This window comes from Flavobacterium lacisediminis (genome assembly GCF_025909975.1).
Lineage (GTDB): Bacteria > Bacteroidota > Bacteroidia > Flavobacteriales > Flavobacteriaceae > Flavobacterium > Flavobacterium lacisediminis.
In genome coordinates this window covers 1-115,343 of the sequence record NZ_JAPCIO010000001.1, presented here as the reverse complement: position 1 = coordinate 115,343, position 115,343 = coordinate 1, and the positions used below count along the sequence as shown (strand labels likewise).

Below are 115,343 nucleotides of genomic sequence, written 5' to 3'. Positions count from 1 at the left end.
TGAGGTTGATTCAGACAAAGCAACATTAGAATTGCCAGCTGAAGCAAGTGGAATCATTACATTAAAAGCAGAAGAAGGTGATGCTGTAGCAGTAGGTGCTGTAGTTTGTTTAATCGATACAGGTGCAGCAAAACCAGAAAGTGGTGCGGCTCCAGCTAAAGAAGAAGCAAAAACGGTTGAAGCTCCAAAAGCTGAGGCTCCAAAAGCAGCTCCAGTAGCAGAAAAAACATATGCAACTCAAGCGCCATCTCCAGCAGCTAGAAAAATATTAGACGAGAAAAACATCGAGCCTTCTGACATCGTTGGAACAGGTAAAGGTGGAAGAATTACTAAAGATGACGCTGTAAATGCAGTACCATCAATGGGAACACCAACAGGTGGAAACCGTGGTTCGGAAAGAACAAAACTTTCTATGTTACGTAGAAAAGTAGCTGAACGTTTAGTATCAGCTAAAAACGAAACAGCAATGTTAACTACTTTTAATGAAGTAGATATGACGGCTATTTACGCTTTACGTGATCAATACAAAGAAGAGTTTAAAGCTAAACATGGTTTAGGATTAGGCTTTATGTCGTTCTTTACAAAAGCAGTAACTCGTGCTTTACAATTGTATCCAGATGTAAACTCTATGATTGACGGTCAAGAGAAAATTTCTTATGACTTCTGTGATATTTCAGTAGCGGTTTCTGGTCCAAAAGGATTAATGGTTCCAGTTATGAGAAATGCAGAAACATTATCGTTCAGAGGTGTTGAAGCAGAAATCAAAAGATTAGCTATCAGAGCGCGTGATGGACAAATTACAGTTGATGAAATGACAGGTGGAACTTTCACAATTTCTAATGGTGGTGTTTTCGGAAGTATGTTATCTACGCCAATCATCAATCCTCCACAATCTGGTATTTTAGGAATGCACAATGTGGTAGAAAGAGCTATCGTTAAAAACGGTCAAATCGTAATTGCTCCAGTTATGTACGTTGCTTTATCATACGACCACAGAATCATCGACGGACGTGAGTCGGTTGGATTCTTAGTAGCTGTTAAAGAAGCATTAGAAAACCCTGCAGAATTATTAATGGGTGGAAATGTGAAAAAAGCATTAGAATTATAGAAATATAAACCCCAATAATAAAATCCCAAATTCCTAAAGAGTTTGGGATTTTTCTTTTCTTTGTATTTCAAAATTTAGCTATGAAAAAATCTAAGAAGCAAGCGGCCGTTGGTTTCATCTTTATTACCGTTTTGTTAGATGTTATTGGTTGGGGAATTATTATTCCTGTAATTCCAAATCTAATTAAAGAGCTTATCAATGGAGATATTAGTGAAGCAGCAAAATATGGAGGTTGGCTAACTTTTGCATATGCAATTACTCAATTTATTTTTGCTCCAGTCATTGGAAATTTAAGTGATAAATATGGCAGAAGACCAGTTTTGTTAATTTCTTTATTCGGTTTTTCGTTAGATTTTATATTATTGGCTTATGCACCAACTATTATTTGGTTGTTCATTGGTAGAATTCTATCTGGGATTACAGGAGCAAGTTTTACCACTGCATCTGCTTATATAGCCGATGTTAGTACAAATGAAAATCGAGCTAAAAACTTTGGTTTAATGGGTGCAGCTTTTGGATTAGGATTTATTATTGGCCCGGTTATAGGTGGATTGTTAGGGCAATTTGGAACAAGAGTTCCTTTTATTGCTGCAGCTATTTTTTGCATGCTTAATTTTTTATACGGTTATTTTATTTTGCCAGAATCTTTAGATAAAGATAAAAGAAGACCATTTGAATTGAAAAGAGCTAACCCAATAGGAGCTCTTTTACATTTGAAAAAATACCCTAATTTAATTGGATTAGTATTAGCGATTTTCATTCTCTATGTAGGTTCGCATGCCGTGCAAAGCAACTGGAATTATTTTACCATGTACCAATTTAATTGGGATGAAAAAATGGTTGGTATTTCTCTTGGAATCATCGGATTGTTAGTTGGAATCGTTCAAGGTGGTTTAATTCGTTGGATAAACCCAAAAATCGGAAATGTAAAAAGTATTTATTTCGGTTTAGCGTTATATACTATCGGAATGTTTTTGTTTGCATTTGCAACCGAAAGTTGGATGATGTTTCTATTCTTAATTCCTTATTGTTTAGGAGGAATTGCCGGTCCAGCATTGCAAGCAGTGGTTTCTGAACAAGTACCTCCATCAGAACAAGGTGAAATTCAAGGAACGTTAACGAGTTTAATGAGTGCTTCTTCAATCGTAGGTCCACCTATGATGGCATCTGTTTTTTATTATTTTACTCACAATGAAGCGCCTTTTTTATTCCCAGGAGCACCCTTTATTTTGGGAGGAATTTTAATGTTGATTAGTACGATTTTAGCATACCGAACACTGAAAAAAAACCATTCGAGCTAGTTATTTCAAATACAAAAAATGATTGCTATAATCAATAATTGCTTTTCCTTTTAGTAAAATATCGGCACCAATAATACCATCAACCGGTTTGGTTTTGTAATGACGAAGCGCATCATTTACATGACTCATATCAAAAACAATTAGGTGAAATTTATTATTTTTCCATCTTCCCAATTGAATTTCATTATTCCTTGCTAATTGCGTTTCAATTCCGGTAGCTCCAGCTCCAGCCGCTTTGGTTTCTGAAAATTGGGCATCTAATTTGAACTGTTCAACACTTTCAAATCCTACACAACTATTACTCGCTCCAGTGTCTAAAATAAAGTTGCCTTTTACGCCATTTATCTTTCCTTTGATTAATAAATGTTGGGTTTTTAGCACCGTAAACTTTATCTTTTTATATTTTTTTCCTTTTAAAAAGTCTTGTAAATCTTCCATACTTCAAAAGTAAATCAAATTTCTGAATCAAACTTTGTAACTTTGCGACTTTGTAACCCAATCAACAAATGATACTTACCGATACCCATTCGCATTTATATTCAGAAGAATTTGATTTAGACCGCAATGAAATGATGCAACGTGCTATAAATGCAGGCGTTTCTCGTTTTTTTGTTCCTTCAATAGATTCTAATTATACAACTAAAATGTACGAATTAGAAAAGCAATATCCCGAAAACGTGTTTTTAATGATGGGTTTGCATCCAACATATGTGAAGGAGGATTACTTAGAAGAATTGGCGCATGTAGAAAGAGAGTTGGCTTCTAGAAAATTTTATGCAATTGGAGAAATTGGTATTGACTTATTTTGGGACAAAACTTTTTTGAAAGAACAACAACATGCTTTCAAACACCAAATTCAATTGGCAAAAAAGTACAAATTGGGAATCAATATTCATTGTCGTGATGCATTTGATGAAGTTTTCGAGGTTTTAGAAAGTGAAAAATCAGATGATTTATTTGGGATTTTTCATTGTTTTACTGGTGATTTGGGTCAAGCCCAAAGAGCGATTTCGTTAGGAATGAAATTAGGAATTGGAGGAGTAGCTACTTTTAAAAATGGAAAAATCGACCAATTTTTAAATGAAATCGATTTAAAAAATATTGTTTTAGAAACCGATTCGCCTTATTTAGCGCCAGTTCCATATCGTGGAAAACGAAACGAAAGCAGTTATACTTTATTGGTTGCACAAAAGTTAGCTGAAATTTATCAGCTATCAGTGGAAGAAATTGCAAAAATTACTACAGAAAACTCTAAACAAATTTTCGGAATTTAATGTAAATTTAAAGTTGCAATTGATAAAAATTTTGTTCTTTTGTGAATTGTTTTAAAATAATTATGACAAAATTCGATTCTATTCGCCCTTATTATGATTCTGAAGTAAACGAAGCCTTGAAGTCTTTGTTGCATCATCCTATGATGAAGGCTATGATGGATTTTACTTTTCCAGAATTAGAAGATGAAGTTTGGAAAGAGCAATTAAGTAGAACCCATTCTATTCGCGATTTCCAGGTTAATTTTGTTTACCAATCCATTCAAAGAGTTTTGGAGAGAAGTTCGGAAGGACTTACCACTTCGGGTTTTGAGAAATTAGAACCTAATACTTCGTATTTATTTATTTCCAACCATCGCGATATTATTTTAGATACTTCTTTGTTGAATGTTTCATTAATAGATCATGGATTGGTGATGACGGCCTCGGCTATTGGAGATAATTTAGTTCAAAAAGATTTCCTTTTAAAATTATCAAAACTTAATAGAAACTTTTTAGTTCAACGCGGATTATCGCCAAGAGAATTATTACAAAGTTCTAAGTTGATGGCGGAATATATGTATCATTTATTGTCTAAAGAAAATCGTTCTGTTTGGATTGCTCAACGAGAAGGAAGAACCAAAGACGGTAATGATGCAACTCATCAAGGGGTTTTGAAAATGGTGGCTATGGCTAATGATGAAGTAAGAGTAATGGACTATTTTAAGAAGTTAAAAATTGTTCCTGTTTCTATTTCGTACGAATACGACCCAACAGATGCTTTGAAAATGCCACAATTAATTGCGCTTTCAAAAGACGAAGTATATATAAAAGAGAAAAACGAAGATTTCATTACATTATTAAGTGGAATCATCGGGCAAAAGAAACGTATTCATATTCATGTGGGTGATGTTTTAGAAAATGAATACGAAAAAATTATTGCTGAAAATGACAATAATAACAAGCAAATTCAAGCACTGGCTCAAGTAATTGATGATTCTATTTTACAATCGTATAAATTATGGCCAACAAATTTTATCGCTTACGATATTTTATACAAAACAACTCGATTTGAACATTTGTACAACGAAAAAGAGCGTCAATTGTTCGAAAGAAGATTAGAAATGCGAATTGACACCGACAATGAAACCATGAGAGAAGGTTTCTTGGCAATGTATGCTAATCCGGTTGTGAATAAATTGAAATATACTGATGACATCTCATAAACCAAAAATACTTTTAATTTACACCGGTGGTACCATCGGAATGGTAAAAGATTTTGAAACAGGAGCTTTGAAAGCTTTTGATTTTAATGAGTTGTTAAGCCGAATTCCAGAATTACATTTATTAGACTGTCAAATTGAAACTTTTTCATTTGAGGTACCTATCGATTCATCGAATATGAATATTTCCAATTGGCAAAAAATGGCCAAAATCATTGAGGATAACTATTCAAAATTTGATGGGTTTGTGGTTTTGCATGGTTCTGATACGATGTCTTATAGTGCATCTGCTCTAAGTTTTATGTTGGAAAATTTAGCGAAACCTGTGATTTTTACAGGTTCGCAATTACCAATTGGAGATTTAAGAACCGATGCAAAAGAGAATTTGATTACAGCAATTCAAGTAGCTTCGCTTCAAGAAAATAAAAAGCCAGCTATTCAAGAAGTGTGTTTGTATTTCGAATATAAATTATATCGAGGAAATCGAACTACTAAAATCAGTGCCGAACATTTTAATGCTTTTACGTCGCCAAATTTCCCTGAACTAGCAGAATCAGGAGTGCATTTAAAAGTAAATAAGGATATAGTTTTAAAGCAAAAAGCAAATAAAAAGCTAAAAGTACATACTGATTTTGATGATAATGTAGCGATTTTAAAGATTTTCCCTGGCATTAATCAAAATGTTTTAAATGCTTTTTTTGCCATTCCTAATTTAAAAGGGATAGTTTTAGAAACGTATGGCTCTGGAAATGCCCCAACTGAAGAATGGTTTGTTCGCATATTAGAGCAGGCAATTCATAATAATATTCATATTATAAACGTTACACAATGTAGTGGAGGTAGCGTATCAATGGGGAATTATGAAACAAGTACACAGTTAAAAAATATAGGGGTAATTTCTGGAAAAGATATTACTACAGAGGCTGCTATTACTAAATTAATGTATCTCTTAGGTCAAAATGTGTCTCATAATGTATTCAAGACCATATTTGAAACGGAAATTCGTGGAGAAATGTTTTAAAAATAACATATAAAATTTTTATACATGAGATTTTTTACGTTATTTAGCACCCTTAAAATTGAGTGTCGTTTCAATAGAGAGGTGGCCGAGTGGTCGAAGGCGCACGCCTGGAAAGTGTGTATACTCCACAAGGGTATCGAGGGTTCGAATCCCTTCCTCTCTGCAGAATGATATTAATTTTAAAATTTTATAAATATTTTTATATCTTTAAACCCAATTAACTAATTAAATTTAAGAACAAAAGCGATGAAAAGATTATTTTCTATTTTAGCAATCACGGGGCTTATGACTTTTGGAAATGTTCAAGCTCAAGATTCAACTCAAGCAGCAGCTCCTGCTACAGAACAAGTAGCTGATACAACTGCAACAGAAGCAACAACTGATGAAGCAACAGCTACAACTGATGAGGCTGCAGCAACTGAAGAAGTTACTTTTACTCAATCAATGAAAAAACGTTTCATTGAAGGAGATCCAATTTGGATGTCTCCTGTATTATTGTGTTTAATTCTTGGTTTGGCTATTGCTATTGAAAGAATTATTTACTTAAATCTTTCTACTATCAATACTAAAAAATTCGTTTCTGAAGTAGAAAATGCATTAAACTCAGGTGGTATTGAAGCTGCTAAAGAAGTTGCTAAAAATACAGCTGGTCCAGTTGCATCTATTTTCTATCAAGGTTTAGAGCGTTCATCTCACGGATTAGAGTCTGCTGAAAAATCTATCGTAGCTTACGGTGGTGTTCAAATGGGGCAATTAGAGAAAAACGTTTCTTGGGTTTCTTTATTTATTGCACTTGCACCGATGTTAGGGTTCTTAGGAACGGTAATTGGTATGATTGTTGCATTTGACCAAATTGAGTCTGCAGGATCTATGGAGCCATCATTAGTAGCTGGAGGTATTAAAGTAGCGTTATTAACAACGGTATTTGGACTTATCGTAGCGATGATTCTTCAAGTATTCTACAACTATATTACAGCTAAAATTGACTCTATCGTTAATGATATGGAAGATGCATCTATCAGCTTAGTTGATATGTTGTCAGATTATTTCAAAGAGAAATTAAACAAATAATACATTAACATATTATTGTTATGAACGTATACAAAATTTCAAAAATTGTAGTAATTATAATTGGTATTATTGCTTCTATTTTATTCATATCTGCTTTAGGTATGGAGATTTCAATGGAGAATAATTCTTATATTGTAGATTACTTTATATATGTGTCCTATTTAGCAATGGCGATTGCTTTCTTTTCTGTTATTTACTTTGTATTTAAAAACTTAATTACACATAAAGAACAATTAAGAAGAGCTCTTATTTCTTTAGGATTATTCGCTGCAATTGTTTTAGTAGCATTTATTCTAGCTGATAGTACTGAAGTTAAATTAAAAGATGGTGGAGTTATTTCTTCATTTTCATCAAAATTAATCAGTACAAGTTTGAATACATTTTATATTCTTGCTATTATTTCAGTTGGTGTATTAGGTTGGACTGGATTTTCAAAAATTAAAAGATAATAGATCATGGGTAAAAAAAGAGGTGCACCGCCAGAAGTGAATGCTGGTTCTATGGCAGATATTGCATTCTTACTTTTAATTTTCTTCTTAGTTACTACTACAATCGGAGTAGATCAAGGAATTAATAGACTCTTACCTCGTTATGAAGAGAACCCACCTGTTCCACCTATTAATGATAGAAATATTTTAACAGTTTTAGTTAATAAAGATAATCAGTTACTTGTTGAAGAGAAATTGGTTGATATTAAAGACTTAAGACAAACTGCTATTGACTTTCTTGAAAATAATGGAAAAGGAATATGTGCTTATTGTAATGGAAAAAAAGATCCAAATTCATCAGATAGTCCTGGTGATGCGGTAATTTCATTAAATAATGATGGGCAAACTACTTATGAAACTTATATTGCAGTGCAAAACGAATTAGTTGCTGCATATAACTTTTTAAGAGATAGAGAATGTAAGAAGCGTTACGGTATGACTTTTACAGAAATGGAGTACATTTTTAATGATCCCGCTTCTAAAGCTACCGAAGGTTTAGTTGAAGATTTAGAGCCGAAAGTAAAAAAGATTCAGGATTTATTTCCTATGAGACTTTCTGAAGCAGAGCCAAAAAAATAATTATATAATATTAAGAAAGTATGTCTAAATTTAAAAAGAAAACAACAGGCGAAACTCCTGCAATTTCAACAGCATCTTTACCAGATATTGTATTTATGCTTTTGTTCTTCTTCATGACGGCTACTACCATGAAAGATACTGATTTAAAAATTGAAAATACATTACCTAAAGCGAATCAAACTGCAAAATTGCACAAGAAAGAGTATGTAATGTATATTTACGCTGGAAAACCAAGTGAAAGATATAGATCAACTCTTGGTGGTTCTGATCGTATTCAATTAGCTGATAAAATGGCTTCGCCTTCAGAAATCAGAAATTTCATTATTACGGAAAGAGCTCAACGTAACTCAGAAGATGAAAAGTATTTAACTGCATCCTTAAAAATTGACAGACAAGTTAAGATGGGATTAGTTGCCGCTATCAAATTAGAATTACGTAAAATAGATCAATTAAAAGTAAATTATACAACAGCACAAGGAAATCCTGTTGAATAGTATTTTTATTTTATAAAATAAAAAAGGTACGCTACTGCGTACCTTTTTTTTATTAATTTTATAAAAAAATTTAATGCGACTATTTGTATCCCTTTTTTTTATGTTTTTTGTTGCAATTGGTTTTTCGCAATCAGAAAATAAAGCAGTTGTAGATTCTCTATTTAGAGAAGATCAGTTTTACGTTTCTATTTCATATAATTTTTTACAAAAAACACCTGATAACTTTAATCAATATTCTTTTTCAACAGGATTGTCAGCTGGATTTTTAAGAGATTTTCCAATTTCTGAAAATAGACATTGGGCTATTGCTCCAGGTATTGGGTATTCATTTAATGATTTAAAACAAACAATAGATTTATCTTCAATTACTAATAATCCCGATTTTGAATTGGTAAAGAGTAGAATTTTATTGCATTATATTGATGTGCCAATAGAAATTCGCTGGCGAAATGCTTCTCCTGAAAGTCATAAGTTTTGGAGAATCTATGGTGGTTTTATGGCCAGTTATTTGATTAATGGAAAGTTTAAATATGATGGCGACATTGGTTCTGGAACAGAAAACATAAACGATCTATTAAATAAATTTCAATACGCAACTTATTTGACTTTTGGTTTTAACACCTGGAATGCTTATATTCATTATGGTTTAAATCCCTTTTTTGATAAAGATAAAACAGCTACTGAAAATAATGTAACGACGCTGAAAATTGGTTTGATGTTTTATGTTTTGTAGTTAAAATGATTATAATCGAATTAATTTTTGGCTTTTTAATTGAAGTTCTCTTTGAAATACCAGGAGCTTTTTTTAGATGGTTATATTTTGGTCGTAAGGAATCATTCTCAAGTTTCATAAAAAGAAATAGTATCTATAATTACATAATTAGTTTTTTATTTATCATAACAAGTGGTTTTACAATAGCTTACTTAAACAATAGTAAATCTGTTGAAAATTGTATTTTAGATATGAAATTTCAAAGAGAGAATGAAAACCCTGGACCTGACTTGATTAGCTTTAAAATTTCAAGCAATGATATTGTTTTTGAAAATAATAAAGAAAAGTATGGACTTGTAGAAGTCATTATTGATGATAAGAAATCTTTTAAAACTATGATGTTTGAGATTTCTAAAATTGGAGAAAAACAATATGAATTAAATGTAAGTTCTCCTTATTTTACGTATAAAACTCATTATTCTGAAGAACAAGTATATTCGTTCTTTAATAACAAAGGTTTTACAATTTTTATAACTTTAGATGGTAAGAAGTTTGTTTTCGTGAAGTGTTAAATTTATTAATTTCTTATAACCAATACTGATACAAAAACACCTGTGGTCCAGCTCCAATAATAATTCCCGCAATAAGTTCTGTATAGGTGTGTGCTTTCATGTATAAGCGAGAAGAAGCAACCAAACCAATACAAACAATACAAAAAGCAATAAGGTTTACAAAAGGTAGTTGGTAATACATGCTCAAACCGAAAACAAAGCACGTTAATGCACTAATTCCTATCATGTGTAAACTTGCCTTGAATTTTAAAATAACGCTCGCTAATACAATTACACTGCTTAAAAATCCGCCAAGGAAAAAGAAATACAATTCTGCAACCGAATCTTGTGAAACACTGAATTTTATTAATACAAACAATAAAATAGCTTGAACGGCTATAGGCATTTTTCTTTCACTAATGCTGGCTTCTGTAAACGAGCTAACTACACCTAACGATCGAAATAAAAAATACATCGATAATGGCAATAACAAAGTCAATATTGTTACTTGTACTAAAGTGACAATTATTTGAGAGTTATAAAAAAATGAATTTGCAATTAAAAAGAAAAATAAAGTACCATATAAGGAAACAAATATGGGATGAAAGATATAAGAAAAAACAGGTAATATTTTTTTTAAATCCATAATGCTCTGTTAGATTTTCTTTCTCAAACGTGCTACAGGAATGTCTAATTGTTCTCGATATTTAGCAATAGTTCTTCTAGCAATTGGATAACCTCTTTCTTTTAAAATTTCAGCTAATTGATCATCTGGTAAAGGTTTCTTTTTGTCTTCTTCCGAAATTACTTGTTGTAATATATTTTTAATTTCGATAGTTGAAACCTCTTCACCTTGGTCATTAGTCATCGATTCACTAAAGAATTCTTTGATTAGTTTCGTTCCGTATGGTGTGTCAACATATTTGCTATTCGCTACACGTGAAACAGTTGAAATATCTAAACCAACCATATCAGCAATATCCTTTAGAATCATCGGACGAAGTTTTGTTTCTTCTCCTTCTAAAAAGTATTCTTGCTGATAAAACATAATCGCATTCATCGTAACATACAAGGTTTCCTGGCGTTGTTTAATCGCATCAATAAACCATTTTGCCGAATCTAATTTTTGCTTGATAAACTGAACCGCGTCTTTTTGAGAACTCGATTTTTCAGAAGTGTCTTTATAACTTTGCAACATTTCTTGATAATCTTTAGAAACATGCAATTCTGGAGCATTTCTTCCATTTAATAAAAGCTCTAATTCACCATCAACAATTCGAATCGTAAAATCGGGAACAATGTGTTCAACCATTTTCTGATTGCCGTCAAAACTTCCTCCTGGTTTCGGATTTAGTTTTTCAATTTCATCTATCGCTTTTCTTAATTGTTGTTGCGAAACGTCAAATTTTTGCAATAATTTATCGTAATGTTTTTTACTAAAAGCATCAAATTGCTGTTCAATAACTTGAATGGCTAAATTGATAGAATCCGACGGTGTTTTGTGTTTTAATTGCAACAACAAACATTCTTGCAAATCGCGCGCACCTACACCAGCAGGTTCTAAATCCTGAACCAAATGCAAAATACGTTCTACAGTAGCCTCATCAGTATAAATACCTTGAGTAAAAGCCATGTCATCAACAATATCTTGTGTAGTTCTTCGGATATAACCCATATCGTCAATACTTCCGACTAAAAATTCGGCAATATCGCGTTCGTCATCACTTAAAATAAATGTATTTAACTGATTGATTAAATCTTGATGAAAACTAACAGGTGCAGCAAACGGAAGTGATTTGTCATCATCGTCATCGCTGTAATTATTAGTTTGATATTTGTAATCTGGTGTTTCGTCGTTACTTAAATACTCATCGATGTTAATGTCTTGCGTGTCGATATGGTCGTTGTCATAATCGTCGTAATCATCATCGTTTGTGTTTACTTCGTAATCATCTGCTTCGTAATTATCTTCCTTGCTGCTTTCTTCCAAAGCAGGATTCTCAACCAATTCTTCCTGAAGACGTTGCTCAAAAGCTTGCGTAGGCAATTGAATTAACTTCATCAACTGAATTTGTTGAGGCGATAATTTTTGAGATAATTTGAATTGTAAACTGTGTTTTAACATTAATGTTTATTTGTTTAACTGATTAATCGTTTAACTGTTGAATTGTTTATCAAATTTACGATTTAACGCTTCAACAGTTAAACAATTTAACAAGATTCTAAAATTCTGCGTTTTGTGGTGTTCTTGGGAAAGGAATTACGTCTCTAATGTTACCCATTCCGGTTACAAATAGCACTAATCTTTCAAAACCTAATCCGAAACCTGAGTGAACTGCCGAACCGAATCTTCTCGTGTCTAAATACCACCAAAGTTCTTCTTCGTCGATTCCTAAAGCTTTCATTTTTTCTACTAATACATCGTAACGCTCTTCTCTTTGCGAACCTCCAACAATTTCTCCAATTCCTGGGAATAAGATATCCATTGCTCTAACAGTTTCTTTTCCTGGCTCAGTATTGTCGTTCAAACGCATGTAAAACGCTTTAATTTTTGCTGGATAATCAAATAAAATTACTGGACATTTAAAGTGTTTTTCAACTAAGAAACGTTCGTGCTCACTTTGTAAATCAGCACCCCATTCGTTAATGATATATTGGAATTTTTTCTTTTTATTTGGAGTTGAATCTTTTAAAATGTCAATAGCTTCCGTGTAAGAAACACGTTTGAAGTTGTTATCTAAAACAAAACTTAATTTTTCTAAAAGCGTCATTTCGCTTCTATCCGCTTGTGGTTTTGACTTTTCTTCTTCTATTAATCTGCTTTCTAAGAATTTCAAATCATCACCACATTTATCAACTGTATATTTGATAACGTATTTGATGAAATCTTCTGCCAAATCCATGTTGTCTGCCAAATCATTGAAAGCAACTTCTGGTTCAATCATCCAAAACTCAGCTAAGTGACGCGAAGTGTTTGAATTCTCCGCGCGGAATGTTGGTCCAAAAGTATAAATTTGACCTAATGCCATAGCAAAAGTTTCACCTTCTAACTGCCCAGAAACGGTTAAATTGGTTTGTTTTCCAAAGAAATCTTCTTTGTAATTGATACTTCCGTCTTCGTTTCTTGGAGCAGAACCATCAATTGGTAAAGATGTTACTTGGAACATTTCACCAGCACCTTCAGCATCAGAACCTGTGATGATAGGTGTGTTCACATAGAAAAATCCTTTTTCTTGGAAATATTGGTGAACTGCAAACGCTAATGTTGAACGCACACGCATGATTGCTCCAAACGCATTGGTTCTAACACGTAAATGAGCATTTTCACGTAAGAATTCTAATGAGTGTTTTTTAGGTTGCATTGGGAATTTTTCCGCATCACTATCTCCTAAGATCTCTAATTTTGTTACTTGAATTTCTACTTTTTGTCCAGCACCACGGCTTTCTGCCAATGTTCCTGTAACGCAAATAGCTGCTCCAGTTGTAATTCTTTTTAAAGTTTCATCAGGTGTGTTTTCAAAATCCACCACACACTGAATATTATGGATGGTTGAACCATCGTTCAACGCAATAAATTGATTGTTTCTAAATGTTCTAACCCAACCTTTTGCTGTTACTTCATGTAATGTTTTCGTGCTGTTTAAAAGGTCTATAACTTTTGAGTGTTTCATTTCGATTTATGATTTATAATGCAAATATACTATTTCTCGTTTGAATTTTCTTCTTCAATATCTTCTGCTAAAATATCTAATGTTGGTTCTTGGAATTCTTGTTGGTTGGCAATGGTTTTGTCTAAAGAAAGTAGCAAGGCTGGCAACAAAATTAAGTTGGAAATCATAGCAAATAAAAGAGTTGTAGCTACTAATCCTCCTAGAGCAACTGTACCGCCAAAATCTGAAAGCGTAAATACAGAGAATCCAAAAAACAATACAACAGAAGTGTAAAACATACTGATTCCAGCTTCTTTTAAAGTAGCATATACCGAACGTTTTATTTTCCAATCGTTGGCTTTTAATTCTTGTCGATATTTAGCCAAAAAGTGAATGGTATCGTCAACCGAAATTCCGAAGGCAATACTAAATACTAAAATGGTAGAAGGTTTAATAGGGATTCCCAAAAATCCCATCAATCCTGCAGTCATTACTAATGGTAAAATGTTTGGTAATAATGATACAATTATCATTTTAAAAGAGCGGAACATATAGGCCATTAATAAAGAAATCAAGACAATGGCAAAAATTAACGATTGTACTAAATTATCAATTAAGTAATGTGTTCCTTTTTCAAAAACATAAGCTTTTCCAGTTAATGAAACGTCATAACGTTCCTTTGGAAAAATATGATTGATTTTATCTTGTAATCGCTCTTCGATTTTTTTCATTTTATCGGTTCCGATATCTCGCATAAAAGTCGTAATGCGTGCATATTGACCTGTACTATCCACATAACTTTTAAGCATGTTTTCATTTCCTTTTTTAGTCGAATTTTTAATATAGGATAAAATGAATGCTTCTTCTTGTTTTGTTGGTAATTCGTAATATTCAGGATTTCCGTTGTAATATGCTTGTTTTGAATATTTGACTAAATTAACGATAGAAACGGGTTTTGATAATTCAGGAATTTCAATAATGGTTTCCTGAAGTTCTTCAATTCTTTTTAAAGTTACCGATTTTAAAGCGCCTTTTGGTTTTTTTGTATCAATTACAATTTCAAGAGGCATAACACCATCAAATTCTTTTTCGTAGAATAAAATATCTTTGAAGAAAGGTGCTTTTTTAGGCATGTCTTCTATAATACTTCCTGATATTTTAATTTGGTAAATACCAATAATCCCTACAATTAAAATGATGATAGAAGCTGAAAACACAGCTATTCGATGATGTCTTATGGTATTTTCAATCCATTGCATGAATTTTGCCATATAGTTTTTCCCCAAATGTGCCAAGTGTTTTTCCTTTGGCATTGGCATATAACTGTAGACAATAGGTATGATTATTAAGCATAAAATAAACAAGAAAACAATGTTTAATGACGCAACAATGCCAAACTCACTTAACAATTTACTATCGGTAAAAATAAAAGTACCAAAACCAGCTGCCGTAGTTAAATTCGTCATCAAAGTAGCATTTCCAACTTTTGAAATTACACGTTGTAATGACTTGGCTTTATTACCATGATTCTTAATTTCTTGTTGGTACTTATTAATCAGGAAAATACAATTAGGAATTCCAATTACAATAATAAGTGGTGGAATAATGGCTGTTAAAACTGTGATTTCATAATTTAAAAGGCCTAGTGTTCCAAAAGACCACATAACGCCAATAATTACCACAAACATTGAAATCATAGTGGCTCTGAAACTCCTGAAAAAGAAGAAGAATAATAAAGATGTTACACCTAAAGCAGCTCCAACAAATAAACCAATTTCGTCAATAATGCTATTTGCATTTAAAGTTCTAATGTAAGGCATTCCAGAAACGCGAAGATCTAATCCTGTTTCTTTTTCAAAGGCCGAAATTTTATTACTGTTTAAATGTTTTTCGATAAAGTCTTTACGGGCTTTTGTGTTTACAATTTTTTTATCCATGTAAACCGCAAAACGCACGGCACCACTTTCTTTATTAAAAAGCATGCCTTCGTAAAAAGGTAAATCATTAAAGAATTCTTTTTCCTTTTCTTTTAAATAGGAATCTGAAATGCTATCATTGTTTATAAAAGGTACTAATTTAAATTTTTGAGCTAAAGTGTCTTTTTCTAACACTTTTAAATCCTCAATTGAAAGAGTAAGTTCAACAGCCTTATCCTTTTTTATATCAGCTATAAATTTTTCCCAAGCTTTTATGTTTTTCTCATTGAAAAAATCTTTGTCATTAAATCCTAAGACAATTAAATTTCCTTCTTCACCAAATTTGTCTAAAAAAGAATTGTATTGAATATTTACTTCATGATCATCTGGTAATAAGTTGGCTTCTGTGAAGGTAAAACGCATGTTTTTCCACTGAAACCCCATAAAAATTGTAAAAAGTAGAATGAGAACTAATAATAATATTCTGTTTCTTAAAATCCTACTGGCAATATAATCCCAAAAACTGGTGCTTAACCACTTTAACATCTCTCAAAAATTAGGGTGCAAAGGTAAGTATAATTGCTTAAAATATTGGTGTTGAGCGTAATTTTTAAGTTAAAATTAAAAACCTAAATCTAAATAGTAAGAAACCTTTATAGCAATGTTGTCATCAAAATTAGGTAATTGGTTAGGCCCATATCTGTAAAATGCTACTAGACCAAACCCTTTAAAGATTTTATTACATTCAATTCCACTTTCAAAAAAACCATCTTCAAGTGTTTTATATCCAATTCCTATGTGTTGATTATTCTTGTTATTGGAACCCACAGCCATTCTAGTAACAACAGTAAATTCTGGGTTTATTTTGTATCCTAAACGTATTTTATTGAAAGTGTGTTTTAATTGTAATGAAGCATATTTATTAGAGAAAAACTCATTAAAATACATGGTTTCAAAACTGTTTTTCCCTGCAAATGTAATACGTTGTAAAATTGCATCTCTATTTAAGTTATTAGGTACAATACTGTATAAATGTGTAATTGGAACATCGCCAAAGGCAATACCAGTTTGCAATAAAATTGAACTTTTTTGACCTGATAAATAAGGTAATTCGTAATAGGTTTTGAAATCCAATTTTGAGAAAACAAAATCATTCTCAAGTATATTTGGTAAAGATTGGGTGTATTGAATTGAAAATTTAGGATGTCTTTTTTCATATTCAATTTTGCCAACAGGAGTTTGCATATAATTACTAAACGGATTCCATTGAAAAGCTAACTGAACAGCAGTAATGGTATAATCGGTATATGATTTTCCATCATTTATAAATGTGTAATCAAAAAGAGGCTGAATTTGGTTGTGAGAAATTCCAAAATAGCTTGAAGTTTTAGGTAAAAATTTACTCTCAATAAAAGCCGAACTCATTTTGTTATTATAGAATGTTGAAATGTTTATTGGTCGAGGATCATAGATTTTGAATCTTCTCGAATCAGTTAAAAAGTTAGTTTGAGCAATTTCGCTAATATCATCAGTATATGAAGCACTAACCCAAGTTTCAGAATTGTTGTGAACTAAGTATGAAGGTGTTATTCCGAATTTAAATTCTTCATCCATTAATCCATAAGCGCCATAAAAAGCAACTTTATATTTTTCCGAAAGTTTTGAATTGGTTACAGCTCCAATGCCTAATCTGAAACCTTCGAAATTGTTGTATTTAGCTATGCTGCGTAAATCAATATCAAAGATGGAAACTGGAAAATAACCATTTATAATTTTTCGACCCAAGAATAATTTATGTTCGATTTTTTCTGAAAGTGATAAACTATCGATTGAAGTATAAGTTCGGAGTTTTCTCTTATCAATAGTGTCTTTTTTGAAAACATTCCAGTAATCGCTTTCTTGTTCTAAACTTGATTTTGGAACTTCAATTTTAACTCTTGGTTTTGAAATAGAAATAGGTTTATTAATTTCAATATCAAATGGGGTAGATTCAATTGAAACATAGGCTTGATCAGTAGCATTTTTACTTTCAGTTAAATCTAAATCAGAACTAAATTTTATAGTACCCCCTAAGATTTTAATATCTTCATAATTATTACCTTTTGAAACTTTGAATTTTCTGTTTTTTGGAAACCAAATATCAATGTCTTTTCTATAATCAAATGTGTAGGTTGCATTAATGTTTACAACACCATAAATACGAAAGTAAGCTTTACAAATAGCAAAATTAATAGTGTCAATATATAACAAACCTCTCAAGCGATTTGTGTTGAGTTTTTTGGGTTCAAAGTAGATTCTGTAGGCGTTTCTTCCATCAATTTTTACAGTATCTATTAGTTTATAGTTGTATAATTTTCGTCCAAAATTTGAAATCGGATTTTGAACTGGAATTTCTAAGATTTCAAATGGATTCTCATAAACAGAATAGGAAATTAGTTTAAGTCCAAGATATTCATAAACGGGTTGTTTAAATCCAGCCATCCTAGTGGCTAAAACCGTTTCTTTGTATTGAGAATGATTACGTTGAATTAAATTAACTTTCTCTGTTTGATATAAATGTTGTTTCTCTGAGAATTTTTTAAACTTGTAATTTGTTGAATCTAATTTCATTAAAGGTTTTCTTAAAAACCTCTTTTTGTAAATAGTATCAATTTTTGAAGAAATACTATCTGGGTTTGCTGTTACTTGAAGGTATTCGTAGTTTTTATATTGAAAACTCGATAATCCTTTTTCAGGATCATTTGATTTACGATTTTCAATTACTTTTTTAATGATATTGTTAACGCCGTTTTCTGTGTAGATTTCGGCTTTTTTTTCGTTTAAATCGTTTACCAACTTAATCGTAATATTGGCAACCTTTGGTTCTGGATAGGTGATTTTTTCATAATAACCTTTAAAATTGACTTTTATTGGCACTTTAAAATCATTCACATTTACAGAGAATTTTCCTTCCCAGTCGGCATTGAATTTGGTGTTGTTATACGTAATAGTAGCAAAAGCAATAGGTACTTTTGTGTCAAAGTCAATAATTTGTCCTTTAATTTTGGTTTGTGCTACAAAACTAGTAGTAATGAAAAAGCACAAAAAAAGCCAAAAATATTTCATGTAGAGGAAGATTTTTTACAAATATATTCAAAATAAAAAATCCCGAGTGTTAATCGGGATTTAAAATTTAAGAAGATTATTTTTTCCAATGAGTTTTTCCATCAACTTCTTTAATTGAAATGATCTCTTCTGAATAAAATAAATCTTTTTCAAGTTCCTTAGCATTTAATTCAATTGTGACTTTCTTTGATTTTTCTTGCAATTCTGAAAGTTTGAAATGCTTAATTTTATTATATTCTTTAGAATTTAGATACACTTTTTTAATGCCATCTTCTGTTTCAAGTTGCAGATATGGATTTTTTAATAAATCGTGTTTGATCACATTTTTATAATAATCAATAAATTCTTTATTTTTCTCGTCCGTATCCATCGAGTTAATTATTTTCTCAATATTTAAGGCTTGATTATCTGTAAGGCCAGAAGGTGATGTCAAATCGATTAATTTGAAATATAAATCACCTTTAAGATTTTCAGATTCTTTACAGCTAAAAAGTAAAATTGCAATTAAGAATAATAGAGAGTTTCTCATAAAGTATGAATTTATCTTACCAAAATAATTAAAATAAAAACTCCCGAGTGTTAATCGGGAGTTAAATTTATACTTTCATGATTTCAGCTTCTTTAACTGCTAAAAGTTCATCTATTTTCTTGATGAAAGAATCGGTCAGTTTCTGAACATCTTCTTCGGCTTTTTTGCAAATATCTTCAGCAGTTCCGTCTTTTTCTTCTTTTTTGATATCAGAATTAGCATCTTTTCTGTGGTTTCTAATCCCAATTTTTGCATCTTCCGCTTCTGCTTTTGCTTGTTTTACCAAGTCGCGTCTTCTTTCTTCAGTTAATGCTGGAATATTGATAATAATGTTATCACCATTGTTCATTGGGTTTAACCCTAAATTAGCAATCATAATTGCTTTTTCAATAGGATGTAACATGTTTTTTTCCCAAGGTGTTACCGTTAGGGTACGAGCATCAGGAGCATTAATGTTAGCAACTTGCGACAATGGTGTTTGAGAACCATAATAATCTACAAAAACACCACCTAACATTTGAGGTGAAGCTTTTCCAGCTCTAATGTTTAAAAATTCTTTTTCTAAATGCGCAACAGAACCTACCATAGCTTCTTTTGCACTGTCTAAAATAAAGTTAATTTCTTCTGTCATCTCTCTAAATTTTTACTTTGTACTTCTAGTTTTGTACTTCGTATTTATATTGTTACCGTTGTTCCGATAGTTTCTCCTTCGCACACTTTTAATAAGTTACCATCTTTATTCATATCGAATACAATAATAGGCAATTTATTTTCTTGACTCAATGTAAAAGCAGTTGTATCCATTACATTTAATCCTTTTGCTAATACATCTTCAAACGAAATAAAGTCAAATTTTACCGCATCAGCATTTTTTTCTGGATCAGAAGTGTAAACACCATCTACACGAGTTCCTTTTAAAATTACGTCAGCACCCACTTCAATTCCTCTTAAAACTGCAGCAGTGTCAGTTGTAAAATAAGGATTTCCTGTTCCTGCACCAAAAATTACAATTCTTCCTTTTTCTAAATGACGCGTTGCTCTTCTTTTAATGTATGGTTCAGCAATAGCTTCAATTTTTAAAGCTGTTTGTAAACGCGTTTGCATTCCAGCTTCTTCTAAAGCGCCTTGTAAAGCCATTCCATTGATAACTGTAGCTAACATTCCCATATAATCCCCTTGTACTCTATCCATGCCGTTACTCGCACCAGCTACACCTCTAAAAATGTTTCCACCACCAATAACGATAGCGATTTCTACACCTTTATCGTGAATTTGTTTTATCTCTTCAGCGTACTCAGCCAAGCGTTGTGGGTCAATTCCATATTGTCTATCACCCATTAAAGCTTCACCGCTTAATTTTAGAAGAATTCTTTTGTACTTCATTGTGTTGTATTATTTGTGGTGCAAATATAGTTAAATAGCTTTTTTCTAAAAAAAATGTTTTAACATTTATGTTGCTAAATTTTCAAATGCTTTTTTTGCTTCGTTGTAACCCGTTTCAAAAATTAAATCCATCTTGGCTTTATTGGTTTCAAACGTACTAAAGTTAGTCAATTCTTTAGGTTCGATGATTAAATCGCAATGATTAAATTTTTGAAGATTGGAATTCGCCGTCAATAGTTCTAATGCTCTATAAGTAACCGATTTTATGGAATTCAAGTTTTTCGCTTCAATATTTTGAACTGGACTAACATATACGCCAATAATTGAATCACATTTTCCTTGTAACAAATCGGCTGGAAAATGATTTAAAATACCGCCATCACTGTATAATTTATCTTTAATAACGTAAGGCGAAATCATGCCAGGGACAGCCGTTGAAGCCAAAATCGCATCAACAATTCTGGTTTCGGGACTAAAAATTTTTAGTTTCCCTTTTACCATATCCGTTGCCGTGATGTAAGTCGGAATTTTTAAATCTCCAATTGTAGTAGTTTCTCCAAAAATCTCTTCAAAATATTTTTTGAATGATTCCGAATCCACAATTCCAGGTTTTTTAAACGTAAAATGTTTCCAATGAAAAAAGTAAATTGATTTGAAAAAATCTAAAATTTCTTCTGGTTTTTTACCAAAAGCATACATGGTTCCTACAATGGCTCCTGCGCTTGAGCCCGCAATACAAGAAGGTTCAATCCCTTGTTCGGTTAAGAATTTTAAAACTCCAGCATGAGCAATTCCTTTTGAACCACCACCAGAAAGCGCTAATCCGATTGATTTTGAAGTTAAATCCATATGTAACAATTCTTACATTTAATTTCCAAAATTAGACTTAAATTTGCCAAATAAAGTTAAGAAGATGATAAATACTATAAAACAAGCATTAGAAAATAGTTTTTCTTTTGCCGATTACAGAAAAAAAGTAACAAGTTTAATTGCTGAAGGGAAATCTACAGGTCACACGCAATCAGAAGATTTATTAAAATATTCCGAACTAAACGAAACCAGAATGAATCGTTTAGAAAAAACTATAGAAGTTACACCTGAAACGAAAGCTAAACTGCAAAACTTAGATAAAAAGTACATTTGGTTAGTGCTAAGCGAAGGTTGGTGCGGTGATGCTGCGCAAATTGTTCCTGTGATTCATAAAATGGCGGATGTTACAGATAAGGTAGAGTTAAAAATTGTTTTGCGCGATGATAACGATGCTTTAATGCAACATTTTTTAACGAATGGCGGAAAAGCAATTCCTAAATTAATCGTTTTAGATGCTGAAACTTTAGAAGTAGTTTTAGATTGGGGCCCAAGACCTCATGGTGCAAAACAATTGATTTTAGATTACAAAGCGGCTCATGGTGTAGTAGATGAAACGGCTAAAATTGAATTGCAAAAATGGTATTTACACGATAAAGGCATTTCGATTCAAAATGAAATTGTGGAAATGCACGAAAATATCCTAGCGTAAAGTTCCAATAATTTTTAATTTATCAGAAGTGGAAATTCCACCAGGGTTACAACCAAGTTGGCCTTCTGGGATTTCCATTTTTAGTTTTTGGTAATAATCTGCCCAAACTTCGAAATATTCATTTGATTTTGGCGATTTGAAAGTCATAGGATACAAATCAAACAATGGTTTTTTGTACGAATGCAAAAACGCATCATAAATTAATTCCGAACAATAATATTTTCCGTTGTTGTACAAGTATTCATCGTCATAAGGAACGCCAACTTGTTGCAATGAGAAAGCAATGGCTTCTGGAATGTATTTGCGGTATTTGTTTTTTAGTCTTCCTACAAACATTGCTTCTGTGGTGTAGGTTTTAAAGGTTTCGTATGGAGTTACTTTCACTGCTTTTCCAGCAGCTTCAATTACGAATATCGAATCGTTTTTGATGTACACCATTCCTAAATGACTAAAATCTTTTCCTTGATAACCTTCGGTAACTTCGTTAATGGCTTCGCAAAGTGGTCCGCAATTCATGGATTGGAATAAAATATCGCCTGTTTTTAGTTTTACATTTTGCGAAAAACTAAATTGGAATAAAAGTAATAATAGAAGGAATGTTTTATTTTTCATCTTCATGCAATTGTGCAAAATCGTCAGGTGTAATTGCATTTTCAACTGAATAATCTCCGATTTTTGTTCTACGAAGTACAGTTAAATGCCCTCCTGATTGTAACGCTAATCCAAAATCATACGCTAACGAACGAATGTAAGTTCCTTTACTGCATTTTACTCTAAAATCTACTTCAGGTAACTGAATTTTCGTGATTTCAAATTCGTGAATAGTAGTTTTTCTTGATTGAATTTCGACTTCTTCACCTGCACGAGCGTGTTCGTACAAACGTTTTCCATCTTTTTTAATGGCTGAAAAAACAGGTGGTTTTTGGTCGATTTCACCAATAAATTGTTTTGTTGTTTCCAAAATCAATTCTTCGGTAATATGTTCTGTTGGAAAAGTGGCGTCAATTTCGGTTTCTAAATCGTATGATGGAGTAGTAGCGCCTAAAACGATGGTTCCAGTATATTCTTTGGCTTGTGCCTGAATTTCGGTAATGCTTTTGGTGAATTTCCCAGTACAAATAATTAATAAGCCAGTCGCTAACGGATCTAAAGTTCCGGCGTGACCAATTTTAAATTTCTTAGGTAAATCGTATTTGCGTTTTAAAATGTATTTCAATTTGTTGACCGCTTGAAAAGAAGACCATTTCAAGGGTTTGTCTATTAAAAGGACTTTTCCTGCTAAAATTTCTTCGGCATTCATTAGATGATAGTTAATTTTTGTACGAAGAAATGAATGAGTAAAATCGCAATTCCGGCAACAATTCGGTAATAACCAAAAATTTTAAATCCGTGTTTGGTTAAAAATCCGATGAATGATTTGATAGCGATTAAGGCTACAAAAAATCCGACTACATTTCCAATGATTAATAAATTAATTTGGTCGTCAGAAAGCACAAAACCATCTTTATAATAATCGTATGATTTTTTCAATGTTGCTCCTAACATGGTTGGAATCGCTAAGAAAAATGAAAATTCGGCTGCTGTTGTTCGCGATAATTTTTGCGTCATTCCGCCAACGATGCTGGCACCACTTCTAGAAACACCAGGAATCATAGCTAAACACTGGAACAATCCAATTTTAAAAGCGGTTAAATACGAAATTTCGGTGCCTTCCGAATTGCCAAACCATTCGTCAACTTTCAATAATAAAAAGCCACCTATTATTAACGAAACTGCTACTGTGATAGGGTTTTCTAATAAACCATCGATAAAATCACCCAATAACAATCCGAAAATTACGGCTGGAATAAAGGCAACGAATAATTTGAAGTAAAAATCAAGCGATTGAAAAAATCGTTTGAAATACAGAACAATTACAGAAAGTATCGTTCCTAACTGAATTACAATCGTGAAAAGTTTGGTAAAATCGTCTTGTGCAATGCCAAAAAAAGACGAAGCAATAATCATGTGTCCTGTTGATGACACAGGTAAAAATTCGGTTATTCCTTCAATAATGGCAAGAATAATGGCTTGTAAAACATCCATAAAGTATTACTTCTTCGGATTTTTTAAAATCGAATAAATCGTAATTCCGAATCCAATTAAAACTACGGTTGGAGCTAAACGAATTCTTCTGAAACTGAATAATTCTTCACCATTGAAAACGTTAGGATCTTCGCTTCCGCCACCGCTCATTAAAATGAATCCAAGTCCAATTACGGCTAATCCAACCAAAAGAATTTTATAATTTACTTTATCAAAAAGAAATTCAGGTTTATTGTTATTTTCCATACTATAAATTTTTTAAATCAGTGCATACTAAACACTAATTACTAATAAAGATCATCTGTTTTTAAATTCAAGAAACGTTGTGTAGCAAAAAATGTACTAATTGAAGTAATGATAATTCCAACAACTAACACTCCGAAAATTACTATTGCAATAGAAACGTAATCTTTTGCAATGCCTAAACTTGGGAATAAGCTGTCAACATAAAATACTAAAAATAGTAAAGCAATAATTGCTAATCCAGAACCAATTAATCCTAATTTAATGCTTCTCCAAATGAATGGTTTTCTGATGAACGATTTTGTAGCTCCTACCATTTGCATCGTTTTAATTGTAAAGCGATGTGAATAAACAGAAAGGCGTAGCGAACTATTGATTAACAACATTGCCACAACAGTTAAGATGGCACTGATGATTAAAATCCAAAAACTGATTTTAGTTACGTTTTTGTTTACCATATCTACTAATTCTTTATCGTAAATAATTTCAGTAACCATTTCGTTTTTACGAATATTACGTTCAATTTTTTGGATGCTATCTGCAATTACATAATCTCCTTTTAAATGGATGTCAAATGAATTTTGTAAAGGATTGAAACCTAAGAATTCCATAAAATCTTCACCTACAATATCTACGTTATTTTTAGCAGCGCTGTCTTTGTGTACAAACGCATAGTCTTTAATGAATTTTGCGTTTTTCAATTCGGTGTCAAATGCGCTAATCATAGTGTCATTAGCATCGTTATTAAAGAAAACGGTCATAGGAATGTTTTCTTTAAAATCATTTGTTATCTTTTTTGAATTGATTACAAAAAGTCCTAAAGCTCCTAAAAGGAATAACACTAAAAAGATACTTAAAACTACCGAAAAGTAAGACGAGATTAAACGTCGCTTGTTGTAATTTTCAAAAGATGATGCCATAAACGATTATTGTATAAAAAAATATTATTTTACAAAACTAACAACTTATGAATGAATATTAAATAATTTTGCAACTAATTTTGATTTTATTAACAATGAACAAATATATACTCATTTTATTTTTTAGTTTTTCACTTTTTAATTATGCACAAGACAGTCTATCAAAAGTAAACACTTCAAGTTCTAAACTTAAAGTAAAGCATTTTATTATTCCAACTGCATTAATGACTACTGGTTTAATTTTAAGAGATGTAGATTTAAAAAAAGATGTTTATGAATTTCACACCAATGCTCTTGGAAATCGTTTTCGATTTAAAGGAGATGATTATTTACAATGTGTTCCAACTACATTAGCCGTTTTAGGAAAAAATATGGGTTTTCAATCAGAAAATTCTTGGGAACAATTGTGCACCAATCAAATTGTATCACTAACAATATCTGGATTAATTTCAAGAACGATAAAAGAACAAGTTAATGATAAAAGACCAGAACTTTATGGTGTAAGATCGTTTCCGTCTGGTCATACAACTACTGTTTTTAACGCAGCAACGCTTATGTTTCTAGAATATAAAGATGATAATTTATTGTTTGCGAGTTCAGGTTATCTTTTTGCGACAGCTACCGCTTTTTTTAGAGTAACCAACGAAAAACATTGGGTTGCTGATGTGTCTTTTGGAGCAGGTTTAGGAATGGCAACTGCTTATGTAGTGCATTATTGGAGTCCAAATCTATATAAATATGTAGAAAAATACATTTATAAACCAAAAAATAATAATATTACCATTTTACCCTATCCTGTAATTCAAAATAACAATTACGGAATGGGTTTAGTTTTGAATCTAAAATAACTATTTTTGCAAAAGTTTTTAAACAATAGAAAATCTGTTTTTTAAATCATCAAAAAACAGATAACCAAAACAAACATGAAATACCACCACGAAAAAATCGAAGCCAAATGGCAACAATATTGGGCAGAAAATCAAACTTTTGCTGCATCTAACCATTCTGAAAAACCAAAATACTATGTATTAGACATGTTTCCTTATCCTTCTGGTGCGGGTTTACACGTTGGGCATCCACTAGGTTACATCGCTTCTGATATTGTCGCAAGATATAAAAGACATCAAGGGTTTAATGTGTTGCATCCGCAAGGGTATGATTCATTTGGTTTACCAGCCGAACAATATGCGATTCAAACTGGGCAACATCCAGCAGATACGACTCGCATGAATATTGAAGGTGGTGTGGATAAATCAGGAAACACCATTCAAGGCTACAGAAATCAGTTAGACAGAATTGGTTTTTCTTTCGATTGGAGTCGTGAAGTGCGTACTTCAAATCCGGATTATTATAAACATACACAGTGGATTTTCATTCAATTATTCGAATCTTGGTACAATAAAAATTCGGATAAAGCAGAAAGCATTTGCACGTTAATCCAAGAATTTGATAAAAACGGAAATGCGAATGTTAATGCTGTTTGTGATGATAATATCTCCCCATTTTCATCAGAAGATTGGAAATCATTCTCCTCAGAAGAACAACAAAAAATATTATTACACTATAGATTAACCTATTTAGCTGAAACTGAAGTAAACTGGTGCGCGGCTTTAGGAACCGTTTTAGCGAATGACGAAATTGTAAACGGCGTTTCAGAGCGTGGTGGACATCCAGTAGTTCGTAAGAAAATGACACAATGGAGTATGCGAATTTCTGCTTATGCGGAACGTTTATTGCAAGGTTTAAATGAAATCGATTGGAGTGAATCGATCAAAGAATCACAAAGAAACTGGATTGGAAAATCAGTTGGAGCGATGGTTTCGTTTAACGTGAATAATCACGATGCTAAGATTGATGTTTTTACAACTAGACCTGATACCATTTTCGGAGTTACGTTTATGACTTTAGCTCCAGAGCACGAATTGGTTACACAAATCACTACTCCAGAACAAAAAGCTGCGGTTGAAGCGTATGTAGAAGCTACAGCAAAACGTTCGGAACGTGAAAGAATGGCAGATGTAAAAACCATTTCAGGCGTTTTCACAGGTGCGTATGCCGAACATCCTTTTACGAAAGAACCAATTCCAGTTTGGATTGGCGATTATGTGTTAGCAGGTTACGGAACGGGCGCAGTTATGGCTGTTCCATGTGGTGATGAGCGTGATTATGCTTTCGCGAATTTCTTCAAAGGAACCAACGGAATGCCAGCAATTAAGAACATTTTCAATCAAGATATTTCAGAAGCAGCTTACGGAGAAAAAGGTGGTTTTGAATTGGTAAATTCTGATTTCTTAAACGGATTAGATTACAAATCAGGAACAAAGAAAATTATTGAAGAACTTGAAAAAATTGGCGCAGGAAATGCCAAAGTAAATTACCGTTTACGTGATGCCGTTTTCTCTCGTCAAAGATATTGGGGTGAACCTTTTCCAGTATATTATGTGAATGGTTTACCACAAATGATTGACAAAAAACACTTGCCAATTGTTTTACCAGAAGTAGAAAAATATTTACCAACCGAAGACGGTCAGCCACCTTTAGGAAACGCAACCGTTTGGGCTTGGGATACTGAAAGCAACGCAGTGGTTAGCAATGATTTAATTGATAACACAAAGGTTTTTCCATTAGAATTGAACACCATGCCAGGTTGGGCAGGTTCTTCATGGTATTGGATGCGTTACATGGATGCGCACAACACAGAAGAGTTTGCTAACGAAGAAGCTATTAAATATTGGGAAAGCGTAGATTTATACATTGGTGGAAGCGAGCACGCAACCGGACATTTATTATATTCTCGTTTTTGGAATAAATTCTTAAAAGACAGAGGTTACGCTCCAACAGAAGAACCATTCAAAAAACTGATCAATCAGGGAATGATTTTGGGAATGAGTGCGATTGTTTATAGAGTTTCTGGAACAAATAAGTATGTTTCTAAAAATCTAAAATCAGAATATGAAACTGAAGAAATTAGAATAGATGTAAATCTTGTAAATGCTTCAGATGAAATTGATTTAGACAAATTAAGAAATTGGATTCCTGAATTCAAAGAAGCTGAATTTATTACAGAAAGTGGCAAATATTTTGTAGGTCGCGAAATTGAAAAAATGTCGAAACGTTGGTATAACGTAGTGAATCCAGATGATATTTGTGAAGAATATGGTGCAGATACGTTACGTTTATACGAAATGTTCTTAGGTCCTTTAGAGCAATCTAAACCTTGGAACACTGCAGGAATTACTGGAGTTGCTGGTTTCTTAAAAAAATTATGGAGATTATACTTTGATGATAACGGTTCTGTAATTGTAAATGATGAACCAACGGCAGAAATGTACAAATCGTTACATAAAACCATCAAAAAAGTTACAGAAGACATCGAGAATTTCTCATTCAACACGTCGGTTTCTCAATTCATGATTTGCGTGAACGAATTGCAACAATTAAAATGTAATCACAGAGCTATTTTAGAACCATTAGCTATTTTAGTTTCACCTTATGCACCACATATTGCAGAAGAATTATGGAGCGCTTTAGGTTACGAAGGTTCAATTGCAACCGTTGCTTTTCCAAAATTTGAAGCCAAATATTTAGTTGAATCTGAAAAAGAATATCCAGTTTCATTCAATGGAAAAATGCGTTTCACTATTAAGTTGCCTTTAGATTTAACTGCAGCTCAAATCGAAGAAATCGTAATGGCTGATGAAAGAACGCAAGCGCAATTACAAGGTAGAACACCAAACAAAGTTATTATCGTTCCAGGTAAGATTATTAATTTGGTTGGATAATATAAATTTCAAACAATAAGACTTAAAATCCCAAACCTAAAAGTTTGGGATTTTTTTGTAACATTTTTCATTTTTTGCGTATAATAGATAAACTAAAACTATAAAAATGGAAAAGAGAAACATTGGGAAACTAATTGCTGGAGTTGTGGTCATTGGGTTTGTGTTTATTGCCGCTTTAATGTTTGGATTGCCAAGATATAATGTGTGGCAACAAGAAATGGCAGGAAAAGCAGAAATGGCAAAAGCGGAACAAAATCGTAGAATTTTAGTAGAAGAAGCTAAAGCCAAATTAGAAGCCGAAAAATTAAACGCCCAAGCCGAAATTGAACGTGCAAAAGGAATGGCAGAAGCCATGAAATTAGAAAATGGAACGTTAAGCGAAACCTACAACCAATATTTATTCATTAGAACCTTAGAGAAATTAGCCGATAAAGGCGATTTACCACAAATCATCTACGTGCCAACTAACGGAATGGTTCCAGTGATGGATGTTTCGAAAAAATCGCCAGTAAAACAAATGCAAGAGTAATTGTTTTTAGAATTATTTAACTAATGCCAAATTGTCATTTTGTATCTTTGGCTTGTAATTTGTTATTGATTTTAGTAAATTTAGAAATTAAAATATAAAAGATATGTGGACATATTATATAATGCTTGGAGCGATTGCTCTAGTAAGTTGGTTAGTAAGTAATAAATTGAAGAGCAAGTTTGCGTATTATTCAAAAGTCACTTTGCGTAACGGAATGAGTGGTGCCGAAATTGCTGAAAAAATGCTGCAAGACCACGGAATTACAGATGTAAAAGTAATTTCAACACCGGGTCAATTAACAGACCATTACAACCCAGCAAACAAAACAGTTAACTTGTCAGAAGCAGTTTACAATCAAAGAAATGCAGCGGCAGCAGCAGTTGCAGCTCACGAGGTTGGTCACGCGGTGCAACATGCGCATGCGTATCAATGGTTAACGATGCGTTCTAAAATGGTGCCTGTAGTGAACATTTCTTCAAGTATGTCACAATGGTTAATTATGGGAGGTATAATTTTAGGAATTGCTTCAAAATCAAGTATTGGTTTTTACGTAGCAGTTGCGGGTTTAATTTTAATGGCAATTGCAACTACTTTTAGTTTTGTAACACTTCCAGTAGAATACGATGCTAGTAAAAGAGCTTTGGCTTGGTTAAAAAATAAAAACATGGTGAGCCAACAAGAATATGCTGGTGCCGAAGATTCATTAAAATGGGCAGCAAGAACATATGTGGTAGCTGCTTTAGGAGCTTTAGCTTCCCTATTATATTGGGCTTTCCAAATTTTAGGTTCGAGAGACTAATTTTTTACAAACAATATTTTAAAACCCAAATTCAATTAGAATTTGGGTTTTTTGTTTAGGTGTATTTTAATGCAAATAAGATTAAGATTATTGAAATCCAAAATAGAATATGTGTATAAATAGATTTCGAATTGATTTTGTTTTTATAAAAATATAAGTAACAGTCGTAAACAAAAAGTAGTATTGATATTGGTAGTAAAAGTATAAAGAGGAAAAAACTCAATCCCGGTGCGTGAGCTCCGCTTGGGAAAAAGTATTCTACTAAAAAACAAAATACGATATACAGAATGTAGAATAAAATTAATTTAAATTCTCTTTTCATTTTACAACTGAATTTGTCTCTCAATTTGTTGTTCCAAAGAAATATAGGTTTCCGTTCGTGAAACACCATCAATAGGTTGGATTTTTTTGTTAAGTAATTGCATCAAATGTTCGTTATCTCTACAAATTAGTTTGATTAAAATACTCCAATTTCCCGTTGTATAATGACATTCTAAAACTTCTGGAATCTTCTTTAATTCTTTTACTACTTCTGGATTACTTGAAGCTTTTTCTAGATATATTCCAATGAAAGCCATCGTACTATAACCTAAAACTTTCGTATCCACAATAAATTTTGAACCCGAAATCACTCCAGCTTGTTCTAATTTTCTTAATCGTTGATGAATCGCAGCACCCGAAATTCCGATTTTATTAGCAATTTGTAAAATAGGTTTACGAGCATCTTCCATTAAATCGCGAAGAATTTCTTTGTCAATTCCGTCGATTTCAATTTGTAAGTGATTTATCTTCATTTTCAATTGATTTGAAAGTAAAAATACAAAATCAATTTCAATTGAAATAAAAAAATCCGAAACCAATTACGATTTCGGATTTTCAAATCTTGAATTAAGGTTTAATTTTTCACATTCAATGGATTATAACCTAAATAAGGCACTTCCATTTCTTTGAAAATTACGCCATAATCTTCTAATTCTTTTAATATAGGATTGTACACTTCTTTTGTAATTGGTAATTGTACACCTGGAGTAGTAATTTCTTTGTTTAGGATTTTCAATGTAGCAATAGCAACTGGAAGTCCCACTGTTTTTGCCATTGAAGTATAGGTTTGATCATCACCAATGCATACCATGGTGGCATCAATTTGTTTTTTCTCACCGTTTAATTCGTAACCAAATTTATGATACATGACAATCATGTCTTTATCATTTGGTTCTAAAGCCCATTTTTCGGTTAATATCTTTTCTAAAATTTGAGCTGGAGTTGCTTTAACTAATCCTACTTTTTTGTTTGGATTGAATAAATCGATTTCCACTAATTTGTCCCAAATGATGTCATCTTGATCAATTTTTTGTGCATGACGCAATTTGATTTCAACAGTATCAGTTGGATGATATGGTAAGAATGAATTCGTAAATTCACGATATGTCATATCTTCTGAGTTGTCAATAGTGTATGAATCATCAGTCATTCCTAATTGAACTAAAATATCCCAAGCTCTTGAATAACCAACTCTTCTAATTGTTCCACGATAACAAGTTAAAGCGTCATCTAAACCGTAAACACTTCTGTATTTTAAAGAATCTCTGTTAGCATAAGCTTCAAATCTTCCGTAACCTTCTACTTCTAAAAATTCAGTTCTTCTGAATAATTTTGAATACGGAATATATTTATAAGTTCCTTCCTGAATGAATTTTGCAGCCCCACCTTGTCCCGCTAATACCACATTTCTTGGATTCCAAGTGAATTTGTAATTCCATAAATTGGTGTCGCTTTCAGGAGCAACTAATCCACCACAGAAAGATTCAAATAAAATGATGTTTCCGCCTTTTTCACGAATTTCATCCAATACTTTCATGGCGCTCATGTGGTCGATTCCTGGGTCAAGCCCAATTTCGTTCATAAAAACCAAGCCGTTTTCTTTAGCTGCAGCATCTAATTCTTGCATCGCTGGGCTAATATAAGAAGCTGTAACCATGTGTTTTTTGTAGGTAATACAATCTTTAGCTACTTCTAAATGCAAATGTGCAGGTAACATTGATACTACTACATCCGCTTTTTGAATTTCTTCTTTTCGTTGTGCCTCATTAAAAATGTCAAAAGCAATGGCTCTTGCATTTTTGTGATTGTTGGTTTTTTGTTTTGCCAATTCTTCGGATAAATCACCAATGGTAACTTGAAGATTTTGTGCTTCGGAATGGTCTAATAAATATTTTATAAGAGATGAAGCAGAACGACCTGCTCCAATGACTAAAATATGTCTCATTTTTTGAAATTCTAAAAATATCACACGAAGATAGTAAAATGTTATATTTATAAAAATAAATTCTTCATTTATGTCATAATTTAACATAAAAACTTTTGCTATCTTTGGTCTCAAATTAAAAAAATGGATAAGAAAATTCTATTGGTTGCGGCACTTTTGGGAGTTACAGCCATAATTTTAGGAGCTTTTGGTGCTCACGGATTAAAAAAAGTGCTTTCAGTAGAGCAATTGGCAACATTTGAAGTGGGAGTGCGATATCAAATGTATCACGCTTTGTTTTTGCTTTTTATTGGAACTTTTGCTTTTTTAGGCGAAAAGGAGCGCTTAGTAATTTTTTATTTAACAATAGTGGGTGTCCTGTTTTTCTCGGGTTCAATTTATCTTTTAGCTACAAATAGTATCACAAATTTAAAGACTAAATTTCTGGGACCTATAACGCCTATTGGTGGGTTGTTCTTAGTTTCGGCTTGGGGATACTTATTTTATGCTGTTTTGTCTAAAAAACAATAAATTAAAAACGCTATCTCAAATTTAATTTATAATTTTGCACTTTATTTTAAACACAACCTAACCAAATTTTATGGATACGAATGCTCAAACTACGAAATCGATTTCGTTAGAAAAGTACGGAATCGTTAATGTATCAGAAATCATATACAATCCTTCATACGACTATTTATACAATGAAGAATTAAACCCAGCTTTAGAAGGGTTTGAAAGAGGTCAGTTGTCAGAACTTGGCGCGGTAAACGTAATGACTGGTGAATTCACAGGTCGTTCTCCTAAAGATAAATATATTGTTAAAGACAGTGTTACAGAAAATACCATTTGGTGGAATTCTGACAAAGCAGCTAACGATAACAAGCCAATTTCTCAAGACACTTGGAATGCTTTAAAAGAAACTACAGTTAAGCAATTATCAAATAAAAAATTATATGTTGTAGACGCTTTTTGTGGTGCAAACGAAAACACAAGATTGAAAGTTCGTTTCATTATGGAAGTAGCATGGCAAGCACATTTTGTAAAAAATATGTTCATCCGTCCAACAGAAGCAGAATTAGAAAACTTTGGTGAGCCAGATTTCATTGTTATGAATGGTTCAAAAACAAGTTTCAAAGATTACGCAGCTCATGGATTAAATTCTGAAGTATATGTAGCATTCAACTTAACTGAGAAAATCCAATTAATTGGAGGTACTTGGTACGGTGGAGAAATGAAAAAAGGATTGTTCGCTATGATGAACTATTACTTGCCATTACAAGGAATTGCTTCTATGCACTGTTCAGCTAACAAAGGGAAAGATGGCGATGTGGCTGTTTTCTTCGGATTATCAGGAACAGGAAAAACTACTTTATCAACTGATCCAAAACGTGAATTAATTGGAGATGACGAACACGGATGGGATAATGATGGTGTTTTTAATTTCGAAGGTGGATGTTATGCAAAAACTATCGATTTAAGTAAAGAAAACGAACCAGATATCTTCGGAGCTATCAAAAAAGATGCGTTATTAGAAAACGTAACTGTTGATGCTAACGGAAAAATTGATTTTAAAGATGGTTCAGTTACACAAAATACACGTGTTTCTTATCCAATTAACCATATTGAAAATATTGTAAGACCAGTTTCTAAAGCAGGTCATGCTACTAAAGTTATTTTCTTAACGGCAGATGCATTCGGAGTAATGCCTCCAGTTTCTAAATTAACTCCAGAGCAAACAAAATATTACTTCTTATCAGGATTTACAGCTAAATTAGCAGGAACAGAAAGAGGAGTAACACAACCAGAACCAACATTTTCAGCTTGTTTTGGAAAAGCATTTTTAACTTTACACCCAACCAAATACGGTGAAGAATTAGTTAAGAAAATGGAGCAACACAATGCTACCGCTTACATGGTAAACACAGGTTGGAACGGAACAGGAAAACGTATTTCAATCAAAGATACAAGAGCGATTATCGATGCTATTTTAGATGGTTCTATTGAGAATGCAGAAACTAAAACAGTTCCAGTATTTAATTTTGTAGTACCTACTGCTTTGCCAAATGTAGATACAAATATTTTAGACCCAAGAAATACCTATGCTGATGCTGCTGAATGGCAAACAAAAGCAGAGGATTTAGCATCAAGATTCATCAAAAACTTCGTTCAATATACAGACAACGAAGAAGGAAAATCATTAGTAGCAGCTGGTCCTCAATTGTAATCTAAGAAATTTACATATAAAAAAGTCCCGAAGATTCGGGACTTTTTTATTGGCTCATATTCAAGAAAAAACCCAAACTCTTTCGAATTTGGGTTTTCTATATATTGAAAAAATAATTATTTTCCTTTGTTTGCTTCGGTAATATATTTTTCTAAAGCACCTGTCATTGATGGGGTTCCAGGGCTTGGTGCCATTATATCAACTCGTAAACCATGTTCTAAAGCTTCTTTTTGAGTAGTACTTCCAAAAACAGCAATACGTGTATTGTTTTGTTGGAAATCAGGGAAGTTTTTGAATAATGATTTAATTCCTGTTGGACTAAAGAAAGCCAAAACGTCGTAATACACGTCTTTTAAATCTGTTAAGTCACTCATTACAGTTCTGTAAAAAGTTCCTTTTGTCCAATCTACTTTTAAGCCGTCTAATGTAGGAGGTACATCGGCGTTCAATTGGTCAGAAGACGGTAATAAAAACTTCTCGTCTTTATATTTTTTAATTAGCGGAGACAAATCTACAAAGTCTTTTTGACCCACATATATCTTTCTTTTTCTATAAACTACATAACGTTGTAAGTAAAAAGCAACCGCTTCAGACTGACAGAAATATTTTAAATCTTCTGGCACTTTGTAACGCATTTCTTCAGCTACTCTGAAAAAATGATCTACAGAGTTTCTACTTGTTAATATGATGGCAGTATAGTTGTTTAAATCGATTTTTTGAGCGCGAACTTCTTTAGCAGGAACACCTTCTACGTGAATGAATGGTCTGAAATCAATTTTAACTTTCAGTTTATTTTGAAGCTCAAAATAAGGAGAATTTTCTACTTTAGGCTCTGGTTGTGAAACTAATATTGTTTTCACTTTCAAATTTGACATATTTCTCTCTAATTTTTTGTAAACCAATTATAAATAAAATAGTAAGGTGCTATTTCAAGGGTGCAAAGATATAAAATAAAATAAAATATTTTACGTAATAGTAAATTTTGATATAATTTCAATGCAACCAAGTAAGTAGTTATGTTTATAGTGATTAGGATAATCAATAAAGTCCAAAAGAACCAATCGGCATTTAATGAATTGTAAAATAAAATGATATTAATTGGTAATAAAATGAATCCAAAATAAGCTCTGTAATTCACTTTCAGTAAGTTAAATTGTTCGTTAAATTCTTCAATTTTAAAAGCAGTTGCAATAATTTTCTCAATTAAAAATTTAGAAAGGATAAAAACAGTTAAAAAGGTAAAAACTTGGATGTAAACAATTAAGTCGGTTTTTTCAGCTCTATCAAATTGATTTAATACTAATAAAGTAAAGAATGAAAACGAAATCAGTTGTAGTACAAACATTGAAATGGTAAAACCACTCATTAAGTTACTACTGTCGCGGTAAATTTTGGTGTATTTATCTGAATAAGCCAATCGAACAAACTCATTGAAACGAACCGAAGAGATGGTTTTGTTAATCGCAATTATGGCCACGCAAATAACAAACAAGATGGTTGCCCAGTCTTTGCTTTCAATAATTCGGTCATGTAATTGAATTGCTAACATATTGGAGCAAAATTACAAAAAATACTGTCATATTCATTATTATAAAATTATTAAGAATTGTCTACTAGAAATAGCTTATTTTTGCACTTAAAATACATGATTTTTTATGGCTCAGGGTGTTGTTATAATTCCAACTTTTAACGAAATTGAAAATATCGAAGCAATCATAAAGGCGGTTTTTGCTTTGCAAACGCCATTTGATGTTTTAATAGTAGATGACAATTCTCCTGATGGTACAGCTGCAAAAGTGAAAGAAATGCAACAAGAATTCCCTTCACAATTGCATTTGAAAGTGCGAACGAAAAAATCGGGTTTGGGTACGGCTTATGTGGCAGGTTTCAAATGGGCACTTTCTCATGGATATGATTATATTTTTGAAATGGATGCCGATTTTTCGCACAATCCTAATGATTTAGAAAAGTTGTTAGCTGCTTGCGAAAATGGTGCAGATGTAGCTATTGGTTCAAGATATTCAAACGGGGTAAATGTAGTGAATTGGCCTTTAAGTCGAGTTTTACTGTCTTATTTTGCTTCCGTTTATGTTAGAATGATTACTGGTATGAAAATTGCTGATGCCACAGCAGGATTCAAATGTTACAGAAGAATAGTTTTAGAAAAAATTAACCTTGACAGAATAAAATTTGTTGGTTATGCGTTTCAAATAGAAATGAAATATCGTGCTTTTGTCAATAATTTTAAAATTGTAGAAGTTCCGATAATTTTTACAGACCGAACTAAAGGGCAATCAAAAATGAGTGGAGGAATTATTCGAGAAGCTGTAGTAGGAGTGATAATGTTGAGATTACGTAAAATATTTAATAGATTATAATGAGTTGTTTTTTAATTAGAAATGCCAAGATTGTAAACGAAGGAGTTGTTTTTGAAGGTGATATATTGATTGAAAATGAATTCATAAAAGAAATCGCCAAGCAAATTAGTCCAAAATCGTCAGACTGCGTTATTATTGATGCAGAAGGAAGTTATGTAATGCCAGGAGCTATCGATGACCAAGTGCATTTTAGAGAGCCAGGACTTACTCACAAAGGAACTATTGAGACGGAAAGTAAAGCAGCGGTTGCTGGTGGAATTACTTCGTTTATTGAACAACCGAATACGGTTCCAAATGCAGTCACCCAAGAACTTTTAGAAGATAAATATCAAATTGCCGCTAAAACATCGTATGCGAATTATTCGTTTATGATGGGAGGAACCAATGATAATTTGGAAGAAGTTTTAAAAACTAATCCAAGAAATGTAGCTGGAATTAAATTGTTTTTAGGTTCTTCTACTGGAAATATGTTGGTAGATAATCCAGAAGTTTTAGAAAAGATTTTTTCATCAACGAAGATGTTAATTGCGGTTCATTGTGAAGATGAAGCTACTATTAAAGCCAATACTCAAAAATACAAAGAAGAATACGGTGATGATATCCCAATGAAATACCATCACTTAATTCGAAGTGCCGAGGCGTGTTATTTGTCGTCTTCAAAAGCAATTGAATTAGCTAAGAAAACAGGTGCGCGTTTACACGTATTTCATTTGTCAACAGCAAAAGAAATGGACTTGTTTACTAATAAGATTCCATTAGAACAAAAGCAAATTACTGCAGAAGTATGTATCCATCATTTATGGTTTACTGATGCTGATTATGACGCAAAAGGTTCTTTAATTAAATGGAATCCTGCAGTAAAAACACAAGCAGATAAAGATGCTTTGTGGAAAGCGTTACTAGATGACAGAATTGATGTTATTGCAACAGATCATGCTCCTCATACTTTAGAAGAGAAGTGTAATCCTTATTTGACGTGTCCTTCTGGTGGGCCGCTGGTTCAACATGCTGTTGTGGCAATGTTTGAAGCACATCACCAAGGGAAAATTTCAGTAGAAAAGATTGTAGAAAAGATGTGTCACAATCCAGCCAAAATTTTCAAAATCGAGAAAAGAGGATTTATTAAGGAAGGATATTATGCAGATATTGCAATTGTAAATGCTTATTTACCTTGGAATGTTAAAAAAGAAAATATTATCGCCAAATGTGGTTGGTCTCCTTTTGAAGGCTATAACTTTAAATCACGTGTAACACATACTTTTGTTAACGGGAAATTAGTTTATCATAATGGTAAAGTAAAAGAAGCAAAAGCAGGACAACGATTATTATTTGAAAGAGAAGTGTAATGAAACAAATACTATTTTTATTACTAAGTTTATTTGTGTTTTCTTGTTCTAAGAATCCAGCTCCAAAACCTGATAATCTATTAGATGAAGAAGTAATGGCAGATATTATTTTTGATATTTCAATTCTTCAGGCTACAGATGGTTCTATGCCTTATAAGTTAACAGATCATAACATTGAAATGGATCAATATATTTTTGAAAAATATAAAATAGATAGTGTTACTTATCGTCAAAACCAAAGATATTATGCAGCCAATGCTCGAAAATATAAAAAGATATATAAAAAAGTAATTGAGCGATTAGAGCAAGAAAAGATTAAAGTTGAACAAGATGCTAATAAAGTAAACACTAACGATGGAACTAAACAAACTTACGTTCCTGTAGAATAGTTTTTAAATAGCTTTCTTTCTTCTGAAAAGTAAAATTAAGTTCCTTTTCAATTTTTAAAGTATCAAAAGTAGTTGTAGAATGTGATGAAGTTGCAGTACTTCTAGCTAATTTTCTTTTACGGTTTAGTAATTTTGAAATCAACCAATCCATTCGCCAAGCGATAGAAGTCATCCATTTTGTTGCTTCAATTGAAGGTTTTTTTACTTTTAATTCTTCTGCAATATAATTTAGTAAGGATTTTGTTGAAATGTTTTCACTCACTAAAGTATAACGTTCTCCGTTACTATTACTTTTCATTAATTGTATCATAATTTTTACGACATCTTCAACTGATACAATTCCAATATTACCTTTGGTATAAAACGACAATCCTTTTTTTACAGATTGAATAATTACATCACTGCCTTTTTTTGGGAAACCATAACCAAAAATTACTCCCGGATTCACAATTACAACTTCCAAACCTTCTTGATGGCCACGTAGAACTTCCATTTCGGCGCCATATTTCGTAATGGCATAATCGCTGTGTAATTCTTCAGGGTTCCATTCGGTTTCTTCTGTTATTGTAGTTTCGTGTTCTTTTGGATTTCCCAAGGCAGCAATCGAACTTACATGGCAAAGTTTTTTTACATCAAAATCAATGCAACAATTCACTACGTTTGCAGTTCCTTCAATATTGATTTTTCGAAGTTCGTCTTCGTCACAAGGATCAAACGAAATCAAAGCAGCACAATGATACACATGAGTGACATTTTCAAAAGCAATTTCCAAAGATGGAATATCAGTAATATCGCCTTTTACCCAATTGATTTTATCAAAAAGCGAGGTTTGATTATGAAAAGCAAAAACATTCTTTACTTTTTCAATTTGTTTTTCAGAACGAAATAACGCTTTAACTTCCTCATTTTCTTGAAGAAGTTGTACTAACAAATGCGAACCTACTAAACCTGTTGCTCCTGTGACTAAAATCATGATGTAAAAATAGCAAATCTTTTAAAAACGGACTAACTTTTAAACCTTCAAACTTTTAAACTTTTAAACTAAAAACTATCTTTGCTCAAATTATTTAAGAACATGAAAAATTTTATTGAAGAAGTGACTTGGAGAGGAATGCTCCACGACGTAATGCCAGGCACAGAAGAACATTTGATGGAGCAGATGCGTGTGGCGTATGTGGGTATTGATCCAACCGCCGATTCATTGCATATAGGACATTTAGTTGGTGTAATGTTATTGAGACATTTCCAATTGAGTGGTCATAAACCGTTAGCGCTTGTAGGCGGAGCAACTGGAATGATTGGTGATCCATCAGGAAAATCTAACGAAAGAAATTTGTTAGATGAAGCTACTTTGCGTCACAATCAAGAAGCGATTAAAGCACAATTGGCTCGCTTTTTAGATTTTACTTCTGCGGAAGCTAATGCTGCGGAGTTAGTAAACAACTACGATTGGATGAAAGAATTTTCATTCTTAGATTTCATTCGCGATGTGGGAAAACACATTACCGTGAATTATATGATGGCGAAAGATTCGGTTAAAAAACGTTTAACTGGAGAAACTTCAGAAGGAATGTCGTTTACTGAATTTACATACCAATTAGTTCAAGGTTACGACTTTTTACATTTATACCGTGCTAAAAAATGTACGCTACAAATGGGTGGAAGTGACCAATGGGGAAATATCACCACCGGAACAGAATTAGTTCGTAGAATTGAATCTGGGAAAGCGTATGCGTTAACTTGTCCGTTGATTACAAAAGCAGATGGAACAAAATTTGGAAAATCAGAAGGTGGAAATATTTGGTTAGATGCAGAAAGAACTTCTCCTTACAAATTTTACCAATACTGGTTAAATACTTCGGATGTTGATGCTGAAAAATACATTAAGATTTTTACTTTCTTAGATAAAGAAACAATTGAAAAATTAATTGTAGAACACAACGAAGCACCTCATTTAAGAGCATTGCAAAAACGTTTAGCAGAAGAAATTACTGTGATGGTACATTCTGCAGCAGATTTAGAAAATGCAATTGCTGCTTCAAATGCTTTCTTTAGTCCGTCTATGGATGAATTAAAAAAATTAGATGAGAAAACGTTTTTAGAAGTATTTGATGGCGTTCCTCAAGCTGAAATTTCGATGGAAGATTTGAGTGCTGGTTTGGATATGATTGCAGCATTAGCAGCAAAAACAAACTTCTTAGCTTCTAATAGTGATGCTCGTAGAGAATTAAAACAAAACTCGATTTCTTTAAATAAAGAAAAAGTAGGAGAAGATAAAATCATCACTAAAGAAGATTTAATCAACAATCAATTCTTGTTATTACAAAAAGGAAAGAAAAATTATTACGTGATTAAGGTTAAATAACCATCAGGTTGCAACCACGAATATCAGAATTATCAAAACGTCCCAACACTTCGAAAGAATGGTTGGGATATTTTTTTCCCAAATCTTGTGTAGCAATAAACGAACACGAATTGATATTAGCCAAATCAATCACGTTAATTCCGCCAGTTTTTCCTTCAGAAACATAAGTTAACGCATCTTCCGTATCGCGAATAAGAACTTGCATCCATTGTGGACATTCGAAAACACCATCGCCAAGAGAATACGCTTGTGAAAGTAATTCGGTCATGCCATATTCAGAATGAATTTTAGAAACCCCAAATCCGTTGCATAAAAGCGAATGTAATTCTTCGCGAATCATTTCTTTTCTTTTGCCTTTCATGCCACCGGTTTCCATGATAATGGTGTTTTTTAATTGGAATTTTTGTTTCTCAATTAAATCCAATAAAGCATACGTAACACCTATTAAAATCACATTCTGACCTGAATTATCCAATTCAATCAATTTAGAAATCAATTCGTCGTAGTTGTTCAAATAAAATCCAGAATCTTCATGATTACTACTTTTAATTAAATCTTCTACCATGTAAATCAACGAAGAACCTTCACGCTCTAAATAGGATGGGAGCAAGGCTAGAACACAATAATCTTCAATATTTCCGTAGAATTCTGAAAATCCCAAGCGGTAACTCATTTCGTACCAACTCACATCTGTAACTAAGTGTTTACTCGTTTGCATTCCTGTTGTGCCGCTACTTGTAAATGTTTGCTGAATAGGTTCTGATGAACTTAAAACAGTATGGCTTTTAAAAAACTGAATGGGTAAAAATGGAATTTCTGTTAATGATTTCACATTGGTTTTGTCTTTCTTCAAGAAGTTGCAAAATTGTTGATACACCAAATTGTTATCGTACTGATGACGAAAAACTTTTAAAGTAATTTTTTCAAATTCTTTTTTAGAGCCAATTTGGAAAATGTCTTCTTGTGAAATCATGGTGCAAAAATAGGAAACAAATTTGTCATAACTAAAAAAGCACCAACTTTCGTTGATGCTTTTCAATATGAAGTAAAAACTAATTATTGAATAACTAATTTTCTTGTAGCAGTTTTACCTTCTTCAGTAATTTTTACAATGTAAACTCCAGCGTTTAAACCAGAAACATTTACAGTGTTATTGATTACTTTTGATTTTACAACTTCTTTTCCAACGATGTCAAAAATTTGAACTGACATCTCAGTATTTGCTGTTGAAGTTAAATATAATGTATTTCCTTTTAATGGGTTTGGATACATTTTTAAACCTTCGATTGCATCAAAACCTCTTGTTGATAAATTAGTATCAGCTATTGAACGTGCAGTAACTTGAGCAGTTCCCGCAAAATCAGTTACTAAAACTGCAAGGTTTCTAGATCCAACCGGTACTGTTTGTCCAATATAATCAGATTCTACGAATGAAGTTCTAAAAGTAATTGTGTTTGTTCCATCAGATAAGTTGTAATTTGTTGCAGGTGGATTAATAAAAGTATTTGTTCCATTTCCTTCTAAAAAAGTAACCGTATTTAATCTTACTAACTCACTTTCATATGCTTCAATATTTCCAGTAATTGCCGCTATTGTAACTACTTCTGGTGTAATAACATTTCCTGATGATGAAGCTGAAATATTTTCTAATGGCAATAATTGTAAAGTTCCACTAAATAATGAAGTTTGCCCTTTTAATCCTGTCATACCATTGCCAATTACAAATGGGTTTGTAATAACATTAGTATTGTCGTCAATTAGTATCGCAGCTGAACTATCTTGAATGTATTTTTGATTTCTTGTTGTTCTAGCATATGTTACTACAGCCTCTCCTGTGATATGGTAATATTTACCAATACCATTAGTAATTACGTCATTTCTAACGGCTGCAATATTTGGTACAACTGTATAAGAAGCTATTTCAAATGTAACAGTTGCATTTTTTGCAGGAGATATCGGGTTGTTAGAATTGTTAACCAATTCAACAAAAACTGAATATGATCCTGGTGTTAAGCTAGTAAGAGCGATAGGTGTAGTGTCATATTTCATAACTCCAGTACCACTATTTACAGAATATCTGATGTGTCCATCTCCCGTACCGTTTGCAACATTGAAATTAGCAACAGATAATGCGATATTTACACTATTTATTGTAGGATTGTATAATGCTCCATTTGAAGGAGAAGTTATAATAAGACTTGGATCTGGGCTTGAAGCTGTCCAAGAAAAATCATCAACAAATATTCTTTCATTTACAGTATTTGATTTAATTCTGATTTGAATATTAGTATTAGGACTATTGATACTACCATTAACTGTTTTCCATCCTGAATCAGAAGTTACAGATGCATTTATTGTAGATGAATTTGTCCAAGTTGATCCATTATTTGTTGAATATTCAACAGTGTGGTCGGTTGCTGGAGCTCCATCCCATCTTCTTACTTGAAAAGAAAATGTACCAACACCACCTGATGCAATATTCATAATAATATTGGTAGTTGCATTATTTCTTAGTCTAACTGAGTAAGTTCCTAAAGCGCCAGCAACTCCATCTTGTAAAGTTGTGCCGTTTCTAAGAATGTCTGTTCCAGTCATTGTAAAGTTGCCATCAGTATAAGTGTGGTTTCCATATGCGTCTGGAGTTGCAGACCAATTTGCTGCAGTGTCAAAATTTATTGAACCTTGTGAATAGGTTAATAATGAAAATGCTAATAAAAATAAAGTGTAAAGTTTTTTCATTTTATGATTTTTAAGGGGTGCAAATTTATAAAGTATTTTTCAAATAATATGATGATTTATAGTTTTTTATGAAATTAGTTTAATAAAAAAAGCACCAACATTAGTTGGTGCTTTTTAATATGTTATAAATTAATTACTGAATAACTAATTTTCTTGTTGCAGTTTTACCTTCTTCTGTAACTTTAACTACATAAATACCTTCTTCTAAATTAGAAACGTTTACTGTATTGTTAATTACATCTGATTTTACAACTTCTTTACCTAATAAATCAAAAATTTGAACTGACATGTTCGCGTTTGCAGAAGAAGTTAAGAATAATGTATTTCCTTTTAATGGATTTGGATACATTGTTAAACCTTCAATTGCATTGAATGAATTTGATGATAGAGTGAAGTTTGGTGTTGAACTAATTGTTAGTTCATCAATAATCATTGCTGGAGTATTAGTTGCTGATTCTTGTCTTAAAATAAAACCTGCAAAATTTGTTATTGCAGTTGCTGGTGTTACATTAATTGTAGAACTTGCAGTTCCTCCAATTGTTGGGTTCTCGAATAAAGATAAAGTGTTTGAAGCAAAATTGTGTCTTAAGACTAAATATTGTGTTGTTCCAACATTGTATAGATTAGTTGACCAAACAACATCACCTACAAGCCCAGTAGGACTTAGACCATATTGGTACTGAGTTCCATCATTTTTAATCCATACTCTAGCTACAGTAAATGAATTTGATGCATCTGATAAAATCGCAAAATACGATGTACCTGTAACTCCAGTGATGTCTGTAACACTAGATAAAAAAGAAGCGTAAACTGCATCGGTATTAACTGTAGTGAAAGGAGCTTTAGTGTCACTTCCTGTTCCAGTAAACGCAACTGCTCCTCCTGTAGAAGTAATTCCAGTATAATTCAAACTACTAGCAACTGCTAATATTTCATCAGAACCTACAGAAGTATTTGTCCAAAATTGTGATGTGCTTAATGCTGTTCCAGCAGAATAGTTGAATGGTTCGTTAAATGGTAATGTATTAGTTACTTTACATTCTGGGCTTGCTCCAGTTACATTTAAATTACATGTTCCGCCGGTTATAGTAATTGAATAAGCGGTTCCTTCAGTAAAAGTAATAACAATGTTTCCTGCTGCTACAGAAGTTGGATTATCGCCAGATACTGTACCTAAAGTTGATATAGTGTAAGTTGCATTTGCTCCTCCAGTGTATGGAATAGTAACAGTGTAGTTGTCTAATAATGAAGTAGAAGCTGTACAGGCAGTTACGGCTGTCCCAAGAGTAAGTGTACAAGAGGCAGAAACATTATTCAATTTAACATCATCAATTCTAAATTGAGTTGTTGTAGAGGATTGTGTAAAACGTATTCTTAGATTACTTGTACTTGGAATTCCTGAAGTTATTGTTATTAATGTCCAATTTGCTGTTCCAGTTCCCGTTGCTCTTGAGTATGTAAGAGGGGTAAACGTGGTTCCATTTGTACTAACCTCAACAATTAATTCATTATTTCCAGCTGTAGTGTTTTTGTGATGTCCAAAACTAAGTTGTAATTCTGCAGTGTTATATGTTGATGTGTTTATTCCTTCAATTAAAAAAGAGTTAGTTGTGTTACTTGCAAAATAAACATTACCTCCGGCTGAAGCCCCAGAATATCCTGTAGATGCGGTAGACGCTCTAACATCTGCTGTTCCAGAATATAAAATAGGCGATGTGTTTTGAAATGTATTAGCGGCAATTGTTGTGGTTCCACCAGGTGTTCCCATGTTTTCAGAGTAGAAAACTTGTCCAAAAGACAAATTGCTTACTACGATTAATAATAAAGTGTAAAGTTTTTTCATGTTATATGAATTAAAAATTGAGTACAAAGATAAAAACAAATTAATTTTCTTATTAAAAAAAGATGTTAAGTTTTAATTAATTTACTGAAAACTAATTAAAAAGCCGAATGATATTCGGTACAAATGTTTTTTTGTAAAAATTAATTCTTTTGTATATTTTAATTAATAATTAGCTTTCTAGTAGCAGTAGCATCACCTTCTTTAATTTTGATGATGTATACGCCAGCAGCTAAATTACTTACATTTACTTCTTTTGAAGTAATAACCGTCTCTAGTACTTTTTTTCCAAGTACATTAAAAATTTCTACCTTTTTGTCTAATGACGATTTGGTAGTAATGTAAATTTTTCCAGAGTTTACGGGATTTGGGTAAATGGCTAAGCCCTCAATTGTAGGTTCTTGAGTTTTTGTTGCAATAGAAGTTTTGTTCTCTTGCGCCTGAAGGCTAAAAGAAAACAAAACTAGTAGAATAAAAATATAGTAGTATTTTTTTTTCATGTACAACATAATATTGAGTGTAAAGATAACCATTTTTTAATTACAAATACAATGCCAATTAAAAAATCCCTCTTTAAGAGGGATTTTTATATATTTTAAGTTTTATTTAGAAACCAGCCGTCCAACCAGTTGCCCAGCTTGGAGTTTCACCGCTATTTCCTGCACCAGTATTTGTACCTACAGTTAAATATGTTGTGTTTGTACCAGCATATTCTGATTGTGTAGTAATTGATGTTCCAAAGAAGATTGGATTAAAAGTTACAAAACCATTATCAATATTTGTGTTAGAACTAGGATCTTCTGCAGCAGATTTAATTTTTAAACCTTTTGTAAAACCATCAATATAGATATTTTGGCAATTCCATTTTCCAGTACCTTCTTTTAAGAATATTCCGTGCTCAGAACCAGCTAAACTTCCTTTAACGATTGTAAAGTTTTTTAAAGTAACATTTGTAGTTGGAGTTGCAGCTCCGTTATCTCCATTGTTTGATCCTTCAACTCCAGCTTTAGCTACATCTTTGATGAATACATAATCAATTGTTCCAGAGAAACCATCTGCAAAGTCAACTGCATCATCTTCACTATGTAAAGCAATTAAATATCTTGGGTTAACAGATCCTCCAAAAAATTCAATTCCATCATCACCACTTTTGTATGCTTGTATATATTCGAATACTGTTCCACTACCAACACCAAATAATGATACTCCATTAAATTCTTTAGTTGCATTAAAAGCAGCACCTGTATATTCTACTCTTAAATAGCGAATAACTCCTGAGCTATCAGTATTTTCAGTACCACCATATGTTAAATCTCCTACTTCAGAAGTAGCTGTTTGCCCTGTAGAACCACCTTTATTTGTGTTTGCTCTACCACAAATTACTAATCCACCCCAATCACCAGTTGCTTTAACAGCATTTCCACTTGTCATCACTACTGGGTTAGTAGATGTTCCATTAACATAAAGTAATCCGTCTTGTGCAATTGCAATATAAGATGCAGTTCCACCAGTTGCTTCAATTCTTGTTCCTGCAGGAATAGTTAAAGTTGCACCACCTCTTACTATGAATGAACCTGTTAAGTTGTATACTTGAGTAGGGTCTAAAGTAGCTGATTGTCCTGCTAATAATTCTCCTTTAAAATCTGCTGGATTAATAGTTACAGCATTATTGTTGTTATCTGATTCTTCTTCTCTTGAACAAGAAGTGAAAGTTAAAACAGCTATTGATAAAGCTGATAATAGTAAATTTTTCATTTTTGTGTTATTTAATTTGTTGAAGCAAATGTAGACTCAATTTGTGATTTTGTGTTTAACTAAATGTTATCTGTTTATTAAAAAAAAGAAGGCAGATTTTCAAATAAATCTGCCTAATATTTATTTATTGTAAATTAAATGTTTAGAAAGAATATTTCATTGAAATACTAAAGTTTCTACCTTTCTTGTATGAGTCAACTACAACATTTTGAATGTCTTGCGTTCTTTCAATAGTTGGGTCAGTTAAGTTTTTTGCACTAAATCCAAATCCAATATTTTTATTTAATTTGTATTTTAAAACAAAGTCTACAGTAATTACTTCGCTATCTACTAAATCACCTTTTCCAGTAACACCAAGAGCATATATTCTATCTGAAAAATAACCTCCTGCTAAAGTTGCAGTTAGCGATCTATCATTTTTAAAATCTTTATTAAAACTGATGTCAGAGTTTACTAATAAATCAGAAGCTCCAGTAAGTCTTGAATCTTTATTAGTAAAGGCTACACTAATTCCAGGATTTTCTTCGATTACTTTTTGAGTATCTAAATCTTGATTCGTAAATAAGTACGATACATTAAGTCCAAATCCTAAGTTGGTTTTTTCACCAGTTGTGTTGTTTTCTCGTGAAATAATGTTTTTTCTCCATTCACCTTCAATTCCTAATCCAACTGCTTTTTCTCCCGTATTAACAAAAGAAATGTCATTTGTAGCAGAAGCAACTGTAACTTGATTAATTGGGTTTTGAATATATTTTCCAAATCCTGTAAATGAAATAACTTCACCATTTTTAGGGAACATTTCCCATTTCAAATCAAAGTTATAATCTGTTGAGTTGTATAAGTTTTCATTTCCAAAGAAACTTTGTCCTACTTCTTCAAACAAGAAAGGTGCTCTTTCTTTAAACTGAGGTAAAGTATAAGTTTTACTAGCTGCAAATTTTATATTTTGTTTTTCGCTTATTTCATATTTTGCAGTTAATGAAGGTAAATATTCCATAGTGTCAGATAATTTTTTACCTGATTTTAATGAAGTGCTATAAAAGATATCTTGAATGATATACTCTGATCGGAAACCAGCAATTACAAATAATTTTGGTGTAAACTGGTATTCAATAGCTCCAAAACCTGCAGAAATAATTTGTTGACCATTAAAGTTTTGAGGGTCTAATGCATTTGGAGCGCTTAAACCACCTCTAAATGTTTGAATATCGAAATAACCTAAGTTAAAACTGTTTTGGTTAAAATAGCCATCAATATTATTCAAATCAATAACTTGTTGTGAATTAATTTTGAAGTTGAACTGAGTTGCATCAAAATTAATTTCTTTATATCTAGCACTATATCCAGCTATAAATTTTCCTTTATACTTATCATCAGATGTCTTTCCAAATTTGTATGACAAAGTAAAATTTCCAGCTAATTCATCATCTGTCATTTCTTGAAAATATCTATGATTGTCCGATTTGTTTAAGTTTGAAACAATTAGTGGAGATGTTGTTGGGTTATCATTATCTAATGGTACGAATGTGTTTTGCATACGATCAGGAATTACATTGGTCATCATATTGTATGAAATCCCCCAATCAAAGTTAATACGATTACTTAAAGTATGATTACCTAATAATTGATTGATAAGTAATGAAGTTCTTTCAAAAGTAGAACGAGATAAATATCCTCCACCATCAGGAGCAGCATCAAAAATATCAATTACACCTGTAAACTCTTCGTGTTTTTGAGATGTAGAATTAATATACATCGTATTCAATTTGATGTTATGATTACTATTTATTTTATAGTTGATATTAGCCATTGCATTTGAACTCGTTTGATATTCATATGCTTTTCTAAATAAATCTTTATAAGCTACACCTTGACTTGCTTCAACACCACCTCTTCTTACACCTTCTTTGTAGTTATAGTTGTTGTCGAAAGAAGTGTTTAAAAAGAAACTTAATTTCCCATTTGAACCTACTGAATAAGAATCTCCTCCTCTTAAGTAAAATGAACTTCCTATTGGAGTTGCTGCTTGCTTATCCCAGCTAGTAGTAAAATTGTATCCAGCTAAAGGATTATTTGGAATAGATTGATTGCTGAAACCGTGAAAACTAGGTCCGTCTTGTAAATAGAAATTATTTTGAGAAATTGCATTTGAATTTGCATTCATGCCACTTCCTACTTCAATCATTCCGCTTCCTTTGTAAGTTTTAGAAACAATATCTACATTTGCTCCTGCAAAATCTCCGTAGTTTTTATAGTTGAATGTTTTGTCAATTCCAATGTATTCTACAATATCAGTAGAGAAAACATCTAAAGACATATTCTTTGTTGAAGGGTTATTAGAAGGCAAAGGTAATCCATTCATTGTTGTTGAATTATATCGATCTCCAAGACCTCTAACAAAAATATCACTTGAACCTTCTTGTTTTGAAATACCAGATGTTTTTGCAACTGCTGCAGCAACATCACCGATTCCTTTTTTAGAAATTTCTTCCGCTCCAATACTTTGTTTGATTTCTACTGCTTTTTGTTGTTCTTGCAATAAAGCACTTTCTTTTTCTTTAGAAACTACTTGAATAATTTCAATATCTGCTAATTGAACTCCACTAGCTTCCAAAGTGTGATTGATAACTTTTTTCTCATTAGCTTTTAAGGTAAATGGAATTTCTTTAGTTTCGTATCCTAAATATCCTATTACTAAAGTATAGTTTCCTGGTTTCAGAGAAATCGAATATTTTCCGTTCTCGTCTGTAGAAGCCCCTTGTTTTGTTCCTTTAATTACAATGTTGGCAAATGGTAAAGGTTCGTTGTTAAATTCTTTATCTAAAATAGTTCCAGTAACAGTTCCATTTTGAGCAAACATTGCTACTGTAAAGAATAATGACAATAGTAAAAAACGTAGTTTCATTTTGTGTTGTTAAATTTTGGTGCAAAGGAACTGCTGAAGTGTTATAGTAAAGTTACTTGCCTGTTATGAATTAGTTGCGAATGCGTTACCTAATTGTTAATAGATTAAATAATTGTAAACTCCTTTAAACATTTTATTTTATCTTTACCTTTACAAACCAGAACATAACAAATTTTGTAATGAAGAAAAAAGACATTAAGATCTTATTGGTTGATGATGAGCAAGATATCCTAGAAATTGTTGGATACAATCTTTCTCAAGAAGGATATCAAATTGTAACCGCTTCTAATGGTAAAGAAGCTATTGCCAAAGCAAAGAAAGAACATCCTCAATTAATTATTATGGATGTAATGATGCCTGAAATGGACGGCATGGAAGCATGTGAAAACATCAGAAAAATTCCAGAACTTCAAGATACTATCATTACTTTTTTGACTGCTCGTTCCGAAGATTATTCGCAAGTAGCTGGTTTTGATGCAGGTGCAGACGATTACATTGCAAAACCAATCAAACCAAAAGTTTTGGTAAGTAAAGTTCAAGCGTTACTTAGAAGGTTAAAAGGAGTAGAAGGTGTTTCATCTACTACAACTTTAACGGTAGGAAATATCGAAATCAACAGAGAAGAATACAAAATCATTAAAGATGGCGAAGAAATTATTTTGCCTCGAAAAGAATTTGAATTGTTCTATTTATTAGCCACAAAACCAGGAAAAGTATTTACTCGCGAAGAAATTTTAGACAAAGTTTGGGGTAACGAAGTAGTAGTGGGTGGAAGAACTATCGATGTTCACATTAGAAAATTAAGAGAAAAAATTGGAGATAGCTTCTTTAAAACTATTAAAGGAGTGGGTTATAAAATCGAATTTTAATGCAATTAAAATTTAAAAAATCTTATAAGTTCGCTTTAAAGTCATCGTTATACGTAACCTTGTTCTTTTTAGCGACTATTTTTTTATATCATTATTTTGTTCAGCAATTAAATTTACTGATTGTTTTCGCTTTTTCTCTTGTTTTTTATGCAGCGACATTCTTTTTAATTCAATTTAGAGTGGAGCATTTTATCTACAAAAGAGTAAAGAAAATTTATGATGATGTTTCGCTTTTGGAAACAACTTCTTATGTAAATCAGCCCGTAACAACTGATATGGCAACTCTTACGAAAGAAGTAAAAAAGTTCGCCCGAGATAAAAAATTAGAAATCGAAACCTTAAAAATTAGAGAAGAATACCGAAAAGAATTTTTAGGAAACGTTTCACACGAATTAAAAACACCACTTTTCACAATTCAAGGCTATTTACTTACGCTTCTTGATGGAGCAATGGAGGATAAAAACATTCGTAAAAAGTATTTGGAACGTGCGGAAAAAGGAGTGGAACGCCTAATTTACATAGTGAAAGATTTGGATATGATTACCAAATTAGAAGTTGGCGAAATCAATCTAGATGTAACCCGTTTTGATATTGTAGAGGTTGTTCAAAACGTATTTGATTTGTTTGAGATGAAAGCTGCTAATAAGAATATTACCTTGACTTTCGATAATAAATATGTCAAACCAATATGGGTGATGGCCGATCAAGAGAAAATACAACAAGTAGTTACTAATTTAGTAGTAAATTCAATCAAATACGGTAAAAAAGGTGGAACGACTGAAGTAGGAATCGAAGATTTAACCAAAAATAAAGTCATCGTAAGAATTACTGATAACGGTGAAGGTATCGAAAAGCAAAACATTTCACGTTTATTTGAGCGTTTTTACCGAGTAGATAAAAGTGGTGCAAGAAGCGAAGGTGGTTCTGGTTTAGGATTAGCAATCGTGAAACACATTATTGAAGGACACGATGAAAAAATCTATGTTGAAAGTCAAATAGGTGTTGGTTCAGAATTTTCATTTACTTTGGAAAAGACGAAATAATTCGTTCCAATTCGGGTCAACCGAAAAATCTTTAAAACCTTTGTAAAAGTGAATTTTTTCCAACTTGGAAGCTTTGAATTTCTCTTGCTTGCAACTTGGAGCCACAATTTCCGATTTAAACTTTTTAGCTAAATATTCTTGTTCGTATTGCCCTGGAGTCGGAATAAAAAACGCTTTTTTCTCCAATTTCGCCAAATCCATAACCGTAGTATAACCCGAACGACAAACTACAAATTCACTTTCGTTAAAAGCAGTATTTAATTGTTCCGAATTCATAAAATTGTAATAGGTAATCGAATTTACTTTCTCGATTTGCTGTTGCGATTCCACAATTCCTTTTACGAAAAGAATTTCCTTCGAACTGTTTTCTAATTCTTTGATAAGTTTCTTTTCTAATAAAGTACGTTGCGGTTCTGGTCCTGATAATAAAACCATGATATCGTACTTAATTGGTAATGATTTTTTTTCAATTCGACTTAGCGGACCGATGTAAGAAATTTTATTTAACTTCTTTTCAGGATGCCCTAATTTACCAGATAAATTTTCAACACCAGCCACATCAGGAACCCAACAAGCATCAAATTTAGAAATATAACGCGAATGTAATTTGGTTGTCAACCAAGAAGTTTTTCCAGAAAGCACATTCAATTGGTGTGTAATAAAAACCGAAGACACTTTTGAAGAATAAACACCTAATCGATTATCGCTAATAACGCCATCAATTTCATAGTTCTCGATAATCCTATTGATTTTTGATTTCTCTTTTTTGATGGCCAACATCATTTTTGGCATTTGAAGTGCTAGTTTCCACTTGAAGTTTTTACCTTTTTCCGCATATTGAATATTATAAGCGGGTAATTCAATACTTAAAAGTTTCGGAAACTCTTTTTTTAATAAAGCTAAAGCTACTCCGTCAGAAGCAATAATGGGTTCAAAACCATTTTCTTCCAATGCTTTTATAATAGGAATACATCGTGTGGCATGTCCTAAACCCCAGTTTAATGGTGCTATGAGTATTTTTTTCTTCATTACTTTTTCAAAACCGCAATAAATTGTTCGGCTAATTTATTTTCATCTTCAAAATTATACTCATTTTCCTCCGAACTAAAATTTCTATCGTGTTGGTATAATTTCCACTTTTTGTTGTTGTATTCTAATGCAGTTAAATTTTCTACCCAATCGCCCGAGTTCAAATAGAAAACTTCTCCTTTTTCATTCTCCATGAACTCAATTTTGGGTTCGTGAATATGCCCGCAAATTACATAATCATAGTCGTTTTCTATTGCCAATTCCACACAAACATTTTCAAAGTTAGTGATAAATTTAACAGCAGATTTTACATTGTTTTTAATTTTCTTCGAAAGCGAATACGGTTCTTTGTTAAATCTAGCTAAAACCCAATTGATAAAACGGTTAATTAAAATTAGCATATCGTAACCCCAGCCGCCTAGTTTTGCTAACCATTTGGCTTGAGTAATCGAAGCGTCAAAAACATCACCATGAAAAATCCAAGCTCTTTTATGATCTAATTCTAACACAAGTTTGTCAATTAAACTGATATTTCCCATGTGTAAATCGGTAAATTTTCTAAGAAATTCATCATGATTTCCGGTAATGTAATACACTTTTGTACCTTTAGTACTCATCGAAATAATTTTCTTAATTACTTCTAAGTGTTTCGATGGGAAGTAAGATTTTCTAAATTGCCAAATATCAATAATATCGCCATTTAGAATTAAAATTTTAGGTTTTATCGAAGATAAATAATCCAATAATTCTTTCGCATGGCAACCATACGTTCCAAGATGAACATCGGAAATAACAGCCACTTCAACTTTACGTTTTTTCATATGTGTGGATTATATTTTTTAGCGGTCACATATGGAATCGCTATTTTTTCATCGGTGTTGCTTGCGCAACTTTTTATTAATTGCGATTTCAAAATAAAAGTTTTATGCAAAAAACGAAAACGTATCTAATGTTAAGGTTATTGAAACATTATTAAAAGTTTATTTGTGTTGCTAATTATTTGCTTAATTTTGCCCAAAATAAATTAGAAGTGGGAAGTAAAAATAAATTAAAGCGATTTAAAGAAAACGAAACGTTTACCAATGTGTTTCAACCAACAAGAGAAGAAGTGGTGGGAGACCAATTTCTGTTAAAAGGGAAATGGAATAGCGATTTCTTTAAAAATGATAATCCAATTGTGTTAGAATTAGGTTGTGGAAAAGGTGAATACTCTGTTGGTTTAGCGGAAAGATTTCCAGAAAAAAACTTCATTGGAATTGATATTAAAGGGGCAAGATTTTGGCGTGGAGCAAAAACTGCGGTAGAATCTGGCATGAATAACGTTGCTTTTGTGAGAACGCAAATCGAACTAATCAATCATATTTTTGCTGAAAATGAAGTTTCTGAAATTTGGATTACTTTCCCAGATCCACAAATCAAATACAAAAGAACAAAGCACAGAATGACGAATGCTGAGTTTTTAGAGCGCTATAAAAAAATCCTAAAACCAAGCGGATTAATGCATTTAAAAACCGATTCAGAATTCATGCACGGTTATACATTAGGCTTGTTACATGGTTTAGGTCATGAAGTAATTTATGCGAACCACAATATTTATAAAAACGAAGGAGCGCCAGCAGAAGTAACTGGAATTCAAACGTTTTACGAAAGTCAATATTTAGAAGTGAACAAACCTATTACTTATATTAAGTTCCGAATTAAGTAATCTTTGTTACTTTCATTTTAATATTCTTCCTTACTTTTGATAAAAATCAATTTATGACGTTTGTTTTGGCAATTTTTTTAGGTTTGATAATTTCTATTGGCGGCATCATTATTCCTGGTATGTTGAATATGACAATTGCTAAAATAAGTATAAAAGAAAGTCAAAAACAAGCCCTTAATTTTGCTTTAGGAGCGGTTATAGTGGTTTTTATCCAAAGTTATTTAGGAACGTATTTTGCTAAGTTTTTAGATGCTAATCCCGTTTTTAGCGAAGGATTGAAAAAAATTGGAACTTTTATTTTCATCGGCTTAACCATTGCTTTCACTATAATGGGATTTAATGCCAAAAAGAAAAAAGATATCGAAGTTACTATCGATAAAAAGAGAAACCGTTTTTTTTACGGAATGGCAATGTCATCATTTAATATGTTTGCAATTCCTTGGTATGCGTTAACTAGTTTAATGATGGCTTCAAAAGAATTGTTTCAATATGATATGATTTCTATTGTATTGTTTTCATTATCAGCTGCTATTGGAACTTATTTTGTGTTTTACTTATATGCCAAATTTTTCAAGTTAATAGAACATAAACTTACTTTTATTGTTCAAAACATCAATTTTTTAATTGCCGCATTAACAGGAATTGTAGCGGCTTCCTCCTTATATAAGATGTTTTTTTAATATTTGAAAAAGTCAACTTCAAATAACGACAACTTTTTTGAACGTGTTTACGAAATCGTTCGACAAATTCCCGAAGGGAAAGTAACTTCTTATGGCGCTATCGCAAAAGTACTTGGGGCTGCGCGTTCTGCACGAATGGTGGGTTGGGCAATGAATGCCTCTCACAACATAGAAGATGTTCCTGCGCATCGTGTTGTAAATAGAATTGGAATGCTTTCTGGGAAACATCATTTTGATGGAACAAACCTTATGCAACAACTTTTAGAGAATGAAGGCATAAAAGTGGTAGATAATCAAATTGTCGATTTTGAAAGCCATTTTTGGAATCCTAATCTAAGATCATAACTTATTGAAATTGTTCTTTTATAAAGTTATTTTTTTTAATTGCACACAAATATTCCTCCATGTTTACCTTTTTAATAGGTTAAACCTTTCTTAAAGTAATACTAACTTTTTGTAACAAATGTGACAAATGTCATATAATACCTTTTTTTTTCGGCTGAAATTTGTACTATAAAATTAGAACAATTAGTAATCCAATAAAATTAGGTATTATGAGCAAATTAAAAACACAGTTTGGAACTTTACTAACACTGCTCTTGGTGTTTAGTAATTTTAACACTTTAATTGCGCAAGATTCCAAAGTGGTTTTAGCAGAAAGTAAATTAAAAGTTTTAGGAACATCTAATCTTCATGATTGGGAAATTGATGCTAAAGCGATGAGTGGAAAATCTGTAATGACTATAGATGCGGGAAACTTAAAAGCTATAAAAAGTTTGGATTTTGCAGTTGAAGTTGAGCAACTAAAAAGTGGTAAAAGTGGAATGGATAATAATACATTCAAAGCTTTAAATAGTAAAACTTACAAAACCATTAACTACAAGTTAGTAAGTGTTACAAAAATTACAGAGACTTCAGATGGTAATTTCACTGTAGAAACACAAGGTGATTTGACGGTTTCTGGAGTTACTAAAAGAATCAATCAAACTTTTTCGGTTAAAGTCATTGGAAAGAAAGCTGTTTTTTCTGGAAAAACAAAAATTGACATGACAGTATACGGGGTTAAACCTCCAACAGCTTTAATGGGAACAATTAAAACAGGTAAAGATGTAACTGTTGATTTCAAAGTTACTTACAATTAAAACAAACAAGAACTTATAACTAAAACAAATAATAAAAATTTCAAGTCATGAGAACATTTATTAAATTATCAGTAATAATAGCCGCTCTAAGTTTTACAAGCGCTATTAAGGCACAAGCTCCAACATTTGGACAAATGCAAAATATGATTCCTAGGGATCAGAGAGCAATTAATCAATTTGATGTTAGAAAAGACACAGTTGCATTTAAAGGATTAAGTGTTGATTTAGGTGGAGCATTCGCTTTACAATTTCAAGCAGTAAATTCATTTAATGATCAACAAGCAGGTTCTTATACTGCTTCAAATGGAGCAACTATCACAAATTATAGATTAAATAATTTGGAAAATCAATTCAATCTACCAACAGCAAATATGACAATTGGAGCACAATTGTATGATGGAGTTAGAGTTAATTTAGATTTGTATTTAGCTGCAAGACACCACAATGAAACTTGGGTGAAAGGTGGATATTTACAAATTGACAAATTAGATTTCATTAAAAAAGATTTCTTGGCAAATTTCATGAAATATGCTACAATTAAAATTGGTCAAATGGAAAATAACTATGGTGATGCTCACTTTAGAAGATCAGATAATGGTAGTGCTTTAGTAAACCCTTTCATAGAAAGCAATATTATGGATTCATTTACTACTGAAATGGGAGCTGAGATTTACTACAACCGTAGTGGTTTTGTATCAATGTTTGGTATGACAAATGGTAAATTAAATCAAAATGTTACTGAGTTTGTTCCTGCTGCACCTACAGTTGCTGCACCAAATCCTAACACAACTATTAGCCCAACAATTTTAGCTAAATTAGGTTATGACAAACAAATTAATACTGATTTAAGAGTTAGAATAACAGGTTCATTAGCACATAATGCAAATATGAGTGGTAATCCATGGAGTTCTGAAAGAGCAGGTAGCCGTTATTACTATGTAATGTCTCACGCAGCATATACTTACAATGCTACAAATGTTTCTAATAATGCAACTACAGATTTAGCTGGAAATGCAACAACAGGTAGATTTAATCCTGGTTTTGGAAACTGGTTTACAACTGTAATGTTCAATCCATTTGTGAAATTTAAAGGATTTGAATTCTTTGGAACTATTGAATTAGCTCAAGGTGGTGATAAAAAAGGAGTAGATGCTGCTCGTAAAGTAAATCAATACGCAGGAGATGTAGTTTACAGATTTGGTACAAACGAGAAATTTTATGTAGGTGCAAGATATAATGTTGTATCAGGAAAATTAACTAATGCAGATTTAGATAAAGTAAGTGTTAATAGATTTGAATCATCATTAGGTTGGTTTATGACAAAAAACATTTTAGCAAAATTAGCTTATACTACACAGTCTTATAAAGATTACGCACAATTTAGTGGAAATAGTTTGAATGATTTTTACGGAGGAAAATTCAACGGATTAATGTTTGAAGCGGTAATTACATTCTAAAATAAAATAAGTAAATTTAAAAGCGAAAGGCTAAATTGCTTTTCGCTTTTATTTTAAGGTTATGAAAGCAATAGGTATTATAACAGTTTTAATTCTTTTGAGTTTTGGTTTTTCTAAAAATCAAACTAAAGTTAAAATCACGAATAAAAGTGAGGTAACAATTAAAGGAAAATCAAATGTTAATAGTTTCGAATGTAAATACAATTCTGATTTTATTGAGAATGATTTGCAAGTTTCAATAGCTAGAAATAACAACAAAATACTGTTAGAAGGAGCAAAGCTTTCCATTAAAAGTGCAGGTTTCGATTGTGCTCATAAAATGATTACAAAAGATTTTAAATCTATACTTAAGGTAGATGAGTACCCACATATTGGAATTAATGTAAAAGAAATTAATACAGTAAAAGACAATATAACAGCAAAAATAAATGTAAAAATTGCAGGTGTTGAAAAAGAATATCAAGTACCCGTAACTTACAATCAAAGTAATGATAATGTAAAAGGACAATTAAAGTTAAATATCAAAGATTTTAAATTAAAATCTCCTAAAAAATTATTAGGCATGGTGGTAGTTAATGACAATGTTGAAATTAATTTTAATTTATTTCTACAATATTAATGAATCATTTTTCAGTTAGTTTAGAAAGCAATCTTGTAAAAGGTTGCTTTTTTTTAATACAATAGATTCTAACTATCAAATTATAAAAACTTTAAACATCTAAACTTTTAAACTCCTAAACTTCTTATTATCTTTGCAATCTAAAATCAGTCTGAATAAAAATGCAATTTTATTCAGACTGATTCCAAAAAAACTCAAACAGATGAAATTAGATAGAAAAGAAATTTTAACTGCATTAGAAACCATTTCGGTTGCTGGTGAAGGGAAAAATATGGTCGAAAGTGGCGCCATTCAAAATGTAATCACTTTTGGAGATGAAGTAGTAGTTGATGTGCTTTTATCAACTCCAGCTCTACATATTAAAAAGCGTGCAGAAGTGGATATCATCAAAGTAATCCACGAAAAAGTATACGAAAAAGCGAAAGTAAAAGTAAATATTAAGGTGGAAGCACCAGAAAAACCGGAAAATCCTAACTTAATTAAGGGAAAACAAATTCCTGGAATTTCAAATATCATTGCAGTTGCTTCAGGAAAAGGTGGTGTTGGAAAATCTACTATTACAGCAAATCTTGCGGTAACATTAGCTAAAATGGGATTCAAAGTTGGAGTTTTAGATGCCGATATTTACGGACCTTCAATGCCAATTATGTTTGATGTTGAAAATTCGAAACCAATTTCAGTTGAGGTAGATGGAAAATCAAAAATGCAACCTGTTTCAAGTTACGGAGTAGAAATTCTGTCTATCGGATTTTTCACAAAACCGGACCAAGCGGTTATTTGGAGAGGCCCGATGGCTGCCAAAGCTTTAAATCAAATGATTTTTGATGCCAACTGGGGTGAATTAGATTTTATGTTAATTGATTTACCACCAGGAACGGGTGATATTCATTTGTCAATCATGCAATCGTTACCTATTACAGGAGCTGTTGTAGTAAGTACACCTCAAGCAGTTGCGTTAGCCGATGCTAAAAAAGGAGTTTCGATGTTTATGTCGGAATCTATCAATGTTCCTGTTTTAGGAATTATCGAAAACATGGCGTATTTCACACCAGAAGAACTTCCTGAAAATAAATATTATATCTTTGGTAAAGAAGGTGCTAAAAACTTAGCAGAAGATTTGCAAGTGCCTCTTTTAGGAGAAGTGCCATTAGTACAAAGCATTCGTGAAGCAGGAGATTACGGTCGCCCAGCAGCGTTACAAACGGCTTCAGTTTTAGAAGGTGTTTTTGAAACGATTACAAGAAACGTAGTACAAGAAACGGTAAATCGTAATGAAACTTTGCCTCCTACAGAAGCTATCAAAATAACAACAATGGCAGGATGCTCTGCTGTAAAAAAATAGTATTCAGTTTACAGTCTCAGTATACAGTTTAAGCTGTTTACTGCGACTGAAAACTGTGACTGAAAACTAAAAATTATGACTACAATAGAAATAAAAGATAATGTTGAAAAAGCATTAGAGGAAATTCGTCCGTTTTTGAATTCTGATGGGGGCAATATTTCACTAGTAGAAATTATTGATGATAAACACGTAAAAGTCCGTTTAGAAGGTGCTTGTACGAATTGTAGTTTAAGCATCAGTACTATGAAAGCAGGTGTAGAAACTACCATCAAAAAGTATGTTCCACAAATTGAAACAGTAGAAAATATTGCATAACTGATTATAATCATATTATGTTATAATTCAATTTTTCAATTTTGCCTCTTTGTAACTATTGTAACGTATAGCAAATTTTAGTATTTGTAACTTTACAACACTAAAAGATTTTAAAACATGATTCAAACGGATATATTAATTATTGGCGCAGGTCCTACGGGGCTTTTTGCCGTTTTCGAAGCCGGATTATTACAGTTAAAATGTCATATTATTGATGCCTTGCCTCAGCCAGGCGGACAGTTAGCAGAGTTGTATCCAAAAAAACCAATCTTCGATATTCCAGGTTATCCATCAGTACTAGCTGGAGATTTGGTAACCAATTTGATGGAACAAATCAAACAGTTTCAACCTGGATTTACGTTAGGAGAAACCGCTGAAACCATTCAAAAATTAGAAGACGGAACTTTCATCGTAACAACTAATGAAGGCACAAAACACCAAGCAAAAGCGATTGCAATTGCAGGTGGTTTAGGGACATTTGAACCAAGAAAACCGATTCTTAAAGATATCGAATTTTACGAAAAAGAAGATCGTGGGGTAGATTACTTTGTAAAAGATCCAGAAAAATATCGTGGAAAAAATATTGTAATTGCAGGTGGAGGTGACTCAGCTTTAGATTGGAGTATTTTCTTGTCCAATGTTGCAAATTCAGTAACATTGGTACACAGAAGAAATGAATTTCGTGGCGCTTTAGATTCGGTTGAAAAAGTGCAAGAATTGAAAAATGCTGGAAAGATTAAATTAGTTACTCCTGCAGAAGTTGTTGGATTTAATGGAAGTGAAAGAATATCCGCTGTCGATATTGAAGTTAATGGTGCCAGAATGAAAGTAGAATGTGATTATTTCATTCCGCTTTTCGGATTAACACCAAAGTTAGGACCAATTGCAAACTGGGGATTAGAAATCGAAAAGAACGCCATCAAAGTAAACAACGCATTAGATTATCAAACTAACATCGACGGAATTTACGCCATAGGTGACGTAAACATTTATCCAGGGAAATTGAAATTGATTTTATGTGGTTTCCACGAAGCTACTTTAATGTGCCAAAGTGTCTACAACAGAATCAATCCAGGAAAACGTTATGTGTTGAAATATACCACCGTTTCCGGAGTAGATGGTTTTGATGGAACAAGAAAAGAAGCTGAAAAAGCCGTTGTAAAATCAATCGATTAATTTAGTAACTTTGGGTAAAAGGAGTAGATATGAATCAGTACAAAATGATACGAACAGTTGTTTCAAAGTCAAGTTTTAAAGAAGCTGATGATCATGTTACTTATTTTAAGGATAAAACACCTTTAGAGAGATTGAATCACGCTTGTTTTATTATTTATTCAATTTTTAATTCTTCTGAAAAGAACAAAGTTAACCGACAGCTAACTACTTCTAGAAAAAATGCCTAACTTATTTAATTACGATTTTCTCGAATTTTTAGAGCTTCTTGGTAAACATGAGGTAGAGTATCTATTAGTTGGAGGTTATGCTGTTATTTTAAACGGTTATGTTAGAAGTACGGGTGATTTAGATTTATGGGTTAATAAGTCTAAAGAGAATTATACTAAATTGGTAAAAGTATATAGTGACTTTGGAGCTCCAATATTTCCTTTTGAAGAGTTTGATAATGATAAATTTGATGTTTGGAGCATTGGTGTTGAACCAACAAAAATTGAAGTACTAACTCATGTTGATGGTTTGAATTTTTATGAAAGTTCAAAGAGTTGTAATTATTTAAAAATTCAAAACTTAAAAATTCCTTACATCAATTATGATGATTTGTTGAAGAACAAGGAAGCTTCTGGTAGATATAAAGATTTAGCAGATATTGAACAACTTAAAAAAAACAGAAAAGAATAATGCCACAAGACGTAACCATTTTCATAACCGACAGAAACGGAGTTAAACACGAAGTGTTAGCCCCAACCGACATGAACATGAACATCATGGAGTTAATTCGTTCTTATGAATTAGCCGAAGAAGGAACTGTTGGAGTTTGTGGCGGTATGGCCATGTGCGCTTCTTGTCAGTGTTATATTTTAAACGATATAATCTCATTAGAACGCAATCCAGATGAAGAAGCAATGCTTTGGGAAGCCTATCACGTAAAGGATAATTCTCGATTAGGTTGTCAAATTCCAATCACTGAAGATTTAGAAGGTTTAGAAATTGAAATAGCACCAGAACAATAAAGCGAGATTTTTCTCGCTTTTTTTATTTTTTATTGTAACATTTGTAGAAATAAAACGTATAAAGAATATGTTTACTTTTAAATAATGGAAAAACAAAGCAATCTTTTAGGATTACATCAATTATTAACGCTCGAAGTTTCAAATAGTAATAAATTAATAGATTTATTAGGTTTTGTGTCTTTTACCGACAATCTTCTGGTTGAAAATCAATTAGAAAAAGTAGGAAATACTTCTTTTGTTTTCGAAAACGGGAGTTTTACGATTGCTTATTGTTTAAAAGAATCTCATATTTGTATCCATACCTGGCCAGAAATTAATACGTTAACTATGGATGTTTATCTTTGTAATTATTCTCAAGATAATTCTAATAAAGTTAGAAGTATTGCAAAAGATTTTATAGCTTATTTTGAAGCAAATATTGTTAAACAAATAGAAGTTGAAAGATAAATATGGAGTTAACTTGTCCTAAATGCAATCAAAATACTGCTATTGAATCAAGTTTTGAAGTAAAAAGCTTTGGTTGTTCTCATTGTAATAGTTTTTTTACCTATAATAATTCGAAGTTAAAATTCGAAAAAGCATACGATTATTCTCCAAAAGATACCATTCTAAAAATCGGGACAAAAGGAATAATTGATGGAGAAACCTATGAAATAGTTGGATTAATCATTAAAAAAGCTCATGCCATATATTATTGGCGTGAATATACTTTAATGTCAAAATCGGGCAAAGTAAAATATCTTTCTGAAACTGACGGACATTGGATTTTATTAGAAGAAGTTCCAGAATCGTATGATGTATCACGTAAATACAAGAAACTCACACACAAAGAAATATCATATAATCTTTATGAATATACAGATACTTTCATTGCAAGAATCTATGGTTTTTATGAGTTTGAAATAAGTGGTAGGCCAGTAAAAATGGTAGAATATATTAATCCACCATTTATAATTTCTATCGAAGAATTTGATAATGATGATACAACTTATTTAGGAAAGCATATTTCTTCAAGTGAAGTAAAAAAAATATTTAATGTTAGTCAACTTCCATCTAAATCTGGAGTAGGACTCGTTCAGCCATTTTTATTTAATATCTTTAACACCCTTCTTGTTTTTATATCATTTGCTATATTAATTTTAGCTACCTATATCTTTTTTAATATGGGTAGAACAGAGAAAAACGTATTGTATACGTCATTAAATTTTGATGAATATAAAAATAAGGAATTCATTTCGTCTTCATTTGATTTGAAAGGAAGCCCTGCTCCTTTGGTTGTTTCAGCTAGTTCAGATGTTAACAATTCATGGGCAAATGCACAAGTTTCATTAGTTAATGAAGCTACAAATGAAGAAGAATACGCTCAAAAAGATATTGAGTATTACAGTGGTTATACCGATGGAGAAAGTTGGACAGAAGGAAGTACAAGTACAACCTTTAATTTTTGTGGTGTGGCACAAGGAAAATATCACTTGGTAATAATACCTTCAAAACAAGATACGGACACTTCTAATCAAACCATGAATATAAAAGCAGTTTGGAATGAATCATCGGTTTGGAATTTTATGTTAAGTTTAGTTTTTCTGGGTGGGATTTTTGCAATAATTTTCTTTTTAAAGAAAAACTTCGAACAAAGAAGATGGGAGAATAGTGATTTTACACCTTACACCGAGTAGTAATATGAAGCAGTTTATCATTAATAATAAATGGGCAATTGTATTTGGACTTTTAGTCTACACATTGTTTTTAGGTTATTCCTTTACCGGAAGTAGAATTTGCGATTGCGAATCTACTGAAAAGTCAAATTCAGTCGGTTCTAGAGGGTACAGCACAGTAAATAGATTTTATCATAAATAATTTAATATGGAATATATTGCATTAAAAGGCATAGTAAATGCGTTAATTTTTTCAGTGATTGGGGTTGTAGTTTTAATTATAAGTTATTATATAATTGAAAAAATAACGCCTGAAAATACTTGGAAAGAAATTGTTCAAAATAAAAACACAGCATTAGCTATTGTTTTTGCAGCATTAATTATCGGAATTTCTCTTATTATTAGCGCAGCAATTCATGGGTAAATTTTTTAGGTTTGAATACCTATTATTATTTGCAGTTTTTGTTATCGCAACTTGTGGCTTAATCTATGAATTAGTCGCGGGAACGTTAGCGAGTTATCTTTTAGGAGATTCTGTAAAGCAATTTTCATTCATCATAGGAGTATACTTATTTTCTATGGGAATAGGATCTTATTTTGCAAAATTTATCAAAAGAAATCAACTAAACACGTTTATAGAAATTGAAATTGTGGTTGGAATTATTGGCGGATTAAGTTCGGTTATATTATTCTTACTTTTTGAAAAAGTAGCCTATTTTCAGTTCATACTTTATTTTTTAGTATTCATTACAGGTTGTTTAGTCGGATTAGAAATTCCGCTTTTAATGAATATTCTAAAAGACAAGGTTAAGTTTAGTGATTTGGTTTCTAATGTTTTTACGTTTGATTATATTGGTGCTTTGCTTGCTTCAGTATTGTTTCCTTTGGTTTTTATTCCGCAATTAGGAATTATTAGAACTTCCTTGTTTTTTGGAATGATTAATCTAAGTGTTGCTATTGCACTTTGTTTTATATTGGAAAAAGAAATCAAGAAAGTGTATTTTTTGAAAGCTAAAGCGATAATCTCTTTTCTAATTTTAGTTGGCTTTTTTATTTTTTCTGAAAAAATTCTCTCTTTTTCAGAAGAGAAATTATATGGTGAAAATATCGTTTTTACAAAAACTACTTCTTATCAACGAATCGTGTTGACGCATTTAAAAAATGATTATAAATTGTATTTGAATAACAATTTACAATTCAGCTCAGCCGACGAATATCGTTATCACGAAGCATTAGTCCATCCAGCTATGTCAAGCGCAAATGCTGTGGATGAAGTTTTAGTTCTTGGTGGTGGTGATGGTTTAGCAGTTAGAGAAATTTTAAAGTACGATGCCGTAAAAAAAATTACGTTAGTAGATTTAGATGGAGGAATGACGAAGTTATTTACAACAAATCCAGTACTAAAAAGTTTGAATAATAATTCCTTTGAGAATAAGAAACTAAGCGTTTTTAACCAAGATGCATTTCTTTGGGTTAAAGAAGCTCAAAAAAAATATAATGTGGTTATCATAGATTTTCCTGACCCTTCCAATTATAGTTTAGGGAAATTATATTCGGTTAATTTTTATCAATCGCTTTCTAAAATTTTAGCACCAAATGCAGTTGTGGTTATTCAAACAACTTCGCCTTATTTCGCACCTAAATCATTTTGGTGTATCAATAAAACTGTAAAAACTTCTTTTTCTAATACAGATGCTTATCATGTTTATGTACCATCTTTTGGCGAATGGGGTTTTACCATAACTTCAAACAATCCGAGTTTTGATTTTAATATAGTAAATAGAAAAGTTGAAAATCTTCGATTTTATAATTATAAATACAATACACTGAATCAATTTACTAGTGATATGAAGGCAAGTAATGTTGAAGTAAATCGATTAGATAACCAAATTTTAGTACGCTATTTTGATGAAGAGTGGGGAAAATTATAATTCACGAAGAACTTTCATAAAAAAATTAGCGGCTTTATCTATTATTGCTGCCGTGCCTAGTTTGTTGGTTTCTTGTAAAGACAAATTAATTGAAATTACATTAAAACTTACAGGAACCAATAATATTTTAGGACATCGTTTATGGTTGAAGAACTTTCCAAAACCAACTAATGAAATTAAAATACCATATTTAATTGTCGGTGGTGGAATTTCCGGACTTTCTGCAGCGCGACAATTCAAGAGAAGAGGAATTGAAGATTTTTTAGTTTTAGAATTAGAAAATAAATTAGGCGGAAATTCTGCAAATGGTGAAAATCAGTATTCTAAATTCCCTTTAGCAGCACATTATTTGCCTTTACCTAATGTAAGAGATAAAGAACTTTTAAACTTTTTAGAAGAATCAAAAATCATAGTAGATTACAAAGATAATTTACCTGTTTTTGATGAAACGCAATTGTGTTTTGATCCAAACGAACGTTTATTTATTCGTAATTCTTGGCAAACGGATTTAATCCCGAGATATGGAAATTCTAAAGAAGCTGATAATCAAATGGATTTATTTCTTCAAAAAATGACTGAATTTCGGGAGAATAAAGGTAAAGATGGAAAGTACTTTTTTGATATACCAAAATCATTCTGTTCAACAGATGAATCTTTAAATTCATTGGATGAAATAACTATGAAAAAATGGTTGTTGGACAACAATTTCACTGCTGAAGAAATTTTAGAATACGTAGATTATTGTTGTAAAGATGATTTTGGATTAGGAATTGAATTTGTTTCGGCTTGGGCTGGGATTCATTATTTTGCCGCAAGGAAACACGAGAACAACAAATATGACGATACGGTTTTAACCTGGCCAGAAGGGAATGGTAGATTGGTAAAACATTTAAAATCAGCTGTTGAAAATAAAGTATTGAAAAATCATTTAGTATATGATATCCAACTTAATTCAAATGGGGTTAATGTGTTAGTTTTTAATGCTAAATCTAATGAATCAATAACTATTTTAGCCGAAAAAGTAATTCTTGCCACACCACAATATATCACAAAGTATTTGGTTTCGGAAAGAAAGAATACGGCAAATAATTTTCATTATGCTCCTTGGTTTACGGCTTCCATCACATTATCTGATATTCCAGATAATGGTAGTTTTCCGTTGTCTTGGGATAATGTAATTTACAAAGCAAATGGTCTTGGATACGTTTATAATCAGCATCAAAATTTGGAGCAAATAATTGATAAAAAGGTCATTACGTATTATTACAGCTTTAGTTCAAATGATATAAAGAAAGACAGAAAAGAGTTGCTAAAAAAACCAATTGAACATTGGAAAGAGTTAGTATTGTCTGATTTAAAAATAGCACATCCTGATATTGATAAATATATAAGCGCGATTGAAATTCACAGAATTGGTCACGGAATGATAAGTCCTGTTCCAAATTTTCTAAAAAGTAAATCACTCAATGAAGCATCAAAAAGTATTGAAAATAAAATCTTTTTCGCCCACAGCGATTTAGCTGGAATTTCTATTTTTGAAGAAGCTTTTCATCAAGGAATTAATGTAGTTAATAATATTGTAGATGGAACAACCTTGGATTCATAAATCAAAAACCGATTTTTGGTTGATACTTTTTCCAGCATTTTTTGTTTTGGGAATTGTATTTGTTTTTCAGAATTGGTTATCGCAAATTCAAGAAGATTACTCCTTTTATACTTGGTTGTTTTTGATTGTTTTTATTGATGTGGCGCACGTTTATGCAACTCTTTTCAAAACCTACTTTGTAAAATCAGAATTTCAAAGGAGAAAAAAACTGTACATTGGATTGCCAATAATTTGTTTTTTAATAGGTTTATTTTTATTTGGTTTTGGGAGTTCTGTTTTTTGGTCAGTTTTAGCTTATGTAGCTGTTTTTCATTTTATTAGACAGCAATATGGGTTTGTTAGGTTGTATGCAAGAAAGGAAGAAAAATCAAAAATCAACCGATATTCAGATGCATTAATAATCTACACAGCAACCATTTATCCAATGTTGTATTGGTTTTTTTCTTCGCCAAGAGCTTTTAATTGGTTTGTAGAAAAAGAGTTTTTAAGATACGAAAGCCAGTTTTTAATTCAAGTTTCAACTGTAATTTATGTTCTTGTTGTGGCATATTATTTATGTCGAACACTTTATATTTATTTGAAAACAAGCTATTTTAATATTCCAAAAAACCTGATAATTATTGGGACTTTACTATCATGGTTTTTTGGAATAGTATATTTTAATAATGATTTAGTTTTCACACTTTTAAACGTGGTTTCTCACGGTATTCCTTACATGGCATTAATATATTTAAAAGAAATTGATTCAAAACCTAAAGAAGAAATGGGCGAATTATTTCATTTTAAAAACAGCAAAGGAGTTATTTTCTTTGTTTTAATCCTAATTGGAATAGCTTTCACCGAAGAATATTTGTGGGAAATTTTTGTTTGGAACGAAAATTTCAACATTGGAATAGATCCTTTTAAATGGCAATTTATTTTGGTTCCATTGCTTACAGTTCCACAATTTACACATTATCTATTAGATGGTTTTATTTGGAAAAACAACAAATAAACTAAACTAATTCATGTTTCAATTCCACTTGCTCTTCAATGGCATTCCAAAGTCCGATTCTCTTTTCTAAAGCTAAAACTGAAACTTCTTCTACTTCTTTCCATTTTAGTTCTGAATCGCCACAAAGTTCTGCAATCATTTGCATTGCCATTGGTCCGTGTTCATCGGCATCTAATTCAATATGTCTTTCGAAATAATAAATTAGTTTTGATAAATCCGTTTCTGGGAAATTTTGCTGAAAGTTTTTCAAGATTTCGGTAAACATATTCGGAATCAAATCTTCTCTTCCAAAAGTAAAAGCTGCTGCAATTTCATGTGGTTTTCCTTGTTCAATTACTCTAAAAGTAAAATCCAAAAACGCTTTCACATTCGGATGTAAATCACTTTGTTTTATCGATACAAAAATGTTTTTTGTTTCTTCCACATTCTTCAAAAACGCATTAATTTGAGTAGTTGAAGCACCACATTGTGTCATCGCATCTAAATACATTTCAAAATGACTTTGACGAGTTCCGTCCAATGTTAAATCGGTTTCTTCTGCTACAACTATCTCGTTAATTAAATAACGAATTTCTGGATTTCCAATAGGTAACCAAGGAGTTGTAGTACAGGTTAATTTATTCTGCAAGGCTTTTAATAACGACATAAAATCCCAAACCGCATAAATGTGATTTTCTAAAAAGCAATGTAAATCGTCAATCGTTTTTACTTTATTGTATAACGAATGATTTAATAATTGTTCTTTCTGACTTTGAATCGATTGGTTTATGGTTTGAATATTCATAGGGCAATTTTTATTTCTATATACGAAATTCTAACTTCTTTTGGTTTTGAATCCGTACACTACAAATGTAAAAATGCTTCCCTAAAAAGAGAAGCATTTTGTATCAATTTTATCTATTGTTCAATTATTTGAATGCAGGGAAACCAGTTACATCCATACCTGTAATTAACAAGTGAATGTCGTGCGTTCCTTCATAAGTCACTACAGATTCTAAATTCATCATGTGTCTCATGATAGAATATTCGCCTGTAATTCCCATTCCTCCTAGCATTTGACGTGCATCACGAGCAATTGTTAACGCCATATCAACGTTGTTTCTTTTTGCCATCGAAATTTGAGCTGTAGTTGCTTTTCCTTCGTTTCTTAAAACTCCAAGTCTCCAAGTTAATAATTGTGCTTTCGTGATTTCAGTAATCATTTCAGCTAATTTCTTTTGTTGTAATTGAGTTGCTCCAATTGGTTTGTCAAACTGAATTCTTTCTTTTGAATAACGTAAAGCAGTATCATAACAATCCATTGCTGCTCCAATCGCTCCCCAAGCTATTCCGTAACGTGCCGAATCTAAACATCCTAGTGGTGCTCCTAATCCAGATTTGTTTGGTAATAAGTTTTCTTTTGGAACTTTTACGTTGTCAAAAATAAGCTCTCCAGTAGCTGAAGCTCTTAAAGACCATTTATTGTGTGTTTCAGGAGTTGAAAAACCTTCCATTCCTCTTTCCACGATTAATCCGTGAATTCTTCCTTCTTCGTTTTTAGCCCAAACTACAGCAATATCAGCAAAAGGCGCATTCGAAATCCACATTTTAGCACCATTTAAAAGATAATGATCGCCCATATCTTTAAAATTAGTTACCATTCCACCTGGATTTGAACCAAAATCTGGCTCAGTTAAACCAAAACAACCAATGAATTCTCCAGTGGCTAATTTTGGTAAATATTTCATTCTTTGTTCTTCGTTTCCGTATTTCCAAATTGGATACATTACCAATGAAGATTGAACTGAAGAAGTCGAACGTACACCCGAATCTCCTCTTTCAATTTCTTGCATGATTAATCCATAAGAAATTTGATCTAATCCAGCACCACCATATTCCACAGGAATATACGGACCAAATCCGCCAATTTCTCCTAAACCTTTTACGATTTGATGTGGAAATTCAGCTCTTTGTGCGTATTCTTCAATAATTGGAGATACTTCTTTTTTTACCCAAGCACGTGCAGCATCACGCACCATTTTATGTTCGTCAGATAATAATTCGTCTAATAAATAATAATCTGGAGATTGAAATAAGTCTGGTCTCATAGTTTTTGATTTGAAAGTCACAAAAGTAAGTAAAGATTTTTAACAAATCAATGAACAAGTGTTATAATTTTTTAAGAAGCTTTTTACTTCGTCAGTTCGCTCATTTAGGAGCTCGTGTCCAGCTGTCCGCTATATCTTTTTGTTTTATCGAATTCTAAAGACATTTCGTTATTTTGTTTTAAAAGAAGAGTAAGAAAAAACAAAAAGGATGCCGCTACCATCTGGGCTAGGGTTACATCTTCAAATAGAAATCCTTCGTCAATTCGATGTATTCAGGAGTGTAATTATGTCTAGAAATTTCAATGACTAACTCATCAATCAATGCAGTTTGTTCTATTCGGCAAAAAGCCAATAAACTTCTTTTGTTTTCCGATGTTGGTGTGCCTTTTACACGAGTAATTTTTAATGGAAATAAATCCAATTCTTTACACATAGAAACAAATCGCTCTTCTTCTTTAAAAGGAATAATCACAGAAAAAATCCCATTATCCGAAAGTAATAATGCAGCCGCCTCAATTAATTCTTCAAAAGGTAAAGCATCTTCAAAACGTGCTAAATCTCTCGAACTGTTATCTGATTTGTAATCATCTGTATAAAAAGGTGGATTGGAAATGATTAAATCGTATTCATCTTCAGGTTCGTCCACAAATTCGTCCAAACCCGCATGAAAACAAAATAACTTATCGCCCCAAGGTGAGGTTTCAAAGTTTTCTACGCATTGTTCGTAAGCATCTTCGTCAATTTCAATCGCATCAATTTGTTCGGCGTTGCTTCTTTGGGCTAGCATTAAAGATAAAATTCCAGTTCCAGCACCAATATCTAAAACATTATAAGGATTATTGATTAATGGAGTCCAAGCGCCAAGCAAAACACCATCTGTGCCAATTTTCATAGCACAACGCTCTTGATTTACGTGAAATTGTTTGAATTTAAACAAAATGAATAAGGATTGAATTTAAACAATTTAAAAAACTGTAAACTGTGACTGCGACTGTCAACTACTGTAAATAAAGGTCAACCAAACCTTCAGGAGTTTCTAAAGTAATGGTTTTGTTTGCTCTGTCAAGTGCAATGATGAAATCATCAATAAGCGGAATTAAAATTTCAGTTCCGTTTTTATCAATTTCAAAAAGTGGTTGAGCACCACTATCATTAATAGCAACAATTTTACCAATGTTTCCTCTCATTAGGTCGATAACATCAAATCCAATTACTTCGTGGTAATAAAATTGAGTTCCTTCTAATTTTGGTAACATAGAAAGTGGAAGATAGATTTCGCTTCCCATAATTTCGTCTGCTTCTTCTTCGGTTTGAATGTCTTCAAAACGAACGCGTAAGAATTTTTCTTTGTGAAGCGAACTACTTTCAATAAAAAATGGAACCAGACTTTTGTTGATTTCAACAAAAACTGATTCCAAATTTTGATACAATTCGGGTTCGTCGGTGTCTAAATACGCCAATACTTCCCCTTTGAAACTAAATTTTTTTGCGATTTTACCTAAATAGAAACAATCTTCTTTACGCATGGAATCGCTATAAAATTATGCTTGAGTTTCTTCGTTGTTCTCTTCAACAGCTTGAGTTTCTTCAGCAGCAGCTTCTACTACTTCTTCAGTTACTTCTGCTGCAGCTTCTTCAGCTACTTCTTCTACTTTCGCAGCTTCAGCTTGAGCAGCAATACGTTTTGCGTTTGCTTCTTGTTCAGCTTTGAATGCTTTTGCTTTTGCTTCAGCCTCTGCTTTAGATAAACCAGATTTTTTTGCATCAACTTTACCAGCTTTCTCGTCTAACCAAGTTGCTAATTTAGCATCAGCTTGTTCTTGAGTTAAAGCACCTTTACGAACTCCTCCATCTAAGTGATGTTTTAATAAAGCACCAGTGTAAGATAAAATTGCTCTTGCAGTGTCAGTTGGCTGAGCACCATTGTGTAACCATTGTGCTGCTTTTTCGATATTTAAATCGATAGTAGCTGGGTTAGTGTTTGGATTGTAAGTTCCGATTTTCTCTAAGAATTTACCATCTCTTTTTGATCTTGCATCTGCTGCAACAACCCAATAAAAAGGTTTCCCTTTTTTTCCGTGTCTTTGTAATCTAATTTTTACTGACATAATCTTGTGATTAATTTGAGGTTCTCGACCTCGGTTATTTAAGGGTGCAAATATATAAAACTTTGCAATACAAATGTATAAGTTAGTGTAAAATATTTTTTCATTGAAAATGTGTTTATTTCAATAAAAAAGTTATTTTTGTTACCTACATATTATAACGAACTTAATTTAAGATGAAAAAAATAGTTTCTTTACTTGCGCTTGTTGTTGCTTTTTCTTCGTGTCAAGAGGATATTCAAACTAATACACCTGCTTTTCAAGCAAATTTCAATAACGCACCTTGGAGAGCGGATTATGCTACAGTTTCAATAGGTGAAAGCGGAGCAATGACATTAACGGCTTATACAGAATATGAAACAATTGTATTGAAATCTAGCAGTGCTGATTTAGGAACTTATATTTTCGGTACTGATAATACAGCTAATTTTGCTTCATATTACTTTGATAGTCCAGAACTTTCTAAATCATATGATTCAAGAGTTTATTCAGGTCCTGCTTTTAAATTATCGGCAATTCAAAATGTTGGTACGGGGTATACTGATAATGCAGCTGGTGCTCAAACTACTGGAGGTTCTGGTTCTGGTTTAAGAGTGGCAACAAGAACAACTAACGGAGCGGTTACTTCAATCACTTTAGTTTCAAGAGGAAATGGATATAGAGCGGGTGATTTGATTACGATTGTTGGTGGAAATAACAATGCTAAATTTAAAGTGGTTAACGTGCAACAAAGTAATGGTGAAATCACTATAACTGAAGCTTTAGAAGGTAAATATACTGGAAAATTTAAATTTAATGTAGTAGATGAATTAGGAGAGGTCGTGACTTTTTCTGAAGGTTGGTTTTATAAAGTGCCTTTGTCTACTTTCTAGTAATACAATATAAATAGTATATAATAACCATCTGAAGTAATTCAGGTGGTTTTTTGTTTTTGTTGATAACTTAAATTGGCATTCACTAACTTAAAATGTATTTTTGTTTTTATTCAAAATCAGTTTTTGCTTTTGGTCTTTAGCTTAATTATCAGATAGATGTACTTAATTTTCGATACAGAAACCACAGGATTACCTCGCAGTTGGTCGGCTCCCATTACCGATACCGATAACTGGCCTCGTTGTATACAAATTGCATGGCAGTTACATGACGAAATGGGAAATCTTATCGAGCACCAAGACTATTTGGTAAAGCCCGAAGGTTTTAATATTCCATATGATGCCGAAAGAATTCATGGTATTTCTACCGAATTAGCAATGGAGCAAGGAATTCTTCTGTCGGAAGTTTTAGAGAAATTCAACATAGCACTTTCAAAAACGAAATTCATTGTAGGTCAAAATGTAGGATTCGATGTTAATATTATGGGATGCGAATTCCATCGTATGAATATTGGTTCCGATATGTCTAAAATGCCGGTTTTAGATACGTGTACCGAAATCACTGCCAATTTATTGAAATTACCAGGTGGTCGTGGCGGAAGATTTAAATTACCAACATTAACCGAATTACATCAATATCTTTTCAATCAACCTTTTGCAGAAGCGCACAATGCTACTGCCGATGTGGAAGCAACTACTCGTTGTTTTTTAGAGTTAATCAAAAGAGAAGTTTTTACTAAAGAAGAATTAGATGTAACTCCAGAATATTTTAGAAGTTTCCGAGAAAAAAATCTGGGCGAAATCCAATTAATCGGATTAAAACATATCAATCTGAAACAAGCCTCTGACGAAATCAGAGCACGTTTGAAAAAAATCGAACAAGAGGAAGTTCAAACCACAATTTCAGACGAAGTAAAATCAGATTTAAAAGATGCTGCTTTTGCACATTTACACAATCATACGCAGTTTTCAGTTTTACAATCTACTATTGCTATTAATGATTTGGTAAAAGCTTCGGCAAAATTTAAAATGCCAGCGGTTGCTATGACCGATACTGGAAACATGATGGGAGCTTTCCATTTTGTAAGCGCTGTTATGAATCATAACAAAGCTGCTAAAGCAAAAATTGAAGCCGCAATTGAAGCAGGAGAAGAGCCAACTGAAACCGAAATCAAACCTATTGTTGGTTGCGAATTCAATATCTGTGACGATCATAAAGATAAGACCAAAAAAGACAACGGATATCAAGTAGTCTTATTGGCAAAAAATAAAAAAGGCTATCACAATTTAGCCAAAATGTCTTCTATTGCATATACAGATGGTTTCTATTACGTACCTCGTATCGACAGAAAAGTAGTGGAACAATACAAAGAAGACATCATTGTTTTATCGGGAAATTTATACGGAGAAATTCCGAGTAAAATTCTAAATGTCGGTGAAAGTCAAGCGGAAGAAGCTTTAATTTGGTGGAAAGAACAATTTGGTGCTGATTTCTATCTGGAATTAATGCGACACAAGCAAGAAGACGAAAATCGCGTTAATCAAACATTAATTGCTTTCGCGAAAAAGCACAATGTGAAGTTGGTTGCGACCAATAATACCTATTACGTTAATAAAGAAGATGCCAATGCGCACGATATTTTATTGTGTGTAAAAGATGGTGAAAAACAAGCAACACCAATTGGTCGCGGACGTGGTTATCGTTATGGGATGCCAAATCAAGAATATTATTTTAAATCGGGTGACGAAATGAAGCAACTTTTTGCTGATTTACCCGAAGCAATTATTAATATTCAGGAAATTATAGATAAAGTGGAAGCATATTCTTTATATAGAGATGTATTACTTCCAAAATTTAAAATTCCTGATGAATTTGAAGTTCCTGAAGATGCCGAAGACGGAGGCGTGCGAGGCGAGAATAATTATTTAAGACATTTAACTTATAAAGGAGCCGAAAAACGCTATCCAGAATTAACCGATGACATCAAAGAACGTTTGGATTTTGAATTACTTACGATTTCCAATTCAGGTTATCCAGGTTATTTCTTAATTGTACAAGATTTCATTGCTGAAGCCAGAAAAATGGATGTTTCTGTTGGCCCAGGTCGTGGTTCTGCTGCAGGTTCTGCTGTGGCATATTGTTTAGGAATTACAAATATCGACCCAATTAAGTACGATTTGCTTTTTGAGCGTTTCTTAAATCCCGACCGTGTTTCCATGCCCGATATTGATATCGACTTTGATGATGAAGGTCGTGGTCGTGTCATGGATTATGTAATCAATAAATACGGTTCTAATCAGGTGGCGCAAATTATTACCTATGGTAAGATGGCTACGAAGTCTGCGATTCGAGATACGGCTCGTGTATTAGATTTGCCATTATTTGAAGCCGATAGAATTGCTAAATTGATTCCAGGAATGATGCCTTCCAAATGGAATTTAGCCCGATTTCTAGCCGAAGACGAAAGCGAAGTCAAAAAAGCATTGCGTTCGGAAGAATTTGATAAAGTCAAAGAATTAATTGGGATTGCCAACTCAGAAGATTTAGCAGGAGAAACCATTCAGCAAGCAAAAGTGTTAGAAGGTTCCATGCGAAACACTGGAATTCACGCTTGTGGTGTAATCATCACGCCAAGTGATATTACGAATTTCGTTCCTGTTACAACCGCAAAAGATTCCGATTTATATGTTACGCAATTTGACAACTCGGTAGCGGAAAGTGCTGGTTTGTTGAAGATGGACTTTTTGGGATTAAAAACACTAACCTTAATTAAAGACACGGTTAAATTGGTAAAATATCGTTTAGGAATCGACTTAGATCCTGATAATTTTTCAATTGACGACCAAAAAACATATGAGTTATTCCAAAGAGGTGAAACGGTTGGGGTTTTCCAATACGAATCGCCTGGAATGCAAAAATATATGAAGGACTTAAAGCCAACTGTTTTTGCCGATTTAATTGCCATGAACGCATTATATCGTCCGGGACCATTGGAATATATTCCTTCTTTCGTTCGTAGAAAAAACGGCGAAGAAGAAATCAAATACGATTTAGAAGCCTGTGAAGAATACTTAGCAGAAACCTACGGAATTACCGTTTACCAAGAGCAGGTAATGCTTTTGTCACAAAAATTAGCGGGATTCTCAAAAGGAGATGCCGACGTTTTGCGTAAAGCGATGGGTAAAAAGCAAATTGACGTTTTGAACAAAATGAAACCTCAATTTATCAATCAAGCGGCAGAAAAAGGACATGACCCTGTTATTTTAGAGAAGATTTGGAAAGATTGGGAGGCGTTTGCAAGTTATGCGTTCAATAAATCGCACTCTACTTGTTATGCTTGGATTGCTTATCAAACGGCTTATTTGAAAGCGCATTATCCTGCAGAATACATGGCAGCGGTTCTTTCTAACAACATGAACGATATCAAGCAAGTTTCGTTCTTTATGGAAGAATGTAAACGTATGGGATTGGACGTTTTGGGTCCAGATGTGAATGAATCGTACTATAAATTTACGGTAAACGAAAATTATGCTGTTCGTTTCGGAATGGGAGCAGTAAAAGGCGTTGGAGCAGGAGCAGTTCAAACCATTGTTGAGAACAGAAAAGATGGAAATTACAAATCAATCTTCGATTTAGCCAAACGAATTGATTTACGTGCTGCCAATAAAAAAGCATTTGAGAACCTAGCATTAGCAGGTGGTTTTGATGGTTTTACCGAAACTCATCGTGCCCAATATTTTCATCATGACGGCGACGGAATTACATTTTTGGAAAAAGCGATTCGTTATGGTTCGAAATTTCAAGAAAACGAAAATTCATCACAAGTAAGTTTGTTTGGCGATGCGTCGGAAGTGCAAATTGCGGAGCCAATTGTGCCTCCTTGTGAAGATTGGAGTACAATGGAAAAATTAGCCAAAGAAAAAGAAGTAGTCGGAATTTACATTTCGGGACATCCGTTAGATGATTACAAGTTTGAAATGAAGTATTTCTGCAATGCAAAATTGGAATCGCTTAAAAATTTGGAGCAACATTTGGGTAAAAATCTTTCTTTTGGGGGAATTGTAACCAATGTGCAACATAGAACAGCCAAAAACGGTAAAGGCTGGGCGACTTTTGTGTTAGAAGGTTATGATGAAAGTTATGAGTTCCGAATTTTTGATGAAGAATATTTAAAATACCGTCATTTCTTATTGCAAAATCAGTTTGTGTATTTTAAAATCAATGTGAAAGAAGGTTGGGTTAATCGCGAAACCGGTAAAAAATCAGACCCAAGAATTCAGTTTTTAGACGCAAAAATGTTAGCCGATGTGTTGCCAACGTTTGCTAAAAAACTATTTATTCATTTAGATATTAAAGATTTACATTCCAATTTTGTTACTGAATTGAACGAACTTTTTGCTGCAAATACCGGTGATAATTCGGTGACTTTTGAAGTAATGGAATTGGAACGAATTAAAAAAGTAGTAGAAGATATTCCAGTTGCTGCTCCAGTAGATGTGGAAGAGGAAATTGTTGATGAGTCTGGTGAAGTAACGGAAATAGAAATAGAAGTTCCAGCAGAAAAAGAAGAAATTATTGTAAAAACAAAACTTTCTATGCCAAGCCGAAAATTGAAAGTAAAAATTTCTTCTGAGTTACTTCAAGAATTGGAACGCATGCAAGTAAATTTCAAATTGAATTAATTGTCATATAGTTAACATTTTATCATTGTTCATCTTTGTAAATTTGTTTTATAAAATTATAAGATATGAAAAAGATTTTAAGCGTTATTTTGTTTTGCTTTACAATAGTTTCATTTGGTCAAATTGCAGATAAACCAGAGAATGTTAGTCCGCTATTAATTGGAGAAAAAATTCCTAATGTTTTGTTGCGTGATGTAAACGGTAATGAAATCCATACTGATAAAATACTTAGTAAAAAAACGGTTATAATTGTATACAGAGGAGGTTGGTGTCCATACTGTAATTCTCAATTAGCTGATATGCAAGAAATTGAAGACGATATTCTTGCTTTAGGTTATCAAGTAGTAGCAGTTAGTCCAGATGCTCCAAGTTTTCTTAAACAAACTTTAGATAAAAAAGAGTTACATTATCAATTATATTCTGATAGTGAAGGTGTTTTTTCTAAAGCTGTTGGAATTGCATTTCAAAGAGAAAAACCTAAATTAGATAAGTATTCAGAGGGTAAAAATCCAGGTTTTTTGCCTGTTCCAACAGTTTATGTAATAAATGATAATAAAGAAATCGAGTTTTTATATATCAACCCAAATTATTCCAAGCGTTTAGAAGGGAAAGTACTATTAGCAGTGTTAAAATCTTTATAAATCAGTTTTATATATACTCAAATAAATAAAAGCGATTTGAGTTTTTGGTTTAGTACAAAATAAATAGCTATTTTTGTTACTCAATAAAGTAAATTAAAATTTAAAATATGGCATTAGCAATAACAGATGCTACTTTTGATGAGGTAGTATTAAAATCAGACAAACCAGTAGTAGTTGATTTTTGGGCAGCTTGGTGTGGACCATGTAGAATGGTTGGACCAGTTATCGACGAAATCCACAGCGAGTACGAAGGAAAAGCAGTAGTAGGAAAAGTGGACGTAGATGCAAACCAAGAGTTTGCAGCAAAATACGGAGTTAGAAATATCCCAACAGTTTTAGTATTCCAAAATGGAGAAGTTGTAGGAAGACAAGTTGGTGTTGCTCCAAAGAAAACCTATACTGATGCAATTGACGCATTACTATAATATTTGGAAAAGAAATTCAAGGCTCAACGAAAGTTGGGCCTTTTTTTATATTTTTAAAACAACTTTGGTTCCTTCGTTTTTCGATGTTTCTACGCTAATTTCACAATCAATCATTTTGGCTAAATCTCTTATTAAATGAAGTCCAAGTCCTGTTTTAATTCCAACAATTTCTTTTTCATCATATAGTGCTTTAAATTGTTCATTAGTTGCTCCTTTACCATTGTCAGTAATGGAAATAAATGTTTTGTTGTTTTCATTCCAAGCTTTCCAGTTGATAGTTGGGTTGTCAATATTTTCAAGAGCTTTTATGGCGTTTCCAGTTAAATTTCGCATTATGGTTTTTAGGAAATTTTGATCGGTAAATAATTTGATATTTGAATTATTTTCAAATTGAATTGTAATGTTTTCAGTGCTAGAAAAATGATTTTTAATATCTTGAAATAATTCAGAAATATTGATTTTTTCTGGTTGGGGTTTAAAGTTTTCCATCTGACCTTTGCTCCACAACAGAATATCTTCCATTGAGTTTAGAAGATTTTCTGCACCATCTATTGTTTTTTGTTCCAAACGAGCTTTACTTTCCTCATCTAATAAATCTGGACTTTCTTTTTTTAGATGTAAAAATTGAATTAAACTCGCAACTGGACTTCTTAAATCGTGATTTAAAATATTTAAAAATCGCAATTTGGCGTTGTTGGCTTCTTCAAGTTCGTTATTTAAAATTTGTAATTTTAGGTTCGATTTTTTTCTGTTTTCACTTTGTTTAAATAAAAGAAAAGCAATTATTAAAAGTAAAGTAAAACCAATGAAAAAGTATATTTTCTGTTTCTTTGAGTTTTCTATTTCAGCATTTTTCAGCCTATTTTCTGCTGAAAGTAAATCTATTTTTTCTTGTTTGTATTGATTTTGAAATTTGGCTTCGGCATTGGCAATACTTTGTTTTGTAGATTCTTTTAAAACCTCTTCATTTACTTTGTTGTAAATTTCAAAATAAAGCAATGCTTCTTTCCAATTTGCCTGTGCTTTGTAACTTTCTGCAATAAGTTTGTTTATGGTAATAAAAGCTGTTTTATCAAATTCATATGCATGAACAGAAGCTTCTTTTAAAATTGAGATTGCTTCTTTATAGTTTTTTTGTTCAAATAATATTTTGCCTCGAGTAAGATTAATTTCCATTAAAATCTCAGTGTCTTTTGATTTTAATCCATAATAATCTGCTTCTTTTAAATAAGAATTTGCAGTGCTTAATTTTTTTTTGTCGACATAATATTCCGCTAGATATCGGTTTGCAGAACTTAAACTCAAAAACAAAGAATCATCTTTAGTAACCAAATAATATATTTTATTTCTATGTGAAACTAAACTGTCTAAATTTTGTAAACCCCGATAACATTTAATAAAATCATTATGTAAAAAAGCCATCGCATTTGCTGATTCTTTTAAATAAGGTTTAGCAAGGTTGCAATATTCCAATCCTTTATTAAATTGTTTCATCTTTATGTAAGCTTGCCCAATTTGAGAATAGGAAATACCAATGTTTACGGTGTTTTTGTTGTCGGTTTTAGGGAATTTTTTTCTGAATTCAATTGCTTTTAATTTGTAATCAATAAACTTAGAGATTTCCGATTTATCTAAATAATATTCGCCCAAACTTCCAAATAATATTCCTTTAGAATAAACACTTTTTGTGGTATCAACAATCGTTTTTATATACTCAATTAATTGATCTCTTTCTTTAAATTTTTTTGTAGAATAGTACAAATAATTCAATCGCATTAAAGCAAGTGTTTCTTGTTCTAAATGCTTTCCTTTTTGAGCAAACTTTAAAGAATTTTCAAAATATGGAATGGCTTTATCGTATTGATTATTATCGTATTCTAATCCATAACCTTTATAAAAGTTGAATTTGGATTGATAGAAATTGTTGTCCGATTTCGATAAACCTAATGAAGCAATCTGGATCAGTTTTTTATATTCTCCTTTATTCTTTTTTGCCTCACATTGATTAGTTAAATCTTCTAAAAATGTATTGGTTTGCCCAAAAGATATAAGAGAAAATAGTATCAAAAAGTACCATATAAACCTCATAAAATAAGTTTTAAGTTTTCTTTATAACTTCTCCCAATAGGAATTGAAATATCGTTGTTTAAACAAACGTCGTTTGGTCCAATTTTTTTTATGAAGTTCTTTTGAATCGCAAAACTTCTGTGAATTCTTACAAATGAATTAAAATGGTTTTCTTTAAGTAAGTTGCCAAGACTGCTCAATACACAATGTTTTTTATTTTGAGTAACCACCAAAGTGTAATCTTTTAACGCTTCAAGATAAAGAATGTCTTCACGTTTCAATTTAATTTGTGAATGCCCTTCTTTGATATAAATTTCATCTTGGTTTTCAATTTTATCAAATAAGTTGGCTTTATTTCGCATAGAAAAATACATTTCAATTCTCGAAATTGTATTTTGAAAACGATCTAATTGTAATGGTTTGATTAGAAAATCAAATGTTTCTACTTCAAAACTTTCAGCAGCATGTTCAGGATGTGAGGTTATAAACACGCAAACAGGGATGTTTTTTACTTGTTTTCTGAATTCCAATCCCGAAAGAATAGGCATATCAATATCTGAAAAAAGGATATCTATTTCATTGATTAAATTGCTGCTTAGTGCTTCAGTTGCAGAGCAAAAAACACCTTTAATTTCAATAAATGAAAATTTCTTGACATACGATAAAATCGTTAATCTGTCAATTTCTTCATCATCAATTATTATGCAATTTAAACGACTCATATACTTAAAAATACCAACCAAAAATACAATTTTTTTTCATTTGTCTATTTAAAATGTTATTTGTCTATTTAAAATGTTATTTGTCTATTAATTTAATAAATAATGTTTTTTAAAAATATTTTTGAAAAAAAATCTACTTATGTTTAAATATATTACAGTTTTTGTAGCGTTATTTTTTATTCAAGTTTGTTCGAGTCAGGTTGGAATAAACACTACGACACCAAATGCGCAACTAGATATAAAATCCTCGAATCAAGCTTCTCCAAGTAATACAGATGGAATTTTAATTCCTAAAATTGATGCTTTCCCAGTTGTTAATCCTACAGTTGCTCAGCAGGGAATGATGGTGTATTTGACTACAACAGTAGGAGTTAATTTACCCGGATTTTATTATTGGGATAATACGACAACTTCATGGATTTCTTTAAGAGGAGGTTCTGATGCTGATTGGTTTGTGGTTGGAGGTACAATTTCACCTACATCAATAAACGATAATATGTATCATGTTGGGAATGTTGGTGTAGGTGAAACAAATCCTATTTATAAATTAGATGTAAAAGAATCAAATATTGCAAAAACAAGAGTTGCTAATTTTGAACATATAAACCCAGGGAATAATTTAAATATAGAAGTGTTAAAAACAACTATAAATTCAGGGATAAATTCTAATGGAGTTTATTATGGATTAAATAACGCTATGAATTTATCTAATTCTGTTATGGGTATAGGTACCAATAATTTTTATACAGGAACTTCTTCAAATGAGGTTTATGGATATAGAAATGCTTTTTTTGTCAATGGGAATGGAATTCGATATGGATTGAGTAATAATTTTAACTCAGGTACTGGTGTTCGCTTCGGAGTTTATAATGTGTTTTCGGGTACCGCTAATCAACAAATTGGACTTTATAATTATTTTTCAGGAACTCCAACTTTTGCTCTCTTGGGTACATTTAACAGATTTGAAGATACTAGTGCACAACCTAAAACAGGTTCTTATAATCAATTTACCAATGATCCTACTACAAATGGAATTAATTACGGTTATAGAAATAGTTTTGATGGAATTGGAGGTCAAGCAAAATTTGGTTTTTACAATGAAATTTTAGGTAACGGCAATGGAGATTTTTATGGATTAAATAATTTTGTATCCAATTCAGGTAATGGTAGTTTAATTGGTGTAAAAAGTGAAATTAATGGTTCTGGGACAGGAAATAAATATGGAATTTTAAACACTATTAATCCTGCAGCAGGAGGTGTGCATTATGGTGTATATTCAAGTGCTTTAAAAGCGAATAGTTATGCGGGATATTTTTTAGGAAGAGTAGCTATAGGAACTGCTGATGCTGATAAATATATATTACCCTCAAACAGGGGAACTGTAGGTCAAATTATGCAAACTGATGATGTTGGAAATGTTACTTGGCAAAATGTAAGTGCAGTAATTGGAAGTAATTATTGGTCTACGAATGGAAATTCAGGTACAGTTGCTGGAACAAATTTTATTGGGACTACAGATAATGTTGATTTAATATTCAAAAGAAATGGACTTGTTGCAGGTAAAATTGAAATTACCAATACTGCATTTGGAGCAGAAGCTTTAAATAGTAATACCACCGGGTTTTCTAATACTGCAATAGGTGTTAATGCATTAAGAGCAAATGTTAATGGATCATCAAATGTTGCTTTAGGGTATGGTGCTTTGAATTCGAATACATCAGGAAGTTTTAATTTAGCATTGCATAAAGCATTGACACTCAATACAACAGGTGGTTATAATTTAGGGATAGGTTTTGAAGCTTTGCATAATAATACAACGGCTAGTTATAATTGTGCAATTGGATATCAAGCATTATTTGATAATACGGTTGGTAATTTTAATACAGCTATTGGCTCAAGTGCATTGGCTAATAATGTTTCTGGTAATTCAAACTTAGCCATAGGATCTATGGCTCTTAATTCAAGTATTTCGGCTTCATTTAACTTAGCTTTAGGTAATAATGCGTTACGATATAATACTTCAGGTAGTAATAATGTTGCTTTAGGATTAAATTCTTTAGAAGATAATACAACGGGGGTTTATAATACGGGAGTTGGAAATTCAACGTTAAAAGATAATATTAATGGGGTAGATAACGTAGCTATTGGAAATGCTACATTACAACTTAATGTATCTGGAAGTAGTAACACTTCAGTTGGTACAAGAAGTATGTTTTATAATACTACCGGTAATTCAAATACAGCACTAGGTTTTAATGCCTTATTTCGAAATACCTCTGGTGTTGGAAATATTGGAATTGGTTTTTCAACTTTAGTAAATAATACAATTGGGAATAGAAATATTGCGATAGGAAGTCAAGCTTTATTTAATAATGATATCGGTGCATATAATATTACTATTGGGTCTGAGGCATTATATAATAATATAAGTGGAAGTGATAATATAGCAATTGGATATCAAGCAGGTTATAATGAAATAGGATCTAATAAATTATACATAGAGAATAGTAATTCATCAACTCCTCTTATTTATGGCGAATTCGATAATGATATTATTAAAATTAATGGCGTTGTAAAAGTTCATAAAAATCCAGCTGATGCAGAAGAATTACAGCTCAATAATACAAGTGTTTTTGCACATTCTTCTGGTAATCAAGATTTTGGAACGGGACAAAACGAATTTCTGTTGAGTTCAAGAGAAGGAGTTGGTGAAACAGGTGGAATTTATGGAGATGGAAATGCTGTTTCTATTTGGTCACCTGGTGATGGAAATTTAGGTCAGCCACCGGCATTGGTATATTTTTTAGATGAAGATCAATTTGATGCTGCTAATACTAATCCATATGACAATACTGCTTTAAAAAGTTATATCTCTCCAGCTGGTGCTTATGTACAAATTTCAGATAAAAATAAAAAGGAAAACATCGAGAAAATTAATAATGCACTTGAAAAGATTCTAGCAATTAGCGGTTATACTTATCAATTTAAACAAGATTATAAAGAAATTGAAAAAGGAAAAGTACCAATAAAAAGCAGTGGGGTATTGGCGCAAGAATTAGAAAAAGTACTACCAGAAGCGATTCAGAAAAGTAAAGATGGTGATTATTTTGTAGACTATGCTGCTATTACACCTTTATTAATTGAAGCGATAAAAGAACAGCAAAAAAACATACAAAAACAAGAAGAAAAGATTAGTTCTTTGGAAGAAAGATTAGCAAAATTAGAAGCGCTATTAAATAAGCAATAAAAAATTTACTCTAATTCATTATCTTTACGATATGAATTTAGAACAGCAAATAGAAAAAATTTCCAGTTTTGAGCATTTAGAACTTTTGGCTAACCAAATTGTCGAAGGTTTTATTTCGGGTATGCACAAATCGCCTTTTCATGGATTTTCGGCAGAGTTTGCTGAACATAAAATCTACAATCCAGGTGAAAGCACCAAGCATATTGATTGGAAGTTGTTTGCCAAAACAGATAGATTATATACCAAACGCTACGAAGAAGAAACCAATTTGCGTTGCCATCTGATTTTAGATAATTCGTCTTCGATGCATTATCCCAAATTAAAGGAGAATCAGCCTTTTTATGAGAGTAAAATTGGATTTTCGGTATTGGCTTCTGCAGTTTTAATGAATTTGCTTAAAAAACAACGTGATGCTGTTGGGTTAAGTGTTTATTCGGATACGTATGAATATTATTCACCAGAAAAAGGAAGTGATCGTCATCATCGCATGATTTTAAACAAGCTGGAAGGTATTTTAGAAAATAATAATCAAACCAAAAAAACAGATACAGTCACTTTTTTACATCAAATCGCCGAAAATATTCACCGACGTTCTATGGTGATTTTGTTTACCGATATGTTTCAAAACGAAGATAACGACAAAATTTTCAAAGCACTTCAACATCTAAAACACAACAAACATAAAGTAGTAGTTTTTCATGTCTATGATAAAAAAACCGAATTAAATTTCAGTTTTGACAACACGCCAAGAAAATTTATCGATGTAGAAACGGGAGAGGAAATTAATTTATTTGCTGAAAATACACAAGAATCGTATCAAAAAGTGGTGCAAGATTATTTCAAAACGATAGAAGCAACGTGTATGCAGTATCAAATTCGTTATGTGCCTGTTTCTGTAGGTGAAAATTTTGAAAAAATTTTACTTACGTATTTGGTTGAAAAACAAAAGTTTGGCTGAAAACGCTGAAAAAAGTTTAATTTTTTTTGCAAAAATATTTGCAGGAATGAAAAAGCGTAGTATATTTGCACTCGCAATCAAGCACTGGTTTGGTAGTTCAGTTGGTTAGAATACATGCCTGTCACGCATGGGGTCGCGGGTTCGAGTCCCGTCCAGACCGCCAGTACAGAGGAAGCCTTTCGTAAAAGAAAGGCTTTTTTGCCCTCTTACAATATTTAAAATAGTTGTGTTGTTTAGGTACGAAAGTACCAAAAGGTTTAGTAGTTAGACCAATGAAAAGCTTTGCATTTGATGCAGGGCTTTTTTGATTTCTATACTTCTCGGTTTTTTTAAAATATATTTAAGCTCTCAAATCGAGGGCTTTTTTTATGAGCAATAGTTAGGAAAGCAATAAGATTAATCTTATTTTCGTTTGTGATTAGAAGTTATTCACGCGAAAGGATTTTCGCGGGAGCGGCTTAATTCAAAAAATGAGCCTAAAAGTGTATCTTCACCTTCAATTTTATTTTTTTTAATTAATAATGTCAGATGAAAAAATATATAATTCTTGTTTTAATATTTTTGGTTTCTTGTAAATCAGCAAATATGAGTTCTGTTGAAAAGATTAATTTTGATAAATCTTCATACGAAGTAAGTTTTAACCAAAAAAATTATGATAAAAAAATAATTTTAGAAGGGCAAAAAATTGCTGAATATAGATTCTTTTTAAAAGATTCTTCGGTTGTTTTTTTTAGCATAACAAATTCTGGTTCTGAATTGATAAATGATTTTTTAAGTCCTAAAGATTTTATACTTCTTCTTGATGAAGTAAATTTAGAAAAGGAATTTACAAATAAAGGTAAGTCCTATTTGTTATTAAAGAGAGACGAATTAGTTTTTGGATTTGCTAATCTTGATACAGTTAAATCAAAAGAAATGAAAGCTTTACTTGAAAATAATGTTAAAAGATTAAGTAAAAATAGGTAACATATAATTTTAACACTATAACCATTAAAAATCCTAAATTAAAACAGGATTAGTTAACTAGTTCGCAAAAAGATAAACGGCATTGATGTATGATTCAGAAATGCCGTTTTTTAATAGTAAAAACAAGAAAATCCGACCTCTCGGATATGTTCAACGGTCGATAGCGCAGATTTAAAATCTGTGCCTACAAAGTGAGGTAATTAGTACTTCGTCCAGACCATCAAAACCAAATTCCTCTATTCTGCCAAACCAAAACAAAGAATAATCCCAAGAAAAGCAAGCTCACTAAAAACTTAATAAACGTTCCCGCTAAGAAGCCTAAGAACGAACCCGTGGCAGCTTTAAAAGCGCGTTTTCCTTCGTTGGAATTGTAAATGAGTTCGCCTATTAAAGCACCTAAGAACGGTCCAATCAAAAATCCAAACGGAGGAAAGAATAAGCCAACAACCAAACCTATATTCGTTCCCCAAATCCCATATTTACTTCCTCCAAAATACTTTGTGCCTTTTGCAGGAATCACATAATCTAAAATGCCAATTACAACCGCAATAACTAAAGTAATACCCAGCAACCAATAATTGGTTTCCATTCCAGGACAAAAATAAAGCAATAAAATCCCAACCCAACTAATAGGCGGACCTGGTAAAGCAGGAAGTAAACTGCCAATAATTCCCACTACCATTAAAAGTAAACCCAGAATCAGTAAAAAGTATTCCATAAGATTTTAGTTATTGTCTAACAAATTTATAACTTTGTTTTTTATGATGCATTAAAAATCAAATAATGAAGTTATTTTCCGGTTTATTTCTTTTAATTTTTATGGTTTCCTGCCAGTACTTCGAAAAACAAGTTCCTGATGAGAAAGAATTGTTAGAACAAGAATTGAAAAAAATCAATTGGGATGAAGTGGATGAATTTCCATCGGTTTTGCAATGCGATACGATAAAAGATGCGGAAATAAAAAGACAATGTTTCTTCGATTATATGGCGCAAACTATTCAAGAACGAATAGGAATCGACACATTGCGTTTTGAATATCCAGAAATCGACACCATCAACGTAAAAATTACCGTAAATCCCGATTCGAGTTTACAATTCGAAACCCAATATCCAAACGATAGCATCGCTTTAGCAGACAAAACAAAAATCGATAGTATTCTAACTTCAAGATTATCCGATTTTCCAAAGGTAGAACCTGCAATAAAAAGAGGTGTGAAAGTAAAAACGCAATTTGTGCTTCCAGTGATTATTAAAATGGAGAAGTAGTTTTATTTTCGAAAGCTTCTTCCTTTCCATGAGTATTTTCCAAACAACGAATACATTGCCACCGAAACACTAAAAAACGGATACAACAAACTACTCGCCAACACATATTCTAATTTCGATTCGAAGAAATTCGCTGTTTTGAAAAGTAAAATAAAATCGATTAGGAATTTTAAAGCGACAAAAAGCATAAAAATGTTTTGGTCCAATAAACCTACCAACCAAAGTAGAAAACTCACTATCCAAGCCAAATTCCCGCCAAAAACCACAAGCGCTAACAGCTTTCCATAAACTGAAGAATAACCCGTGCTTTTCGAAGCCCAGCGCACCCGTTGCTGAAACAATTCAGACCAAGTTCCTGCCGGTTTTGTGGCAACAATACTTTCTTTAGCCAATAAAAACCCAACTTTCTTCGGAGCAAATGAAACGGCTTTTTGAAGTAGAAAAACATCGTCACCGCTAGCAATGGTTTCATTTCCTTGAAATCCGTTTAATTCCTTGAAGAATGATTTTGAATAGGCAAAATTAGCGCCATTACACATAAAAGGTTGATTGATTCCAAAACTTCCAATCGAAGCACCTTGTAAACTCAGGAAATCTAAATTCTGAAAGGCGGATAAAAAACCATTTTTCGGAACATAACAAACTCCAGAAGCCACCATTTCAACTTCATTTTCCTGAATATATTGATCATAAATTGTCAACCAATCTTTCTGAACCAAACAATCGGCATCAGTAGTAATAATCCAATCGTGTTTAGCTATTTGAATCGCGGTTTCAATCGCATCTTTTTTAGGTGAATTTGATTTACGAACATTCTTTATCATTTGAATTCTAAATTCTAAATTCTGAATTCTAAATTCGTCATCAGAATCATCATCCACTAAAATCACTTCCACTAATTCTTTCGGATAATTCAATAGCGAAATCGAATGCAATAAATTCGGAAGATTCTCTTTTTCATTTCGAAATGGAACTACAATGGTAAAAGAGGTTTTTGGAGTAAATTCTGTTTTCGAAAAGCGTCTCATTCGATTAAATCCATAAATCAATTGCCCGATGAACAGGAGGTAAATGAGAAAAACGGTTCCAAGAATTAATTCCAACATAATTTAAAAATATTTCTATGTGAGTTATGTTGAGTGAAACGCCTAAAATCAACACAGTCAAAATCTATTGTGACTATGTGTTAAATTTTAAAACACATAGAAACATAGTAAAAGTGGGAAAAAATATTGAGAAGACAAAGAAAACTTCGTTTTGCACAAAGAAAATTGCTTACACTTTACTGTCATTTAGTTTAAATCGCATCACATAATAACTGCCAATTACTACGGGTAAAACTACGTTTAAAAACCACATCAAGGTACTAATAAATATCACAATCCATTCGTTAACGCCTAATTTCCCAAAGAAAAACATCGCCATACTTCCTTTTACGGCAAAATCCAAAAATTGGAAACTCGGTACGACTGATGATAAAAAATAAACGATAGATATTGTTGATATTAAAGTTAAATAGGGTAGATCAACATCAAATACTAAAAATAAAACATAATATTGATGAGAAAAAATCACATATCTACAAAAAGCCAAAACAAAATTCTTACGATGAATATATTTTGGAATTTCATTAAGACGATGTATTAAATCTTGAAAAGTATAGTTCTTGATTTTTATCTCTCTTGAGAAATATAGAAATAATGTTAAAATTACTACCAATAAAATAGATCCTGATGCCAAAAAATAATATTTCAGATAGATTAAGCCAATTATTCCAAAGATAACAGTTGAAAAACTTTGAATTCCATTGCAAACTAAATTTAAAAAAATAATTTTTTTAGTTTGTTTTTTTGGAAAATATAAAGCTTTTCCAGCGTACTCTCCAATTCCAACTGGAGTAAATACACCTAATGTTAAAGCACCTAAAACTTGTTTACTCGCTTCACCAACAGAAATCGGTTTGATAAAAGCAACCAAATTCTGCCATTTTAAAATTTCGAAATAGCGATTCGCAACACTAAACAATAAAATGAAAATGATAGTTGTTATCGAAGTTTTTTCTAAAACTAAAGTCTGGAATTTGCTCCATTCTAACTTTGAATTTCCAGCAATTTGGTCGTAAATAAAATAAAACGCACCAATTACAATCAAAAGTTTGATGGTAAAAACAAGGAATTGCTTAGCTTTGTGAGGAATTGTAATCATTGGTACAAAGAAACGAAACTTTACACTAAAATTGGCAAACGAACGTATCATATTAGGAATTGACCCAGGAACGACGATTATGGGTTTTGGATTAATCAAAGTAGTCAACAAGAAAATGGAATTTCTACAGTTGAACGAACTCATTTTGTCCAAATACGACAACCATTATCAGAAATTAAAAGTCATTTTTGAACGAACGATTGAGTTAATCGACACACATAATCCAGATGAAATTGCTATTGAAGCACCTTTCTTTGGAAAAAACGTGCAATCGATGCTGAAATTAGGAAGAGCGCAAGGCGTTGCCATGGCAGCCGGACTTTCCAGAGATATTCCTATTACAGAGTACGAACCCAAAAAGATTAAAATGGCCATCACCGGTAACGGAAACGCCAGTAAAGAACAAGTAGCTAAAATGCTCCAACAATTATTAGGGTTGAAAGAATTACCAAAAAACCTCGATTCAACTGATGGTTTGGCAGCAGCGGTTTGTCATTTTTTCAATTCTGGAAAAGTAGTTGGCGAAAAAAGTTATTCGGGTTGGGATGCTTTTGTGAAGAATAATGAAGATAGAGTTAAAAAATAGTTTTCAGTCTCAGTTTTCAGTCTCAGTACTGCAAACTGCGACTGCGACTGAATACTAGTAAAATGTCAGGAATCTACATCCATATCCCTTTCTGCAAGCAAGCTTGTCACTATTGCGACTTTCATTTTTCTACCAATTTGAAGAAAAAAGATGAAATGGTTTTGGCTTTGGCTAAAGAAATTGAAATGCGTAAAAACGAGTTTCAAGATTCGATTGTGGAAACGATTTATTTTGGTGGTGGAACGCCTTCGATATTGCAGATTGAAGATTTAAAATTTTTGATTGATGAAGTATATAGAAACTATAAAGTAGTCGAAAATCCAGAAATTACTGTAGAAGCCAATCCAGATGATTTAACAGAGAAGCGAATAATTGAACTATCAAAAAATAAAGTCAACCGTTTATCTATCGGAATTCAATCGTTTTTTGAAGATGATTTGAAGTTGATGAATCGCGCGCACAATGTGGAAGAAGCTAAAAAATGTTTAGAAATCGCAACTCATTATTTCGATAATATTTCCATCGATTTAATTTACGGAGTTCCAGAAATGAGTAACGAAAAATGGTTGCAAAACATTGAAACGGCTTTGTCTTTTGGTGTGCCACATATTTCGAGTTACGCCTTAACGGTGGAGCCTAAAACCGCTTTGCATTCGTTCATTCAAAAAGGAATCATTCCACAACCTGATGATGAAGTGGCACAAGAACATTTTCATATTTTGGTCGATAAACTTTCGGAAAGCGGATTCATTCATTATGAATTATCGAATTTTGGTAAAGAAAATTATTTTTCAAAAAATAATTCGAGTTATTGGTTAGGCAAAAAATACATTGGAATTGGTCCGTCGGCACATAGTTATGATGGGAAAAATAGAGGTTGGAATATTTCTAATAATTCGCTATATATCAAATCGATTCAAGAAAATAAATTACCAATAGAAATTGAAACCTTAACCAAGACCGATCGATATAACGAATATATTATGACAGGTTTGCGAACGATTTGGGGTGTTTCTTTAGAACGAATCGAACAAGAATTTGGAAAAACCTATTTGGATTATCTGAACCAACAAGCAGCAAAATTCATAGAAGACCATTTGTTGTTTATTGATGATAACATTTTACGAACTACAAAAAAAGGAAAGTTTTTGAGTGATGGAATTGCTTCCGACATATTTTTATTAAATTTGGAGTAGTTTACCGCAAAGAGCGCAAAGTTTTTCGCAAAGGGCGCAACAATTTAAATTATACACGCCAAAATAAATAATTATGACAGAAAATGAATTATCAAGAATTGTATTTGATTGTGCTTTGAAAGTGCATCAAAGTTTGGGTCCAGGTTTGCTGGAAAGTGCTTACGAAGAATGTTTGTATTACGAATTAAGGAAGACAGGATTAAATGTTGAAAAACAAAAGCCTTTACCCTTAATTTATGAAGAAGTAAAACTCGATGTCGGTTACAGAATTGATATAATAGTTGAAAACAAATTAATAATTGAAATTAAATCGGTAGAAGCATTGAATGATGTTCATTTCGCTCAATTATTGACTTATTTAAAATTAACAAATTGTAAGTTAGGCTTACTAATAAATTTCAATGTTTCTCTTATCAAAAATGGAGTAAAAAGAGTTGTAAATAACCTCTAACTCTATGCGAACTAAATAAAAATAACAAGTAAACTTAGCGAACCTTGCGAAAATCCTTGCGCTCTTTGCGGTTAAAAATATGAAAGCAACAATAAATAACCAACAAATCGACTTATCAAATCCTCTTGATATTTCGATTCCTCTAACAAACAACGAACAAAATCCAATTGCTTGGTATCAAAACACGCCCGAGATTGCACCTGTAACTATGGGTGATTGGATTGGCAAAGTTTCGGAAGGAAAATCTTCTACGAATTTTAATAATATTTTCTTCAATCCGCACGCACATGGCACGCACACGGAATGTTTAGGACATATTACCCGTGATTTTTATTCAATAAATCAATGTTTGAAACAGTTTTTCTTTACTGCGAAATTGATTTCGGTGGAACCAAAAAAGGTTGGGGAAGATTTAGTTATTACAAAAGAACAGATTGAATCGGCATTGGGAGAAAATTCACCGGAAGCCATTATCATCAGAACATTACCAAATCCAGAAAGCAAAAAGCATTTGAATTATTCCAATACGAATCCGCCTTACTTAGAAGCAGCGGCTGCGATTTTTATTAGAGAAAAAGGCATTCAACATTTATTAATCGATTTACCAAGTGTCGACAAAGAACACGATGAAGGAAAATTATTAGCTCATAAAGCATTTTGGAATGTAAAAGATGTGAATAAAGTCAATGAGGACGCTCGCTTTAATTGTACAATTACAGAAATGATTTACGTTAATGAAGAAATTCAAGACGGAAGTTATATTTTGAATTTACAATTCGCTTCGTTTGAAAATGATGCAAGTCCGAGTAAACCGATTTTATATAAAATTGAAAAGTAATTAACAAAATGGACATTCAACAACTCTACGAATTCTGTCAATCTAAAAAAGGTGTCACTGAACATTTTCCATTTGATGAAGATACTTTGGTGTTTAAAGTAGGAGGAAAAATGTTTTGTCTTACTTCGTTATCTGAATGGGAGAAAGGAACACCATCGTTAAATTTAAAATGTGATCCGGAACGTGCTTTGGAACTTCGAGCGGAATATGAAGCTATCGAACCAGGGTATCACATGAGTAAAGTACATTGGAATACGGTTCGTTTTCATGGCGATGTTTCCGATAAAATGATTTGCGAATTGATTAATCATTCCTACGAACTTGTTTTCAAAAGTTTAACGAAAAAAGTCCAACAAGAAATTCAAGAATAGAAAATTAGGCATTACTTTTGTGCTATTAAAAGAAAATTCAAAGTAACTATCATGATAGACAACTTAAAAAAAATATTAAACGAAGATCAAGATCCAAAAGCTATTGAGAAAATCACAGCTAAATTGGAGAATCTTTTAATGTCGAACGAAGAAGTAGGTTACATTGCGGTTCAGAAAAAACCAGCGGTAACAATTTTTCCAGATAGCATTGTGGTGACAAACAAACGTATCATTTTATGTAAACCTAAAAACTTAGGATTATCCATGGAATTCATTGATTACGATTGGGATGATATCGCAGGTTCGTTTGTAAAAGAAGGTATTTTAGGAGCAGATTTCACCTTTACAACTAATTCTGATTTAACGCACACAGTTGATTATTTACCAAAAAATCAAGCACGAAAATTATATACTTACGCTAAAGAGCAATTGGATTTATTGAAAAACCCAAAAGTCGCCACTCCAGTTGTTGAAGAAGTTAAAGCAGAAGCTCCAATTGAATCGCCAGTTCAAGAAGAAGTTGTAGAAGAAATTCAAGCGGAAGAAGTAACTCATTTTGCAGAGTTAATGCCTACTCCAAATGATGTTATTCGTGATACGGAAGTAGAAGCGCCAATTTTGGAAGAAAAAGGGTTGGCCCATTTATCGCAAGACGAATTGTTTGCGAAACTTCAGAACTATAAGAAATTATTAGACAACGGATTAATCCTTCAAGGAGAATATGACCGATTAAAGTCGGAGATTTTAAAATATCTATAATAAAGTAGTAATACTATTTGAAGCCTGAAATTCACGTTTCAGGCTTTTTTGTTTGTGTAACTTTTGTAACATATAATGTTTTGATTAAGAGGTAACTTTACACTATAAAATTAAAACAAAATGACAACAACAGTAGTTATAGGAGGAAGTTTCGCAGGAATGACTGCAGCCTTAGAGATAAAAAGAAAAGGGAAAGACCAACATAAAGTTATCTTAATTGATAAATCACCATTGTTTTTGTTTATTCCATCATTAATTTGGGTTCCTTTTGGAAGACGTGATATTAAAGATATTTCTTTTAGAAAAGATACTATTTTAGCTAAAAAGGGAGTGGATTTTGTAAATGCAGAAGCTTTAAAAGTAGATGTGAAAAATCAAGTAGTTACGACTGATAAAGGAGATTATAAATACGACCATTTGGTAGTAGCAACAGGTCCAAAAGTAAAATACGATATAGCGCCAGGAGTTGCTGAACATACCCATTATATTGGAACGCCAAACGGAGCAATGAAAGCAAGAAAAGCTTTGGAAGAATTCAAGAAAAATCCGGGTCCAATTGTAATCGGAGCTACGCAAAATGCTGGTTGTATGGGTGCAGCTTATGAGTTTTTATTCAATGTAGAAAAATGGCTTCGTGAACAAAACATTCGTAAAAAAGTAGATTTATATTGGATTACGCCAGAAGATTATTTGGGACACTTTGGAATCGATGGAATGCCAATGGGAGAAACCATGCTGAAATCCTTCATGAGTATGTTTAATATTCATTATAAAACACAAGTTGGGGTAGAAGAAGTTACTGAAGATAAAATCAAATTGACTAATGGTGAAGAATTACCATTCAAATTCTCTATGTTGATGCCTCCGTTTATTGGAGTTGAATTTGTGACGAATTCTCCTGAATTACACGCTACACCAACGGGTTATATTCCAGTTAAAGACAGTTACCAACACGTAGATTATCCAAATGTTTGGGCTGCTGGAATAGCGGTTAATGTTCCGCTACCATTTACACCAGGTAAAGTACCTTTTGCATCTCCAAAAACAGGTTATCCAAGTGATGAAACGGGTAAAATCGTAGCCGAAAACATCATCAGAGTTACCGAAGGTAAAGCTAAACTTAAAGAAAAAGCTTGGGGCAGAATTCCTGGATTATGTGTAATGGATGCCGGTAAAAAAGAAGTATTGTTATTATCAACAAGTCTTTTCAAACCAAGAACTTTTGCCATCATGATTCCGAATGTAATTTATGATTTCAATAAAGTAATTTTAGAAAAATATTTCCTTTGGAAAAGTAGAAATGGCTATTCATATTTGCCATAATTATAAAAAGAAACCCGATAACTAATTATCGGGTTTCTTTTTTACATTGACTTCTTCTGCTTTTCCACAAATCCATCGGCTTGGAGTTTTAATAATTCCAATGCACTTTTCTTTTTGTAGTTGTACAGTTCTTTATCTTCTTTGATGTCGGCATAGACTTTATCGTAAATTTCGGCATCGGTTTTCTTTTGTAATTCGCTTTGATAACGATTTTGAGCTAGCATATTTTTGATGCCCATTTCGTTATCTTCTTGTTTGAAATCGTATTCGCTTTTTGGCGATAATAATTTCGCAATAATTGGCGAAGTTTCAATCGCTAAAAACAACAGCATAATAAAAAAAGAAGGTAAGAAAGGCAATTTATTCAAAGCATTTATTCGAGCCATTAAACCGTCGAAACCTTCAATAATCGGTTGGGTTTCGGTGACTTTTTTATCTAAATCGGCTTGTAAGGTTTTGGATTTGGCTTCTAAATCGGTAATTTTTGCTTGGTTTGCAGTTTTTAAAGCGGCTAAGTCTTGCAAAGAGGCATCGTGTTTTTCACGTTTTTCTTTATAAACCGGACCTTTGCCTAACTTCTTAGTTCCAGCAGTTCCTTCGGCTTCTGTGATGTAAACCGAATATAAATCGTTCACTTCTTTCTCTTTTTTGAGAATGTCTGATTTTAAACTATCAATTTGGGCTTTGTTTTTGTCTAAATCCGATTGAAAATAATTGGCTACTTGTTTTTTGTTGGCCAACATCATTTCGTTCTTTTCTTTTAATAAAACCGTATTGATTTCTTTTTCAAAGATTTTAATTTCCAAAGGTTTTGAAATTACGATAGCAATAATAATCGCTAAAGCAATTCGAGGAGTTGCTTGAATGAATTCATCTAGAAAGCTATCTCTTTTTTTAATGGTAGAAACAATAAATCTATCCAAATTAAAAATTAGCAAACCCCAAACTAATCCGAAAGCTATAGCTATAAATGCATTGTCGAAAACAGTAAAAAGCGCATAAGCACTCGCAATAAAAGCCATTACGGCAGTGAAGAAAACGGTAGCTCCAATTCCGGCATATTTGTTTTGCTCGCCATTAGAACAGCCATTAATTATGTCGGAATCTACGCCCGAGCATAACATAAAAAAACGTTTTAACATGATGATTGATTTTGATTGATGATGATTAGTACAAATTTAACGCCAAAAGTTTCAAGTTGTTGCTAATTTGTTGAAAAATAGTTGGTAAAAGAAAAACCCTCACATTTCTGCTAGGGTTTTAATATGTTTTAAGTGACTATTTACTAATCACTTTTCACTATTTACTAAATATTAGTATCTGTAATATTCTGGTTTGAATGGGCCTTGTACTTCTACACCAATATATTCTGCTTGGTCTGGACGTAACGTTTCTAATTCAACTCCTAATTTAGCTAAGTGTAACATCGCTACTTTTTCATCTAAATGTTTTGGTAACATATAAACGTCATTTTTATAAGCTGCACTGTTATTCCATAATTCGATTTGAGCTAACGTTTGGTTCGTAAATGAGTTACTCATCACAAAACTTGGGTGACCAGTAGCACAACCTAAGTTTACTAAACGACCTTCAGCTAAAATAATGATATCGTTTCCGTTGATTGTATATTTATCAACTTGTGGTTTGATTTCGATTTTAGAAGCACCGTGGTTTTTGTTTAACCAAGCCATATCGATTTCGTTATCGAAGTGTCCAATGTTACAAACGATAGTTTTATCTTTCATTTGCTCAAAGTGAGAACCTAAAACGATGTCTTTATTTCCAGTTGTAGTAATAATAATATCAGCAGTTTTGATAACTGTGTCTAATTTTTTAACTTCAAAACCGTCCATAGCCGCTTGTAAAGCACAAATTGGATCAATTTCAGTAACTGTTACAATAGAACCAGCACCACGGAAAGAAGCCGCAGTTCCTTTTCCAACGTCACCGTATCCACAAACAACTACTCTTTTTCCAGCTAACATAATATCTGTAGCTCTTCTTACTGCATCAACAGCTGATTCTTTACATCCGTATTTGTTATCAAATTTAGATTTTGTAACAGAATCATTTACGTTAATTGCAGGCATTGGTAAAGTTCCAGCTTTTACTCTTTCGTATAAACGGTGAACTCCAGTTGTAGTTTCTTCAGATAAACCTTTGATTCCAGCAACTAATTCTGGGTAACGGTCAATAACCATATTAGTTAAATCGCCACCATCATCTAAAATCATGTTCAATGGTTTTCTGTCTTCACCAAAGAATAAAGTTTGCTCAATACACCAATCGAAATCTTCTTCATTCAAACCTTTCCAAGCATAAACCTGAATTCCAGCAGCAGCAATAGCAGCAGCAGCCTGATCTTGAGTTGAGAAAATGTTACAAGAAGACCAAGTAACTTCTGCACCTAAAGCAATTAAAGTTTCAATTAAAACAGCAGTTTGAATTGTCATGTGAAGACATCCAGCAATTCTAGCTCCTTTTAAAGGTTGAGTTGCTCCGTATTCTGCTCTTAAAGCCATTAAACCTGGCATTTCAGCTTCAGCTAATTCAATCTCTTTTCTTCCCCAAGCTGCAAGTGAAATATCTTTCACTTTATAAGCTACATAAGGTAATGTTTGTGTACTCATCTATTATGTATATTTGTATATTCTAAAATTAGAGTGCAAAATTACAAAATAACTTTTTATTTTTTCAAAGATTTCTATTAATTTGTGAATTGTTTAATTTTCTAACGATTTGAAAAACAACAAAATATAAATGCCGCTACATAAAATTTTACATATCAACGAAAATACTACTGCGTACTTCTGGCACATTACAGAAGACGTAACTTGGTTATTTAGAGCGGTTTCGTTACGTGACACTTCGCTTTTTCGTTTAGAAGGAATGAAATCGGAAGAGCACCAAAGAGGATTTTTAGCTGTTCGAATGTTACTACAACATTTGGGTTATACCGATTATGATTTAACTTATGATGAAGCTGGAAAACCTCATTTAAGCGATGGCAAACATATCTCTATTTCGCATTCACACGAATTTTCATGTATTTGCATAAGTAATAAATTGATGGGAATTGATTTGGAAAAACTCAAAGAAAAAACTTTGAAGATTGCTCCGAGATTTATGGAAGTAAAGCATTTAGAAAATCTTTCTACTTTGGAACAAATAGAAAAATCGACCGTAATTTGGGGAGTGAAAGAATCCATTTTTAAAATTAAGAATGAAAAAGGAATTAGCTTTCCAGAGCATATTTTTGAAGCCGAATTTGATTTAAAAAATGGTAAATGTGAGGCCGAATTGCATTTTAATAACCAAATAGAAAACTTCCAAATTCAGTTTTATAACGTAGAAGCGTATATCTTTGTGTGTGCTTTCCCAAAAAAATAAAATGCAAAACCTGTATCAAAATATACTTAAAGCGAAAAAGAACCGTCAAAAACTGTTAGCTATTTTAATTGATCCTGAAAAGGTTTCAATTGAACAAGCAATTGTTTTGTCAGATAAAATTAAAAAATCGCCAGCCACACATATTTTTGTCGGCGGAAGTACTTATAATGGAACACATTTAGACGAACTGATTTCCATAATTAAAACAACTACTAAATTACCAGTATTAATTTTTCCAGGACATCCTTCTCAGATTTCCAATGAAGCAGATGGTATTTTATTTCTAAGTTTACTTTCAGGACGAAATCCGGAATATTTAATTGAACATCATATCAATTCGGTAGATATATTGGCAAAATCCAATTTGGAAATTATCCCAACAGGTTATTTGTTAATCGATGGAGGAAAAGAAACGGCTGTGCAACGTGTAAGTCAGACACAACCAATTGAACAAGACAATATTGAATTGGCTTATAAAACGGCAAAAGCAGGCGAATTTCTTGGAAAAAAGTTGATTTATTTAGAAGCGGGAAGTGGTGCTAATCAACATGTTTCGTTAGAAATGATTCGCTACGTCGCTCAAAATATCGAAATTCCATTGATTGTTGGTGGAGGCATTCGTTCCATGAAAACGATTCAAGAAGTGTACAATGCTGGAGCTGATTTGGTTGTGATTGGAACTGCTTTTGAAAACGATAGTAATTTCTTTTCATTATGATAGAGTTACTGTTTTCTCAATATAAAGACTATTCTAAACTTTTTATTTTTCTTGAATTAACCGCTGTTTTGTTTGGTATAATTAGCGTTTTATTTGCCAGAAAGAATAATATTTTAGTGTATCCAACAGGGTTAGTTAGCACTTTAATTTTTGTTTATATTTTGTTGGAATGGAAATTGTTTGGCGATTTCATCATCAATATTTACTATTCCATAATGAGTGTTTTAGGTTGGTATTTATGGACAAGAAAGAAAAACGGAGCAGATGAATTTCCAATATCCGTCATGAATCGAAAAGATTATTTAATTTCGAGCCTAATTTTTACAATAACCTTACTATTTGTTGCATTAGTTTACCAATTTTTTGATAAATTTACAGATTGGACAGCTTATGTAGACACACTTACAACTGCTTTGTTTTTTGTAGGAATGTGGCTCATGGCCAAACGAAAGATTGAGAACTGGATTATTTGGGTTATAGCCGATATTATTTCGGTGCCTTTGTATTTTTATAAAGGATTAACGTTCTCCAGTATGCAGTTTTTATTATTTACAATTATTGCTATTTTAGGCTATTTAGAATGGAAAAGACTTTTACAGAAGCAGATATAAAATTTATTAACGAAAGAGGAAATTCTCTAGAAAAAGTGCAACAACAGCTGGATTTTTTCATCAAAGGAATTCCAAAGATTAACCTAGTGAAGTCGGCAACTATTGGCGATGGAATTTGGCGTTTTTCTGAAGAAGAAATTCTTCCGTTGGTATCTTACTTCGATAAACACAAAAATAAATATACGATTGAAAAATTCGTTCCAGCTTCTGGGGCGGCAACTCGTATGTTTAAGTTTTTGAATGAATTTTTGAATGAATTCGACGAAGAAAATGACACCATTAATAGTTACATCAACAAAAAGAACGCAAAAGATGTTTCTATTTTTATTTTTGGATTGAAAAATTTCCCTTTTTACAGGGAGTTAAAGGAAAAAACAATTGACTTGTTTCCTAATTATTATTCTTTATCGAATGATAAGCGATACTATGTTTTAATTAAAACTTTATTGAGTGACGAAGGATTGCATTTTTCCCATAAACCAAAAGGAATTTTACCTTTTCATGTAAAAGGCAACAAGATTGTCACACCTATTGAAGAGAATATTTTTGAGGCCGATTTCTTTAAAAAAGAGAATCATAAGACTAAGATTCATTTCACAATTACAAAAGAATTTCAAGCCGATTTCGAGAAAATTACCAATAAGTTTTCAGATTATGAGATCAATTTTTCTTATCAAGACCAATCTTCTGATACTTTAGCGGTTAATGAAGATAATACGCCTTTTCGTGTTGAAGATGATAAATTGTTTTTCAGACCAGGTGGACATGGTGCTTTAATTGAAAATTTGAATGCGCTTCAGTCAGATGTTATTTACATTAAAAATATCGATAACGTTTCGCAAAACCATACATCGGTTATTGCGACTTACAAAAAGGTTTTAGGGGGTGTTTTAATTCGCATACAATATCAAATATTCAATTATTTAAAAAAGCTTTCCGAAGGAAACGTAACGGAAGCCGAAATTGCTGAAATAAGAGATTTTGCCGAAAATAAAACCGCATTTCCATTACCAGAAGAGTTTAATTTTTTCCAAACTGCCTATAAAATTGAGTATTTAATTAAAGTCTTAAATCGACCAATTCGTATTTGCGGAATGGTGAAAAATGAAGGCGAACCAGGTGGCGGACCATTTTGGGTTCAAGATGAAAAAGGTCGTCAAACTTTACAAATTGTAGAATCGTCTCAAATAGATTTAAATAATAAATCACAAAAAAGTATTGCTAAAGGAGCTACTCATTTTAACCCAGTTGATATAGTTTGTGGTGTGAAAAATTTTAAAGGCGAGAAGTTTGATTTAAATCAATTTATAGATCAAAATGCTGCTTTTATTACTGAAAAAACTAAAAATGGAAAACCAATCAAAGCTTTTGAACTTCCTGGATTATGGAATGGCGCAATGGCAAAATGGACCACTATTTTTGTTGAGGTTCCGTTAGAAACTTTTAATCCAGTGAAAACTGTAAATGATTTATTAAAATCATCACACCAACCCGATAATGGATAAATCAATTATAGCATCAGAATTTTCATTTAAAGCAGTTAGAAGTAGTGGAGCAGGAGGACAAAATGTAAACAAAGTGTCTTCTAAAGTCGTATTGAGTTTCGATTTAATTAATTCAAAAGGATTAAATGATGATGAAAAAGCTTTATTACAAACTAAAATCGCAACTAAACTTACGCAAGACGGAATTCTAATTTTAACCAGCGAAGAAGACAGAAGTCAACTAAAAAACAAAGAAAAAGTTATTAAAAAATGTTTTAAGTTGCTTGAAAATGCTTTGGTTGTTCCAAAAGAGCGAAAAGAAACTAAAACTCCAAGAGCAGTAAAAGAAAAGCGACTTAACGCCAAAAAAGTAATGAGTACTTTGAAGCAAAACAGAAAAAAACCAAATTTTTAAAGGTTAAACTTGGAACTTTAAACGAAAGAGTTCTATCTTTGCCTCGTCTCAAAGGGGTGCTCTAAATAACGAGCTGAGATCATACCCATAGAACCTAGAACAGATAATGCTGTTTAGGGAATTGACAAAAATAAATGTGCACGTTTATTCGCGTCAAAGAGTATCAAATTTAATTTTTAACCAAGAGTAATTGCCCCTTTTATTCGTATTTATTTTACGAATGAAAACTTTATTCAAATCAAGTACAAAGACTTTTTTAAGTCTATTTTCAATTTTATTTGCTCTTTTTTCTTATTCACAAGAAACAAAGAAAGACACCACGAAAGTTACCGAACTTAAAGAAGTTACGGTTTCGTCTGTAAGAGCGAAAGATAAAAATCCTATTACCTACACTAATGTTTCCAAAGAAGAAATTGCACCACGAAATTTAGGTCAAGATGTGCCCGTTTTGTTGCAATATTTACCTTCTGTGGTAAGCACAACAGATGCTGGAAATGGCGTTGGTTATACTTCTATGCGTGTTCGTGGATCAGATGGTTCTCGAATTAACGTTACTCTAAACGGAATTCCTTTTAACGATAGTGAAAGTCAAGGAACTTTTTTTGTGAATTTACCCGATTTTGCTTCGTCATTAGAAAGTGTTCAGTTACAAAGAGGAGTAGGAGCTTCAACTAACGGGGCTGGAGCTTTTGGAGCGAGTTTAAATATGGCAACCAAATCCTATCAAGAAAAAGCATATGCCGAAATTTCAAATTCTTTCGGAAGTTTTAATACGAGAAAACACACGTTGTCTTTTGGTACAGGTTTGCACAATAATTTCGAAATGAATGGAAGAATTTCCAACATTGCTTCGGATGGATTTATAGATAGAGCAACATCAAATATGTTTGGGTACTTTTTCAATGCTAATTATGTAAAAGAATCTACTTTAATAAAGTTAATGGCATTTGGCGGAAAAGAAAAAACCTATCAAGCGTGGTACGGAACAGAAGATTTAAATGGAAGTAGAACGTTCAATCCTGCGGGGATGTATTTCGATGAATTTGGAAATATGCAATTCTACGACAATGAAACCGATAATTATTGGCAAAATCATTTTCAATTGCACTGGACAGAAAAGTGGTCTGAAAATTGGATTTCAAATACTGCATTGCATTACACTATTGGGAAAGGTTACTTTGAACAGTACAAAGAAGACGAAGATTTAACCGATTATAATTTGCCTGATTTTAATGGAAATTCAATTTCTGATTTAGTTAGAAAAAGATGGTTAGATAATGATTTCTTTGGAGCAACATTTTCCTTAAATTTCAAAACAGCTAAAACCGATTTATTGTTTGGTGGTGCTGCCAATCGTTATTTAGGATTACATTATGGTGAAGTAGTTTGGACACAAAATTATATTCCAAATCCAAATAGATATTACGATGATTATGGAAATAAAGATGATGTGAATTTCTATACAAAAGCATCCTACAACGTAACAAGTAAATTAAATTTATTTACCGATTTACAATACAGAATAGTGTTTTACGATGCCACAAGTGTAAAATTTGATGATGTAAACGATACTTTCCGATTCTTTAATCCAAAAGCAGGTCTGAATTACCAATTAAACACTAAAAATTCATTCTATGGTTATTTTGGAATAGCAAACAAAGAACCAAGACGCGATGATTACGAAAGTGGTGCTATAAAGCCAGAACGTTTATTTGATTATGAATTAGGTTGGAAATACAATACACAAAAAGTAAAATTATACGCAAATGCATTTTATATGCGCTATAACGATCAATTAGTTTTGACAGGCGATTTGAATGATGTTGGTGCTCCAATTTTTACAAATAGCGGAAAAAGTTATCGATTAGGTTTAGAAGTAGAATCAACAATTGCTTTAACAGATAAGTTAATTTTAAATCCGAATTTCACATTAAGTCAGAATAAGAATGAGGATTTTTATTATGAAATTAATGGAGTAGTTCAGAATTTAGGAAATACTAATATCGCATATTCGCCTAATTTTATTTTTGGAAATAGATTATCGTATTTGCCAGTTAAAGGATTGCAATTGTCAGTATTATCAAAATTTGTTGGAGATCAATATATGGGAAATATCGATTCAGATGTTTCAAAATTGGACAGTTACTTCATTAATGATTTTAATGCTTCATACGATTGGCAAATTAATAAAGGAATAAAATCGATTGTTTTTTCTGCGTTAGTAAATAATATTTTCGATTTAGAATACGAATCAAACGGTTATTTTTATACCTACGATGATACTTGGTCGGGACCAACTCCCATAACCATTGAAGGAACAGGTTACTATCCGCAAGCGGGAATTAATTTCCTTCTCGGATTGAGTTTAAAATTTTAGTTAGATTAAGTTAAGTTGAAAAAAGACTGAAAATTTGAACTTTCAGGCTTTTTATTAGTTATAAACACGAAGTGAAACTTCACTTATTTGTTCTACTCGATAACGTTTCATAGGATATTGCATTCCTTGAGACAAACCAGAAAACAAGCTATAGCGTTTTTCATCACAAGGACAAATAGCATCAATGCCGCTAATAGTCATAGTGGAACAAGAGGCTAAAGCTTGATTAGGACAAGCGGCATCGTAAGCAACATAACCGCTTCCCGTATTAAAAACAATAATACCTCTAATGCCATTTCCAGCAGAATTGATATAAACTGCATTAGCAGGACTCAATAAATTACTATATTGAGGTAAACTCATATTGATATTTAAGTTTACGGGATAATTTGGTAAATACGGATTATTATTTTGAAATTCTTCTTTGTCACATCCAAAAAATAAAGGGAGTAAAAGTAGAATGAGATATTTTTTCATATGAATTTTTGCTATCAATTGTAAAACAAATTTAATTAATTACTTTTGACAAAACATTACTTAGTGTCATAAATTAATATTAAAAATAAATTACTATCTTTGTGAAAAGGAATCCCATGCAGGTGGGATTCTTTCTATTTTATAAACAATGAAGTTATGAGTACAGTATCTTATTACACCGCAGAAGGATTAAAAAAATTAAGAGACGAATTAGATCAACTTAAAAGTATAGAGCGCCCTAAGGCGTCACAAGCTATTGCAGAAGCTAGAGATAAAGGAGATTTATCTGAGAATGCAGAATATGATGCTGCTAAAGAAGCGCAAGGATTATTAGAAATGAGAATTTCTAAAATGGAAGAAGTAGTGGCTAATGCTCGTTTAATTGATGAATCGCAATTGGATTTATCAAAAGCATTAGTGTTGTCTACTGTAAAAATTAAAAATCAGGCTAATGGCATGGAAATGAAGTACACATTAGTAGCAGAAAGTGAAGCCGATTTAAAAACAGGAAAAATTTCTGTAACTTCTCCTATTGGTAAAGGATTACTAGGAAAATCTGTTGGAGAAGTAGCGGAAATCATCGTGCCAAACGGTGTATTGAAATTTGATGTTTTAGAAATTACAAGAGACTAATAATACATTAAAAATGGCTAGTATTTTCACTAAAATAGTAAACGGAGAAATTCCTTGTTATAAAATCGCCGAAGATGAAAATTATTTGGCTTTTTTAGATGTAAATCCTAATGCAAAAGGACATACCTTATGTATTCCAAAACAAGAGATTAATAAAATCTTTGATATGGAAGAAGAGCATTATTTAGGATTGATGAAGTTTTCTAGAAAAGTAGCAAAAGCTGTTGAAAAATCAGTTGAATGTAAACGAATTGGTGTTGCTGTGGTAGGATTAGAAGTGCCGCACGTTCACGTACATTTAATCCCGCTTCAAGATATGGATGATATGCGTTTTCAAAGAAAAACAAGTTTATCACCAGAAGAATTTCAAGAGTTAGCCAAGCAAATAGCTTTAAACTTATAAAAATAAAATCCCGATTCAATCGGGATTTTTTTATGTCGTCTTGTAACTAATCTGCATGGTAGTTCCTTTTCCAATTTCAGAATGCGTTATTTTAATTTTTCCTTTGTGATATTCCTGAACAATTCTTTTGGTTAATGATAAACCCAATCCCCAGCCACGTTTTTTTGTTGTGAATCCTGGTTCAAACACTTTGTTGAATTGATTTTTAGGAATTCCTTTTCCAGTATCAGTAATGCTGATTTTTACAATATCTTCTAATTCCGAAATTACAATATTCAAACTACCTTTTCCTTTCATCGCATCAATAGCATTTTTAACCAAATTCTCTATTGTCCAGCTGTGTAATGCCGGATTGATTTCTACAAAAATTGGATTTTCCGGAGCCTTGAAAGTAAATGTAACTTGCTGAGAAACTCGAGTTTGTAGATAGTCAACTGTGTTTTTTGTGTCTTCAATAATATTGCGTTTTTCCAATACGGGTTCGCTACCTATTTTCGAAAATCTATCGGTAATAGTTTGTAAACGCGTAATGTCTTTTTCAATTTCAACAATCGTACTTTCTTCTACATTGTCTAATTTTAAAATTTCGAGCCAACCAATTAAAGATGACAATGGTGTTCCAATTTGATGTGCGGTTTCTTTTGCCATTCCGGCCCAAAGTTTATTTTGAGTTGACATCTTAGTAGCGCGATAAAAATTGTAAACTACAGCGCCAAACAAAATAATAATCAATAATAAAGCAATAGGATAATATTTTAATTTATTCAACAAAGGCGAATCTCCATAATAAACCAATTGATATTTACTGTTTGAGCGCTCCATTTTGATGGGTTGATTGTCGTTTTTTACCGAATTGAAATACTTTTTTAGTGCAATACTATCTTTAGAAATTTCTTCATCAATATTATTAAAATCAATGATATTTTCTTTACTGTCAGTAATAAAAATAGGAATGGTTGTGTTTTTTGTAATAATTTGCAAAGGAAGTTCTATGTCGGTATTTTCGTTTGCATTAGCAATCGCGGTAAGAGCGCTTGCCCAAAATTCCATTTTTGCTCGTTCTTCGTTTTTGAAAATTTGGAAAAAGTTATAGGTATTCCAAAGTATTAAAATTACTATGAAAAAGGAAGCTAATATAATAAACCAGCGGGTTATGTTTCGCCTTTCTGAAAACTGCATGTATTCGTATTTGAAGTAAAAATACTAAAATCCTTTTTAATTTGATGTTTATTCTTGTAATTGAACTTGTAATTGTTTGTTATCTTTGTAAAAAATAGTTTCAGTATGTTAAGCATCGATCCAAAAGAAATAGCGCCAGCAAAATTACAAGGATATTTACAAAGTGCCGTAGCGCCAAGACCTATAGCTTTTGCAAGTACTATAGATAGTAATGGAAATCCAAATTTATCGCCCTTTAGTTTCTTTAATGTGTTTAGTTCTAATCCACCGATTTTGATTTTTTCGCCAGCAAGAAGGGTTCGTGATAATACTACAAAACATACATTAATCAACGCTCAAACCACTAAAGAAGTTGTAATTAATGTAGTGAATTATGATATCGTACAACAAATGTCGTTATCAAGTACCGAATATCCAGATGGAGTTAATGAGTTTGAAAAAGCAGGATTTACGATGCTAAAATCAGACAAAGTAAAACCATTTCGTGTAGCTGAAAGTCCGGTGCAATTTGAATGTAAAATTAACGAAGTGATTGCTTTAGGCGACCAAGGTGGTGCTGGAAATTTAGTAATTTGTGAAGTGGTAAAAATTCACATCAATGAAGCCGTTTTGGATGCAACAGGAATGATTGACCAACATAAAATTGATTTGGTTGCCAGAATGGGTGGCAATTGGTACAGCCGTTCTAATGTAGGTATGTTTGAGGTTGAAAAACCATTGACAACTTTAGGAATTGGGGTAGATATGATTCCTGATTTCATCAAAGAAAGTGGCTATTTTACAGGGAATGATTTAGGAAAATTAGGTAACATAGAAAATATTCCAACCGAAGAAGAAATTGCTATATTTGTAAAAGAAAATTTTGAAGTAAAAGCGGTTTTAAGTGCCGATGATATGGATACAAAATTTCAAAAAGCAAAAGAGTATGTAGATAATGGAAGAGCTATTGATGCTTGGAAATTGTTATTAGCAAAAAAATAAATTTAAGTATTATGGAAGTTTTAGGAAGAGTAAAATTAATTAATCCTGTACAACAAGTAAGTGCTTCTTTCAAAAAAAGAGAACTTGTAGTGACTACAGAAGAGCAATATCCTCAACACATTTTGATTGAGTTTGCACAAGACAAAACAGATTTGTTAAACAATTATAATGTTGGAGAACAAGTAAAAGTTTCTATCAATTTAAGAGGAAGAGAATGGGTAAATCCACAAGGAGAAACTAAATTTTTTAACTCTATCCAAGGTTGGAGAATTGAAAAAGTACAAGCAGAAGCTCCAAGTGCACCGCAAATGCCTCCAATGCCTGCATCTGAAGCATTTGAACCAGCAACTAACTTTAAAGAAGAAGAACACGACGATTTACCTTTCTAATAAGTTAGAAGTCGTAGGATGGAAGTCAGAAGTTTAAGTGATACTTGAATTTCTGACTTTTTTATTGAACTTGTAATTTGATATTGAACTTTTACTTGACAGAATGTATTTTTTAACCAAAGAATTATATTTTCCGCCAGCAGAAACAGCTTCTCCTGAAGGGATTGTTGCAGTTGGAGGTGATTTATCTCCAGAACGACTTGTATTAGCATATAAATCGGGAATATTTCCATGGTTTGAAGATGATGAACCAATTTTATGGTGGAGTCCACCTGAGCGAATGGTCTTGTTTTTCGAAGATTTGAAGATTTCGAAAAGCATGCGAAATATAATCAATCAAAGAAAATTCAAAGTTACTTTTAATACTGCTTTTAGAGACGTAATTTTAAATTGCAAAAAGATTTCCAGAAAAGATCAGCCAGGAACTTGGATTACCGACAATATGGTGGAAGCCTATTGTAAATTACACGAATTAGGAATCGCAAAAAGTGTTGAGGTTTGGCAAAATGACGAATTGGTTGGCGGTTTGTATGGCGTTGATTTAGGTCACGTTTTTTGTGGTGAAAGTATGTTTTCAAAAGTGTCTAATGCTAGTAAATTAGCTTTTATTGCGTTAGCAAAACAATTAGAAATAGCAAACTATCATTTATTAGATTGTCAAGTCTATAACGACCATTTAGATAGTTTAGGTTGTGTAGAAATTGACAGAGAAGATTTTTTGATGGTGTTGAAAAGTGAATTTTGAACATATTTGAATTATTTTTATTAAGTTTATAAAATTTAAAACATATAAAATTTGAGAATAATAACTACAATATTTTTTTGCTTAGTTTTTCAAAGTATTTTTTCACAAAATAATTTTGATCAACGATTGCAGTATTTTATAGAAAATTCTCAATATGATTCTGCGAGAGTAATTATACTTAGTGAGCTTCGAAATGAAAAAATCAGTTACAAGAAAAAAGCTTCAATAAAAATTAGATATGCTGAAGTTTTAAAATCCTTAGCAAAATCCGATAGTTGTTTTTATTATCTTGAAAGTGCAGAAAAGACTTTTAGTAAATTAAATGATACTAATGAACTATTCCGTATTTTTGTTGTAAAGGCTGAAATTTCGAGATATATAGGCAATAGTAATTTAGCAAATGATTTTATTTATAAGGCAGAAAAATTATTTTTAAAAAGTAATAATTCGGAATATAAATATTACTATTTAAATAGACGAATAGCAATTTTGGCACAATATTATAATAATATTCAAGATTCTGTTGTAAAAATACACAAACTGAGTAATTTAATTCTTGCCGATCAAGTTAAAATAAAAGATAAATCAATTATTGTTTATACTTTAAATGAAATAGGTTTTTTAAGTTTTGTTGAGGAGCCTAAAACAGCTCTTTATTATTTTCTAAAAGCTTTTAAAGTAGCCGAAAAATATGATACAAAAATAGCTTATGTTGACGTTTCTATCAATTTAGGTAGATATTACCAACAAAAAGAGGGCTATTTCTCAAAAGCAATTTATTATTATCAAAAAGGATTAAAGAAAGCTAAAGAAATAAATAATCTTTGGCAAATGCAACAGATTTATAATGAATTAAAAAACACTACTTTTTTAAGTAAAGATTATGAAAACGCCATGCATTATTCAGATTCATTAAATGGGATTAATATTCTATTAAATGAATATGAAAATAGGAAAAAATATGAATTTTTAGAGAATAATTATATTATTCAAAAGAAAGAAAAAGAACTTGTTGCATCAAAAAAGAATCAATTATTATTGTTTGTTATTCTACTTTTTTTATTTACTGGTTTGGCAACTTTATGGTTTTATAGTAACAAAATAAGAAAATCAAAAAAAACGCTCGAAAAATTAAATACAGAAAATGAGTTTTTAATAAGTGAAACCAATCATCGTATTAACAATAACTTACAATTAATTAGTTTATTGATAAATGAAACGATTCGAAAAAATAAAGCTCAGAATAAAGAAGATAAAGATTTAATTAGATTGCAATCCAAAATTCAGTCTATTGCTTTATTACATCGAGAATTGTATGCTTCTAAAGATAAAAAAACGCTAGATTTACAATTGTATTTTACAAAAATTGAAGAGAGTTTTTCTGAAATCTGCATTAATGAAAATATAATTTTAAAATTAAATGTAGACAGTGTTATTAGTGATTCAGATTCTGCAATGTATATGGGTTTGATGGTGACAGAATTAATAATGAACTCTATAAAATATGCTTTTAAAGAGGACCAAATAAAAAATATTGCAATTGAAATAATAAAAATTCAAGATCAGTTTGAATTTAGCTATTCTGATAATGGCCAAAAAAATAAATCTCAAGAAATAAATCCAATTTTGGTAAAACAATTATGTCAACAAATGGGAGTACAGCCTGAAATAATTATCAATAATGGGTTTCATTTAAGTTTTAAAAAATCATTATAAAATGACTAAAATATTAATAGTTGAAGATCAAGTTTTAATTGCTAATTACATCAAAAATTTACTAAATGATAATGGTTTAAATGATGTTGAGTTAGCTTTTACAGTTGAAGAAGCGACGGAAAAAATGAATCTAACCAAACCAGATATTGTTTTATTGGATATCAATCTTCACGGTAAAGATACTGGAATTTTATGGGCAAAAGAATTTGTAGAAAATAGTCAAATTATTTTTATTACAGGCCAAACAGAAAAGGAGACCATGCTAAAAGCCTTTGAGGTAAATCCTGTTACGTATTTGACCAAGCCAGTTAAGGAATCCGATTTAATTGCTGCAATTGAATTAGCCAAAATCAAGAACAAAGTAAATTACGTAATTGTTAAAAATGGATTTGATGAGGTAAAAGTAAATTTTGAAGACATTCTTTTTCTAAAAAGCGATAAGAATTATGTTGATATTCAATTAACAAATAAAACAATAACCATCCGAAATACCCTTGATAACTTCTATAAAGAATTAGATGCCGATTTATTTTGCAGAGTGCATCGTTCTTATGTGGTTAATAAATCAAAAGTTACGCAAAAGAAATCTTCTTCTATAAAAATTAACGAGTTCGAAATGCCTATTTCTAGAAATTTTTCATTTGATTTTTAATTTCGTCCACAAACTTTTGCTGTTTATCCCAATAGAATAATTTGCATTCTTTTAAAAAATATTTTTGTTTCATAAACTTTAAATACTATAGGTATGAAACAAAAAATCCTCTTATTATGCACTTTGTTTTGGTGTATGTTAATGTCTTTTGGGCAAACACTCGATCAGAGTAATACCCCTACAGTCACACCTTTTGGTGGTAATGTTTTCAATTTAACAATTGAAGGCGTTAATGGTGAAAATCCTGGGCAAACTTTTACTGCGGGAACAACAAATGTACTTTCAAGAGTAGCTGTTCAACTAACAAATGCAGCAAATGATTTTGTTGCTGGTACATTTCAATTAAATGTATATGCAGGTACGAATGTAGCTGCTGCGCCTTTAAATACAACTAATTTTACTATTTCTACTGCTCCGCCAACTAATGCGTATCAAGAATTTGAAATAAATTTATCTCCAACCTTAGCAATTACGTCAGGTTCAGTGTATACTTTTACTATTCGAGGCATTGGTAGTGCAAAAGTAGGTGTTTGTTCTGTAAATATTAATGGATATCCTGGAGGACATGCAAATATATATTCTAGTGAATTGACAGGATATGATTTATGGTTTAAAACTTATGTTGGAGCAATTGCATCAAATTCAGCCCCAACAGATATTACGTTATCTGCAACATCAGTAAATGAAAATGTTGCAGCAAACACAACAGTTGGAAATTTAAGTTCAACTGATCCAGATATAGGCAACACTTTTACATACTCATTAGTAGCAGGGACAGGAAGTGCCGACAATGCTTCATTTAATATTAGTGGTAATAGTTTAAGAATTTCTAGTAGTCCAGATTTTGAAGTAAAAAACTCATATGCTATTCGATTAAGAACTTCTGATCAAGGTGGTTTATTTTTTGAAAAGCAATATACAATTACAATTAATAATGTAAATGAAACTCCAACTGATATAACATTGTCTTTAACATCAGTTAATGAAAATGTTGCAGCAAATACAACAGTTGGTGCGTTAGGTTCTACAGATCCAGATGCTGGAAATACATTTACTTATACTTTAGTAGCTGGTACAGGAAGTACAGATAATGCATCATTCAATATAAGCGGTTCTAATTTAAGAATTACAAACAGTCCAAATTTTGAGGCAAAAAGTTCTTATGCTATTCGATTAAGAACTACAGATCAAGGAGGTTTATTTTTTGAAAAACAATTTACAATTACAATTAATAATGTAAATGAAACTCCAACAGATATTACATTATCTTCAACATCAGTAAATGAAAATGTTGTAGCAAATACAACAGTTGGTACTTTAAGTTCAACAGATCCAGATGCTGGAAATACATTTACTTATACTTTAGTAGCTGGAACAGGAAGCACAGATAATGCCTCGTTTAATATTAGCGGTACTAATTTAAGGATTACGAATAGTCCAGATTTTGAAACAAAAAATTCTTATGCTATTCGATTAAGAACTACAGATCAAGGTGGTTTGTTTTTTGAAAAACAATATACCATTACGATAAATGATTTAGTTGAATCAACTACAGCAGCAACCCATTTAAACTTTGATGGTGTTGATGATTTAGTAAATTGTGGAGCAACATTAAATACAGTATTAGATCCACTAAATACAATAACAGTTGAAGCTTGGGTAAGACCTTCAACCAATACTGGATTAGGTGTAATTATTGGGAATTATGCAAATCCGACAAGTGGTAATATGCAGTTTTTAATGAGAAGAGATAATGCAAACTATACGTTTTGGATTAGTGGTAATCCAGGAATATTCAAAAATGTTAGTGCGAATAATGCTGTAGTACTTAATACATGGCAACATGTTGCTGGGGTATGGAATGGTTCTGATTTGAAAATCTATATTAATGGAGTTTTAGCTGGAACTACAACGGGTGTAACTGAAAGTAGTTTTGTTACAACAACTAATAACTTAATGATAGGAAACAATCAAGCCGCTAGTCCGGAGAGATTTACAGGGAGTATTGATGAAGTAAGAATTTGGTCAGCGCCAAGAACAATCGAACAAGTTAATGGTTCAAAAAACTGTGAATTAGCTGGAACCGAATCAGGTTTAATCGCATACTATAAATTTAATCAAGGTTTCGATGCTTCTAATAATGTAGCAGTAACTACATTAACTGCAACAACGGGTCCAAATGGAACTTTAACAAATTTTGCTTTAAACGGTTCTGTTTCTAACTGGTTAGCTGGTTCTCCAGTAACAACAGGTTCTATAGTTCCTTCAGTTACAACAGTGACTACTCCAGTTTTTTATGCTCAAGGAGCAACAGCATCAGCATTAACAGCGACAGTAGGAGCAAACGGAACAGGATTATTATGGTATACTACAGCAACAGGTGGT

Annotated in this window: 114 protein-coding genes and 2 tRNA genes (1 of these 116 running past the window's edge); 74 read left to right on the top strand and 42 right to left on the bottom strand. The window is 32.1% G+C overall.

The window, feature by feature from the left end:
* Both odhB and OJ995_RS00575 read left to right on the top strand, forming a co-directional pair.
* Window positions 1–1,108, top strand: the 3' portion of a protein-coding gene (gene odhB, locus OJ995_RS00580) for a 2-oxoglutarate dehydrogenase complex dihydrolipoyllysine-residue succinyltransferase (protein WP_264367668.1). Its footprint begins 110 nt before the window's first position; only the last 1,108 of its 1,218 coding nucleotides appear in the window; its start codon lies beyond the left edge, outside the window; it ends in the stop codon at window positions 1,106–1,108.
* An 80-nt stretch (window positions 1,109–1,188) separates the two neighbouring features.
* Window positions 1,189–2,409 carry a TCR/Tet family MFS transporter gene (locus OJ995_RS00575; protein WP_264367667.1) on the top strand — a complete coding sequence of 407 codons (1,221 nt, stop codon included), beginning with the start codon at window positions 1,189–1,191 and terminating at the stop codon, window positions 2,407–2,409.
* On the opposite strand, the gene OJ995_RS00570 is transcribed toward OJ995_RS00575, so the two are convergent.
* On the bottom strand, window positions 2,410–2,847 hold the full coding sequence (locus OJ995_RS00570; RefSeq protein WP_264367666.1) for a retropepsin-like aspartic protease: 438 nt from the start codon (window positions 2,845–2,847) through the stop codon (window positions 2,410–2,412).
* Between the two features lie 68 nt (window positions 2,848–2,915).
* Here OJ995_RS00570 and OJ995_RS00565 point away from each other — a divergent pair, with 68 nt between their 5' ends.
* The 10 genes from OJ995_RS00565 to OJ995_RS00520 all read left to right on the top strand — a co-directional run bounded on the left by OJ995_RS00565 (window position 2,916) and on the right by OJ995_RS00520 (window position 9,819).
* Complete coding sequence (locus tag OJ995_RS00565; protein WP_264367665.1) at window positions 2,916–3,683, top strand: TatD family hydrolase; 768 nt, start codon at window positions 2,916–2,918, stop codon at window positions 3,681–3,683.
* A gap of 62 nt (window positions 3,684–3,745) precedes the next feature.
* A complete protein-coding gene (locus OJ995_RS00560; protein WP_264367664.1) occupies window positions 3,746–4,885 on the top strand; it encodes a 1-acyl-sn-glycerol-3-phosphate acyltransferase in 1,140 nt (379 codons plus the stop codon).
* Window positions 4,872–5,903: an asparaginase gene (locus tag OJ995_RS00555; protein ID WP_264367663.1), complete on the top strand. Its 1,032-nt coding sequence runs from the start codon at window positions 4,872–4,874 to the stop codon at window positions 5,901–5,903. Before OJ995_RS00560 ends, OJ995_RS00555 begins: the two co-directional genes overlap by 14 nt.
* A gap of 75 nt (window positions 5,904–5,978) precedes the next feature.
* A tRNA-Ser gene (locus OJ995_RS00550) sits at window positions 5,979–6,066 on the top strand.
* Between the two features lie 83 nt (window positions 6,067–6,149).
* Window positions 6,150–6,974, top strand: coding sequence for a MotA/TolQ/ExbB proton channel family protein (locus OJ995_RS00545; protein WP_264367662.1), 825 nt, complete (start codon window positions 6,150–6,152; stop codon window positions 6,972–6,974).
* A gap of 20 nt (window positions 6,975–6,994) precedes the next feature.
* A complete protein-coding gene (locus OJ995_RS00540) occupies window positions 6,995–7,423 on the top strand; it encodes a hypothetical protein (RefSeq protein ID WP_264367661.1) in 429 nt (142 codons plus the stop codon).
* A gap of 6 nt (window positions 7,424–7,429) precedes the next feature.
* Window positions 7,430–8,041, top strand: a complete 612-nt coding sequence (locus OJ995_RS00535) for an ExbD/TolR family protein (RefSeq protein WP_264367660.1) — start codon at window positions 7,430–7,432, stop codon at window positions 8,039–8,041.
* A 20-nt stretch (window positions 8,042–8,061) separates the two neighbouring features.
* Complete coding sequence (locus OJ995_RS00530; protein ID WP_264367659.1) at window positions 8,062–8,535, top strand: ExbD/TolR family protein; 474 nt, start codon at window positions 8,062–8,064, stop codon at window positions 8,533–8,535.
* A 100-nt stretch (window positions 8,536–8,635) separates the two neighbouring features.
* The gene (locus OJ995_RS00525) at window positions 8,636–9,268 is read left to right on the top strand and encodes a porin family protein (protein ID WP_264367658.1); all 633 of its coding nucleotides are present in this window, start codon (window positions 8,636–8,638) and stop codon (window positions 9,266–9,268) included.
* A gap of 5 nt (window positions 9,269–9,273) precedes the next feature.
* Window positions 9,274–9,819 carry a hypothetical protein gene (locus OJ995_RS00520; RefSeq protein ID WP_264367657.1) on the top strand — a complete coding sequence of 182 codons (546 nt, stop codon included), beginning with the start codon at window positions 9,274–9,276 and terminating at the stop codon, window positions 9,817–9,819.
* 13 nt (window positions 9,820–9,832) lie between these two features.
* Here the strand turns inward: OJ995_RS00520 and OJ995_RS00515 are convergent, their stop codons facing one another.
* The 9 genes from OJ995_RS00515 to OJ995_RS00475 all read right to left on the bottom strand — a co-directional run bounded on the left by OJ995_RS00515 (window position 9,833) and on the right by OJ995_RS00475 (window position 21,230).
* Window positions 9,833–10,444, bottom strand: coding sequence for a hypothetical protein (locus OJ995_RS00515; RefSeq protein WP_264367656.1), 612 nt, complete (start codon window positions 10,442–10,444; stop codon window positions 9,833–9,835).
* A 9-nt stretch (window positions 10,445–10,453) separates the two neighbouring features.
* Window positions 10,454–11,923, bottom strand: coding sequence for an RNA polymerase factor sigma-54 (rpoN, locus tag OJ995_RS00510; protein WP_264367655.1), 1,470 nt, complete (start codon window positions 11,921–11,923; stop codon window positions 10,454–10,456).
* A 97-nt stretch (window positions 11,924–12,020) separates the two neighbouring features.
* Complete coding sequence (gene asnS / locus OJ995_RS00505) at window positions 12,021–13,469, bottom strand: asparagine--tRNA ligase (RefSeq protein ID WP_264367654.1); 1,449 nt, start codon at window positions 13,467–13,469, stop codon at window positions 12,021–12,023.
* A 29-nt stretch (window positions 13,470–13,498) separates the two neighbouring features.
* Window positions 13,499–15,910 carry an efflux RND transporter permease subunit gene (locus tag OJ995_RS00500; protein ID WP_264367653.1) on the bottom strand — a complete coding sequence of 804 codons (2,412 nt, stop codon included), beginning with the start codon at window positions 15,908–15,910 and terminating at the stop codon, window positions 13,499–13,501.
* Between the two features lie 75 nt (window positions 15,911–15,985).
* The gene (locus tag OJ995_RS00495) at window positions 15,986–18,469 is read right to left on the bottom strand and encodes a DUF5686 family protein (protein ID WP_264367652.1); all 2,484 of its coding nucleotides are present in this window, start codon (window positions 18,467–18,469) and stop codon (window positions 15,986–15,988) included.
* A 76-nt stretch (window positions 18,470–18,545) separates the two neighbouring features.
* Window positions 18,546–18,998 carry a hypothetical protein gene (locus OJ995_RS00490; protein WP_264367651.1) on the bottom strand — a complete coding sequence of 151 codons (453 nt, stop codon included), beginning with the start codon at window positions 18,996–18,998 and terminating at the stop codon, window positions 18,546–18,548.
* Window positions 18,999–19,065: 67 nt separating this feature from the next.
* Window positions 19,066–19,629, bottom strand: coding sequence for a ribosome recycling factor (gene frr / locus OJ995_RS00485; protein ID WP_262317082.1), 564 nt, complete (start codon window positions 19,627–19,629; stop codon window positions 19,066–19,068).
* Window positions 19,630–19,673: 44 nt separating this feature from the next.
* Window positions 19,674–20,381, bottom strand: a complete 708-nt coding sequence (pyrH, locus tag OJ995_RS00480; RefSeq protein ID WP_133608649.1) for a UMP kinase — start codon at window positions 20,379–20,381, stop codon at window positions 19,674–19,676.
* Window positions 20,382–20,447: 66 nt separating this feature from the next.
* Window positions 20,448–21,230 (bottom strand): patatin-like phospholipase family protein, encoded by a 783-nt coding sequence (locus OJ995_RS00475; RefSeq protein ID WP_264367650.1) that lies wholly within the window; start codon window positions 21,228–21,230, stop codon window positions 20,448–20,450.
* Window positions 21,231–21,294: 64 nt separating this feature from the next.
* On the opposite strand from OJ995_RS00475, the gene OJ995_RS00470 reads away from it, so the two are divergent.
* A complete protein-coding gene (locus tag OJ995_RS00470) occupies window positions 21,295–21,900 on the top strand; it encodes a thioredoxin family protein (RefSeq protein WP_264367649.1) in 606 nt (201 codons plus the stop codon).
* On the opposite strand, the gene OJ995_RS00465 is transcribed toward OJ995_RS00470, so the two are convergent.
* From OJ995_RS00465 to OJ995_RS00445, 5 genes are read right to left on the bottom strand one after another with little or no spacing between them, the layout of a single operon-like run.
* A complete protein-coding gene (locus tag OJ995_RS00465; protein ID WP_264367648.1) occupies window positions 21,892–22,512 on the bottom strand; it encodes a YiiX/YebB-like N1pC/P60 family cysteine hydrolase in 621 nt (206 codons plus the stop codon). The genes OJ995_RS00470 and OJ995_RS00465 overlap by 9 nt on opposite strands.
* Entirely contained in the window at window positions 22,502–23,200 is a 699-nt protein-coding gene (gene truB / locus OJ995_RS00460; protein WP_264367647.1) for a tRNA pseudouridine(55) synthase TruB, read from the bottom strand. The genes OJ995_RS00465 and truB overlap by 11 nt, the downstream gene beginning before the upstream one ends.
* Window positions 23,200–23,985 carry an undecaprenyl-diphosphate phosphatase gene (locus OJ995_RS00455; protein WP_264367646.1) on the bottom strand — a complete coding sequence of 262 codons (786 nt, stop codon included), beginning with the start codon at window positions 23,983–23,985 and terminating at the stop codon, window positions 23,200–23,202. The genes truB and OJ995_RS00455 overlap by 1 nt, the downstream gene beginning before the upstream one ends.
* A 6-nt stretch (window positions 23,986–23,991) precedes the next feature.
* Window positions 23,992–24,231, bottom strand: a complete 240-nt coding sequence (locus OJ995_RS00450) for a DUF3098 domain-containing protein (protein ID WP_153201218.1) — start codon at window positions 24,229–24,231, stop codon at window positions 23,992–23,994.
* A 41-nt stretch (window positions 24,232–24,272) separates the two neighbouring features.
* Window positions 24,273–25,148, bottom strand: coding sequence for a cell division protein FtsX (locus OJ995_RS00445; protein WP_133608636.1), 876 nt, complete (start codon window positions 25,146–25,148; stop codon window positions 24,273–24,275).
* A gap of 95 nt (window positions 25,149–25,243) precedes the next feature.
* Between OJ995_RS00445 and OJ995_RS00440 the strand changes: the two genes are divergently transcribed.
* From OJ995_RS00440 to OJ995_RS00425, 4 genes are all read left to right on the top strand, one after another.
* Window positions 25,244–25,996, top strand: a complete 753-nt coding sequence (locus tag OJ995_RS00440; protein WP_264367645.1) for a phosphatase PAP2 family protein — start codon at window positions 25,244–25,246, stop codon at window positions 25,994–25,996.
* 75 nt (window positions 25,997–26,071) lie between these two features.
* Window positions 26,072–28,930, top strand: a complete 2,859-nt coding sequence (gene leuS, locus OJ995_RS00435) for a leucine--tRNA ligase (protein ID WP_264367644.1) — start codon at window positions 26,072–26,074, stop codon at window positions 28,928–28,930.
* A gap of 106 nt (window positions 28,931–29,036) precedes the next feature.
* Window positions 29,037–29,459, top strand: a complete 423-nt coding sequence (locus tag OJ995_RS00430; protein WP_133608630.1) for an SPFH domain-containing protein — start codon at window positions 29,037–29,039, stop codon at window positions 29,457–29,459.
* A 103-nt stretch (window positions 29,460–29,562) separates the two neighbouring features.
* On the top strand, window positions 29,563–30,258 hold the full coding sequence (locus OJ995_RS00425; protein WP_264367643.1) for a zinc metallopeptidase: 696 nt from the start codon (window positions 29,563–29,565) through the stop codon (window positions 30,256–30,258).
* Between the two features lie 323 nt (window positions 30,259–30,581).
* On the opposite strand, the gene OJ995_RS00420 is transcribed toward OJ995_RS00425, so the two are convergent.
* Window positions 30,582–31,052, bottom strand: coding sequence for an Lrp/AsnC family transcriptional regulator (locus tag OJ995_RS00420; protein ID WP_111566260.1), 471 nt, complete (start codon window positions 31,050–31,052; stop codon window positions 30,582–30,584).
* A gap of 101 nt (window positions 31,053–31,153) precedes the next feature.
* Window positions 31,154–32,524: a saccharopine dehydrogenase family protein gene (locus OJ995_RS00415; RefSeq protein WP_264367642.1), complete on the bottom strand. Its 1,371-nt coding sequence runs from the start codon at window positions 32,522–32,524 to the stop codon at window positions 31,154–31,156.
* Window positions 32,525–32,647: 123 nt separating this feature from the next.
* On the opposite strand from OJ995_RS00415, the gene OJ995_RS00410 reads away from it, so the two are divergent.
* Together OJ995_RS00410 and pckA are read left to right on the top strand one after the other, a co-directional pair.
* On the top strand, window positions 32,648–33,034 hold the full coding sequence (locus OJ995_RS00410) for a DUF423 domain-containing protein (protein ID WP_264367641.1): 387 nt from the start codon (window positions 32,648–32,650) through the stop codon (window positions 33,032–33,034).
* 70 nt (window positions 33,035–33,104) lie between these two features.
* The gene (pckA, locus tag OJ995_RS00405; RefSeq protein WP_264367640.1) at window positions 33,105–34,730 is read left to right on the top strand and encodes a phosphoenolpyruvate carboxykinase (ATP); all 1,626 of its coding nucleotides are present in this window, start codon (window positions 33,105–33,107) and stop codon (window positions 34,728–34,730) included.
* Window positions 34,731–34,846: 116 nt separating this feature from the next.
* On the opposite strand, the gene OJ995_RS00400 is transcribed toward pckA, so the two are convergent.
* Together OJ995_RS00400 and OJ995_RS00395 are read right to left on the bottom strand one after the other, a co-directional pair.
* A complete protein-coding gene (locus OJ995_RS00400; RefSeq protein ID WP_264368009.1) occupies window positions 34,847–35,596 on the bottom strand; it encodes a uroporphyrinogen-III synthase in 750 nt (249 codons plus the stop codon).
* Window positions 35,597–35,613: 17 nt separating this feature from the next.
* Window positions 35,614–36,279: a DUF4271 domain-containing protein gene (locus OJ995_RS00395; RefSeq protein WP_264367639.1), complete on the bottom strand. Its 666-nt coding sequence runs from the start codon at window positions 36,277–36,279 to the stop codon at window positions 35,614–35,616.
* Between the two features lie 106 nt (window positions 36,280–36,385).
* On the opposite strand from OJ995_RS00395, the gene OJ995_RS00390 reads away from it, so the two are divergent.
* The 3 genes from OJ995_RS00390 to OJ995_RS00380 are packed head-to-tail and all read left to right on the top strand — an operon-like array spanning window position 36,386 to window position 38,843.
* A complete protein-coding gene (locus OJ995_RS00390; RefSeq protein ID WP_264367638.1) occupies window positions 36,386–37,108 on the top strand; it encodes a polyprenol monophosphomannose synthase in 723 nt (240 codons plus the stop codon).
* Window positions 37,108–38,454 (top strand): dihydroorotase, encoded by a 1,347-nt coding sequence (locus tag OJ995_RS00385; protein ID WP_264367637.1) that lies wholly within the window; start codon window positions 37,108–37,110, stop codon window positions 38,452–38,454. The genes OJ995_RS00390 and OJ995_RS00385 overlap by 1 nt, the downstream gene beginning before the upstream one ends.
* Window positions 38,454–38,843, top strand: coding sequence for a DUF4296 domain-containing protein (locus OJ995_RS00380; RefSeq protein WP_264367636.1), 390 nt, complete (start codon window positions 38,454–38,456; stop codon window positions 38,841–38,843). Before OJ995_RS00385 ends, OJ995_RS00380 begins: the two co-directional genes overlap by 1 nt.
* Here OJ995_RS00380 and OJ995_RS00375 read toward each other — a convergent pair.
* Window positions 38,815–39,816, bottom strand: coding sequence for an NAD-dependent epimerase/dehydratase family protein (locus tag OJ995_RS00375; protein WP_264367635.1), 1,002 nt, complete (start codon window positions 39,814–39,816; stop codon window positions 38,815–38,817). The two genes, OJ995_RS00380 and OJ995_RS00375, sit on opposite strands and share 29 nt — an antisense overlap.
* Before the next feature lie 102 nt (window positions 39,817–39,918).
* Between OJ995_RS00375 and tyrS the strand changes: the two genes are divergently transcribed.
* A complete protein-coding gene (gene tyrS, locus OJ995_RS00370) occupies window positions 39,919–41,208 on the top strand; it encodes a tyrosine--tRNA ligase (RefSeq protein WP_264367634.1) in 1,290 nt (429 codons plus the stop codon).
* On the opposite strand, the gene OJ995_RS00365 is transcribed toward tyrS, so the two are convergent.
* The 6 genes from OJ995_RS00365 to OJ995_RS00340 all read right to left on the bottom strand — a co-directional run bounded on the left by OJ995_RS00365 (window position 41,201) and on the right by OJ995_RS00340 (window position 50,447).
* Window positions 41,201–42,181 (bottom strand): LuxE/PaaK family acyltransferase, encoded by a 981-nt coding sequence (locus tag OJ995_RS00365; protein WP_264367633.1) that lies wholly within the window; start codon window positions 42,179–42,181, stop codon window positions 41,201–41,203. The genes tyrS and OJ995_RS00365 overlap by 8 nt on opposite strands.
* A gap of 83 nt (window positions 42,182–42,264) precedes the next feature.
* On the bottom strand, window positions 42,265–43,947 hold the full coding sequence (locus tag OJ995_RS00360; protein WP_264367632.1) for a T9SS type A sorting domain-containing protein: 1,683 nt from the start codon (window positions 43,945–43,947) through the stop codon (window positions 42,265–42,267).
* Window positions 43,948–44,080: 133 nt separating this feature from the next.
* A complete protein-coding gene (locus tag OJ995_RS00355) occupies window positions 44,081–45,790 on the bottom strand; it encodes a T9SS type A sorting domain-containing protein (protein ID WP_264367631.1) in 1,710 nt (569 codons plus the stop codon).
* Between the two features lie 158 nt (window positions 45,791–45,948).
* On the bottom strand, window positions 45,949–46,287 hold the full coding sequence (locus OJ995_RS00350) for a T9SS type A sorting domain-containing protein (RefSeq protein ID WP_264367630.1): 339 nt from the start codon (window positions 46,285–46,287) through the stop codon (window positions 45,949–45,951).
* A gap of 106 nt (window positions 46,288–46,393) precedes the next feature.
* Window positions 46,394–47,542: a hypothetical protein gene (locus OJ995_RS00345; protein WP_264367629.1), complete on the bottom strand. Its 1,149-nt coding sequence runs from the start codon at window positions 47,540–47,542 to the stop codon at window positions 46,394–46,396.
* Between the two features lie 142 nt (window positions 47,543–47,684).
* On the bottom strand, window positions 47,685–50,447 hold the full coding sequence (locus tag OJ995_RS00340) for a TonB-dependent receptor (RefSeq protein ID WP_264367628.1): 2,763 nt from the start codon (window positions 50,445–50,447) through the stop codon (window positions 47,685–47,687).
* 179 nt (window positions 50,448–50,626) lie between these two features.
* Here OJ995_RS00340 and OJ995_RS00335 point away from each other — a divergent pair, with 179 nt between their 5' ends.
* Together OJ995_RS00335 and OJ995_RS00330 are read left to right on the top strand one after the other, a co-directional pair.
* On the top strand, window positions 50,627–51,316 hold the full coding sequence (locus OJ995_RS00335) for a response regulator transcription factor (protein ID WP_264367627.1): 690 nt from the start codon (window positions 50,627–50,629) through the stop codon (window positions 51,314–51,316).
* The gene (locus OJ995_RS00330) at window positions 51,316–52,359 is read left to right on the top strand and encodes a sensor histidine kinase (RefSeq protein WP_264367626.1); all 1,044 of its coding nucleotides are present in this window, start codon (window positions 51,316–51,318) and stop codon (window positions 52,357–52,359) included. Before OJ995_RS00335 ends, OJ995_RS00330 begins: the two co-directional genes overlap by 1 nt.
* On the opposite strand, the gene OJ995_RS00325 is transcribed toward OJ995_RS00330, so the two are convergent.
* Together OJ995_RS00325 and OJ995_RS00320 are read right to left on the bottom strand one after the other, a co-directional pair.
* Window positions 52,333–53,388: a glycosyltransferase gene (locus OJ995_RS00325; RefSeq protein ID WP_264367625.1), complete on the bottom strand. Its 1,056-nt coding sequence runs from the start codon at window positions 53,386–53,388 to the stop codon at window positions 52,333–52,335. The two genes, OJ995_RS00330 and OJ995_RS00325, sit on opposite strands and share 27 nt — an antisense overlap.
* On the bottom strand, window positions 53,388–54,209 hold the full coding sequence (locus tag OJ995_RS00320) for a UDP-2,3-diacylglucosamine diphosphatase (RefSeq protein ID WP_264367624.1): 822 nt from the start codon (window positions 54,207–54,209) through the stop codon (window positions 53,388–53,390). Before OJ995_RS00320 ends, OJ995_RS00325 begins: the two co-directional genes overlap by 1 nt.
* Before the next feature lie 209 nt (window positions 54,210–54,418).
* Here OJ995_RS00320 and trmB point away from each other — a divergent pair, with 209 nt between their 5' ends.
* From trmB to OJ995_RS00225, 19 genes are all read left to right on the top strand, one after another.
* Entirely contained in the window at window positions 54,419–55,093 is a 675-nt protein-coding gene (gene trmB / locus OJ995_RS00315) for a tRNA (guanosine(46)-N7)-methyltransferase TrmB (RefSeq protein WP_264367623.1), read from the top strand.
* A gap of 53 nt (window positions 55,094–55,146) precedes the next feature.
* The gene (locus tag OJ995_RS00310; protein WP_264367622.1) at window positions 55,147–55,773 is read left to right on the top strand and encodes a LysE family transporter; all 627 of its coding nucleotides are present in this window, start codon (window positions 55,147–55,149) and stop codon (window positions 55,771–55,773) included.
* Window positions 55,774–55,776: 3 nt separating this feature from the next.
* The gene (locus OJ995_RS00305) at window positions 55,777–56,118 is read left to right on the top strand and encodes an MGMT family protein (protein WP_264367621.1); all 342 of its coding nucleotides are present in this window, start codon (window positions 55,777–55,779) and stop codon (window positions 56,116–56,118) included.
* Between the two features lie 209 nt (window positions 56,119–56,327).
* Window positions 56,328–56,915, top strand: a complete 588-nt coding sequence (locus tag OJ995_RS00300) for a YceI family protein (protein WP_264367620.1) — start codon at window positions 56,328–56,330, stop codon at window positions 56,913–56,915.
* 47 nt (window positions 56,916–56,962) lie between these two features.
* Window positions 56,963–58,372: a hypothetical protein gene (locus tag OJ995_RS00295; RefSeq protein WP_264367619.1), complete on the top strand. Its 1,410-nt coding sequence runs from the start codon at window positions 56,963–56,965 to the stop codon at window positions 58,370–58,372.
* Between the two features lie 61 nt (window positions 58,373–58,433).
* A complete protein-coding gene (locus tag OJ995_RS00290; RefSeq protein WP_264367618.1) occupies window positions 58,434–58,991 on the top strand; it encodes a YceI family protein in 558 nt (185 codons plus the stop codon).
* A gap of 202 nt (window positions 58,992–59,193) precedes the next feature.
* A complete protein-coding gene (locus OJ995_RS00285) occupies window positions 59,194–60,333 on the top strand; it encodes an Mrp/NBP35 family ATP-binding protein (RefSeq protein ID WP_264367617.1) in 1,140 nt (379 codons plus the stop codon).
* Between the two features lie 75 nt (window positions 60,334–60,408).
* Window positions 60,409–60,648, top strand: coding sequence for a NifU family protein (locus OJ995_RS00280; protein WP_133608571.1), 240 nt, complete (start codon window positions 60,409–60,411; stop codon window positions 60,646–60,648).
* A 117-nt stretch (window positions 60,649–60,765) separates the two neighbouring features.
* Window positions 60,766–61,824: an NAD(P)/FAD-dependent oxidoreductase gene (locus OJ995_RS00275; RefSeq protein WP_264367616.1), complete on the top strand. Its 1,059-nt coding sequence runs from the start codon at window positions 60,766–60,768 to the stop codon at window positions 61,822–61,824.
* 44 nt (window positions 61,825–61,868) lie between these two features.
* The gene (locus OJ995_RS00270) at window positions 61,869–62,051 is read left to right on the top strand and encodes a hypothetical protein (RefSeq protein WP_264367615.1); all 183 of its coding nucleotides are present in this window, start codon (window positions 61,869–61,871) and stop codon (window positions 62,049–62,051) included.
* On the top strand, window positions 62,044–62,502 hold the full coding sequence (locus OJ995_RS00265) for a DUF6036 family nucleotidyltransferase (RefSeq protein WP_264367614.1): 459 nt from the start codon (window positions 62,044–62,046) through the stop codon (window positions 62,500–62,502). Before OJ995_RS00270 ends, OJ995_RS00265 begins: the two co-directional genes overlap by 8 nt.
* The gene (locus OJ995_RS00260) at window positions 62,502–62,834 is read left to right on the top strand and encodes a 2Fe-2S iron-sulfur cluster-binding family protein (RefSeq protein ID WP_264367613.1); all 333 of its coding nucleotides are present in this window, start codon (window positions 62,502–62,504) and stop codon (window positions 62,832–62,834) included. The genes OJ995_RS00265 and OJ995_RS00260 overlap by 1 nt, the downstream gene beginning before the upstream one ends.
* Before the next feature lie 84 nt (window positions 62,835–62,918).
* Window positions 62,919–63,281: an S-adenosylmethionine decarboxylase family protein gene (locus tag OJ995_RS00255; protein WP_264367612.1), complete on the top strand. Its 363-nt coding sequence runs from the start codon at window positions 62,919–62,921 to the stop codon at window positions 63,279–63,281.
* 2 nt (window positions 63,282–63,283) lie between these two features.
* Window positions 63,284–64,510, top strand: a complete 1,227-nt coding sequence (locus OJ995_RS00250) for a DUF4178 domain-containing protein (protein WP_264367611.1) — start codon at window positions 63,284–63,286, stop codon at window positions 64,508–64,510.
* 4 nt (window positions 64,511–64,514) lie between these two features.
* The gene (locus OJ995_RS00245) at window positions 64,515–64,691 is read left to right on the top strand and encodes a hypothetical protein (protein ID WP_264367610.1); all 177 of its coding nucleotides are present in this window, start codon (window positions 64,515–64,517) and stop codon (window positions 64,689–64,691) included.
* A gap of 6 nt (window positions 64,692–64,697) precedes the next feature.
* Window positions 64,698–64,913: a DUF350 domain-containing protein gene (locus OJ995_RS00240; RefSeq protein WP_133608561.1), complete on the top strand. Its 216-nt coding sequence runs from the start codon at window positions 64,698–64,700 to the stop codon at window positions 64,911–64,913.
* Window positions 64,906–66,420 carry a polyamine aminopropyltransferase gene (locus OJ995_RS00235; RefSeq protein WP_264367609.1) on the top strand — a complete coding sequence of 505 codons (1,515 nt, stop codon included), beginning with the start codon at window positions 64,906–64,908 and terminating at the stop codon, window positions 66,418–66,420. Before OJ995_RS00240 ends, OJ995_RS00235 begins: the two co-directional genes overlap by 8 nt.
* Window positions 66,398–68,026: a flavin monoamine oxidase family protein gene (locus OJ995_RS00230; RefSeq protein ID WP_264367608.1), complete on the top strand. Its 1,629-nt coding sequence runs from the start codon at window positions 66,398–66,400 to the stop codon at window positions 68,024–68,026. Before OJ995_RS00235 ends, OJ995_RS00230 begins: the two co-directional genes overlap by 23 nt.
* Complete coding sequence (locus tag OJ995_RS00225; RefSeq protein WP_264367607.1) at window positions 68,004–69,020, top strand: hypothetical protein; 1,017 nt, start codon at window positions 68,004–68,006, stop codon at window positions 69,018–69,020. Before OJ995_RS00230 ends, OJ995_RS00225 begins: the two co-directional genes overlap by 23 nt.
* Window position 69,021: 1 nt before the next feature.
* Here OJ995_RS00225 and OJ995_RS00220 read toward each other — a convergent pair whose 3' ends face one another.
* From OJ995_RS00220 to OJ995_RS00200, 5 genes are all read right to left on the bottom strand, one after another.
* Entirely contained in the window at window positions 69,022–69,804 is a 783-nt protein-coding gene (locus tag OJ995_RS00220) for a DUF3050 domain-containing protein (protein WP_264367606.1), read from the bottom strand.
* Window positions 69,805–69,928: 124 nt separating this feature from the next.
* Entirely contained in the window at window positions 69,929–71,107 is a 1,179-nt protein-coding gene (locus tag OJ995_RS00215; RefSeq protein WP_133608551.1) for an acyl-CoA dehydrogenase family protein, read from the bottom strand.
* A gap of 232 nt (window positions 71,108–71,339) precedes the next feature.
* Window positions 71,340–72,044 carry a tRNA1(Val) (adenine(37)-N6)-methyltransferase gene (locus OJ995_RS00210; RefSeq protein WP_264367605.1) on the bottom strand — a complete coding sequence of 235 codons (705 nt, stop codon included), beginning with the start codon at window positions 72,042–72,044 and terminating at the stop codon, window positions 71,340–71,342.
* A gap of 61 nt (window positions 72,045–72,105) precedes the next feature.
* On the bottom strand, window positions 72,106–72,633 hold the full coding sequence (gene rimM, locus OJ995_RS00205) for a ribosome maturation factor RimM (protein ID WP_264367604.1): 528 nt from the start codon (window positions 72,631–72,633) through the stop codon (window positions 72,106–72,108).
* Between the two features lie 15 nt (window positions 72,634–72,648).
* Window positions 72,649–73,215 (bottom strand): 30S ribosomal protein S16, encoded by a 567-nt coding sequence (locus tag OJ995_RS00200; protein WP_264367603.1) that lies wholly within the window; start codon window positions 73,213–73,215, stop codon window positions 72,649–72,651.
* A gap of 173 nt (window positions 73,216–73,388) precedes the next feature.
* On the opposite strand from OJ995_RS00200, the gene OJ995_RS00195 reads away from it, so the two are divergent.
* The 4 genes from OJ995_RS00195 to trxA all read left to right on the top strand — a co-directional run bounded on the left by OJ995_RS00195 (window position 73,389) and on the right by trxA (window position 79,833).
* On the top strand, window positions 73,389–74,084 hold the full coding sequence (locus OJ995_RS00195) for a DUF6252 domain-containing protein (RefSeq protein WP_264367602.1): 696 nt from the start codon (window positions 73,389–73,391) through the stop codon (window positions 74,082–74,084).
* A gap of 159 nt (window positions 74,085–74,243) precedes the next feature.
* The gene (dnaE, locus tag OJ995_RS00190) at window positions 74,244–78,767 is read left to right on the top strand and encodes a DNA polymerase III subunit alpha (protein WP_264367601.1); all 4,524 of its coding nucleotides are present in this window, start codon (window positions 74,244–74,246) and stop codon (window positions 78,765–78,767) included.
* 65 nt (window positions 78,768–78,832) lie between these two features.
* On the top strand, window positions 78,833–79,408 hold the full coding sequence (locus OJ995_RS00185) for a peroxiredoxin-like family protein (RefSeq protein ID WP_264367600.1): 576 nt from the start codon (window positions 78,833–78,835) through the stop codon (window positions 79,406–79,408).
* 107 nt (window positions 79,409–79,515) lie between these two features.
* Window positions 79,516–79,833 carry a thioredoxin gene (gene trxA, locus OJ995_RS00180; RefSeq protein WP_264367599.1) on the top strand — a complete coding sequence of 106 codons (318 nt, stop codon included), beginning with the start codon at window positions 79,516–79,518 and terminating at the stop codon, window positions 79,831–79,833.
* A gap of 45 nt (window positions 79,834–79,878) precedes the next feature.
* On the opposite strand, the gene OJ995_RS00175 is transcribed toward trxA, so the two are convergent.
* The gene (locus tag OJ995_RS00175; RefSeq protein WP_264367598.1) at window positions 79,879–81,921 is read right to left on the bottom strand and encodes a tetratricopeptide repeat-containing sensor histidine kinase; all 2,043 of its coding nucleotides are present in this window, start codon (window positions 81,919–81,921) and stop codon (window positions 79,879–79,881) included.
* The gene (locus OJ995_RS00170; protein ID WP_264367597.1) at window positions 81,918–82,622 is read right to left on the bottom strand and encodes a LytR/AlgR family response regulator transcription factor; all 705 of its coding nucleotides are present in this window, start codon (window positions 82,620–82,622) and stop codon (window positions 81,918–81,920) included. The genes OJ995_RS00175 and OJ995_RS00170 overlap by 4 nt, the downstream gene beginning before the upstream one ends.
* A gap of 139 nt (window positions 82,623–82,761) precedes the next feature.
* Here OJ995_RS00170 and OJ995_RS00165 point away from each other — a divergent pair, with 139 nt between their 5' ends.
* The 4 genes from OJ995_RS00165 (at window position 82,762) to OJ995_RS00150 (ending at window position 87,793) form a co-directional block, all read left to right on the top strand.
* Window positions 82,762–85,869: a phage tail-like protein gene (locus OJ995_RS00165; protein WP_264367596.1), complete on the top strand. Its 3,108-nt coding sequence runs from the start codon at window positions 82,762–82,764 to the stop codon at window positions 85,867–85,869.
* A 31-nt stretch (window positions 85,870–85,900) separates the two neighbouring features.
* Window positions 85,901–86,827, top strand: a complete 927-nt coding sequence (locus tag OJ995_RS00160; protein ID WP_264367595.1) for a DUF58 domain-containing protein — start codon at window positions 85,901–85,903, stop codon at window positions 86,825–86,827.
* Window positions 86,828–86,913: 86 nt separating this feature from the next.
* Window positions 86,914–86,990, top strand: a tRNA-Asp gene (locus OJ995_RS00155).
* Window positions 86,991–87,355: 365 nt separating this feature from the next.
* A complete protein-coding gene (locus tag OJ995_RS00150) occupies window positions 87,356–87,793 on the top strand; it encodes a hypothetical protein (RefSeq protein WP_264367594.1) in 438 nt (145 codons plus the stop codon).
* A 220-nt stretch (window positions 87,794–88,013) separates the two neighbouring features.
* On the opposite strand, the gene OJ995_RS00145 is transcribed toward OJ995_RS00150, so the two are convergent.
* Window positions 88,014–88,511 carry a DUF456 domain-containing protein gene (locus tag OJ995_RS00145; protein ID WP_264367593.1) on the bottom strand — a complete coding sequence of 166 codons (498 nt, stop codon included), beginning with the start codon at window positions 88,509–88,511 and terminating at the stop codon, window positions 88,014–88,016.
* Window positions 88,512–88,576: 65 nt separating this feature from the next.
* On the opposite strand from OJ995_RS00145, the gene OJ995_RS00140 reads away from it, so the two are divergent.
* Window positions 88,577–89,059: a hypothetical protein gene (locus tag OJ995_RS00140; RefSeq protein ID WP_264367592.1), complete on the top strand. Its 483-nt coding sequence runs from the start codon at window positions 88,577–88,579 to the stop codon at window positions 89,057–89,059.
* Between the two features lie 2 nt (window positions 89,060–89,061).
* Here OJ995_RS00140 and OJ995_RS00135 read toward each other — a convergent pair whose 3' ends face one another.
* Entirely contained in the window at window positions 89,062–90,165 is a 1,104-nt protein-coding gene (locus OJ995_RS00135) for a glycosyltransferase family 2 protein (protein WP_264367591.1), read from the bottom strand.
* 169 nt (window positions 90,166–90,334) lie between these two features.
* A complete protein-coding gene (locus tag OJ995_RS00130; RefSeq protein WP_432419324.1) occupies window positions 90,335–91,264 on the bottom strand; it encodes a hypothetical protein in 930 nt (309 codons plus the stop codon).
* Window positions 91,265–91,295: 31 nt separating this feature from the next.
* Between OJ995_RS00130 and ruvC the strand changes: the two genes are divergently transcribed.
* The 7 genes from ruvC (at window position 91,296) to OJ995_RS00095 (ending at window position 96,788) form a co-directional block, all read left to right on the top strand.
* Window positions 91,296–91,850 carry a crossover junction endodeoxyribonuclease RuvC gene (ruvC, locus tag OJ995_RS00125; protein ID WP_133608526.1) on the top strand — a complete coding sequence of 185 codons (555 nt, stop codon included), beginning with the start codon at window positions 91,296–91,298 and terminating at the stop codon, window positions 91,848–91,850.
* 62 nt (window positions 91,851–91,912) lie between these two features.
* Window positions 91,913–93,046, top strand: a complete 1,134-nt coding sequence (gene hemW, locus OJ995_RS00120; RefSeq protein ID WP_264367589.1) for a radical SAM family heme chaperone HemW — start codon at window positions 91,913–91,915, stop codon at window positions 93,044–93,046.
* 73 nt (window positions 93,047–93,119) lie between these two features.
* Window positions 93,120–93,497, top strand: a complete 378-nt coding sequence (locus OJ995_RS00115; protein WP_264367588.1) for a GxxExxY protein — start codon at window positions 93,120–93,122, stop codon at window positions 93,495–93,497.
* A gap of 79 nt (window positions 93,498–93,576) precedes the next feature.
* The gene (locus OJ995_RS00110; RefSeq protein WP_264367587.1) at window positions 93,577–94,335 is read left to right on the top strand and encodes a cyclase family protein; all 759 of its coding nucleotides are present in this window, start codon (window positions 93,577–93,579) and stop codon (window positions 94,333–94,335) included.
* 8 nt (window positions 94,336–94,343) lie between these two features.
* Window positions 94,344–94,706 (top strand): MmcQ/YjbR family DNA-binding protein, encoded by a 363-nt coding sequence (locus tag OJ995_RS00105; protein WP_264367586.1) that lies wholly within the window; start codon window positions 94,344–94,346, stop codon window positions 94,704–94,706.
* 51 nt (window positions 94,707–94,757) lie between these two features.
* The gene (locus OJ995_RS00100) at window positions 94,758–95,465 is read left to right on the top strand and encodes a PH domain-containing protein (RefSeq protein WP_264367585.1); all 708 of its coding nucleotides are present in this window, start codon (window positions 94,758–94,760) and stop codon (window positions 95,463–95,465) included.
* A 120-nt stretch (window positions 95,466–95,585) separates the two neighbouring features.
* Complete coding sequence (locus OJ995_RS00095; RefSeq protein ID WP_264367584.1) at window positions 95,586–96,788, top strand: NAD(P)/FAD-dependent oxidoreductase; 1,203 nt, start codon at window positions 95,586–95,588, stop codon at window positions 96,786–96,788.
* A gap of 41 nt (window positions 96,789–96,829) precedes the next feature.
* Here the strand turns inward: OJ995_RS00095 and OJ995_RS00090 are convergent, their stop codons facing one another.
* Both OJ995_RS00090 and ahcY read right to left on the bottom strand, forming a co-directional pair.
* Window positions 96,830–97,930 (bottom strand): DUF4407 domain-containing protein, encoded by a 1,101-nt coding sequence (locus OJ995_RS00090; protein ID WP_264367583.1) that lies wholly within the window; start codon window positions 97,928–97,930, stop codon window positions 96,830–96,832.
* Window positions 97,931–98,101: 171 nt separating this feature from the next.
* Window positions 98,102–99,418, bottom strand: a complete 1,317-nt coding sequence (gene ahcY, locus OJ995_RS00085; RefSeq protein ID WP_264367582.1) for an adenosylhomocysteinase — start codon at window positions 99,416–99,418, stop codon at window positions 98,102–98,104.
* 130 nt (window positions 99,419–99,548) lie between these two features.
* Here ahcY and OJ995_RS00080 point away from each other — a divergent pair, with 130 nt between their 5' ends.
* The 6 genes from OJ995_RS00080 to OJ995_RS00055 all read left to right on the top strand — a co-directional run bounded on the left by OJ995_RS00080 (window position 99,549) and on the right by OJ995_RS00055 (window position 105,783).
* A complete protein-coding gene (locus tag OJ995_RS00080) occupies window positions 99,549–100,178 on the top strand; it encodes a 4'-phosphopantetheinyl transferase family protein (RefSeq protein ID WP_264367581.1) in 630 nt (209 codons plus the stop codon).
* A gap of 1 nt (window position 100,179) precedes the next feature.
* Window positions 100,180–100,896 (top strand): phosphoglycerol geranylgeranyltransferase, encoded by a 717-nt coding sequence (locus tag OJ995_RS00075; protein ID WP_264367580.1) that lies wholly within the window; start codon window positions 100,180–100,182, stop codon window positions 100,894–100,896.
* Window positions 100,893–101,507, top strand: a complete 615-nt coding sequence (pnuC, locus tag OJ995_RS00070; RefSeq protein ID WP_264367579.1) for a nicotinamide riboside transporter PnuC — start codon at window positions 100,893–100,895, stop codon at window positions 101,505–101,507. The genes OJ995_RS00075 and pnuC overlap by 4 nt, the downstream gene beginning before the upstream one ends.
* Window positions 101,477–103,012, top strand: coding sequence for a DUF4301 family protein (locus OJ995_RS00065; RefSeq protein WP_264367578.1), 1,536 nt, complete (start codon window positions 101,477–101,479; stop codon window positions 103,010–103,012). The genes pnuC and OJ995_RS00065 overlap by 31 nt, the downstream gene beginning before the upstream one ends.
* Complete coding sequence (arfB, locus tag OJ995_RS00060; protein ID WP_264367577.1) at window positions 103,005–103,406, top strand: alternative ribosome rescue aminoacyl-tRNA hydrolase ArfB; 402 nt, start codon at window positions 103,005–103,007, stop codon at window positions 103,404–103,406. Before OJ995_RS00065 ends, arfB begins: the two co-directional genes overlap by 8 nt.
* 220 nt (window positions 103,407–103,626) lie before the next feature.
* Window positions 103,627–105,783 (top strand): TonB-dependent receptor, encoded by a 2,157-nt coding sequence (locus OJ995_RS00055; protein WP_264367576.1) that lies wholly within the window; start codon window positions 103,627–103,629, stop codon window positions 105,781–105,783.
* Window positions 105,784–105,837: 54 nt separating this feature from the next.
* On the opposite strand, the gene OJ995_RS00050 is transcribed toward OJ995_RS00055, so the two are convergent.
* The gene (locus OJ995_RS00050; protein ID WP_264367575.1) at window positions 105,838–106,260 is read right to left on the bottom strand and encodes a Rieske (2Fe-2S) protein; all 423 of its coding nucleotides are present in this window, start codon (window positions 106,258–106,260) and stop codon (window positions 105,838–105,840) included.
* 156 nt (window positions 106,261–106,416) lie between these two features.
* Here OJ995_RS00050 and greA point away from each other — a divergent pair, with 156 nt between their 5' ends.
* Both greA and OJ995_RS00040 read left to right on the top strand, forming a co-directional pair.
* Window positions 106,417–106,893, top strand: a complete 477-nt coding sequence (gene greA / locus OJ995_RS00045) for a transcription elongation factor GreA (protein WP_008255985.1) — start codon at window positions 106,417–106,419, stop codon at window positions 106,891–106,893.
* A 13-nt stretch (window positions 106,894–106,906) separates the two neighbouring features.
* The gene (locus OJ995_RS00040) at window positions 106,907–107,296 is read left to right on the top strand and encodes an HIT family protein (RefSeq protein WP_264367574.1); all 390 of its coding nucleotides are present in this window, start codon (window positions 106,907–106,909) and stop codon (window positions 107,294–107,296) included.
* A 30-nt stretch (window positions 107,297–107,326) separates the two neighbouring features.
* Here OJ995_RS00040 and OJ995_RS00035 read toward each other — a convergent pair whose 3' ends face one another.
* Complete coding sequence (locus OJ995_RS00035) at window positions 107,327–108,475, bottom strand: sensor histidine kinase (protein WP_264367573.1); 1,149 nt, start codon at window positions 108,473–108,475, stop codon at window positions 107,327–107,329.
* A gap of 105 nt (window positions 108,476–108,580) precedes the next feature.
* Between OJ995_RS00035 and OJ995_RS00030 the strand changes: the two genes are divergently transcribed.
* The 6 genes from OJ995_RS00030 to OJ995_RS00005 all read left to right on the top strand — a co-directional run.
* Entirely contained in the window at window positions 108,581–109,456 is an 876-nt protein-coding gene (locus tag OJ995_RS00030; protein ID WP_264367572.1) for a flavin reductase family protein, read from the top strand.
* Window positions 109,457–109,467: 11 nt separating this feature from the next.
* On the top strand, window positions 109,468–109,845 hold the full coding sequence (locus tag OJ995_RS00025; RefSeq protein WP_133608484.1) for a DUF3127 domain-containing protein: 378 nt from the start codon (window positions 109,468–109,470) through the stop codon (window positions 109,843–109,845).
* Between the two features lie 103 nt (window positions 109,846–109,948).
* The gene (gene aat / locus OJ995_RS00020; RefSeq protein ID WP_264367571.1) at window positions 109,949–110,590 is read left to right on the top strand and encodes a leucyl/phenylalanyl-tRNA--protein transferase; all 642 of its coding nucleotides are present in this window, start codon (window positions 109,949–109,951) and stop codon (window positions 110,588–110,590) included.
* 51 nt (window positions 110,591–110,641) lie between these two features.
* Window positions 110,642–112,306, top strand: coding sequence for a sensor histidine kinase (locus tag OJ995_RS00015; RefSeq protein WP_264367570.1), 1,665 nt, complete (start codon window positions 110,642–110,644; stop codon window positions 112,304–112,306).
* Window position 112,307: 1 nt separating this feature from the next.
* Window positions 112,308–112,958, top strand: coding sequence for a LytR/AlgR family response regulator transcription factor (locus tag OJ995_RS00010; RefSeq protein WP_264367569.1), 651 nt, complete (start codon window positions 112,308–112,310; stop codon window positions 112,956–112,958).
* Window positions 112,959–113,051: 93 nt separating this feature from the next.
* Window positions 113,052–115,343, top strand: a 2,292-nt coding sequence (locus OJ995_RS00005) for a LamG-like jellyroll fold domain-containing protein (RefSeq protein WP_264367568.1), incomplete at its 3' end; no start/stop codon positions are given.

What these genes read in the sequence shown, in the direction of transcription:
- OJ995_RS00390 (WP_264367638.1), top strand. Translation starts at nt 36,386, where the DNA reads ATGGCTCAGGGTGTTGTTATAATTCCAACTTTTAACGAAATTGAAAAT.
- OJ995_RS00250 (WP_264367611.1), top strand. Translation starts at nt 63,284, where the DNA reads ATGGAGTTAACTTGTCCTAAATGCAATCAAAATACTGCTATTGAATCA.
- OJ995_RS00440 (WP_264367645.1), top strand. Translation starts at nt 25,244, where the DNA reads ATGAACAAATATATACTCATTTTATTTTTTAGTTTTTCACTTTTTAAT.
- OJ995_RS00365 (WP_264367633.1), bottom strand. Translation starts at nt 42,181, where the DNA reads ATGATTTCACAAGAAGACATTTTCCAAATTGGCTCTAAAAAAGAATTT.
- OJ995_RS00255 (WP_264367612.1), top strand. Translation starts at nt 62,919, where the DNA reads ATGGAAAAACAAAGCAATCTTTTAGGATTACATCAATTATTAACGCTC.
- tyrS (WP_264367634.1), top strand. Translation starts at nt 39,919, where the DNA reads ATGAAAAATTTTATTGAAGAAGTGACTTGGAGAGGAATGCTCCACGAC.
- OJ995_RS00345 (WP_264367629.1), bottom strand. Translation starts at nt 47,542, where the DNA reads ATGAAAAATTTACTATTATCAGCTTTATCAATAGCTGTTTTAACTTTC.
- OJ995_RS00105 (WP_264367586.1), top strand. Translation starts at nt 94,344, where the DNA reads ATGGACATTCAACAACTCTACGAATTCTGTCAATCTAAAAAAGGTGTC.
- OJ995_RS00130 (WP_432419324.1), bottom strand. Translation starts at nt 91,264, where the DNA reads ATGATTACAATTCCTCACAAAGCTAAGCAATTCCTTGTTTTTACCATC.
- OJ995_RS00200 (WP_264367603.1), bottom strand. Translation starts at nt 73,215, where the DNA reads ATGTCAGTAAAAATTAGATTACAAAGACACGGAAAAAAAGGGAAACCT.
- OJ995_RS00475 (WP_264367650.1), bottom strand. Translation starts at nt 21,230, where the DNA reads ATGGATTTAACTTCAAAATCAATCGGATTAGCGCTTTCTGGTGGTGGT.
- OJ995_RS00195 (WP_264367602.1), top strand. Translation starts at nt 73,389, where the DNA reads ATGAAAAAAATAGTTTCTTTACTTGCGCTTGTTGTTGCTTTTTCTTCG.
- OJ995_RS00500 (WP_264367653.1), bottom strand. Translation starts at nt 15,910, where the DNA reads ATGTTAAAGTGGTTAAGCACCAGTTTTTGGGATTATATTGCCAGTAGG.
- OJ995_RS00470 (WP_264367649.1), top strand. Translation starts at nt 21,295, where the DNA reads ATGATAAATACTATAAAACAAGCATTAGAAAATAGTTTTTCTTTTGCC.
- trxA (WP_264367599.1), top strand. Translation starts at nt 79,516, where the DNA reads ATGGCATTAGCAATAACAGATGCTACTTTTGATGAGGTAGTATTAAAA.
- OJ995_RS00065 (WP_264367578.1), top strand. Translation starts at nt 101,477, where the DNA reads ATGGAAAAGACTTTTACAGAAGCAGATATAAAATTTATTAACGAAAGA.
- OJ995_RS00090 (WP_264367583.1), bottom strand. Translation starts at nt 97,930, where the DNA reads ATGTTAAAACGTTTTTTTATGTTATGCTCGGGCGTAGATTCCGACATA.
- rpoN (WP_264367655.1), bottom strand. Translation starts at nt 11,923, where the DNA reads ATGTTAAAACACAGTTTACAATTCAAATTATCTCAAAAATTATCGCCT.
- OJ995_RS00295 (WP_264367619.1), top strand. Translation starts at nt 56,963, where the DNA reads ATGAGAACATTTATTAAATTATCAGTAATAATAGCCGCTCTAAGTTTT.
- OJ995_RS00375 (WP_264367635.1), bottom strand. Translation starts at nt 39,816, where the DNA reads ATGATTTTAGTCACAGGAGCAACAGGTTTAGTAGGTTCGCATTTGTTA.
- OJ995_RS00350 (WP_264367630.1), bottom strand. Translation starts at nt 46,287, where the DNA reads ATGAAAAAAAAATACTACTATATTTTTATTCTACTAGTTTTGTTTTCT.
- OJ995_RS00075 (WP_264367580.1), top strand. Translation starts at nt 100,180, where the DNA reads ATGCAAAACCTGTATCAAAATATACTTAAAGCGAAAAAGAACCGTCAA.
- OJ995_RS00280 (WP_133608571.1), top strand. Translation starts at nt 60,409, where the DNA reads ATGACTACAATAGAAATAAAAGATAATGTTGAAAAAGCATTAGAGGAA.
- OJ995_RS00220 (WP_264367606.1), bottom strand. Translation starts at nt 69,804, where the DNA reads ATGAATATTCAAACCATAAACCAATCGATTCAAAGTCAGAAAGAACAA.
- OJ995_RS00525 (WP_264367658.1), top strand. Translation starts at nt 8,636, where the DNA reads ATGTTTTTTGTTGCAATTGGTTTTTCGCAATCAGAAAATAAAGCAGTT.
- OJ995_RS00245 (WP_264367610.1), top strand. Translation starts at nt 64,515, where the DNA reads ATGAAGCAGTTTATCATTAATAATAAATGGGCAATTGTATTTGGACTT.
- OJ995_RS00055 (WP_264367576.1), top strand. Translation starts at nt 103,627, where the DNA reads ATGAAAACTTTATTCAAATCAAGTACAAAGACTTTTTTAAGTCTATTT.
- OJ995_RS00235 (WP_264367609.1), top strand. Translation starts at nt 64,906, where the DNA reads ATGGGTAAATTTTTTAGGTTTGAATACCTATTATTATTTGCAGTTTTT.
- OJ995_RS00355 (WP_264367631.1), bottom strand. Translation starts at nt 45,790, where the DNA reads ATGAAAAAACTTTACACTTTATTATTAATCGTAGTAAGCAATTTGTCT.
- OJ995_RS00230 (WP_264367608.1), top strand. Translation starts at nt 66,398, where the DNA reads ATGAAGAGTGGGGAAAATTATAATTCACGAAGAACTTTCATAAAAAAA.
- OJ995_RS00455 (WP_264367646.1), bottom strand. Translation starts at nt 23,985, where the DNA reads ATGGATGTTTTACAAGCCATTATTCTTGCCATTATTGAAGGAATAACC.
- OJ995_RS00135 (WP_264367591.1), bottom strand. Translation starts at nt 90,165, where the DNA reads ATGTTGGAATTAATTCTTGGAACCGTTTTTCTCATTTACCTCCTGTTC.
- ahcY (WP_264367582.1), bottom strand. Translation starts at nt 99,418, where the DNA reads ATGAGTACACAAACATTACCTTATGTAGCTTATAAAGTGAAAGATATT.
- pckA (WP_264367640.1), top strand. Translation starts at nt 33,105, where the DNA reads ATGGATACGAATGCTCAAACTACGAAATCGATTTCGTTAGAAAAGTAC.
- OJ995_RS00555 (WP_264367663.1), top strand. Translation starts at nt 4,872, where the DNA reads ATGACATCTCATAAACCAAAAATACTTTTAATTTACACCGGTGGTACC.
- OJ995_RS00110 (WP_264367587.1), top strand. Translation starts at nt 93,577, where the DNA reads ATGAAAGCAACAATAAATAACCAACAAATCGACTTATCAAATCCTCTT.
- OJ995_RS00415 (WP_264367642.1), bottom strand. Translation starts at nt 32,524, where the DNA reads ATGAGACATATTTTAGTCATTGGAGCAGGTCGTTCTGCTTCATCTCTT.
- OJ995_RS00225 (WP_264367607.1), top strand. Translation starts at nt 68,004, where the DNA reads ATGGAACAACCTTGGATTCATAAATCAAAAACCGATTTTTGGTTGATA.
- OJ995_RS00035 (WP_264367573.1), bottom strand. Translation starts at nt 108,475, where the DNA reads ATGCAGTTTTCAGAAAGGCGAAACATAACCCGCTGGTTTATTATATTA.
- OJ995_RS00535 (WP_264367660.1), top strand. Translation starts at nt 7,430, where the DNA reads ATGGGTAAAAAAAGAGGTGCACCGCCAGAAGTGAATGCTGGTTCTATG.
- OJ995_RS00430 (WP_133608630.1), top strand. Translation starts at nt 29,037, where the DNA reads ATGGAAAAGAGAAACATTGGGAAACTAATTGCTGGAGTTGTGGTCATT.
- truB (WP_264367647.1), bottom strand. Translation starts at nt 23,200, where the DNA reads ATGAATGCCGAAGAAATTTTAGCAGGAAAAGTCCTTTTAATAGACAAA.
- OJ995_RS00540 (WP_264367661.1), top strand. Translation starts at nt 6,995, where the DNA reads ATGAACGTATACAAAATTTCAAAAATTGTAGTAATTATAATTGGTATT.
- OJ995_RS00325 (WP_264367625.1), bottom strand. Translation starts at nt 53,388, where the DNA reads ATGAAGAAAAAAATACTCATAGCACCATTAAACTGGGGTTTAGGACAT.
- OJ995_RS00545 (WP_264367662.1), top strand. Translation starts at nt 6,150, where the DNA reads ATGAAAAGATTATTTTCTATTTTAGCAATCACGGGGCTTATGACTTTT.
- OJ995_RS00150 (WP_264367594.1), top strand. Translation starts at nt 87,356, where the DNA reads ATGAAAAAATATATAATTCTTGTTTTAATATTTTTGGTTTCTTGTAAA.
- OJ995_RS00290 (WP_264367618.1), top strand. Translation starts at nt 58,434, where the DNA reads ATGAAAGCAATAGGTATTATAACAGTTTTAATTCTTTTGAGTTTTGGT.
- OJ995_RS00040 (WP_264367574.1), top strand. Translation starts at nt 106,907, where the DNA reads ATGGCTAGTATTTTCACTAAAATAGTAAACGGAGAAATTCCTTGTTAT.
- OJ995_RS00360 (WP_264367632.1), bottom strand. Translation starts at nt 43,947, where the DNA reads ATGAAAAAACTTTACACTTTATTTTTATTAGCATTTTCATTATTAACC.
- OJ995_RS00420 (WP_111566260.1), bottom strand. Translation starts at nt 31,052, where the DNA reads ATGAAGATAAATCACTTACAAATTGAAATCGACGGAATTGACAAAGAA.
- OJ995_RS00465 (WP_264367648.1), bottom strand. Translation starts at nt 22,512, where the DNA reads ATGAAAAATAAAACATTCCTTCTATTATTACTTTTATTCCAATTTAGT.
- OJ995_RS00010 (WP_264367569.1), top strand. Translation starts at nt 112,308, where the DNA reads ATGACTAAAATATTAATAGTTGAAGATCAAGTTTTAATTGCTAATTAC.
- hemW (WP_264367589.1), top strand. Translation starts at nt 91,913, where the DNA reads ATGTCAGGAATCTACATCCATATCCCTTTCTGCAAGCAAGCTTGTCAC.
- OJ995_RS00320 (WP_264367624.1), bottom strand. Translation starts at nt 54,209, where the DNA reads ATGAAAAAACGTAAAGTTGAAGTGGCTGTTATTTCCGATGTTCATCTT.
- OJ995_RS00300 (WP_264367620.1), top strand. Translation starts at nt 56,328, where the DNA reads ATGAGCAAATTAAAAACACAGTTTGGAACTTTACTAACACTGCTCTTG.
- OJ995_RS00050 (WP_264367575.1), bottom strand. Translation starts at nt 106,260, where the DNA reads ATGAAAAAATATCTCATTCTACTTTTACTCCCTTTATTTTTTGGATGT.
- leuS (WP_264367644.1), top strand. Translation starts at nt 26,072, where the DNA reads ATGAAATACCACCACGAAAAAATCGAAGCCAAATGGCAACAATATTGG.
- OJ995_RS00145 (WP_264367593.1), bottom strand. Translation starts at nt 88,511, where the DNA reads ATGGAATACTTTTTACTGATTCTGGGTTTACTTTTAATGGTAGTGGGA.
- OJ995_RS00410 (WP_264367641.1), top strand. Translation starts at nt 32,648, where the DNA reads ATGGATAAGAAAATTCTATTGGTTGCGGCACTTTTGGGAGTTACAGCC.
- OJ995_RS00380 (WP_264367636.1), top strand. Translation starts at nt 38,454, where the DNA reads ATGAAACAAATACTATTTTTATTACTAAGTTTATTTGTGTTTTCTTGT.
- pyrH (WP_133608649.1), bottom strand. Translation starts at nt 20,381, where the DNA reads ATGAAGTACAAAAGAATTCTTCTAAAATTAAGCGGTGAAGCTTTAATG.
- OJ995_RS00165 (WP_264367596.1), top strand. Translation starts at nt 82,762, where the DNA reads ATGTTTAAATATATTACAGTTTTTGTAGCGTTATTTTTTATTCAAGTT.
- OJ995_RS00160 (WP_264367595.1), top strand. Translation starts at nt 85,901, where the DNA reads ATGAATTTAGAACAGCAAATAGAAAAAATTTCCAGTTTTGAGCATTTA.
- OJ995_RS00080 (WP_264367581.1), top strand. Translation starts at nt 99,549, where the DNA reads ATGCCGCTACATAAAATTTTACATATCAACGAAAATACTACTGCGTAC.
- OJ995_RS00100 (WP_264367585.1), top strand. Translation starts at nt 94,758, where the DNA reads ATGATAGACAACTTAAAAAAAATATTAAACGAAGATCAAGATCCAAAA.
- OJ995_RS00560 (WP_264367664.1), top strand. Translation starts at nt 3,746, where the DNA reads ATGACAAAATTCGATTCTATTCGCCCTTATTATGATTCTGAAGTAAAC.
- OJ995_RS00215 (WP_133608551.1), bottom strand. Translation starts at nt 71,107, where the DNA reads ATGAGACCAGACTTATTTCAATCTCCAGATTATTATTTATTAGACGAA.
- OJ995_RS00530 (WP_264367659.1), top strand. Translation starts at nt 8,062, where the DNA reads ATGTCTAAATTTAAAAAGAAAACAACAGGCGAAACTCCTGCAATTTCA.
- OJ995_RS00490 (WP_264367651.1), bottom strand. Translation starts at nt 18,998, where the DNA reads ATGAGAAACTCTCTATTATTCTTAATTGCAATTTTACTTTTTAGCTGT.
- OJ995_RS00270 (WP_264367615.1), top strand. Translation starts at nt 61,869, where the DNA reads ATGATACGAACAGTTGTTTCAAAGTCAAGTTTTAAAGAAGCTGATGAT.
- OJ995_RS00570 (WP_264367666.1), bottom strand. Translation starts at nt 2,847, where the DNA reads ATGGAAGATTTACAAGACTTTTTAAAAGGAAAAAAATATAAAAAGATA.
- OJ995_RS00340 (WP_264367628.1), bottom strand. Translation starts at nt 50,447, where the DNA reads ATGAAACTACGTTTTTTACTATTGTCATTATTCTTTACAGTAGCAATG.
- OJ995_RS00395 (WP_264367639.1), bottom strand. Translation starts at nt 36,279, where the DNA reads ATGTTAGCAATTCAATTACATGACCGAATTATTGAAAGCAAAGACTGG.
- OJ995_RS00030 (WP_264367572.1), top strand. Translation starts at nt 108,581, where the DNA reads ATGTTAAGCATCGATCCAAAAGAAATAGCGCCAGCAAAATTACAAGGA.
- OJ995_RS00095 (WP_264367584.1), top strand. Translation starts at nt 95,586, where the DNA reads ATGACAACAACAGTAGTTATAGGAGGAAGTTTCGCAGGAATGACTGCA.
- OJ995_RS00520 (WP_264367657.1), top strand. Translation starts at nt 9,274, where the DNA reads ATGATTATAATCGAATTAATTTTTGGCTTTTTAATTGAAGTTCTCTTT.
- OJ995_RS00275 (WP_264367616.1), top strand. Translation starts at nt 60,766, where the DNA reads ATGATTCAAACGGATATATTAATTATTGGCGCAGGTCCTACGGGGCTT.
- OJ995_RS00445 (WP_133608636.1), bottom strand. Translation starts at nt 25,148, where the DNA reads ATGGCATCATCTTTTGAAAATTACAACAAGCGACGTTTAATCTCGTCT.
- OJ995_RS00330 (WP_264367626.1), top strand. Translation starts at nt 51,316, where the DNA reads ATGCAATTAAAATTTAAAAAATCTTATAAGTTCGCTTTAAAGTCATCG.
- OJ995_RS00335 (WP_264367627.1), top strand. Translation starts at nt 50,627, where the DNA reads ATGAAGAAAAAAGACATTAAGATCTTATTGGTTGATGATGAGCAAGAT.
- rimM (WP_264367604.1), bottom strand. Translation starts at nt 72,633, where the DNA reads ATGCGTAAAGAAGATTGTTTCTATTTAGGTAAAATCGCAAAAAAATTT.
- OJ995_RS00575 (WP_264367667.1), top strand. Translation starts at nt 1,189, where the DNA reads ATGAAAAAATCTAAGAAGCAAGCGGCCGTTGGTTTCATCTTTATTACC.
- OJ995_RS00565 (WP_264367665.1), top strand. Translation starts at nt 2,916, where the DNA reads ATGATACTTACCGATACCCATTCGCATTTATATTCAGAAGAATTTGAT.
- greA (WP_008255985.1), top strand. Translation starts at nt 106,417, where the DNA reads ATGAGTACAGTATCTTATTACACCGCAGAAGGATTAAAAAAATTAAGA.
- OJ995_RS00115 (WP_264367588.1), top strand. Translation starts at nt 93,120, where the DNA reads ATGACAGAAAATGAATTATCAAGAATTGTATTTGATTGTGCTTTGAAA.
- OJ995_RS00310 (WP_264367622.1), top strand. Translation starts at nt 55,147, where the DNA reads ATGACGTTTGTTTTGGCAATTTTTTTAGGTTTGATAATTTCTATTGGC.
- OJ995_RS00025 (WP_133608484.1), top strand. Translation starts at nt 109,468, where the DNA reads ATGGAAGTTTTAGGAAGAGTAAAATTAATTAATCCTGTACAACAAGTA.
- OJ995_RS00170 (WP_264367597.1), bottom strand. Translation starts at nt 82,622, where the DNA reads ATGAGTCGTTTAAATTGCATAATAATTGATGATGAAGAAATTGACAGA.
- OJ995_RS00175 (WP_264367598.1), bottom strand. Translation starts at nt 81,921, where the DNA reads ATGAGGTTTATATGGTACTTTTTGATACTATTTTCTCTTATATCTTTT.
- frr (WP_262317082.1), bottom strand. Translation starts at nt 19,629, where the DNA reads ATGACAGAAGAAATTAACTTTATTTTAGACAGTGCAAAAGAAGCTATG.
- asnS (WP_264367654.1), bottom strand. Translation starts at nt 13,469, where the DNA reads ATGAAACACTCAAAAGTTATAGACCTTTTAAACAGCACGAAAACATTA.
- pnuC (WP_264367579.1), top strand. Translation starts at nt 100,893, where the DNA reads ATGATAGAGTTACTGTTTTCTCAATATAAAGACTATTCTAAACTTTTT.
- OJ995_RS00385 (WP_264367637.1), top strand. Translation starts at nt 37,108, where the DNA reads ATGAGTTGTTTTTTAATTAGAAATGCCAAGATTGTAAACGAAGGAGTT.
- OJ995_RS00260 (WP_264367613.1), top strand. Translation starts at nt 62,502, where the DNA reads ATGCCACAAGACGTAACCATTTTCATAACCGACAGAAACGGAGTTAAA.
- OJ995_RS00240 (WP_133608561.1), top strand. Translation starts at nt 64,698, where the DNA reads ATGGAATATATTGCATTAAAAGGCATAGTAAATGCGTTAATTTTTTCA.
- OJ995_RS00515 (WP_264367656.1), bottom strand. Translation starts at nt 10,444, where the DNA reads ATGGATTTAAAAAAAATATTACCTGTTTTTTCTTATATCTTTCATCCC.
- OJ995_RS00140 (WP_264367592.1), top strand. Translation starts at nt 88,577, where the DNA reads ATGAAGTTATTTTCCGGTTTATTTCTTTTAATTTTTATGGTTTCCTGC.
- OJ995_RS00185 (WP_264367600.1), top strand. Translation starts at nt 78,833, where the DNA reads ATGAAAAAGATTTTAAGCGTTATTTTGTTTTGCTTTACAATAGTTTCA.
- aat (WP_264367571.1), top strand. Translation starts at nt 109,949, where the DNA reads ATGTATTTTTTAACCAAAGAATTATATTTTCCGCCAGCAGAAACAGCT.
- OJ995_RS00495 (WP_264367652.1), bottom strand. Translation starts at nt 18,469, where the DNA reads ATGAAATATTTTTGGCTTTTTTTGTGCTTTTTCATTACTACTAGTTTT.
- OJ995_RS00265 (WP_264367614.1), top strand. Translation starts at nt 62,044, where the DNA reads ATGCCTAACTTATTTAATTACGATTTTCTCGAATTTTTAGAGCTTCTT.
- dnaE (WP_264367601.1), top strand. Translation starts at nt 74,244, where the DNA reads ATGTACTTAATTTTCGATACAGAAACCACAGGATTACCTCGCAGTTGG.
- OJ995_RS00450 (WP_153201218.1), bottom strand. Translation starts at nt 24,231, where the DNA reads ATGGAAAATAACAATAAACCTGAATTTCTTTTTGATAAAGTAAATTAT.
- OJ995_RS00285 (WP_264367617.1), top strand. Translation starts at nt 59,194, where the DNA reads ATGAAATTAGATAGAAAAGAAATTTTAACTGCATTAGAAACCATTTCG.
- arfB (WP_264367577.1), top strand. Translation starts at nt 103,005, where the DNA reads ATGGATAAATCAATTATAGCATCAGAATTTTCATTTAAAGCAGTTAGA.
- OJ995_RS00425 (WP_264367643.1), top strand. Translation starts at nt 29,563, where the DNA reads ATGTGGACATATTATATAATGCTTGGAGCGATTGCTCTAGTAAGTTGG.